Source organism: Streptomyces sp. NPDC006207 (assembly GCF_040613835.1).
In the GTDB taxonomy this organism is placed as follows: domain Bacteria; phylum Actinomycetota; class Actinomycetes; order Streptomycetales; family Streptomycetaceae; genus Actinacidiphila.
This window is the reverse complement of sequence record NZ_JBEXSX010000005.1, coordinates 110,032-215,314: the sequence shown is the minus strand read 5'-3', so window position 1 is coordinate 215,314 and position 105,283 is coordinate 110,032. Positions and strand designations below refer to the sequence as shown.

Annotated in this window: 93 protein-coding genes and 1 pseudogene (1 of these 94 cut by a window edge); 47 read left to right on the top strand and 47 right to left on the bottom strand. The window is 73.2% G+C overall.

Translation table 11 applies throughout. The annotated features are described in order from the left end of the window. Window positions 1-88 precede the first annotated feature (88 nt). Window positions 89-1,900 (bottom strand): phosphoenolpyruvate carboxykinase (GTP), encoded by a 1,812-nt coding sequence (locus tag ABZ312_RS06045; RefSeq protein WP_500326769.1) that lies wholly within the window; start codon window positions 1,898-1,900, stop codon window positions 89-91. Between the two features lie 254 nt (window positions 1,901-2,154). On the opposite strand from ABZ312_RS06045, the gene trhA reads away from it, so the two are divergent. Continuing rightward, complete coding sequence (gene trhA / locus ABZ312_RS06040; protein WP_499513678.1) at window positions 2,155-2,856, top strand: PAQR family membrane homeostasis protein TrhA; 702 nt, start codon at window positions 2,155-2,157, stop codon at window positions 2,854-2,856. 88 nt (window positions 2,857-2,944) lie between these two features. On the opposite strand, the gene ABZ312_RS06035 is transcribed toward trhA, so the two are convergent. Beyond that, entirely contained in the window at window positions 2,945-4,111 is a 1,167-nt protein-coding gene (locus ABZ312_RS06035) for an acyltransferase family protein (RefSeq protein WP_500326767.1), read from the bottom strand. 199 nt (window positions 4,112-4,310) lie between these two features. Here ABZ312_RS06035 and ABZ312_RS06030 point away from each other — a divergent pair. Both ABZ312_RS06030 and ABZ312_RS06025 read left to right on the top strand, forming a co-directional pair. Then, window positions 4,311-5,851 (top strand): annotated as a pseudogene (locus ABZ312_RS06030) (MFS transporter). Beyond that, the gene (locus ABZ312_RS06025; protein ID WP_500326763.1) at window positions 5,848-6,459 is read left to right on the top strand and encodes an acyl-CoA-like ligand-binding transcription factor; all 612 of its coding nucleotides are present in this window, start codon (window positions 5,848-5,850) and stop codon (window positions 6,457-6,459) included. The pseudogene ABZ312_RS06030 and the gene ABZ312_RS06025 overlap by 4 nt, the downstream one beginning before the upstream one ends. A 109-nt stretch (window positions 6,460-6,568) precedes the next feature. Here ABZ312_RS06025 and ABZ312_RS06020 read toward each other — a convergent pair whose 3' ends face one another. Then, the gene (locus ABZ312_RS06020; RefSeq protein WP_500436597.1) at window positions 6,569-8,599 is read right to left on the bottom strand and encodes a thioredoxin domain-containing protein; all 2,031 of its coding nucleotides are present in this window, start codon (window positions 8,597-8,599) and stop codon (window positions 6,569-6,571) included. Window positions 8,600-8,737: 138 nt separating this feature from the next. Between ABZ312_RS06020 and ABZ312_RS06015 the strand changes: the two genes are divergently transcribed. After that, window positions 8,738-9,736: a helix-turn-helix domain-containing protein gene (locus ABZ312_RS06015; RefSeq protein ID WP_500326759.1), complete on the top strand. Its 999-nt coding sequence runs from the start codon at window positions 8,738-8,740 to the stop codon at window positions 9,734-9,736. A gap of 61 nt (window positions 9,737-9,797) precedes the next feature. Here the strand turns inward: ABZ312_RS06015 and ABZ312_RS06010 are convergent, their stop codons facing one another. Beyond that, entirely contained in the window at window positions 9,798-13,115 is a 3,318-nt protein-coding gene (locus ABZ312_RS06010; RefSeq protein ID WP_500436595.1) for a S8 family serine peptidase, read from the bottom strand. Between the two features lie 294 nt (window positions 13,116-13,409). Between ABZ312_RS06010 and ABZ312_RS06005 the strand changes: the two genes are divergently transcribed. Together ABZ312_RS06005 and ABZ312_RS06000 are read left to right on the top strand one after the other, a co-directional pair. Next, window positions 13,410-16,571 (top strand): AAA family ATPase, encoded by a 3,162-nt coding sequence (locus ABZ312_RS06005; RefSeq protein WP_500326755.1) that lies wholly within the window; start codon window positions 13,410-13,412, stop codon window positions 16,569-16,571. An 82-nt stretch (window positions 16,572-16,653) separates the two neighbouring features. Further along, a complete protein-coding gene (locus tag ABZ312_RS06000) occupies window positions 16,654-16,965 on the top strand; it encodes a hypothetical protein (RefSeq protein WP_500326753.1) in 312 nt (103 codons plus the stop codon). A 49-nt stretch (window positions 16,966-17,014) separates the two neighbouring features. Here ABZ312_RS06000 and ABZ312_RS05995 read toward each other — a convergent pair whose 3' ends face one another. Further along, the gene (locus ABZ312_RS05995) at window positions 17,015-17,287 is read right to left on the bottom strand and encodes a hypothetical protein (RefSeq protein ID WP_500436594.1); all 273 of its coding nucleotides are present in this window, start codon (window positions 17,285-17,287) and stop codon (window positions 17,015-17,017) included. Between the two features lie 4 nt (window positions 17,288-17,291). Continuing rightward, on the bottom strand, window positions 17,292-18,164 hold the full coding sequence (mca, locus tag ABZ312_RS05990) for a mycothiol conjugate amidase Mca (protein WP_500326843.1): 873 nt from the start codon (window positions 18,162-18,164) through the stop codon (window positions 17,292-17,294). Between the two features lie 107 nt (window positions 18,165-18,271). On the opposite strand from mca, the gene ABZ312_RS05985 reads away from it, so the two are divergent. Further along, window positions 18,272-18,682, top strand: coding sequence for a DUF4307 domain-containing protein (locus ABZ312_RS05985; protein ID WP_500326749.1), 411 nt, complete (start codon window positions 18,272-18,274; stop codon window positions 18,680-18,682). Window positions 18,683-18,861: 179 nt separating this feature from the next. Continuing rightward, window positions 18,862-19,359, top strand: coding sequence for a transcription elongation factor GreA (gene greA, locus ABZ312_RS05980; RefSeq protein ID WP_499513667.1), 498 nt, complete (start codon window positions 18,862-18,864; stop codon window positions 19,357-19,359). A gap of 84 nt (window positions 19,360-19,443) precedes the next feature. Here greA and ABZ312_RS05975 read toward each other — a convergent pair whose 3' ends face one another. From ABZ312_RS05975 to ilvA, 3 genes are all read right to left on the bottom strand, one after another. Next, window positions 19,444-20,301, bottom strand: coding sequence for an ABC transporter permease (locus tag ABZ312_RS05975; protein WP_500326747.1), 858 nt, complete (start codon window positions 20,299-20,301; stop codon window positions 19,444-19,446). Continuing rightward, complete coding sequence (locus tag ABZ312_RS05970) at window positions 20,298-21,260, bottom strand: DrrA family ABC transporter ATP-binding protein (RefSeq protein ID WP_499513665.1); 963 nt, start codon at window positions 21,258-21,260, stop codon at window positions 20,298-20,300. Before ABZ312_RS05970 ends, ABZ312_RS05975 begins: the two co-directional genes overlap by 4 nt. A 210-nt stretch (window positions 21,261-21,470) precedes the next feature. Continuing rightward, entirely contained in the window at window positions 21,471-22,631 is a 1,161-nt protein-coding gene (gene ilvA / locus ABZ312_RS05965; protein ID WP_500326841.1) for a threonine ammonia-lyase, read from the bottom strand. A 232-nt stretch (window positions 22,632-22,863) separates the two neighbouring features. On the opposite strand from ilvA, the gene ABZ312_RS05960 reads away from it, so the two are divergent. From ABZ312_RS05960 to ABZ312_RS05950, 3 genes are read left to right on the top strand one after another with little or no spacing between them, the layout of a single operon-like run. Further along, window positions 22,864-23,358 (top strand): MarR family winged helix-turn-helix transcriptional regulator, encoded by a 495-nt coding sequence (locus tag ABZ312_RS05960; protein ID WP_500326745.1) that lies wholly within the window; start codon window positions 22,864-22,866, stop codon window positions 23,356-23,358. A 32-nt stretch (window positions 23,359-23,390) separates the two neighbouring features. Further along, window positions 23,391-23,855: a sigma factor-like helix-turn-helix DNA-binding protein gene (locus ABZ312_RS05955; RefSeq protein ID WP_500326743.1), complete on the top strand. Its 465-nt coding sequence runs from the start codon at window positions 23,391-23,393 to the stop codon at window positions 23,853-23,855. Further along, window positions 23,852-24,094, top strand: coding sequence for a hypothetical protein (locus ABZ312_RS05950; protein ID WP_500326741.1), 243 nt, complete (start codon window positions 23,852-23,854; stop codon window positions 24,092-24,094). Before ABZ312_RS05955 ends, ABZ312_RS05950 begins: the two co-directional genes overlap by 4 nt. Window positions 24,095-24,214: 120 nt before the next feature. Here the strand turns inward: ABZ312_RS05950 and ABZ312_RS05945 are convergent, their stop codons facing one another. Then, entirely contained in the window at window positions 24,215-25,369 is a 1,155-nt protein-coding gene (locus tag ABZ312_RS05945; protein ID WP_450388435.1) for a cystathionine gamma-synthase, read from the bottom strand. A 66-nt stretch (window positions 25,370-25,435) separates the two neighbouring features. Between ABZ312_RS05945 and ABZ312_RS05940 the strand changes: the two genes are divergently transcribed. From ABZ312_RS05940 to ABZ312_RS05930, 3 genes are all read left to right on the top strand, one after another. Then, entirely contained in the window at window positions 25,436-26,476 is a 1,041-nt protein-coding gene (locus ABZ312_RS05940) for a hypothetical protein (RefSeq protein WP_500436592.1), read from the top strand. Continuing rightward, window positions 26,473-27,117 carry a peptide-methionine (S)-S-oxide reductase MsrA gene (gene msrA / locus ABZ312_RS05935; RefSeq protein ID WP_500326737.1) on the top strand — a complete coding sequence of 215 codons (645 nt, stop codon included), beginning with the start codon at window positions 26,473-26,475 and terminating at the stop codon, window positions 27,115-27,117. The genes ABZ312_RS05940 and msrA overlap by 4 nt, the downstream gene beginning before the upstream one ends. Window positions 27,118-27,186: 69 nt before the next feature. Beyond that, the gene (locus ABZ312_RS05930; protein WP_500436590.1) at window positions 27,187-28,293 is read left to right on the top strand and encodes a serine hydrolase domain-containing protein; all 1,107 of its coding nucleotides are present in this window, start codon (window positions 27,187-27,189) and stop codon (window positions 28,291-28,293) included. A gap of 18 nt (window positions 28,294-28,311) precedes the next feature. Here the strand turns inward: ABZ312_RS05930 and ABZ312_RS05925 are convergent, their stop codons facing one another. Further along, window positions 28,312-29,322: a LacI family DNA-binding transcriptional regulator gene (locus ABZ312_RS05925; RefSeq protein ID WP_499513658.1), complete on the bottom strand. Its 1,011-nt coding sequence runs from the start codon at window positions 29,320-29,322 to the stop codon at window positions 28,312-28,314. 292 nt (window positions 29,323-29,614) lie between these two features. Between ABZ312_RS05925 and ABZ312_RS05920 the strand changes: the two genes are divergently transcribed. Both ABZ312_RS05920 and ABZ312_RS05915 read left to right on the top strand, forming a co-directional pair. Next, window positions 29,615-32,962, top strand: coding sequence for a S8 family peptidase (locus ABZ312_RS05920; RefSeq protein WP_500436588.1), 3,348 nt, complete (start codon window positions 29,615-29,617; stop codon window positions 32,960-32,962). A gap of 144 nt (window positions 32,963-33,106) precedes the next feature. Next, window positions 33,107-33,619, top strand: a complete 513-nt coding sequence (locus ABZ312_RS05915) for a hypothetical protein (RefSeq protein ID WP_500326731.1) — start codon at window positions 33,107-33,109, stop codon at window positions 33,617-33,619. Window positions 33,620-33,700: 81 nt separating this feature from the next. Here the strand turns inward: ABZ312_RS05915 and ABZ312_RS05910 are convergent, their stop codons facing one another. Next, window positions 33,701-34,387, bottom strand: a complete 687-nt coding sequence (locus ABZ312_RS05910; RefSeq protein WP_500436586.1) for an ABC transporter ATP-binding protein — start codon at window positions 34,385-34,387, stop codon at window positions 33,701-33,703. Between the two features lie 98 nt (window positions 34,388-34,485). Beyond that, window positions 34,486-35,916 (bottom strand): ABC transporter permease, encoded by a 1,431-nt coding sequence (locus tag ABZ312_RS05905; RefSeq protein ID WP_500326727.1) that lies wholly within the window; start codon window positions 35,914-35,916, stop codon window positions 34,486-34,488. A gap of 325 nt (window positions 35,917-36,241) precedes the next feature. Between ABZ312_RS05905 and ABZ312_RS05900 the strand changes: the two genes are divergently transcribed. After that, window positions 36,242-37,576, top strand: coding sequence for a hypothetical protein (locus ABZ312_RS05900; RefSeq protein ID WP_500436584.1), 1,335 nt, complete (start codon window positions 36,242-36,244; stop codon window positions 37,574-37,576). On the opposite strand, the gene ABZ312_RS05895 is transcribed toward ABZ312_RS05900, so the two are convergent. Next, window positions 37,564-38,286: an LmeA family phospholipid-binding protein gene (locus ABZ312_RS05895; RefSeq protein WP_500360446.1), complete on the bottom strand. Its 723-nt coding sequence runs from the start codon at window positions 38,284-38,286 to the stop codon at window positions 37,564-37,566. The two genes, ABZ312_RS05900 and ABZ312_RS05895, sit on opposite strands and share 13 nt — an antisense overlap. Then, window positions 38,283-40,529, bottom strand: a complete 2,247-nt coding sequence (locus ABZ312_RS05890) for an MMPL family transporter (protein WP_500436600.1) — start codon at window positions 40,527-40,529, stop codon at window positions 38,283-38,285. Before ABZ312_RS05890 ends, ABZ312_RS05895 begins: the two co-directional genes overlap by 4 nt. Before the next feature lie 242 nt (window positions 40,530-40,771). Here ABZ312_RS05890 and ABZ312_RS05885 point away from each other — a divergent pair, with 242 nt between their 5' ends. The 4 genes from ABZ312_RS05885 (at window position 40,772) to ABZ312_RS05870 (ending at window position 44,276) form a co-directional block, all read left to right on the top strand. Beyond that, window positions 40,772-41,470, top strand: coding sequence for a response regulator transcription factor (locus ABZ312_RS05885; RefSeq protein WP_500326721.1), 699 nt, complete (start codon window positions 40,772-40,774; stop codon window positions 41,468-41,470). Next, window positions 41,467-42,192, top strand: coding sequence for a HAMP domain-containing protein (locus tag ABZ312_RS05880; RefSeq protein WP_500436582.1), 726 nt, complete (start codon window positions 41,467-41,469; stop codon window positions 42,190-42,192). The genes ABZ312_RS05885 and ABZ312_RS05880 overlap by 4 nt, the downstream gene beginning before the upstream one ends. Beyond that, window positions 42,165-42,833: a sensor histidine kinase gene (locus ABZ312_RS05875; RefSeq protein ID WP_500436580.1), complete on the top strand. Its 669-nt coding sequence runs from the start codon at window positions 42,165-42,167 to the stop codon at window positions 42,831-42,833. The genes ABZ312_RS05880 and ABZ312_RS05875 overlap by 28 nt, the downstream gene beginning before the upstream one ends. Window positions 42,834-43,265: 432 nt before the next feature. Then, complete coding sequence (locus ABZ312_RS05870; RefSeq protein WP_500436578.1) at window positions 43,266-44,276, top strand: aldo/keto reductase; 1,011 nt, start codon at window positions 43,266-43,268, stop codon at window positions 44,274-44,276. A gap of 24 nt (window positions 44,277-44,300) precedes the next feature. On the opposite strand, the gene ABZ312_RS05865 is transcribed toward ABZ312_RS05870, so the two are convergent. Further along, a complete protein-coding gene (locus tag ABZ312_RS05865; RefSeq protein WP_500326717.1) occupies window positions 44,301-44,804 on the bottom strand; it encodes a GNAT family N-acetyltransferase in 504 nt (167 codons plus the stop codon). 53 nt (window positions 44,805-44,857) lie between these two features. After that, complete coding sequence (xylA, locus tag ABZ312_RS05860; RefSeq protein WP_499513646.1) at window positions 44,858-46,027, bottom strand: apurinic/apyrimidinic endonuclease family protein; 1,170 nt, start codon at window positions 46,025-46,027, stop codon at window positions 44,858-44,860. A gap of 73 nt (window positions 46,028-46,100) precedes the next feature. Between xylA and xylB the strand changes: the two genes are divergently transcribed. The 3 genes from xylB (at window position 46,101) to ABZ312_RS05845 (ending at window position 49,889) form a co-directional block, all read left to right on the top strand. Beyond that, on the top strand, window positions 46,101-47,513 hold the full coding sequence (gene xylB / locus ABZ312_RS05855; protein WP_500326714.1) for a xylulokinase: 1,413 nt from the start codon (window positions 46,101-46,103) through the stop codon (window positions 47,511-47,513). A gap of 165 nt (window positions 47,514-47,678) precedes the next feature. Continuing rightward, on the top strand, window positions 47,679-48,830 hold the full coding sequence (locus tag ABZ312_RS05850) for an ROK family protein (protein ID WP_500326837.1): 1,152 nt from the start codon (window positions 47,679-47,681) through the stop codon (window positions 48,828-48,830). 171 nt (window positions 48,831-49,001) lie between these two features. Then, on the top strand, window positions 49,002-49,889 hold the full coding sequence (locus ABZ312_RS05845; RefSeq protein WP_500326712.1) for a prohibitin family protein: 888 nt from the start codon (window positions 49,002-49,004) through the stop codon (window positions 49,887-49,889). Between the two features lie 90 nt (window positions 49,890-49,979). Here ABZ312_RS05845 and ABZ312_RS05840 read toward each other — a convergent pair whose 3' ends face one another. Next, window positions 49,980-51,269, bottom strand: coding sequence for a L,D-transpeptidase (locus ABZ312_RS05840; protein WP_500326710.1), 1,290 nt, complete (start codon window positions 51,267-51,269; stop codon window positions 49,980-49,982). A 249-nt stretch (window positions 51,270-51,518) separates the two neighbouring features. Continuing rightward, window positions 51,519-51,902 (bottom strand): hypothetical protein, encoded by a 384-nt coding sequence (locus tag ABZ312_RS05835; protein ID WP_500436576.1) that lies wholly within the window; start codon window positions 51,900-51,902, stop codon window positions 51,519-51,521. 188 nt (window positions 51,903-52,090) lie between these two features. On the opposite strand from ABZ312_RS05835, the gene ABZ312_RS05830 reads away from it, so the two are divergent. Beyond that, complete coding sequence (locus ABZ312_RS05830; RefSeq protein WP_500326706.1) at window positions 52,091-52,378, top strand: hypothetical protein; 288 nt, start codon at window positions 52,091-52,093, stop codon at window positions 52,376-52,378. Between the two features lie 67 nt (window positions 52,379-52,445). Here ABZ312_RS05830 and hutH read toward each other — a convergent pair whose 3' ends face one another. The 5 genes from hutH to ABZ312_RS05805 all read right to left on the bottom strand — a co-directional run bounded on the left by hutH (window position 52,446) and on the right by ABZ312_RS05805 (window position 58,368). Further along, window positions 52,446-54,026, bottom strand: coding sequence for a histidine ammonia-lyase (gene hutH / locus ABZ312_RS05825; protein ID WP_500326835.1), 1,581 nt, complete (start codon window positions 54,024-54,026; stop codon window positions 52,446-52,448). Between the two features lie 126 nt (window positions 54,027-54,152). Beyond that, window positions 54,153-55,304 (bottom strand): GGDEF domain-containing protein, encoded by a 1,152-nt coding sequence (locus ABZ312_RS05820; RefSeq protein ID WP_500436574.1) that lies wholly within the window; start codon window positions 55,302-55,304, stop codon window positions 54,153-54,155. A gap of 99 nt (window positions 55,305-55,403) precedes the next feature. Then, the gene (locus ABZ312_RS05815; protein WP_500326702.1) at window positions 55,404-56,207 is read right to left on the bottom strand and encodes an enoyl-CoA hydratase/isomerase family protein; all 804 of its coding nucleotides are present in this window, start codon (window positions 56,205-56,207) and stop codon (window positions 55,404-55,406) included. 70 nt (window positions 56,208-56,277) lie between these two features. Continuing rightward, the gene (locus ABZ312_RS05810) at window positions 56,278-57,435 is read right to left on the bottom strand and encodes an adenylate/guanylate cyclase domain-containing protein (protein WP_500436572.1); all 1,158 of its coding nucleotides are present in this window, start codon (window positions 57,433-57,435) and stop codon (window positions 56,278-56,280) included. Window positions 57,436-57,525: 90 nt separating this feature from the next. Beyond that, window positions 57,526-58,368, bottom strand: a complete 843-nt coding sequence (locus ABZ312_RS05805) for a biotin--[acetyl-CoA-carboxylase] ligase (RefSeq protein ID WP_500356849.1) — start codon at window positions 58,366-58,368, stop codon at window positions 57,526-57,528. Between the two features lie 217 nt (window positions 58,369-58,585). On the opposite strand from ABZ312_RS05805, the gene ABZ312_RS05800 reads away from it, so the two are divergent. The 4 genes from ABZ312_RS05800 to ABZ312_RS05785 all read left to right on the top strand — a co-directional run bounded on the left by ABZ312_RS05800 (window position 58,586) and on the right by ABZ312_RS05785 (window position 61,247). Then, complete coding sequence (locus tag ABZ312_RS05800) at window positions 58,586-60,175, top strand: acyl-CoA carboxylase subunit beta (RefSeq protein WP_499513636.1); 1,590 nt, start codon at window positions 58,586-58,588, stop codon at window positions 60,173-60,175. Window positions 60,176-60,190: 15 nt separating this feature from the next. Next, window positions 60,191-60,397 (top strand): acyl-CoA carboxylase subunit epsilon, encoded by a 207-nt coding sequence (locus ABZ312_RS05795; RefSeq protein WP_500326696.1) that lies wholly within the window; start codon window positions 60,191-60,193, stop codon window positions 60,395-60,397. A 92-nt stretch (window positions 60,398-60,489) separates the two neighbouring features. After that, window positions 60,490-60,621, top strand: coding sequence for a morphogenic membrane protein MmpB (gene mmpB / locus ABZ312_RS05790; protein WP_499513634.1), 132 nt, complete (start codon window positions 60,490-60,492; stop codon window positions 60,619-60,621). A gap of 14 nt (window positions 60,622-60,635) precedes the next feature. Beyond that, window positions 60,636-61,247, top strand: coding sequence for a Maf family protein (locus ABZ312_RS05785; protein WP_500326693.1), 612 nt, complete (start codon window positions 60,636-60,638; stop codon window positions 61,245-61,247). Window positions 61,248-61,278: 31 nt separating this feature from the next. On the opposite strand, the gene ABZ312_RS05780 is transcribed toward ABZ312_RS05785, so the two are convergent. Then, entirely contained in the window at window positions 61,279-61,725 is a 447-nt protein-coding gene (locus tag ABZ312_RS05780) for a hypothetical protein (RefSeq protein ID WP_500436570.1), read from the bottom strand. 394 nt (window positions 61,726-62,119) lie between these two features. Between ABZ312_RS05780 and ABZ312_RS05775 the strand changes: the two genes are divergently transcribed. Next, window positions 62,120-63,892 (top strand): acetyl/propionyl/methylcrotonyl-CoA carboxylase subunit alpha, encoded by a 1,773-nt coding sequence (locus tag ABZ312_RS05775; RefSeq protein ID WP_499513631.1) that lies wholly within the window; start codon window positions 62,120-62,122, stop codon window positions 63,890-63,892. A 98-nt stretch (window positions 63,893-63,990) separates the two neighbouring features. Here ABZ312_RS05775 and ABZ312_RS05770 read toward each other — a convergent pair whose 3' ends face one another. Both ABZ312_RS05770 and ABZ312_RS05765 read right to left on the bottom strand, forming a co-directional pair. Further along, window positions 63,991-64,980: a DeoR/GlpR family DNA-binding transcription regulator gene (locus ABZ312_RS05770; RefSeq protein WP_500356852.1), complete on the bottom strand. Its 990-nt coding sequence runs from the start codon at window positions 64,978-64,980 to the stop codon at window positions 63,991-63,993. A 180-nt stretch (window positions 64,981-65,160) separates the two neighbouring features. After that, complete coding sequence (locus ABZ312_RS05765) at window positions 65,161-66,609, bottom strand: NAD(P)H-quinone dehydrogenase (RefSeq protein ID WP_499513630.1); 1,449 nt, start codon at window positions 66,607-66,609, stop codon at window positions 65,161-65,163. Window positions 66,610-66,672: 63 nt separating this feature from the next. Between ABZ312_RS05765 and ABZ312_RS05760 the strand changes: the two genes are divergently transcribed. The 3 genes from ABZ312_RS05760 to ABZ312_RS05750 all read left to right on the top strand — a co-directional run bounded on the left by ABZ312_RS05760 (window position 66,673) and on the right by ABZ312_RS05750 (window position 70,087). Beyond that, window positions 66,673-67,110: a gamma-glutamylcyclotransferase family protein gene (locus ABZ312_RS05760; protein ID WP_499513629.1), complete on the top strand. Its 438-nt coding sequence runs from the start codon at window positions 66,673-66,675 to the stop codon at window positions 67,108-67,110. A 134-nt stretch (window positions 67,111-67,244) separates the two neighbouring features. Then, a complete protein-coding gene (locus tag ABZ312_RS05755; RefSeq protein ID WP_499513628.1) occupies window positions 67,245-68,078 on the top strand; it encodes a purine-nucleoside phosphorylase in 834 nt (277 codons plus the stop codon). Window positions 68,079-68,356: 278 nt separating this feature from the next. Further along, window positions 68,357-70,087 (top strand): phospho-sugar mutase, encoded by a 1,731-nt coding sequence (locus ABZ312_RS05750; RefSeq protein ID WP_500326688.1) that lies wholly within the window; start codon window positions 68,357-68,359, stop codon window positions 70,085-70,087. A 79-nt stretch (window positions 70,088-70,166) separates the two neighbouring features. On the opposite strand, the gene ABZ312_RS05745 is transcribed toward ABZ312_RS05750, so the two are convergent. The 3 genes from ABZ312_RS05745 to ABZ312_RS05735 form a co-directional block, all read right to left on the bottom strand. Then, on the bottom strand, window positions 70,167-70,820 hold the full coding sequence (locus ABZ312_RS05745; protein WP_500326686.1) for a PH domain-containing protein: 654 nt from the start codon (window positions 70,818-70,820) through the stop codon (window positions 70,167-70,169). A gap of 78 nt (window positions 70,821-70,898) precedes the next feature. Further along, on the bottom strand, window positions 70,899-71,861 hold the full coding sequence (locus ABZ312_RS05740) for a hypothetical protein (RefSeq protein ID WP_500356842.1): 963 nt from the start codon (window positions 71,859-71,861) through the stop codon (window positions 70,899-70,901). Then, window positions 71,858-72,445 carry a SigE family RNA polymerase sigma factor gene (locus tag ABZ312_RS05735; protein ID WP_500326682.1) on the bottom strand — a complete coding sequence of 196 codons (588 nt, stop codon included), beginning with the start codon at window positions 72,443-72,445 and terminating at the stop codon, window positions 71,858-71,860. Before ABZ312_RS05735 ends, ABZ312_RS05740 begins: the two co-directional genes overlap by 4 nt. Before the next feature lie 130 nt (window positions 72,446-72,575). On the opposite strand from ABZ312_RS05735, the gene deoC reads away from it, so the two are divergent. The 3 genes from deoC to ABZ312_RS05720 are packed head-to-tail and all read left to right on the top strand — an operon-like array spanning window position 72,576 to window position 75,974. Beyond that, complete coding sequence (gene deoC / locus ABZ312_RS05730) at window positions 72,576-73,571, top strand: deoxyribose-phosphate aldolase (protein ID WP_500326830.1); 996 nt, start codon at window positions 72,576-72,578, stop codon at window positions 73,569-73,571. 8 nt (window positions 73,572-73,579) lie between these two features. Next, on the top strand, window positions 73,580-75,076 hold the full coding sequence (locus ABZ312_RS05725; protein WP_500326680.1) for an aldehyde dehydrogenase family protein: 1,497 nt from the start codon (window positions 73,580-73,582) through the stop codon (window positions 75,074-75,076). Then, window positions 75,069-75,974 carry an aldehyde dehydrogenase family protein gene (locus ABZ312_RS05720; RefSeq protein ID WP_500356840.1) on the top strand — a complete coding sequence of 302 codons (906 nt, stop codon included), beginning with the start codon at window positions 75,069-75,071 and terminating at the stop codon, window positions 75,972-75,974. Before ABZ312_RS05725 ends, ABZ312_RS05720 begins: the two co-directional genes overlap by 8 nt. Before the next feature lie 123 nt (window positions 75,975-76,097). Here the strand turns inward: ABZ312_RS05720 and ABZ312_RS05715 are convergent, their stop codons facing one another. Next, complete coding sequence (locus ABZ312_RS05715) at window positions 76,098-76,448, bottom strand: hypothetical protein (protein WP_499513621.1); 351 nt, start codon at window positions 76,446-76,448, stop codon at window positions 76,098-76,100. 172 nt (window positions 76,449-76,620) lie between these two features. On the opposite strand from ABZ312_RS05715, the gene ABZ312_RS05710 reads away from it, so the two are divergent. Beyond that, window positions 76,621-77,244: an ATP-binding protein gene (locus ABZ312_RS05710; protein ID WP_500326676.1), complete on the top strand. Its 624-nt coding sequence runs from the start codon at window positions 76,621-76,623 to the stop codon at window positions 77,242-77,244. A 142-nt stretch (window positions 77,245-77,386) separates the two neighbouring features. Here the strand turns inward: ABZ312_RS05710 and ABZ312_RS05705 are convergent, their stop codons facing one another. Continuing rightward, the gene (locus ABZ312_RS05705) at window positions 77,387-78,163 is read right to left on the bottom strand and encodes a SigE family RNA polymerase sigma factor (protein WP_500326674.1); all 777 of its coding nucleotides are present in this window, start codon (window positions 78,161-78,163) and stop codon (window positions 77,387-77,389) included. Between the two features lie 187 nt (window positions 78,164-78,350). On the opposite strand from ABZ312_RS05705, the gene ABZ312_RS05700 reads away from it, so the two are divergent. The 5 genes from ABZ312_RS05700 to ABZ312_RS05680 all read left to right on the top strand — a co-directional run bounded on the left by ABZ312_RS05700 (window position 78,351) and on the right by ABZ312_RS05680 (window position 82,064). Further along, window positions 78,351-79,028 carry a response regulator gene (locus ABZ312_RS05700; RefSeq protein ID WP_026251393.1) on the top strand — a complete coding sequence of 226 codons (678 nt, stop codon included), beginning with the start codon at window positions 78,351-78,353 and terminating at the stop codon, window positions 79,026-79,028. Then, on the top strand, window positions 79,025-80,578 hold the full coding sequence (locus ABZ312_RS05695) for an ATP-binding protein (protein ID WP_500326672.1): 1,554 nt from the start codon (window positions 79,025-79,027) through the stop codon (window positions 80,576-80,578). The genes ABZ312_RS05700 and ABZ312_RS05695 overlap by 4 nt, the downstream gene beginning before the upstream one ends. Beyond that, on the top strand, window positions 80,575-81,237 hold the full coding sequence (locus tag ABZ312_RS05690; protein WP_500326670.1) for a hypothetical protein: 663 nt from the start codon (window positions 80,575-80,577) through the stop codon (window positions 81,235-81,237). Before ABZ312_RS05695 ends, ABZ312_RS05690 begins: the two co-directional genes overlap by 4 nt. Window positions 81,238-81,290: 53 nt before the next feature. Beyond that, window positions 81,291-81,779 carry a VanZ family protein gene (locus tag ABZ312_RS05685; protein ID WP_500326668.1) on the top strand — a complete coding sequence of 163 codons (489 nt, stop codon included), beginning with the start codon at window positions 81,291-81,293 and terminating at the stop codon, window positions 81,777-81,779. A gap of 84 nt (window positions 81,780-81,863) precedes the next feature. Beyond that, window positions 81,864-82,064, top strand: coding sequence for a PspC domain-containing protein (locus ABZ312_RS05680; RefSeq protein ID WP_499513615.1), 201 nt, complete (start codon window positions 81,864-81,866; stop codon window positions 82,062-82,064). A gap of 75 nt (window positions 82,065-82,139) precedes the next feature. Here the strand turns inward: ABZ312_RS05680 and ABZ312_RS05675 are convergent, their stop codons facing one another. Both ABZ312_RS05675 and ABZ312_RS05670 read right to left on the bottom strand, forming a co-directional pair. Beyond that, entirely contained in the window at window positions 82,140-82,469 is a 330-nt protein-coding gene (locus ABZ312_RS05675; protein WP_500326666.1) for a hypothetical protein, read from the bottom strand. Window positions 82,470-82,635: 166 nt separating this feature from the next. Beyond that, window positions 82,636-83,829, bottom strand: coding sequence for an adenosine deaminase (locus tag ABZ312_RS05670; RefSeq protein WP_500356838.1), 1,194 nt, complete (start codon window positions 83,827-83,829; stop codon window positions 82,636-82,638). A 101-nt stretch (window positions 83,830-83,930) separates the two neighbouring features. Between ABZ312_RS05670 and ABZ312_RS05665 the strand changes: the two genes are divergently transcribed. Continuing rightward, window positions 83,931-84,716 (top strand): alpha/beta hydrolase, encoded by a 786-nt coding sequence (locus tag ABZ312_RS05665; RefSeq protein ID WP_500326662.1) that lies wholly within the window; start codon window positions 83,931-83,933, stop codon window positions 84,714-84,716. Window positions 84,717-84,739: 23 nt separating this feature from the next. Here the strand turns inward: ABZ312_RS05665 and ABZ312_RS05660 are convergent, their stop codons facing one another. Both ABZ312_RS05660 and ABZ312_RS05655 read right to left on the bottom strand, forming a co-directional pair. Next, the gene (locus ABZ312_RS05660) at window positions 84,740-85,576 is read right to left on the bottom strand and encodes an aminoglycoside phosphotransferase (protein ID WP_500326660.1); all 837 of its coding nucleotides are present in this window, start codon (window positions 85,574-85,576) and stop codon (window positions 84,740-84,742) included. Window positions 85,577-85,638: 62 nt separating this feature from the next. Continuing rightward, a complete protein-coding gene (locus ABZ312_RS05655) occupies window positions 85,639-86,619 on the bottom strand; it encodes a LysR family transcriptional regulator (protein WP_500326658.1) in 981 nt (326 codons plus the stop codon). Window positions 86,620-86,682: 63 nt separating this feature from the next. Between ABZ312_RS05655 and ABZ312_RS05650 the strand changes: the two genes are divergently transcribed. After that, the gene (locus ABZ312_RS05650) at window positions 86,683-87,969 is read left to right on the top strand and encodes an MFS transporter (protein ID WP_500436567.1); all 1,287 of its coding nucleotides are present in this window, start codon (window positions 86,683-86,685) and stop codon (window positions 87,967-87,969) included. 70 nt (window positions 87,970-88,039) lie between these two features. Here the strand turns inward: ABZ312_RS05650 and ABZ312_RS05645 are convergent, their stop codons facing one another. From ABZ312_RS05645 to ABZ312_RS05610, 8 genes are all read right to left on the bottom strand, one after another. Then, window positions 88,040-89,317 (bottom strand): thymidine phosphorylase, encoded by a 1,278-nt coding sequence (locus ABZ312_RS05645; RefSeq protein ID WP_500326654.1) that lies wholly within the window; start codon window positions 89,315-89,317, stop codon window positions 88,040-88,042. Window positions 89,318-89,332: 15 nt separating this feature from the next. Then, window positions 89,333-89,755, bottom strand: coding sequence for a cytidine deaminase (locus ABZ312_RS05640; protein WP_500326652.1), 423 nt, complete (start codon window positions 89,753-89,755; stop codon window positions 89,333-89,335). Continuing rightward, a complete protein-coding gene (locus tag ABZ312_RS05635; protein ID WP_500326650.1) occupies window positions 89,752-91,041 on the bottom strand; it encodes an ABC transporter permease in 1,290 nt (429 codons plus the stop codon). The genes ABZ312_RS05640 and ABZ312_RS05635 overlap by 4 nt, the downstream gene beginning before the upstream one ends. Then, window positions 91,038-92,153: an ABC transporter permease gene (locus ABZ312_RS05630; RefSeq protein WP_499513605.1), complete on the bottom strand. Its 1,116-nt coding sequence runs from the start codon at window positions 92,151-92,153 to the stop codon at window positions 91,038-91,040. Before ABZ312_RS05630 ends, ABZ312_RS05635 begins: the two co-directional genes overlap by 4 nt. Beyond that, window positions 92,150-93,700 (bottom strand): ABC transporter ATP-binding protein, encoded by a 1,551-nt coding sequence (locus tag ABZ312_RS05625; protein ID WP_500326648.1) that lies wholly within the window; start codon window positions 93,698-93,700, stop codon window positions 92,150-92,152. The genes ABZ312_RS05630 and ABZ312_RS05625 overlap by 4 nt, the downstream gene beginning before the upstream one ends. 257 nt (window positions 93,701-93,957) lie before the next feature. Then, the gene (locus ABZ312_RS05620; protein ID WP_500326646.1) at window positions 93,958-95,007 is read right to left on the bottom strand and encodes a BMP family lipoprotein; all 1,050 of its coding nucleotides are present in this window, start codon (window positions 95,005-95,007) and stop codon (window positions 93,958-93,960) included. Window positions 95,008-95,161: 154 nt separating this feature from the next. Then, window positions 95,162-96,364 carry an amidohydrolase gene (locus tag ABZ312_RS05615; protein ID WP_500436565.1) on the bottom strand — a complete coding sequence of 401 codons (1,203 nt, stop codon included), beginning with the start codon at window positions 96,362-96,364 and terminating at the stop codon, window positions 95,162-95,164. Window positions 96,365-96,940: 576 nt separating this feature from the next. After that, window positions 96,941-98,512, bottom strand: coding sequence for a glycosyltransferase (locus tag ABZ312_RS05610; protein WP_500436563.1), 1,572 nt, complete (start codon window positions 98,510-98,512; stop codon window positions 96,941-96,943). Window positions 98,513-98,718: 206 nt separating this feature from the next. On the opposite strand from ABZ312_RS05610, the gene ABZ312_RS05605 reads away from it, so the two are divergent. Genes ABZ312_RS05605 through ABZ312_RS05595 form a run of 3 tightly spaced genes read left to right on the top strand, consistent with a single transcriptional unit; the run spans window position 98,719 to window position 101,862 of the window. After that, window positions 98,719-100,602, top strand: a complete 1,884-nt coding sequence (locus tag ABZ312_RS05605) for an AbeC-like domain-containing protein (protein WP_500436561.1) — start codon at window positions 98,719-98,721, stop codon at window positions 100,600-100,602. Beyond that, the gene (locus tag ABZ312_RS05600) at window positions 100,599-100,970 is read left to right on the top strand and encodes a hypothetical protein (RefSeq protein ID WP_500436559.1); all 372 of its coding nucleotides are present in this window, start codon (window positions 100,599-100,601) and stop codon (window positions 100,968-100,970) included. Before ABZ312_RS05605 ends, ABZ312_RS05600 begins: the two co-directional genes overlap by 4 nt. Next, entirely contained in the window at window positions 100,963-101,862 is a 900-nt protein-coding gene (locus ABZ312_RS05595; RefSeq protein WP_500356834.1) for a SecDF P1 head subdomain-containing protein, read from the top strand. The genes ABZ312_RS05600 and ABZ312_RS05595 overlap by 8 nt, the downstream gene beginning before the upstream one ends. Window positions 101,863-101,925: 63 nt before the next feature. On the opposite strand, the gene ABZ312_RS05590 is transcribed toward ABZ312_RS05595, so the two are convergent. The 3 genes in view from ABZ312_RS05590 to ABZ312_RS05580 are tightly spaced (at most 3 nt apart) and all read right to left on the bottom strand, a layout consistent with a single transcriptional unit that may run on beyond the window. Then, window positions 101,926-103,041: a hypothetical protein gene (locus ABZ312_RS05590; RefSeq protein WP_500326635.1), complete on the bottom strand. Its 1,116-nt coding sequence runs from the start codon at window positions 103,039-103,041 to the stop codon at window positions 101,926-101,928. 3 nt (window positions 103,042-103,044) lie between these two features. After that, the gene (locus tag ABZ312_RS05585) at window positions 103,045-104,001 is read right to left on the bottom strand and encodes an N-acetylneuraminate synthase family protein (RefSeq protein WP_500326633.1); all 957 of its coding nucleotides are present in this window, start codon (window positions 103,999-104,001) and stop codon (window positions 103,045-103,047) included. Then, a protein-coding gene (locus tag ABZ312_RS05580; RefSeq protein ID WP_500326631.1) for a cytidylyltransferase domain-containing protein crosses the window boundary here: on the bottom strand, window positions 103,998-105,283 show its 3' portion. It continues 1 nt past the right edge of the window; 1,286 of the gene's 1,287 nt are visible here — the last part of the coding sequence; only part of the start codon is in view: it crosses the right edge, with 2 bases visible at window positions 105,282-105,283; it ends in the stop codon at window positions 103,998-104,000. The genes ABZ312_RS05585 and ABZ312_RS05580 overlap by 4 nt, the downstream gene beginning before the upstream one ends.

The window sequence follows — 105,283 nt, the reverse complement described above, 5'->3', positions numbered from 1 at the left end:
CGAGGACGACTCTCCGCCTTGCGATGCACCGCACCAGACGCCGCTGGGCCCGCCCTCCGGGCGGCCGGCGCTCATTTGACGACACGGCCTAGTCCAGACGCTTGACCAGGGCCCGGTACTCGTCCCACAGCTCCTTCGGCGTGTGGTCGCCGAAGGTCTCCAGGTGGGACGGGATGAGGGAGGCCTCGTGCCGCCAGGTGTCGACGTCGACCGAGAGCAGCAGGTCGAGGTCCGCCTGGGAGATGTCCAGGCCGCTGGTGTCGAGGGAGCCCTCGGCCGGCAGGACGCCGATCGGGGTCTCGACGCCCTCGGCCTGGCCGTTGAGGCGCTCGACGATCCACTTCAGCACGCGGCTGTTCTCGCCGAAGCCCGGCCACACGAACCGGCCGTCCGCGTCCTTGCGGAACCAGTTCACGTAGTAGATCTTCGGGAGCTTGCCGGCCTCGTGCTTCTGGCCGAGCTTGACCCAGTGGCCGAAGTAGTCGCCCATGTTGTAACCGCAGAACGGGAGCATCGCGAACGGGTCGCGGCGCAGCTCGCCGACCTTGCCCTCGGCGGCGGCGGTCTTCTCGGAGGCGACGTTGGCACCGAGGAAGACACCGTGCTGCCAGTCGAAGGACTCGGTGACCAGCGGTACGGCCGAGGCACGGCGGCCGCCGAAGAGGATCGCCGAGATCGGCACGCCCTTGGGGTCCTCCCACTCGGGCGCGATGGTCGGGCACTGGCTGGCCGGGACGGTGAAGCGGGCGTTGGGGTGGGCGGCCGGGGTCCCGGACTCCGGCGTCCAGGAGTTGCCCTTCCAGTCCGTGAGGTGGGCCGGGAGCTCCTCGGTCATGCCCTCCCACCAGACGTCGTTGTCGTCGGTGAGAGCGACGTTGGTGAAGACCGAGTTGCCCCACAGGGTCTTCATCGCGTTGGCGTTGGTGTGCTCGCCGGTGCCCGGCGCGACGCCGAAGAAGCCCGCCTCGGGGTTGATCGCGTAGAGGCGGCCGTCCTCGCCGAAGCGCATCCAGGCGATGTCGTCGCCGATGGTCTCCACGGTCCAGCCGGGGATGGTCGGCTCCAGCATGGCGAGGTTGGTCTTGCCGCAGGCGCTCGGGAAGGCGGCGGCCACGTACTTGGCCTCGCCCCGCGGCGGCGTGAGCTTGAGGACGAGCATGTGCTCGGCCAGCCAGCCCTCGTCCCGTGCCATGACCGAGGCTATGCGCAGGGCGTAGCACTTCTTGCCGAGCAGGGCGTTGCCGCCGTAGCCGGAGCCGTAGGACCAGATCTCACGGCTCTCGGGGAAGTGCGAGATGTACTTGGTGGAGTTGCACGGCCACGGGACGTCCTCCTGGCCGGGCTCCAGCGGGGCGCCGACGGAGTGCACGGCCTTGACGAAGAAGCCGTCCTCGCCGAGCTCGTCCAGCACGTCCTGGCCCATGCGCGTCATGGTCCGCATGGCGGTGGCGACGTACGCGGAGTCGGTGATCTCCACGCCGATCGCGGACAGCTCAGAGCCGAGCGGGCCCATGCAGAACGGGACGACGTACATGGTGCGGCCGCGCATGGCGCCGCGGAAAAGACCCTGCCCCCCTGTGAAGATCTCCCGCATCTCGGCGGGGGCCTTCCAGTGGTTGGTCGGGCCGGCGTCCTGCTCCCGCTCGGAGCAGATGAAGGTGCGGTCCTCCACACGAGCGACGTCGGTCGGGTCGGAGGCGGCGTAGTACGAGTTGGGGCGCTTGATCGGGTCGAGCTTCTTGAAGGTGCCCTTCGAGACGAGCTCGTCCGCGAGGCGCTGGTACTCCTCCTCGGAGCCGTCGCACCACACGATCTCGTCCGGCTGGGTCAGCTCGGCGATCTCGCCGACCCATGCGATCAGGTCCTGGTGATTGGTGGGAGCCGCATTGACGCGCGCCACGATCGCTCCGTTCCGCCCGGTGTGCACTCACCTGGCGTCAGATTCCGAGGGTGTGTTGTCGGCCCCTTGGGGGCTGCGACCCGGATGCTGCTGTCGTGGGATGCTCATCCGGTGCCGTCCGCACTCATATGAGTATCAGGACAGGAAACGCGATCTGTCCAGGGCGCGTGGGGTGAGCATCGCCACTCCCAACGTCCGGCGACACCCCGTACTACGGATCGGTAACCTACGCAACCGTAGGTAGCATTGCTTTCATGAGCTCCGTGGACGAGACTCCCGTTGTGCCCGCCGCCCTTGAAGAACTCGCATCCGCTGCCGCCCCCTTGAAGCCCAAGCTGAGGGGGTGGCTCCATGCCGGGATGTTCCCCGCAGCCCTTGTCGCCGGGGTCGCCCTGACCGCCTTCGCCGAGAGCACCCGCGGGCGGATCGCCTGCGCCGTCTTCACGCTCACCGCCTGCGCGCTGTTCGGCGTGAGCGCGCTCTACCACCGCGGCGACTGGGGCCCCCGGGCCTCGGCGGTGCTGCGCCGGCTGGACCACGCGAACATCTTCCTGATCATCGCGGGGACCTACACACCCTTCACGCTCCTGCTGCTGCCGGACGGCAAGCAGGAGGTCCTGCTCTGGCTCGTCTGGGCCGGGGCCCTGGCGGGCATCGCGTTCCGGGTCTTCTGGGTGGGCGCGCCGCGCTGGCTCTACACGCCCTGCTACATCGCGCTCGGCTGGGCGGCGGTCTTCTTCCTGCCCGACTTCATGCGGAAGGGCGGCATCGCGGTGCTCGTCCTGATCGTCGTGGGCGGCCTGCTGTACAGCGTCGGAGCGGTGATCTACGGAACGAAGCGGCCCAACCCCTCGCCCCGCTTCTTCGGCTTCCACGAGGTCTTCCACTCGTTCACGCTGGCCGCGTTCATCGTGCACTACGTCGGCATCTCGCTGGTGGCCTACAACCACGCCTAGGCCCCGCGCCCGCCGAACGCCGAGGCCCCGACGCGAACGCCCCCCACCCGCCTGCGGGTGGGGGGCGTCCGGCATCCCGGGGCGGCCGTCAGACCCTGCGGCGCCAGCGGTCGGGGATCCAGCGGGTCAGCAGGCGATTGGCGGGCTCCTCGACGAAACGGTGGAGGGCCCAGGACATCGCGAACACGACGACGGCCATGCCGATCATGCTGAAGAGCGCCGAGTTCTCGTCCGGGATCCTGCCCCACCTGTAGGTCGAGAACCGGCTCACCGCGTGGTGCAGGAGGTAGAAGCTGTACGACCACATGCCCAGCGAGATCAGCAGCGGGTTGTGGAGCACGCTGCGGTGCCCCGCGATGTCCCGCTGGACGAACGCGACCATGATCAGGACGGCGAGCACGGCGATGACCGGGCGCAGCGTGTAGTCCAGCTGCGCGTCGTACCCGCTCGACAGGTGCGCACGCAGCTGCACGTAGGCGTAGACGTAGGCGAGCAGCAGCGCCACGGGCACGAAGGGCCGCAACGGGATCCGCCACCCGCGGCGGATCAGCAGGGCCATCGTCATGCCCAGCAGGAACTCGGGCAGGTACACCACCGGGTGCCGCATGATCCAGCGCGCCATGGGCCCGTCCAGCGTCGCGGAGGCCCACCAGTCCACCGCCCACATCCCGACCAGGCCGGCGACCGTCACGGCGACCAGCAGGGGCGTGCGCAGCCGGACGACGACGCGGGCGAGCAGCGGGAACAGGGCGTAGAAGAGGACCTCGACGCCCAGGGTCCAGGTCACCGGATTGCCGGGCAGCGTGGGCGTGGCGTGCGGGAACCAGTTCTGGACGAAGAAGAGCGAGGCGATGACGTACTTCCAGTCGATGGGCACGTGTGCCTTGACGTAGAAGACGTAGACCGCCGGCACGGCGGCGACCAGGGCCGCCGGCCAGATGCGCGCCACACGCCGCCAGTAGAACGCAACCGGATGCTCCTGCGGCTTGAACACCCAGGTCAGCAGGAAGCCCGAGAGGACGAAGAAGAAGGTCACGCCGTGGGCGCCCATCTCCGAGTACGGGAAGATCGCGGGGGCACGTCCGTAGCCCGTCGCGCCGCCCAGCCCCGTGAAGTGGTGCGCGAACACGGCGAAGGCGGCGAAGAACCGCAGACTCGTCAGCGAGTCGAGCCGTGACGGAAGTACGGATGCGCGCGGCGCGGACGACGTGGGTTTCGCTTCCCGGTCGCTCCGGGAGGCATCTACGACTGGCACTTGATCTTCTCTGATTCTTCCGAAGGACACCCTGGCGTCACCGGGCACAAGGGTCGCATTTTCCTATCACCCCGGCGGGCCGTGTCAAGGCGACGCCGGGCTTCCGCACGTCTGGGGGTGACAGTTACTCTTTTTTGAGAGTCACTGTCATTTGACGGTGGCTTTCGGATGCTGCCCCGTGCCCGCAGGAGGAGACCCCATGGCGACGACGGCCGATCCACGGCGCTGGTGGGCCCTGGTGGCCCTGGTGGCGAGCATGCTCGTGCTCGGCTTCGACATGACGATCCTCAACGTCGCACTGCCGACCATGGCCGCGGAGCTGGGTGCGGACACAGGCGACCAGCAGTGGATCGTCGACGGCTACACGGTGGTCTTCGCCGCCGCCATGCTCCCCGGGGGCCTGCTGGGCGACCGCTGGGGACGGCGGCGGATGCTCGTCGCCGGGCTCGGGAGCTTCCTCGCCGGTTCGCTGCTCGGCGCCCTGGTGGACAGTCCGGGACCGGTCGTCGCCGCCCGCACGGTGATGGGCCTGGGCGCGGCACTCGTCATGCCGCTGGCCCTGTCCGTCCTGCCCTCGCTGTTCGGGCCCGAGGAGCGCTCCAGGGCGGTCGGCGCGGTCACCGCCGCCATGGCGCTGGGGTTGCCGCTCGGGCCGATCATCGGCGGCACCCTGCTCGACCACTTCTGGTGGGGCTCGGTCTTCGTGGTCAACATCCCGCTCGTCGTCCTCGGCATCGCCGCCTGCCTGTTCCTGCTGCCCGAGACCAGCGACCCCGCCACGCCCCGCGTCGACCCGCCCAGCACCGTCCTCGCGGTGGCCGGGCTCGGCGCGCTGGTCTTCGGCATCATCGAGGGGCCGCGCCGGGGAGGGGCGACCCGCTGGTGCTGCTGACGCTGTCCTCGTCCGTCGCGCTGCTGACCGGGCTGGTGCTCCGCGGACGCCGGCTGGAGCGGCCCATGCTCGACCTCGGTCTGCTGCGGCAGCGGGGCTTCCTGTGGAACGCGGTCGCCGCGACGCTGGTGACCTTCATCCTCACCGGTCTGCTCTTCGTCCTGCCGCAGTACCTGCAGGCCGTGCTCGGCAACGACGCCCTCGGCACCGGCCTACGGCTGCTGCCGATGATGGGTGGCCTGCTCGTCGCCGCCCGGGGCAGCGCTCCGCTGGTCGCGCGGTTCGGGCCGCGGCCGGTCGTCACGGCGGGGCTGCTCCTGCTCACCGCGGCCGCGGCGCTCGGCAGCCGCACGGACGTCCACGACGGCTACGGGGCGACCGCGCTGTGGCTGTCCGTCACCGGTTTCGCCTTCGGCTTCGCGATGATCCCCGCCATGGACGCGGCACTGGGCGCGCTGCCCGGCGACCGCGCGGGCAGCGGCTCAGGACTCCTGATGACCCTGCGGCAGACCGGCGGCGCCATCGGTGTCGCCCTCCTGGGCAGCCTGCTGGCGGGCGCCTACACCGACCGTCTCGCCACCACGGGCCTGCCCGCGGCGGCGGCCGACGCCGCCTCGGGTTCCGTGGGGGCCGCGCACGCGGTCGCGGCCGCCCTCGGCGACCCGGCGCTCGCCGCCTCGGCGGACGCGGCGTACGTGCACGGGATGGACCTCGCCCTGCTGGCCTGCGCCGCCGCCTCGCTCGTGGCGGCCGTGCTGACCGCGCTCCTCCTCCCCGACGTCCGCACCGGCCAGGAGGTGCCCGGCACCGCGCGGATGGCCCCGCCCGCCGTCGATGCACGACAATGACGAACGTGACCGTACCGACCAGACCGAGCCTGCGCGAACGCAAGAAGATCCGGACCCGGCGGGCCATCCGCCGCGCGGCCTACCGGCTCTTCGAGGCGCAGGGGTACGACGGCACCACCGTCGAGCAGATCGCGGCCACGGCCGAGGTCTCGGCCAGCACGGTCTTCCGGTACTTCCCCTCCAAGGAGGACATCGTCCTCTCCGACGAGTACGACCCCGTCATGGTGGCCGAACTGCGCGCCCGCCCGGCGCATGAGCCCATCGTCGCCTCGCTGCGGCACGCCCTGCTGGGGCCGCTGCGCGAGATGCTCGCCGACGAGGGCGAGTTCGAGGAGATGCGGCAGCGGCTGCGGCTGGTGCGCTCGGTGCCCGCCATCCGCGCCCGCATGGGCGAGAACATCCAGGAGTCCAGCCGCCTGCTGGCCTCCGTCACCGCCGAGCGCCTCGGGCGCCCCGCGGACGACTTCGAGATCCGGGTCGTCGTCGCGGCGCTGATCGGGGCCTGGTCCGAGGCCGTCTTCCACTGGCTCGACTCGGACGGCACCGCCGACCTCGCCGCCGTCCTCGACCGCTCGCTGGACCTCCTCGCGGCCAACCTCTGCCGCTGACGATCGGGATGCCCCTCAACGTCGGTCCACACAAGGCCGGTTCACCGACCGGCCCTGCGCGCGAGGGAGGTGCCGGCGGACGCCGCGCGGCCGCACGACGCGGAGCGCCTCAGCGGGCGCCCAGTTGCTCCGCCAGGGCCTGCGGGTCCGCGGTCGGCGCCGCGCACACGAAGTGCCGGCAGACGTAGGCCGCGGGGCGGCCGTCGAGCAGCGGGCGGTCGGCCAGGAGGGCGTACTCGTCCGTGGCGGGCTCCCCCACCGCGACCACCGCGCCCGGGGCGGTGCCCAGCAGCGCGGTGCGGTGCAGCGCCGCCGTGCCGGCGTCGCCCGCGGGGCCGACCACGGCGACCTCGCGCGGGCCGTCGAGCGCCGCCTCGGCGACCGCCAGCCCCCAGCCGATGAACCGCGGCACCCGTCCGGCGAGGGCGCCCACGACGCCCAGCGCCCGTTCGGCGGCCTCGCGGTGGCGGGACGAGCCGGTGTACGCGGCGTACGACAGCAGCGCGCCGGCCGCGGCCGTCCAGCCCGAGGGGGCGGCGTTGTCGGTCGGGTCCTGCGGGCGGCGGATCAGCGTCTCGGCGTCGTCGGCGGTGTCGTAGAGCGTGCCGTCCTCCCCGGTGAAGTGCCGCAGCACGGAGTCGAGCAGGAGCCCGGCGAGGTCCAGCCACACGCCCTCGCCGGTCACCGCGGCGAGCGCGAGGAAGCCCTCCGCGACGTCGGCGTAGTCCTCCAGCACGCCGGCGTTGCCGCCCACCGTGCCGTCCCGCGAGGTCCGGGCGAGCCGGCCGCGGGCGTCCATGTGGACCCGCACCAGCAGGTCCGCGGCCTCGACGGCGGCCGCGACCAGGTCCGGCCGCTCGAAGTACGCGCCGGTCTCGGCGAGCGCGGCGACCGCCAGCCCGTTCCAGGCGGCCACGACCTTGTCGTCGCGGCCTGGGCGGGGCCGTCCCTCCCGCGCGGTGAACAGCCGCCGGCGCACCGATGCGATCCGCCCGGCGTCCACGAAGCCGCCGTCGGCGGGGAGTTGGAGCACGGACGCGCCCTCCTCGAAGGTGCCGTCCTCCGTGACGCCGAAGTACTCGGCGGCCAGCGCCGCGTCCTCCTTGCCGAGGACCTCCTCCAGCTCCGCCGGCGTCCAGACGTAGAACGCGCCCTCGCCGTGGCCGCCGCCCGGCTTGTCGCTGTCCGCGTCGAGCGCGGAGGCGAACCCGCCCTCGTGGGTGCGCAGCTCCCGGACGAGGAAGTCCGCGGTCTCCAGGGCGACCCGGCGGGCCAGGTCGGAGCCGGTGGCGCGCCACAGGTGGGCGTAGAGCCGGCAGAGCAGGGCGTTGTCGTAGAGCATCTTCTCGAAGTGCGGCACGACCCACTTGCGGTCCACGGAGTAGCGCGCGAAGCCGCCGCCGAGCTGGTCGTAGATGCCGCCGCGGGCCATCGCCTCACAGGTGTCCCGCGCCATCTGCAGGGCGCCCTCGGAGCCGGTGCGGGCGTGGTGCCGCAGCAGGAACTCCAGGGCCATCGACGGCGGGAACTTCGGCGCGCCGCCGAACCCGCCGCACGAGGGGTCGTAGTCCCGGGTGAGCCCCAGCAGTGCCGCCGCGAGCTGCTCCTCCCCAGGGGCGGCCGTCCCGCCGAGGGTGAGCGAACGTCCGCCCAGGTCCTTCACGATGCTCGCCGCGACCGCCCCGACCTCCTCGCGCCGCTCGCGCCAGGCGGCCTCCACGCCCTCCAGCACCTGCCGGAACGAGGGCATGCCGTGCCGCGGGGCGGGCGGGAAGTAGGTGCCGAAGTAGAACGGCTCGCCCCCGGGCGTCAGGAAGACCGTCATCGGCCAGCCGCCCTGCCCGGTCGCCGCCTGCACGGCCTCCATGTAGACGGCGTCAACGTCGGGGCGTTCCTCGCGGTCGACCTTCACCGGCACGAAGTGCTCGTTGAGGTACGCGGCGGTCGCCTCGTCCTCGAACGACTCCCTGGCCATGACGTGGCACCAGTGGCAGCTGCTGTACCCCACGCTGAGCAGCACCGGCACCCCGCGGTCCCGGGCCTCCGCGAAGGCCCCCTCGCCCCACGGCCACCAGTGCACCGGGTTGTCGGCGTGCTGCAGCAGGTACGGGGACGTGGAACCGCTCAGTCGATTGACCATGCCCCCAGCCTCACACATCGCGCCGCCCGGCGTCCCGTCCCCGCGCGGCGAGCCCGGTTGCCCGCGGCAACGGACGTTGTCCGCAGCCGTTCGTGCTGATGGAATCGACCGGCGGACGGTGCTGCGAGAGGGGCCGACATGCTGGAGACGGTGGGTCTCACGGCCGCCGAGGCCGAGGTGTACCGGCTGCTGCTCGTCACCGAGTCGGCGTCCGCAGAGGAGATCTGCGGACGTACCGACCTCGGCCCCCCGGCGGTCGTACGGCTGCTGCTCGCGCTGGAGGCCAAGGGACTGGCGTACGCGCTGGAGGAGAGCCCCGGCGCGTACGCGGTCATCCCGCCGGAGGTCGCCCTGGTACCCCGGCTGCAGCGCCACGCGGAGGCACTGGAGCAGGACCGGGCGGTGGTGCTCGGGCTGGTGGAGACCTACCGCCGCAGCGCGCGCTCCTGGGGAGCGGGGGAGGCGATCGAGGTCATCAGCGGCGCGGCGGCGCTGCGGCAGCGTCTGCGGCAGCTCCAGGACGGCGTCCGCCACGAGATGCTGTGGTTCTGCAAGGCCCGCCACGTGGCGATGCCCGCGGGGAGCAACCGCGAGGAGTACGACGCGCTGGGCCGGGGCGTGCTGTACCGGGTCCTGTACGAGCAGGCCTACTTCGACGACCCCGGTGCGGTGGACAACGTCGTCAAGGGGGTGCGCGCCGGCGAGGTCGCCCGGGCGGTGCCCAGGCTGCCCCTGCGAATGGCGGTGGCCGACCGGTCGCTGGCCGTCCTGCCGCTGTCCTCCGCCGGTACGCCGGCCGGTCCGCGGGAGCTCAAGACGGCGCTGGTGCGCGAGAGCAGCCTGCTGGAGGCGCTGATCGACCTGTTCCAGCACTACTGGGAGGTCGGCGCGCCGCTGCGGGTGACCGAGGAGGGGCAGATCGGCGGTGCGGGCCCGGAGGATCCGGCGGCGCCGGTCGCGGAGGACCGGCACCTGCTCTCCCTGATGGTCGCCGGCATGACCGACGAGGCGATCGCCGGGCAGTTGCGCGTGAGCAAGCGCACCGTCCAGCGGCGCATCCAGGGGCTGATGAGCCTCGCGGGCGTCGCCACCCGCATGCAACTGGGCTGGCACGCGGCCCGCCGCAACTGGCTCTGAGCCGACGGCGGTACGGGGCCCGCCGGACGGATCCGGCGGGCCCTGCCGTGCCGTTCGGCGGCTACTTGAGAAGGTAGGCCTTGATCACGGTCTGCTTGAAGGAGTTGCCCGCCGCGTCCTTGACGTAGGTGCGGAGGCTGACCGAACCGCCCGAGGAGCGGCGCGGGTGGTCCACGGTCACGGTGCGCTTCGTCCCGGAGCCCTTGACCTTGGCGGTGTGCCAGGTCCTGCCCTCGTCGTAGGAGACCTCGACGGTGAAGGTGCGGACGGGCGACTCGGCGGCACCGACCGGACGCTGGACCAGGGCCGGGATGTCGAAGCGGCGTCCGGCCTCGGCCCGGTTCCACTCGTCCAGCCGGGGCGACATGAGCACGGCCATCATCGGCAGTGACTGCCGGGTCGCCGTCGTCTGCGACCGGAACCGCCACTCGGACTTCAGGCGCGTGGAGATGGTGCTGGGGACGAGGTCGCGCTCCTGCGCGAACGTCGCGACGTAGTCGGCGGGGGTGACGTCGGCCGGCACCGTGGCGAACCCGCGGTTGGTCGAGACGACTTCACCGTTGCGTCGCAGCTCCCACTCGGGCCGGCTGCTGGACGTCGTCCCGGCCACCACGTCGAGGTTCCCGTTGGCGGCGTCCTGGATCGCGAACGTCATGGCGTCGCCCTCGCGGGAGGTGATCATCACCTCGGGCGAGAAGCCCGAGCCCTGGACGCCCTGGTTCCAGCGCTCCTCGAAGCTTCCGGCCTTGTAGCTGTGCAGGCGGCTGAGGAAGCTCTGCCCGTGGGCGTCCGGCCTGGTGAAGAAGTTCTGCTCGAAGACGCTCTGCCAGCGCAGGTCCTCGGACGGCGAGAAGTAGTCCACCCGCCGGTTCGGGAGCGGGAGTCCGTCCATCCCGTGGACCCAGCGGAGCTTGCCGAGGGTCAGCCACACACTGCGGTACGCGGTGGTGTCCGGCGCGGTGGCGGCGAGGGTGCTGTTCACCGTGGCCAGCTGCGACGCACGGGGGCGGTAGCCGGGATCGGCCGGGATCGCCCCGCGCACCGGCCGGGTGAGGTAGTAGACCGAGGAGGGGTTCCCGTCGGCGCCCGCGGGATCGACCCAGATGGTGCTGACCAGGTAGGTGAACGCCGAGTCCTCGGACGTCGCCGTCGGGACGGCGTACACGTTCGTGATGCGGTCGCCGCCGATCGCGTCGTTCACGGGGACGGAGAACAGATTGCCGTCCAGGGCGATGGTGCCGACCTCGGCGTACGTGATGCGGGCCGAGCGGCTCGGGGCCGAGACCGTGACGGGCTTGGCCCTCCGGGCGTCGATGGCGACGTCCCGGTCGGCGCTCATCACGACCTCCGGCGCGCCCACCACGGTGGCCTCGGTGTACTCCGCGTCGAAGAGGAAGCCGTTCACGGAGTAGGTCCTGCCGTCGCGCGGCACCCTCAGCTCGGTGCCGGACGTGCCGTGCAGCTCCACCTCGCGGACCTCGCCGTCGGCCGCGGTGACGAGCAGGTAGGCGTGGGCGGGGGCCTTGCCCGCGCGGTCCTTCACGGTGAGGCGGAGGCTGTGCGAGGGCTGCTCGACGTCCATACCGACCGGGACGCGCACCGAGACGGCCCGGTCGGCGGTGGCCGCGATGACCGCGCCGCTGTACGCCGCGTACGTCGTGGCGGTCTCCGGGGTCGCGGTGACGGTGACGTCGGCGGTGCCGTGGGCGGGCACGGTGACCTGGTCGGCGCCGAGCCGGAACAGGCCCTGCGGCGCGGGCGTGCCCGCGCCGTGGGAGACGTTGAGCGACAGACCGAGGGTGACCGGCGCGCTGCCCGGGTTGCGGTAGGTGATCGTCTTCTTCACCGGCGGCCGCGGGCCGTCGGTCCAGCGGATCTGCCCGAAGTCCACTGCGGTGGTCCCGGCGGTGACCTGCTGGCCGACCGCGCGGGCGACGTCGACCCGGCCCGCGCCCTGGAAGTAGGCGCCGCGCTCCTTGCCGGCCGCCGTCGACTGCATCAGCTGGCGCTTGACCTGCTCGGGCGTCCAGTCGGGGTGCTGCTGGAAGAGGATGGCGGCGGCACCGGCGACGTGCGGGGTCGCCATCGAGGTGCCGTCCATCGCGGTGTAGCCGTCCTCGGCGGTCGTTCCGCCCGCGCGGGCGGCGACGACGCCGACGCCGGGGGCGACGAGGTCGGGCTTGAGGCCGAAGTCGCCCACCCGCGGGCCGATCGAGCTGAAGTGGGCGAGCTCGTCGTCGAGGTCGGTGGCGCCGACGGCGAGCGCGCGGTCGGCGGAGGCGGGGGAACCGACCTTGCCGGGACCGCTGTTGCCGGCCGCGGCCACGACCAGGACGCCGTGGTCACGGGTGACGCTCTCGACCATGGCCTCGAGGGCGTCGGTCTCCGGGGTGTCGGTGTCGCCCAGGCTGAGGCTGATCACCTTGGCGCCGCGCTCGGCGGCCCAGGCCATGCCTTCGAGGACGTCGGAGTCGTCGCAGGAGCCGCCCGCGTTGCAGACCTTGCCCGACAGGATCCGCGCACCGGGCGCGACACCCTTGAACCGGCCGCCGGAGGCCGCGCCGGAACCGGCGACGGTCGAGGTGACGTGGGTGCCGTGGCCGTTCAGGTCGTCGGTGCCGGCCTCGGTGGTGAAGTTGGCGGACTCCTCGATGAGGCCCCCCAGGTCCGGGTGGTTCGGGTCGTACCCGGTGTCGAGCACCGCGACCTTGACGCCGTCGCCCCGGTAACCCTTCGCCCAGGCCTGGGGTGCCCCGATGTGCGGCACCGTCCGGTCGAGCTGGACCTTGGAGCGGCCGTCGAGCCAGACCCGGCGGATGCCCGCGCCGAAGGACGTGGCGCCCGCCTCGGCGGGGGCGATGTCCTTCCAGAACTCCGCGGCACCCGCACGGTCCTGGCCGAGGGTCGCGAAGGAGGTCCCGGCGATGGTGCGGACCCCGTCGGCACCGGCCGCGGTGAGGCGGCGTCCGGCGGTGCCCGCGTCACCCGCGTACTCGACGATGAGCGGCAGCCTCGACCGCTCGGCGTACTTCCCCCTGGCCAGGGCCGAGACGTTGAACAGCGCCTTGTCGAGGCGGTCAGCCGCGAGCAGGGGCAGCGCGTCGGCGGGTATGACCGACCAGTCGCCGCCGTTCTGGCGCTTGACGAAGGTGATGTGCTCCCGGCCCGCGGCCGGTTGGACCGAGACGCTCTGCCCGCCCGACGGGGCCGTCTCCAGCGTGACGCGGTCGCCGGTGATCAGGGTGACCTGGTGGCGGGAGGATCCGGTGGACCCGGCCGCCTCGCCCTGCACGGCCGCGTCGGCCCGCTCGGTGCCCTGGGCGGCGCCGGGGGTGGCGGTCAGACCCGCCAGCAGCGCGGCGAGGGCAGCGGCCGCCACATACTGCGGCCGAGGGGTTCCGGCCCTCGGTCGCCACCTGTAGTTCATCTGTCTCATGGGGCGACAGCGTGGCCCCGCCACCGGCGGCGGTCAGCACTTTCACCTGTCGGTCAGAGGACAAGTCACCTTTGCGCCATGACGCATGAGCGGCAAAGACGCCCAAAAGGCGTTCCTGCCGCCGCCCGGGGCGGGACGTCCGGGCGCGTCCGGGCGTGTCCGCCCGCGCACGCGGTGTCGCGATGTGACGTGTTCGGCAGGACACTTGGGGACGGGCGGCTACCGAGGGGGCCATGGGTGACGAAGCAGACGCCGCGACGGCAGACGCAACTGAGCACGTCCGACCGGGCCGAGGTGTTACGGCTGCTGGAACGCGCCGTCGCCGGTGAGCCGCAGGGCGGGCGCTCCGGCGAGGCGGAGGAGGCGCTGCGGCAGGCCCGGGCGGCGGTCGACGAGATAGCGGCCGCGGCGGCGGACGAGTACGGGGTGTACACCGCCGCGCTGGCGGCGGAACGCTCGGGCCGCCGGTCGTCGCTGGTCACCCCCGCGCTGGTGACCGCGGTCGCCGCCGTCGCGGCATGCGTGGCGGACCTCGGCTGGGGCACGCCGACCTCCACCGCGCTGGGCGTCGGCGGCGTGGTGGCGGTCACCGGCGCTGCGGTGACGGCCGCGCTGGCGACGGGCGGTGGCGGCACCCGGCCGCAGGACCTGCGGCAGGTCTGGCTGGAGGCCGTGGAACAGCGCGGTGTACGGCCGTTCCTGGAACGCCGGCGCGCCGCGCCGGCCCCCGCGAAGGTGCCGGCGCAGCGCCGCACCGACCGCAGCGCCGCCGCGCGGGGGCGCAGCGTCCTGGAGCAGTCCTTCGCCCAGCTTCCCGCCACCGAGGGGCCGTTCGCCGGCCGCCGGGACCCGCTGCGGCAGATCGCCCAGTGGGTGCACCAGGCGCGGGTCTCCCCGGCCTCGGAGCCCGTCGTGGTCGTCCTGCACGGCCAGGCCGGTTCCGGGCGCACCACGCTCGCCGTGCGCGCCGCCCAGCAGCTCAAGGACCAGTTCCGCGGCGCCTGCGTCGTCGACCTGCGCGGCGCCGCGCCCGGGGAGCGCCCGCTGCCCGTACGGGACGCGCTGCTGCACCTGCTCAACCGGCTCGGGGCGCCCCGCGAGCAACTCCTGTTCCGCGAGCGCACCTCCCAGGAACAGCATCTGCGGCGCCTGGCCGACCAGTACCAGAAGCACCTCACCGACGTGCCGGTCGTCATCGTCCTCGACGACGCCGCCGGACCCGAGCAGATCCGCGCCCTGGTCCCGGAGCGCTCCGACAGCCTCGTCCTGGTCACGTCGGCCGAACCGCTCTCCCTCGACGTACCGGCGGCCCGCGTCTACGCCCTGCCGGTCGACCCGCTCGGGGCTGAGGCGTCACGGGAGCTGCTGGCCGGCCTGTCGTCCGGCGCCCTCACGACGGCGGACGGCGCCGGTGCCGCCGACGCCGTACGGCGGCTGTGCGGCGGGCTGCCGCTGGCGCTGCGCATCGCGGGCAGTTCGCTGCCCGACCGGGGCGCGGAGCGGCTGGCCGCCGACCTGGCGGCGTACGGCCCGGTGGGCCCGGTCGACCGGGCGCTGGCGCTGCGTTACCACGACCAGCCCGAGCCGGCCCGCCGGCTGCTGCGGCGGCTAGCGCTCGCCGGGCGGACGAGCCTCGGCGCGGCGGCCGCCGCGGCCCTGCTGGGGGCGGAGGAGCAGGAGGCGGCCCGGCGGCTGGGCGAACTGGCCTCGGCCGGTCTCATCGAGCACGTGCGCGGCAGCCGCTACCGGCTGCACGACCTCGTACGGCGCTTCGCGCACGCGCGCCTGCTGGACGAGGAGGACCCGGCCGAGCGGGCGGCCGCCCAGGAGCGCCTGATCCGCAGCTACGCCGAGCTGGCGGACGCGGTCATCCGGCTCGTCGACGGCCGGACCTCGACCCGCGCCGACCGTTTCGGGCCGCAGGGCTTCCCCTCCCTGGACCAGGCGCTGCGCTGGCTGGACGAGGAGTCGAGCTTCATCACCGCGGCGCTGCGGCACTCCGACGGAGTCGACCAGCGGGTGGTGCAGCACCTGCTCGGCGCGCTGTGCGACTACTGCCTGCTCCGCGGCGACCTGTACCGGCTGGGCGAGATCAGCGAACTGGCCCAGGCGCACCAGCGGGAGGCCGACCAGTCGGTGCTGGTCCGCTCGGTGCAGTGGCGCACCGGCATCGCCGCGCGGCAGCTCGGCGAGCTGGACAAGGCCCGCTCCACGCTGTCGTCGGTGGTCGACCTGTACTTCGAGGCGCAACACCCGGCGGGCGCCGCCCGCGCCCTGTGCAGCCTGGGCATCACGCTGCACCAGCAGGGCGGCCTGCGCGAGGCGGAGGCCAAGTTGCGGGAGGCCCTGGAACTGCAGGCCGGCGACGAGCTGCGGGCCGACCGGGCCTGGACGCAGCACGCGCTGGCCGCGGTGCTGCGCGACGCCGGCCGGCTGGCGGAGGCGCACGGACTGCTGGCCGAGTCGCTGGCGCTGCACCGGGAGAGCGAGAGCGTGCACGGCGAGGCCTGGGCCCACCTGCAGCTGGGGCAGCTGCTGCTGCGGCTCGGCGACGCCGGGCGCGGCGAGACCGAGCTGCGTACCGCGGGCGAGTGCTACGCCGCGACCCGCGACCCCCGCGGTGAGGCCTGGACCGTCACCCAGCTCGGCCGTGCCCGCCTGCTGCGCGGGGACGCAGGCGCCGCCCAGCACCTGCTGGGCGACGCCCTGGCCCGCCACCGCGCGAACGAGGACGCCCGCGGCGAGGCGTGGTCGCTGTACTACCTCGGCCAGGCGCTGGAGGAGGGCGGCGAACTGGACGCGGCCCTGCGGGCCCTGGAGCGCTCCCGCACCATGTTCAGCCGGATGCGGGACGTCTACGGGCTGGCCTGCGCCCGCCACCACTCCGGCCGGGTCACTCGTGACCAGCGGGCGGCGCTCACCGGCAACCTGCGCAACAGCGGTTTCGCCCGCCAGCTCCTGCAGGACGCCCGCGCCGACTTCCACCGCGTGGGGGTGCCGCACGGCGAGGGCTGGTCCTGTGTGGAGCTCGCCGTCGTCGACGCCGGCAACGGGCGGGTCCCTGCGGCCCTGGAGCTGGTGCGGGAGGCGGAGCGGCTCTTCGCCGGCCTGGACGACAGGCGCGGCCTGGCGTGGGCGCGCTTCCTGCAGTGCACGCTGCTGCCGCTGCTCTCGCGCGAGGGCGCCGCCGAGGCCCGCGGGCGGCTCGCCCGGCTGACGGACGACCCGTACGAGGGCCGCGACCTGGACCTGCAGGAGTACGCGGAGGCCTACGCCCTGCTGCTGGAGCGCGGCGTGGAGCCGGGCACGCCGTGGGAGGCCTGGCGGCTGGGCATGGTGCCGTCGCGGGGCGCCCGCATGGTGATGGCCGTGCCGGTGGACCGGGCGGTGGAGGGCTGAGGGCCCGGCCCAGCGTGTCACCCGCTCCGGGACGTCCCACGGGCGACAATCGCGACGGGGACCGACCGCGAGAGGACGAACCATGGACCGGCTGCCCGCTGCGCTCCAGCCCATCCGCGACCGGGAGCAGGCGCTGCCGCGCGAGGCCAGCATCTACCACGAGAGTCCGGTGCGGCACACGATCACCTTCGCCTGGCAGGCGCCGGAGGGCGTCGACGACGGCCTCGCCGTGATCATCTCCAGCGGGGCGCTCCCCGTACCGGCCGTCGGCGGGCACGTCGCCGTGCACGACCACGACGTGCGGGTGGTCGCGGTGCGGACCTCGTACACCCGCTCCGACGACGAGGGCGTCCCGCTGCTCTTCACACGGGTCACCGTCGCCGCGCCGGAGTGAGCGAGCCGCGACACCCCCTCCCGTGCCGGGAGGGGGTGTCCGGCGTGCCTCAGCCCTTGCTGCCGGGGCCCTCGGCGCCGGAGGCGGCGGAGGCGGCCGAGGCCTTGGCCGCCTCCGCGGGCTGCCCGGCCTGCTCCGGCTGCTCCTCGAAGTCGATCTTCTTGAACTGCTTGTTCATGTTCTTCATCAGCCACCACAGGGAGAGGCCGATGAGGGCGAAGATGACGAAGCCGAGGAGGCCGGGCGTCACCTTGTTCTCGTCCAGGTCCTTGACGGCGAGGGGGACGAGCTGGGCTGCGGCCGTGCCGAATGTCGCGTTCACGCGCTCAATTCTCCCGGATGCCCGCGAAGAGGTCGTCCTCGGGGAGGGAGGTGTCCACCCGGGACTTCGCGAGCTCGTAGTCCTCGGTGGGCCAGATCTCCTTCTGGAGCTCCATCGGGACGTGGAACCAGGCGCCGTCGGGGTCGATCTGGGTGGCGTGGGCGAGCAGCGCCTTGTCACGGATCTCGAAGAAGTCCGCGCACGGCACGTGCGTGGTGATGTTGCGTTCCGGCCGGTCGGCGGTCTGCCAGCGCTCCAGCCACTCCCCGTACGGGGACTCCAGGCCGCGGGCGAGCAGGGCCTCGTGCAGGGCGACGGTGCGCTGCCGGTTGAAGCCCTGGTTGTAGTAGAGCTTCAGCGGCGTCCACGGCTCGCCGGCCTCGGGGTAGCGCTCGGGGTCGCCCGCGGCGTCGAAGGCGACCATCGAGATCTTGTGGGTCATGATGTGGTCGGGGTGCGGGTAGCCGCCGTTCTCGTCGTACGTGGTGATCACGTGCGGGCGGAACTCGCGGATGAGCTTCACCAGGGTGCCCGCGGCCTCGTCCACGTCCTGGAGGGCGAAGCAGCCCTCGGGCAGCGGGGGCAGCGGATCGCCCTCGGGGAGCCCGGAGTCGACGTAGCCGAGCCAGGACTGCTGGACGCCGAGGATCTCGCGCGCCTCGTCCATCTCCTTGGCGCGGACCTCGTGGATGTGCTCCTCGATGTACGTGTCGCCCTGCAGTTTGGGGTTGAGCACGGAACCGCGCTCGCCACCGGTGCAGGTGGCGACCAGGACGTCGACGCCCTCGGAGACGTACCTGGCCATGGTGGCCGCGCCCTTGCTGGACTCGTCGTCGGGGTGTGCGTGCACGGCCATCAGTCGCAGCTGCTCGGTCAAGGTCGGATCCTCAGTCATGGGTCGTAAGTAGCGGCTTCTATAGTGACCGAAGCGAGGGGCTGTTTGATTCCAAGGCGGGATTCCGCGGGCCCCGGGAGGACTGAACGATGAGCGCGGTGCGCGACGGACTGCCCCAGGGACGGTACGGGCGGGAGGCCGAGGCCGACGCGCGTGCGGACCGCAGGCTGCGGCTCGTCGGCTCGGTGCTCGGTGTGGTGCTGCTGCTGTTCGTCGGCTGGATCGGCTGGGACAAGCTCACCGGCACCGAGGTCAGCGCCGAACTGATCAAGTTCCAGGTCGTCTCCGACCAGGAGGTCCAGGTCCACATCGAGGTGCGCAAGGACACAGGGGTCACGGCGGTGTGCACCCTGCGTTCGCTCGCCGAGGACCACGGCGAAGTCGGCCGCAAGGACGTTCGCCTCAATCAGCACACCGGTCGCATCGACACCGTCGTCACCATTCGCACCACCAGTCGCGGCACTACCGCGGAACTGGTCGGCTGCGAGCCCGCCCGATGATCCGACCTGCCCGGTCATTCGCCCCCTGACCTGCGTTTATCGCTTCTTGATGATTTCCCTCTCGCCGATTGTCGGGGGGAATTGTTACGCTCGTGGTTTCGCCCTCCCGCGAAGACGCATCTTTTTGGGTAGGGCGTTCATTTGTAAGCAAGCGAGTTCGAGTACGACGAGGAGCACCTGTGACCCAGACCAGCGAGAACGTCACCTGGCTGACCCAGGAGGCGTACGACCAGCTCAAGGCAGAGCTGGAGCACCTGTCGGGTCCCGCACGCACCGAGATCGTCGCCAAGATCGAGGAAGCCCGTCAGGAAGGCGATCTCAAGGAGAACGCCGGTTACCACGCGGCGCGTGAGGACCAGGGCAAGCTGGAGCTCCGGATCCGCCAGCTGACGCAGCTCCTGCAGCACGCCAAGGTGGGCGAGGCACCGGCGGACAACGGCGTGGTCGCGCCCGGCATGGTCGTGACGATCGCCTTCGACGGCGACCCCGACGACACCCTGACGTTCCTGCTCGGCTCGCGTGAGTACGTCTCCTCCGACCTGGAGACCTACTCGCCGCAGTCGCCGCTCGGCTCGGGCGTGAACGGCAAGAAGATCGGCGAGGACGCGACGTACGAGCTCCCGAACGGCAAGAAGGCCTCGGTGAGGATCATCGAGGCCAAGCCGCACAGCGGCTGACGCCGCCCCCCATACGCGGACGAGCCCCCGGCCGGAAGGCCGGGGGCTCGTCGTGTGCCGCGGGCGTGCGCCCGCGGGCCGGGGTCAGGCGGTCGCCGAGCGGTACTTGCGCACCGCGAGGGTGCGGAAGACCAGGATGATGACGATCGACCACAGCACCGAGGCGAGCACCGGGTGCTGCATCGGCCAGACGTCCGGGGTCTGGTAGTTCGGCGGCAGGTTGCCGAACAGCTCCCGGCAGGCGAGCACGGTGGCGCTGAACGGGTTCCACTCGGCGATGTGCCGCAGCCAGGGGGTCATCTGGTTGGAGTCCACGAAGGCGTTCGAGATGAACGTCAGCGGGAACAGCCAGATCAGACCGCCGGAGGTGGCCGCCTCCGGGGTACGGACGGACAGGCCGATCAGGGCGCCGATCCAGGAGAAGGCGTAACCGAGCAGGAGCAGCAGGCCGAACGCCGCGAGCGCCTTGGGCAGGCCCTCGTGGACGCGCCAGCCGACGAGCACGGCCACGATGGCGAGCACCACGACGGTCAGGGCGGTCTGCACCAGGTCCGCCAGGGTGCGGCCGGTGAGCACCGCACCGCGGGCCATGGGCAGCGACCGGAAGCGGTCGATGAGGCCCTTGTGCATGTCGTCCGCGATGCCCGCGCCGGCGCCCGCGGTGGCGAAGGTCACGGTCTGGGCGAAGATGCCGGCCATCAGGAACTCGCGGTAGAGCGCGGGGCTGGTGGAGCCGCCGACGTTCATGGAGCCGCCGAAGACGTAGCTGAACAGCACCACGAACATGATCGGCTGCACGAGACCGAAGATCACGACCTCGGGGATGCGCAGCATGCGGATCAGGTTGCGCCGGGCGACCACCAGCGAGTCGCGGACGGACTGCACGATCGGGTTGGAGGTGCGCGGCGCGCTGGTGGGGACCGCGTCGGTCACCGTGGTCACTGGGACTCCTCTTCCTTCTCCTCGGCGGCGTGGCCGGTGAGGGACATGAACACGTCGTCGAGCGTGGGCCGGCGCAGACCGATGTCGTCGATCTCGATGCCGCGGGTGTCGAGCTCACGGATGACCTCGGCGAGCAGCTTGGCGCCGCCCGTGACCGGCACGGTGATCCGCCGGGTGTGGTTGTCCACGGCGGTCTCGCCCTTGCCGAAGCCGTTCAGCACCTCGGTGGCGGTCACCAGGTGCTCGCGGTCGTGGACGACGACCTCGACGCGCTCGCCGCCGGTCCGCGCCTTGAGCTCGTCGGAGGTGCCGCGGGCGATGACCTTGCCGTGGTCGATCACGCAGATGTCGTGGGCGAGGTGATCGGCCTCCTCCAGGTACTGCGTGGTGAGCAGCAGTGTGGTGCCGCCGGCGACCAGGTCCTGGATGACCTCCCACAGCGCGAGGCGGTTGCGGGGGTCGAGGCCGGTGGTCGGCTCGTCCATGAACATCACCGGCGGCCTGACGACCAGCGCGGCCGCCAGGTCGAGCCGGCGCCGCATGCCGCCGGAGTAGGTCTTGGCCGTACGGTCGGCCGCCTCGGCGAGGTTGAAGCGCTCGAGCAGCTCCGCCGCACGGGCCTTCGCGTCCCGGGCGCTCATCTGGTAGAGCTGGCCGACCATCTGCAGGTTCTCGCGGCCGGTGAGGTACTCGTCGACCGCCGCGAACTGACCGGACAGGCCGATCTGCCGGCGCACCTCGTTGGGGTGCTTCAGCACGTCTATGCCGGCCACGACGGCCTTGCCGCTGTCGGGCTGCAGCAGGGTGGTCAGGACGCGTACGGCGGTCGTCTTCCCGGCCCCGTTGGGGCCGAGGAGGCCCAGGACGGTCCCCTCAGGGACGTCGAGGTCCACTCCGTCCAGTGCCCGTACGTCACCGAAGGTCTTCACCAGACCTTCGGCATGGATGGCGCCTGGCATGCGATGTCTCCGATTCGGGGCTTGGGGTGCATGGGGACTGTGCGGGCACGCGGCCGCACGGCAGCGCACCACGATGTGTCGCGAGCATCCCAGACGCGATATATCGCGTCAAGCGGATTTATCCGTGCTCCGCCCGCACGCGCCGTCCCGCGCCCACGACACCCTGACTCCACCATGCCGTACACCACTGACAATCCAGAGCGAACGGCCTCAGAGCAGCACGTACCCGGCTGTCCGCAGGGCCGCCGCCACGGCGGCCCGGTGCTCGGGGCCGCGGGTCTCCAGCTGCAGCTCGACCTCCGCCTCGGTCAGCCCCAACCGAGGATCCGTGCGCACGTGCGCGATGTCCAGCACGTTTGCGTCACTCGCCGAAAGGATCTCCAGCAGCGCCGCCAGCGCTCCCGGCCGGTCCGTGAGCCGCAGCCGGAAGGACATGTAGCGCCCGGCGGCCGCCATGCCGTGCCGCAGGGTGCGCTCCATCAGCAGCGGGTCGACGTTGCCGCCGGACAGCACGGCGACGACCGGCCCGTCGAAGGCCTCCGGCCGCGACAGCAGGGCCGCCACCGGACTCGCCCCGGCCGGCTCGACCACCAGCTTCGCCCGCTCCAGGCACAGCAGCAGCGCGCTGGACAGCTCGTCCTCGGTGACCGTGCACACCTCGTCCACCAGGTCCCGGACGATGGCGAACGGCACCTCCCCCGGGCAGCCCACCTTGATTCCGTCCGCCATGGTCGCCACCGCGTCCAGCGCCACCGGCCGCCCCGCCGCCAGCGACGGCGGATAGGCGGCCGCGCCCGCCGCCTGCACGCCGACGACCCGCACCTCGGGACGCACCGCCTTCACCGCCACGGCCACGCCGGCCGCGAGCCCGCCGCCGCCCATCCCCACGACGATCGTGCGCACCTCCGGGCACTGGTCGAGGATCTCCAGGCCCACCGTGCCCTGCCCGGCGACGATGTCCGCGTGGTCGAAGGGATGGATGAAGACCGCGCCCGTCTCCTGCGCGTACTCCTGGGCGGCGCGCAGCGTCTCGTCCACCACGAGCCCGTGCAACCGCACCTCCGCCCCGTAGTCGCGGGTCGCCGCGACCTTCGGCAGCGGGGCGCCGGACGGCATGAAGACGGTGGAGCGCACCCCGAGCAGCGACGCGGCCAGTGCCACGCCCTGCGCGTGGTTGCCGGCGCTCGCCGCGACCACGCCCGCCGCGCGCTCCTCCGGCCGCAGACCCGCGATCCTCACGTAGGCGCCGCGCACCTTGAAGGAGCCCGTGCGCTGCAGGTTCTCGCACTTCAGGTGCACCGGGGCGGCCACCAGACGGGACAGGTACCGGCTGCCCTCCATGGGGGTCACGCGGGCCACACCCGACAGCATCTTGTGCGCGCCGCGCACATCGTCGATGGTGACCGGAGACGGCCGTGCGGCCACCACCGCGCGACTGGTGCGACGTGCCGGACGTGCGGGGCTTTCCATGGTCCCCAGTCTTGCAGCAGCGGCCACCGCCCGGACGGACGGAGCAGTTTTCCGCGGCGGGGTCCCGGGGTGACGCTCTCCGCGTACTCTTCTCCCAACCTTCGCAGGACCGACAGAACGCGAGCTTCCGGCCATGCCCATTCCCCCCTCGGAGATCACGACCGACCTCCTGGAGCGCCTGCAGCACGAGGTGGCGCTCTTCGCCCGCCGCGCGGAACAGACGCGCCTCGGTGGCGTCGGCAAGGCCCGCAACTCCATGGACCGGGCCGCGTACCTGCTGCTCCACCGCCTCGACAACGAAGGCCCGATGGGCGTGAAGGCGCTCGCGGAGGGCATGGGCATCGACTCCTCCACCGTCACGCGCCAGGTCGCCCCGCTCGTGGACAGCGGACTGGTCAAGCGCACCTCCCACCCCGAGGACGGGCGGGCGGTCGTGCTCGCCCTCTCCCCCCGCGGACGTTCCCGCCTGGAGGAGGTCCGCAGCTCGCGGCAGCAGCTCATGGCGGTCGTGACGGAGGACTGGACGCCGCAGGAGCGCGAGTCCTTCACCGACCTCCTCGGCCGGTTCAACGGCGCGCTCGCGCAGTACCACTCCTCCGTCACGCAAGGAGACGAGCAGAACTCTTGACCTGAGGACGCCGTCTGCCGTCCCATGTCGCTGTGGGAGAGCGCCGGGAGGCAGCGGAGCGCCTGCGCGAGGCCGAGTTCGAGGCGTTCGCGGCGGGCGCGGCAGGGCGGTTGCTGCACGTCGCCGTCCTGCTCACGGGGGACCGGGCGGAAGGGACCGAACTGCTGTGCGCCGCCCTGTCGCGCAGCTACGCCGACTGGTTCCGGATGCGCGGCGAGGACCCGTACGCCTGCACCCGCGCCGAGATCGTCCGCCGCTTCGCCCACCGGCCCTGGTGGCGCCGCCCGCGCGGCGGGGTGCTCGGGCCGCTCGACGTGCGGGAGCGGCTGGTGATCGTGCTGCGGCTGTACGAGGGCATCGCCGAGGAACAGGCCGCCGCGCAGCTCGGCATGCCGTCGGAACGGGTGCGGGCGATCACCCTGCGGGCCACCGCGGCCCTGCGCAGCCGACCCGCCCGCGGTGGGGCGGCGCCCCGGGTGCGGGAGGTCGCGTCGTGAGCCCGTACGACCGCAAGCAGGACGAGGTCCGCCGGCTGCTCGACGGGCCTCACCCCGCGGTGCCGGTGGACCTCGCCCCGCGCGCCGCCGAGCGCGGCCGCCGCGTCCTGGCCCGCCGCCGCGTGCTGCACGCCGTCCTGTGGACGCTGCTCGTCGTGGCGGTCGTCGTCGCGCTCGTCCTCGCGGTGCTGTGGTGGCCGGCGGCGGAGCCGCTCGACACGACGCCCGGCAACTGGTGACCGGCTCCGCCGGATGGCCGGGGTGCCCCTCGCGGCCGGCTGTTGTGTGCGGGTTGTTTGCCCCTGCGGCGGGCATCCCCCAACCGCAACCACAACGGCGCCGCACCCGGCAACGGGGCGCTACGCGCCCAACGCCTGGCGGAGGTCTTCGAGGAGGTCGTCGACGGACTCGATGCCCACCGAGAGCCGCACCAGGTCCGCCGGGACCTCCAGCGCGGAGCCCGCGACCGAGGCGTGCGTCATCCGGCCCGGGTGCTCGATGAGGGACTCGACGCCGCCCAGGGACTCGCCCAGCGTGAACAGCCGCGCCCGGTTGCACACCTCGACGGCCGCCTCCTCGCCGCCCGCGACGCGGAAGGACACCATCCCGCCGAACCGCTTCATCTGCTTGGCCGCGACGTCGTGCCCCGCGTGCTCGGGCAGCCCGGGGTAGAAGACCTGGGTGACCTTCGGGTGCAGCGAGAGCAGTTCCGCGACCCGGGCCGCGTTCTCGCTGTGCCGGTCCATGCGCACCGCGAGCGTCTTGATGCCCCGCATCACCAGCCACGCGTCGAAGGGGCCGGCCACGGCGCCCATCGCGTTCTGGTGGTAGGCCAGTTCCTCGCCGAGCCCCGCGTCGGCCGCGACCAGGGCGCCGCCGACCACGTCCGAGTGCCCGCCCATGTACTTGGTGGTGGAGTGCACGACCACGTCGGCGCCGAGCGCCAGCGGCTGCTGCAGGTAGGGGCTGGCGAAGGTGTTGTCGACGACGAGCCGGGCGTCCGCGCCGCGCGCGATGTCCGCCAGCGCCGCGATGTCGGTGATCCCTAGCAGCGGGTTGCTGGGCGTCTCCACCCAGATCACCTTGGTCTCGGGCCGGAGCGCGGCCCGGACCGCCGCCGGGTCGGAGGTGTCGGCGACCGACCACTGCACGCCCCAGCGCTCGACGACCTTGGCGAAGAGCCGGAAGGTGCCGCCGTACGCGTCGTTGGGGATGACCACGTGGTCGCCGGGCTTCAGGACCGTGCGCAGCAGGCAGTCCTCGGCGGCCAGGCCGGACGCGAACGCCAGGCCGCGGCGGCCGCCTTCGAGCGCCGCGAGGTTCTCCTCCAGCGCGGTGCGCGTGGGGTTGGCGGACCGGCTGTACTCGTAGCCGCCGCGCAGGCCCCCGACCCCGTCCTGCTTGTACGTGGAGACCTGGTAGATCGGCGTGACCACGGCCCCGGTCTGGGCGTCGGCCGGCTGACCCGCGTGGATCGCGAGGGTCTCGAAGTTCTGGTGCTGCTGCTCGCTCATACCGCCGAGCGTAGTGCGAGCCGCGTGCCGGGACGTGCCGGCCGGGCCCGCGTAGGCTTGCTCATCATGGAATTCCTGTGGGTGCTGTACGGCGTTCTGCTGATCTCGGCGATCGTGCTGGTGCCCCGCATGCTGCGCGGCCGCGGCGTGCGGGCCGTGGCCGCGGTCGATCCCGCCCGGTACGGCTTCGTGCCCCGGGAGGAGATCGACATCCGGCTGCCGGGTCCGGACGACGAGCTGACGCAGGCACTGACCGTGACCCAGCGCACCCAGGACTGGCGCGCGGTCGCCGCCCTCCTCAAGGGCACCCCGGCCGCGGGCGAGCTGCGCTGGCAGCGGGTCCAGACCCTGGCCGGCGCCGCGGCGGTCGAGCTGACGCAGACCCCCGGCACGGGCGCGGCGTGGCTGCGCACCTGGCGGGTCGAGGACGCGAAGGACGCCGGCGGGGCGGCCGTCCACGCGGCGTTCCTGGTGCAGCGGGCCCGGCGTGAGCCGGCCGGGTCCCCGGACGTGCCGATGATCCTGGAGGAGGCCCGCACGGTCGCCGACGAGGCCGCGCTGCTCGCGCCGGGGGACCCCGTCCCGTACGTCGTCGCGCTCGCCGCGGACGCGGACTTCGCCACGGTCTGGGAGAAGGTCGCCTCCCGCGCCCCGCACCACATGGGCGCCCACCTGGCCGCCCTCGCCCGCCTCCCGGAGGACGCCGCACGCGACTTCGCCGAGCGGGCCGCCTCCTCCGCGCCCGAGGGCAGCCTGCTGCCGGCCCTGCCGCTCTTCGAGGTCTTCGCGCACCTGCCGGACGTCATCCTCGTCCGCAGCTTCTACGAGAGCGACGTCGTCTCCCGTGCCATCGGCGGCGCGCTCTACGCCACCGAGCACGCCTCCCCCTCCGACCCGGTGCTGCCCGTGGTGCGGCACCTGCTGGCGGCCTTCCTGCTGCGCGCGGAGCGCTTCCACGAGGCGGTCGAGCAGTTCCGCGCCGTCGACGGCTACGCGGGCGCGGCCCCCTGGGCCTACGAGGCCGACCCGGCCGCGGCGTACGCCGCCGGCCGGGCGCAGGCGCTCGCGGGGCTGGAGTGGAACTCCGAGCGCGGGCGCACCCGTTGACGCCGCGCCTGCCCTCCCGTGAGGAGGCGATACCGGGCCGCCCCGCCCCGCTCCACACGGTGCCCGACCGCCACACCGTGCTCGGCAGGCCCCTCACCGGCCCCTACCCGGCCGACCTGGAGGTCGCCGACTTCGCGCTGGGCTGCTTCTGGGGCGCCGAGCGCGTCTTCTGGCGGACGCCCGGCGTGTGGACGACGCTCGTCGGCTACGCGGGCGGGTACACGGAGAACCCGACGTACGAGGAGGTCTGCAGCGGCCTCACCGGCCACGCCGAGGTCGTGCGGGTCGTCTTCGACCCGGCGCTGATCTCGTACGGGGAGCTGCTGAAGGTGTTCTGGGAGGCCCACGACCCCACCCAGGGCCACCGCCAGGGCAACGACGTCGGCACCCAGTACCGCTCCGCGGTGTACACCCACTCCCCCGGGCAGCTCGCGACGGCCCTCGCCTCCCGCGAGGCCTACCAGTCCGCCCTGCGCGCCAAGGGGCACGGCACCATCACCACGGCGGTCGTCCCCGCGGGCCCCTTCCACGCCGCCGAGCCGTACCACCAGCAGTACCTGGACAAGAACCCCGGCGGCTACTGCGGCATCGAGGGGACGGGGGTCTCCTGCCCGGTCGGCATCGCGAAGGCCGGTGGCTGAGCCCCTCCCGCCGGTCCCGGCCGGGAAATTCGATTGCCTGCGCCCTGCCGGTACGCGCTAATACGGCGCATGGCCGATATCCAGGGCACGTACGACGACCTGTTCACCGCGGTGCCGGGCGCGCTGGCCGGATTGCTGGACGACGGGGACGCGGGGGGCTCCGTCGCGGTCTTCGTGGACGGCGAGCCGGTGGTGGACGTCTGGGGCGGGTTCGCCGACGCGGACCACACGGTCCCGTGGCAGCGGGACACGATCACCAACGTCTGGTCCGTCACCAAGACGATGACGGCACTGTGCGCGCTGGTCCTGGCCGACCGCGGCGCGCTCGATCCGGACGCGCCGGTCGCCCGGTACTGGCCGGAGTTCGCCGCGGCGGGCAAGGAGAAGGTGCTGGTCCGGCACCTGCTCGCGCACACCGCGGGCCTGCCCGACTGGGACGGGCCGATCGACGGGCTCTACGACTGGCCGTCCGCCACCGCGCGTCTGGCGGCGCTGGCCCCGCAGTGGGAACCGGGCAGCGCGGCCGGGTACCACTCGCTCACCCAGGGGTACCTCGTGGGCGAGGTCGTACGCCGGGTCACCGGCCGGAGCGTGGGCGGTTTCTTCGCGCAGGAGGTGGCCGGACCGCTGGGCGCCGACTTCCACATCGGACTGCCCGCCGAGCACGACCCCCGAGTGGCGCCCGCCGTCCCGCCGCCGTCCCGGGACGAGGACTACGCCGCGAGCGCGCCCGGCGGCGGCGCGTCGCCCGGCTCCGGCACCGCCGTGCGGCTCCGTGACGGGAACGGCGTGGCGTGGCGTCGCGCGCAGATCCCGGCGGCGAGCGGCTTCGGCAACGCCCGCTCGGTCGCCCTCGTGCAGTCGGTGCTGGCCTGCGGCGGAACGGTGCGCGGGGTGCGGCTGCTGTCGCCGGCGGGCTGCGACCGTGCGCGGGAGGAGCAGTTCAGCGGAGAGGACCGCCGCCTGGGCATGCCGGTCCGCTGGGGGCTGGGCTACGGGCTGTTCGGCAACAGCTTCGGGTGGGGCGGTTGGGGCGGCTCGCTCGTGATGATCGACCCCGAGGCCCGTATGACGGTGGCGTACGTGCCCAACCAGATGCGCGAACCCGCGGACGACACCCGTGGCATGGAACTCGTCATGGCCGCCTACGACGGGGTCCAGGGGCTGCGGGCCTGAGCGCCCGCCCCGCCGTCGTCAGGCGGACGGCGCCGGGCCGCTGCTCGCACGCACGGTGAGTTCGGGGCCGAGGAGGCGGACCTCCTCCGTCGGGCTGCCGCCCAGCTTGGCGATGACGAGTTCGACCGCGTGCCGGCCCATCTGCTGCGCGGGGATGGCGACCGAGGTGAGCTGGGGGGCGGCCTGCGTGGCCACCTGGTCGGGGCAGACGGCGACGACGGAGACGTCCTCGGGCACGGCGCGGCCCTGCTGGCGCAGGAGCGCGAGGAGGGGGGCGATGGCGGACTCGTTCTGGACGACGAGCGCGGTGGTGTCCGGCCGTTCCTCGAAGATGCGGGAGAGGGTGCCCGCGGTGGACTCGTAACTGCCCTCGCAGGGACGGTGGATGAGCCGGAGCCCGCGTGCGGCGGCGCGGGAGCGCAGGCCCTGCAGGGTGCGCTCGGCGAAGCCCGTGTGGCGCCGGTAGACCGCCGCGGCCTCGCCGACGACGGCGACGGAGCGGTGGCCGAGGTCGGCGAGGTGGTCGGCGCAGAGCGCGCCGGTGGCGGCGAAGTCGAGGTCGACGCAGGTGAGTCCGGCGGTGTCGGCGGGCAGGCCGATGAGCACGCCGGGCCGGTTCCCGGCGCGCAGCAGCGGGATGCGCTCGTCCTCCAGCTCGACGTCCATGAGGATCATCGCGTCCGCGAGTCCGCTGGCCGCGACCCGCCGGACCGCGGTGGGGCCCTCCTCGCCGGTGAGCAGGAGTACGTCGTGGCCGTGCTGACGGGCCGTAGTGGCGACGGCTATCGCGATCTCCATCATGACGGGGACGTACATGTCCGTACGGAGCGGCACCATCAGGGCGATGATGTTCGAGCGGCTGCTGGCCAGCGCCCGCGCGCCCGCGTGCGGGTGGTAGCCGAGTTCCTGGATGCTCCGCTCGACCCGCCGGCGCGTGCCCTCGGAGATCGACCGCTTGCCGCTCAGGACGTACGAGACGGTGCTGGCGGAGACCCCGGCGTGGCGGGCTACCTCAGCGAGTGTGGCCATGTCGTTCTCCGTCCCCCCGGGAAGTGTCGAAACCTTTCGAAGCGCTTCGACTCAGACGCTACCGGTGACCTCACATCCCTGTCCAGACAGGTGTCGAAGCGCTTCGACACCATCGGTGGCCGGATCCGGCAATCCGTTCACGAAGTGACTCTTGAGATGTCCGCGACAGACGGTACATACTGCGTCGGCAAGGCGGGGGCTTCGCCGGGGGGAACGCCGTGGGGGAACATCGCGTGCGCGCGCCCAAGGACGAGCGCTCCCGCGTGTCATGACGCAGACACAAGGGGATACGTTGCACCGACGATGGAAGAAGGCGCGCGCGGCAGCGCTCGCCACGGGGGTCGCGGCGGCACTGACCGCCGGCGCCGTCGCACCGGCCTCGGCGGCCGGGCCGGCGGCCACGGGGCCGGCCGGCTCCGCGTCCGCCACGGCGGTCAAGGACCGCGTGTGGATCACGCTGATCACCGGCGACCGGGTCGCCGTGGACTCGCAGGGCAGGCCCGTCGCCCTGAAACGCGCCAAGGGGCGCGAGGACGTACCGGTGCAGATACGCCGGCAGCACGGGCACGTCTACGTCGTCCCGCAGGACGCGGTGCAGCTGATCGCGAAGGGCCGGGTCGACCGCCGGCTCTTCGACGTGACCACGCTGAGCCGGGTCGAGTACCGCAGGGCGGCCCAGCGCCGCGGCCTCGGACTGATCGTCACCTACCGGGGCAGCCGCCCCGAGGCGCGGGCCGAACTGCACCGGGCCGAGGGCGCCGAGGTGACCCACACCTTCGCGGCGCTCGGCGGCGAGTCCGTCACCGCGCCCGAGGACGCCGCGGCCGGCGTCTGGACGGCGCTGACCGACGACGCGCCGGGCTCCCCGTACGCCACCGCCGAGTCCGGCCTGCGCACGGTCTGGCTGAACGCGATCCAGAAGGCCGCGGCCGAACCGAGCTGGAACACCCGGCAGATCCACGCGCCGGAGGTCTGGGACGCGGGATACGACGGAACCGGCGTCACGATCGCGGTGCTGGACACCGGCGTCGACAAGAGCCACCCGGACCTGACCAGCCGGGTCGTCGCCGAGAAGAACTTCTCCACCGCCGACAACCTGCTCGACCACTTCGGCCACGGCACCCACGTCGCCTCCATCGCCGCCGGCACCGGCGAGAAGTCGGCCGGTGCCTACAAGGGCGTGGCGTCGGGCGCGCGGATCATCAGCGGCAAGGTGCTGGACGACGACGGCTTCGGGGACGACGCCGGGATCATCGCGGGCCTGGAGTGGGCCGCCGACTCCGGGGCCAAGGTGGCCAACCTGAGCCTCGGCGGGGGCGACACCCCGGGGGTCGACCCGATCGAGGAGACGGTCAACCGCCTGTCCGCGGACACCGGCACGCTGTTCGTCATCGCCGCGGGCAACGAGGGCGACGGCGCCTCGACCGTCGGCTCCCCCGGCAGCGCGGACGCCGCGCTGACCGTCGGCGCGGTCGACGAGGACTCCAAGCTCGCCGGCTTCTCCTCGCGCGGCCCGCGCGTGGGCGACGGCGCGGTCAAGCCCGACGTCACCGCCCCCGGCGTGGACATCACCGCGGCCGCGGCCAAGGGCAGCGTCATCGACACCGACCCCGAGGTCCCGCACACCGCGGACGGGAACTACCTGACCATCTCCGGTACTTCGATGGCCACCCCGCACGTGGCGGGCGCCGCGGCGATCCTCGCCCAGGAGCACCCGGACTGGACGGGCCGGCAGATCAAGGCCGCGCTCACCGGCTCCACGACGGACGGCGGCTACACCGCCTTCCAGCAGGGTTCCGGCCAGATCGACCTGGCCCGGGCGATCCACCAGGAGGTGGTCGCCGACCCGGTCTCGCTGGGCTTCGGCGTCGCCCGGTGGCCGCACACCGACGACGTGAAGCAGTCCAGGACGATCACCTACCGCAACTCCGGTGACTTTGACGTCACCTTGGACCTGTCGGTCACCGGCAAGGACCCCGACGGCACCGCGGCGCCGGCCGGGTTCTTCACCCTCGACAAGCAGCAGGTGACCGTGCCGGCCGACGGTACCGCGGAGGCGACGCTGACCGCCGACACCACCCTCGGCACCGCCGACGGCGCCTACAGCGCGGCCGTGGTCGCGCGCGACGGCACGCGGTCGGTGCGCACCGCCGCGGGCGTGGTGCGCGAGGCCGAGTCGTACGACCTGCGGATCACCAACCTGGACCGCGACGGACGGCCGGCGGCGGCCTACGACACGCTCGTCGTCGGACTGGACGGCGACGCGTTCGAGGAGGTCACCAACGACAGCGGCAGCACGGCGCTGCGCCTGCCCAAGGGCAGCTACGCCGTGGACAGCCTCATCGTGAAGCTCGCGGCCGACGGCAGGACGTTCAAGAGCGCGAACTGGGTGAGCCGCCCGCTGGTCGAGCTCAGCAGGGACACCGAGGTGACGCTCGACGCGAGCAAGGCCAAGCCGTTCGCGTTCACGCTGCCGGACCGGGCCGCACGGCAGTCGGACCTGATGGTCGGCTACAACCTGAACCACGGCGCCGCCGGCACCGGCCTCAGCTTCAACACCGGCACGCTGCGGGACTTCCGCACCGCGCACTCCGGTCCCGCGCTGACCGCCGCCGAGTACCAGGCGACCGTCGCCGGCCTGTTCGAGCACGGCTCGAAGGTCTACACGGTGGCGTACGGCCGCACGAAGTCGTTCTACACGGGCTACACCAAGGCCGTGCGGAGCACCGACCTGGCGAAGATCACCACCACCGGCGGCTCCTCGCTGAAGCGCAAGCTCGGCGCGGTCTTCACCACCCCGTTCGTGAACGCGGCCATGGTGACGCCGAGCGGCTTCCTCACCGGGCTGCCGTTCACCAGGACCGTGTACGTCAACGGCTCCGGCGTCACCTGGGCCCAGGACTTCCTGCAGACCGACTCCTCCGGCGAGGTCCCCGAGGGCTACTACGAGGCCCCGGCCCGGTCCTTCACCAAGGGCAGGAGCTACAGCCGCAGCTTCAACGTCGGCGTCTTCGGTCCGAAGCTGGACAAGTACTCCGGCATCGTGCGCTCCGGTGACGAGATCTGGGGCACCGTCGGCCTGTTCACCGACGGCCAGGGCCACAGCGGCTTCGCGTCGTACGACAAGGCCACCACGACCCTCTACCGCAACGGGACGAAGGTCGGGAGCCACGACGGCGCGCTCGACGACGGCGCCTCCTTCACCGTCGACGGCGGCAAGGCCCGCTACCGGCTGACCACCTCGGTGACCCGCGCCACGACCGCGGCGGTCAGCACCCGCGTCACCGCGTCCTGGACGTTCTCCTCCCAGCACGTCGGCGGCGACGTCCCGGCCACGCTGCCGGTCTCCGTGGTGCGCTTCACCCCGTCCCTGTCCGCCACGAGCACCTCCAAGGCGAAGGCCACGGTCAAGGTGCCGGTGACGGTCCAGGGTGCGGCCGCGGGCCGCACCCTGAAGTCGCTGAAGGTGTACGTCTCCACCGACGGCGGGGCGCACTGGTCGAAGCTGACGGTCAAGGGCGGCAAGGTGACGCTGAAGAACCCCAAGGCGGGCAAGGGCGTCTCCTTCAAGGCCCTGGTCAGCGACAAGAAGGGCAACACCCTGTCCCAGGTGATCTACAACGCGTACCTCGCGAAGTAGCACGGACAGACGGGTATCGGGGCGGCCCGCCCGGAACGAGGTCTCCGTTCCGGGCGGGCCGCCCGCCTGCGCACGCTGCCGGCCGCCGCTCGGTGCGACCGACCGGCTCCCCACGCCCCGGACGGGCGGGATAGGAAGCGGACCATGAATGCCACGCTCGGTGCGATGATCACCGCCGTCGTCGGAGTGCTCGGCACCCTGTTCGCGCCCGTGCTCGCCCAGCGGGGCACCGACCGGCGCCGCCTGGCGGAGGCCGCCGAGGCGGAACGGCTGCGCCGGTTCGAGGAACGGCGGGCGGCGTACACGGCGGTGAACCGGGCCTCGCGGCAGTTCCACACGCTGCTGAAGGACGCCCTGCACCGGATCAGGGACGGCGTCTACTCCGCCGAGGAGCGGGACCGGGTCGAGGAGTCCCGCCGGGAGTACCGGGACCGGTACGCCGAGGCGCAGATGATCGTCCCGGAGCGCGTCCTGGAGGCTTCGCGGGACGTCAACCGCGTCCTGGCGGCGGCGGACGCCGCGGCCAAGCGGCTCGACCGCGGCCTCGCCCGGGACGGCGAGAGCCCGCAGGGCGCGCTGGAGGACCTGAAGGAGGCCGAACCGCTGCTGCGGACGCTGCAGCGGTTGATGCGCGAGGACTTGGGCGTCACGGACTGAAACACCGCTCGGCCCCCGGCGACGCGCCGGGGGCCGGGGGTGGGGACCGGGGTGGGTACGGGGGGCCGGGGTGCGGCGGTCTCAGGCCGCCGGGGTCCGCTCGGTGACGGTGACCCGGCCCTTCTTGATGGTGGCGACCCGGGTGGCACGCCGGGCGATGGCGGAGTCGTGGGTGACCATGACGAAGGTCAGCCCGTACTCCTTCCACAGCCCCTCCAGCAGGGCGAGGATCTCGTCGCGGGTGTCCTCGTCGAGGGCTCCGGTCGGCTCGTCCGCGAGCAGCACCTTGGGGCGCTTCACCAGCGCCCGGGCGATCGCCACACGCTGCTGCTGACCACCCGACAACTCGCCCGGCAGATGGTGCAGACGGTCGCCGAGGCCGACGGAGGCGAGGGCCTCGGCGGCGCGGGCACGGCGTTCGGAGGCCTTGACGCCCAGCGGGACGAGGGCGGTCTCGACGTTCTCCTGGGCGGTCAGGGTCGGGATCAGGTTGAAGCTCTGGAAGATGATGCCGATGTTCTGCGACCTGACCTTGGTCAGCCGGGCCTCGCTCAGCCGGGCCAGGTCGGTGCCGTCCAGCTCCACCGAGCCCTCCGTCGGGCGGTCGAGGCCCCCGAGCATCTGCAGCAGCGTCGACTTGCCGCCGCCGGTCGGGCCCTGGATGACGAGCTGGTCGCCGTCCTCGATCACGAGGTCGACGCCGCGCAGCGCGTGCACGGTGTCCTTGCCGCGCGAGTAGCGCTTGGTCACGCCGCTCAGCTTGTACATGAGGTGACTCCTGAAGTCCTGAAGGGGAAGGGCGGGGGCCGCGCCACGCCGGGGGGAACGTGCGGTACGCGGCCCCCGGTCTCGTGGGGCGGGTGCGGCTACTCGACGCGGCGCAGGGCGTCGGCCGGGCGCAGCCGCGAGGCCCGCCAGCCACCGAAGGTCCCGGCGATCAGACCGCCCGCGACCGCCAGGACCACCGCGAGGACGATGGTGTTGACGCTGACCGGTGCCTGGAGGGCGATCTCGACGGCGTCACCGGCCGCGCGCCGGGCGGGACCGCCGAAGCCACCGGGACCGCCCGCTCCGCCGCCACCGACGGTGGCGTCCAGCGTGGGGCTGATCGTGGTGATGAGGTAGGCGCAGCCGAGGCCCAGGGCGATGCCGAGGGCGCCGCCGATGAGGCCGTTGACGATCGCCTCGCCCATGACCTGGCGGGTCACCCGGCCGCTCTTCCAGCCCAGCGCCTTGAGCGTGCCGAACTCGCGCACCCGGCGGGAGACCGCGGAGGAGGTCAGCAGCCCCGCGACGAGGAAGGCGGCGATCAGGACGGCGACGGAGAGCCACGTGCCGACGTTGGACGCCAGGTTCGAGGCCGTGGACAGCGAACCGGAAACGGTCGAGGCCAGGTCGGCGGAGGTGGTGACCGTCGTGCCGGAGACGTTCTTCTGGATCGCGGACTTGACGGAGCCGATCTTCTGGGAGTCGGCGGCCTGGACGTAGATCGTGGTGACCTTGTCCTTGGCGTCCGCGAGCGTCTGCGCCTGCTTGAGCGGGATGTAGACGTTGGCGGAGGAGGAGCCGCTGTCGGCGGTAGCGATGCCGATGATCTCGAACTTGGTGCCGGAGATCGTGACCGTCTTGCCGACGGTCAGCTTCTTCTGCTTCGCGTACGCGCTGTCGAGCACGGCGACCTTGGCGTCGTCCTGCGCGCTGGTGAAGGTCCTCCCCGAGGTGATCTTCGACGAGGTCAGCGGCCCGAGGGCGGGGTGCGCGACGTCCGTGCCGAAGACGGTGAAGTTGTTGATGTCGAAGTTGGCTCCGCCGCCGCGCACCGTGCCCTGCGGCTGGCCGCTGCCGCCGCCCCGCTGCCGGTTGCCGCCGCCCGGGGCCTGCTGGAACTCACCGCGCTGGAACTGGCCGTTGACCTTGATGACGACCAGGCTGAGCCCGCCGACCGCGTCCTTGACCCCGCTCTGCTCGGAGACCTGGTCGACGACCGAGGACTTCAGCGACTGGAAGCCCTGCACCATGACGCGGTCGCTGCTCTGCTCCTTGTCGTCGCCGCGCGCGTCGAACTGGAAGCGCGGTCGCTGCGCGGAGGCCGAGTCGGGGTCGGCGGCCTTGGTGACGGTCATGTCGGTGCCCAGGCCGTACAACGACTCCAGCACCTTGCCCTGGGCCTGCGTCATGCCGGCCGACACCGAGTTGACGGTGATCACCAGGGCGATGCCCAGTGCGAGGCCCATCGCGATGACGAGCGCCGCCTTTCTGCGGCGTCGGAGTTCGCGCCGGAGGTACGTGAAGAACATGCCATTCCTCGCCGAGTCAGGAAAACGGGAAGCGGGAGGGAGGCGGTGCCTGTCTCTCCACTGCGACGACGGTAGGAACCAGCGGTGATGAGAGCCTGAGCGGTGGATGAGAGCCGTATGAGAAACCCTCGCGCCGGGGCGGTGCGGCCACTGCAGTACCTTGCCCTGGACCCCCGCGCGCCCGCCGGGCCGGGCCGGTGGCGGATTCGCGGAAGGCCGGGGCGGGGGCGCGGGCCGGATGAGAAGGTCGGCGCCCGGCGAGGAACGTCCCGGCGGGGAGACCGGCGGGGGCACGAGTGACCGCACGACGTGGGGAGACGCGGATATGACGGACGGAACACCGTGGGGCGGCGGCGGTTGGGGCCCCGGTCACGGGACCGGCGGCGGCACGGGAGGCGGCGGCTTCGGACCGCCGCCCCCGCCGGCGCCGCCGTACCCGCCGCAACCGCAGGCCCACCACGGAGCGCCCTGGTACCCGCCGCACAACGGCTACCCCGCACCGCCGCCCCGGCGGCGCGGCCCGCTGCTGGCCGTGGCGGGACTGGCCACCGCGGCCCTGGTCGCCGGCCTCCTCATATGGGCTCCCTGGAGCGGTTCCGGCGACGGCAAGGGCCCGGCGGCGACCGCGCGCAAGGACCCGGCGGCGGAGGCCGAGCGCATGCTGCGCGAGGCGGCGGACACCTTGGGCGAGGCCCAGGTCGTCTCCTACCGGGGCGACTTCGCCCTCGACAGCGGGACGAGCACCCCGTTCGACCTGCAGACCACGCCCGGCGGCTGGGGCCGTGGCTCGCTGCAGGACGAGGGCGCCACCGTGCGGCTGCTCACCACCGACGACCACCGCCTGACCAAGGCCGACAGGGCGTACTGGAAGGACCGCGGCTACGCGGGCGACCTCCTCGACCGGATCGACGACCGCTGGCTGGACTCCTCCGCCGACCTGCCCGAGATCGACGACCTGACGACCCCCCTGGACCCGGCCAACGTCTCGGCGCTGCTCCGTGACGCCGCCGACCGCGGCCGCCCGGACGCCATCTCCTCCTCCACGGTCGCCGGACGCCCCGTCAAGGTGCTGACCACGACCGGCGGCCGCTTCTGGATCACCGACTCCGCCCCCCGCACCCTGCTGCGCCTGGCCGCGGGCGACTCCCCCGCCGCCTCGGGGCCGCTGCCCCTGCCCGACGGCCTGGACACCACGGTGGCCGTGCTCACCGGCGCCGACCGCGAGACCTTCACGACCGCCTACGACCGGGACCTCGCCGCCCTGAAGTCGGCCGTCGACCCGGCGGTCAGCTTCAGCACCACGGGCAAGGCCCGCTTCTCCCCCTGCGGCAACACCAGTTGCACCGCCCGCTTCACCCTCCAGAACTCCCTGTACGACGCCCTGGACGACCCCGAGACCACCGACGACCCCGTGTACGCGGAGATCAGCATCGCCATCACCCTCGACGGCCGCAAGGTGAAGACCTGCGTCTTCCACAAGAAGATGAAGCCCTCCGGCACCGTGTCGCTCATCTGCACCGCCACCTACAGCGCCGCGACCACCAAGGACCACACCGTCCGCGGGCTTCCCGACGCCTGGGCGCGCGCGGTGCCGGACGACGAACTCTCCCGGCTGCGCGCGGACTTCGCCAGGGGCGTCGTGGACGGTCAGGCGGCCTGAGCCGCCCGGCGGGGCAGCGCCGCGCGGCCGCCGTCGAGGGTGACGTGCAGGCCCTCGGACGTGACGTCGACCGAGGTCGCCCGCAGGGCGAGGGGGTAGCGCGCCCGCGGGGCCCGGTCGGCCAGCCGCCGCTCGATCCGGTCGACGACCGCCGGCGCGGCGGCCTGGCCCAGGAGCTCCGCGCCGGTCACGGTGACCGCCACCCGGCCGTCACGGAGCATCGGACGGACCGTCACCCAGGCAAATCCGCCGCCGAGTTCGAACCGCAGCGTGCCCGCGACCGGGTCCGGCACGACGGCCGTGACCGGCAGGCCGCCGTCCGTACTGCCGCTCCCTGAGCGTGCGCGCAACGACCCGGCGGGAACGCGGACGTCGGCATGGGACGACGCCACGGTCGGTGCGCCGCCGAAGCGGAGGCCGTCCAGGCGTAGGCGCACCGAGGCGCCGTGCAGCCGCCCCACGGTGACGTCGTCGCCGGCGACCTCGACGCGGTCCAGGCGCCGGTGCGCGAGCGCGGCCAGCGCCGGCCCACCGCCGGTGTCGACCGCCACCCGGTCCGGGGCGACGCCGAGGGCGCGGCCCGCCGCGGCCGCGACGCGGTGGTGGACGACGCCCCGCGCGACCAGCTCACCGGCCCCGCCGGTCAGGGCCGTCAGCGCGACGGACACCACCAGCACGGTCCTGACCCGGCGCCACCGGACGGCCGTCACCGCGTCTTCCCGGCGGCCTCGGCGCCGGCGGGCGCGGGAACGTCCTGCGCGGCACGGCCGCCGCCCTCCGGGTCCAGGCGCGGCAGCAGCCGGTCCAGCCAGGACGGGATCCACCAGTTGGCCCGGCCGAACAGGTACATCGTCGCGGGGACGAGGAGCAGCCGGACGATCGTGGCGTCGACGACGACGCTCACCCCGAGCCCCAGCGCCAGCATCTTGACGACCACGTTCGCCGACAGGAGGAAGGCGAGGAAGACGCTGGTCATGACGATCGCGGCGCAGGAGATGACCCGGGCGGTGGCGGCCAGCCCGTGCGCCACGCTCCCGTGGTCGTCGCCGGTGGCCAGCCAGGACTCGCGGATCCGGGAGAGCAGGAAGACCTCGTAGTCCATGGACAGCCCGAAGACGATGGCGAACATCATCATCGGGACGTAGGACTCCACCGGCACGCTCTCGCCCACGCCGAGCCACGGACCGCCCCAGCCCCACTGGAAGACGGCCACGACCACGCCGTACGCGGCGCCGATCGACAGCAGGTTGAGCACCGCGGCCTTGGCGGCGACCAGCGGGCTGCGGAAGACGGCGAGCAGCAGCAGGAAGGCCGCGCCGACGACCACCGCGACGATCACCGGCAGCCGGTCCACCACGACGTCCCGGAAGGCGAGTTGGGCCGCCGTGGCCCCCGTGACGTGGCCCTGGGCACCGGTGCCCCGCAGGGCGGCGGGCAGCACGTCGTCCTGCAGGCGGTGGACGAGGTCGGAGGTGGAGCGCTCCTCGGGCCCGCCGCCCGGGGTGACGGTCGCGACGAGCAGGGCGCCGTCGGGGGTCTCGGACGGGGTGGTCGCGGCGGCCACGTCGCCGGCGCCGGTGAGGGCGTCGTGCAGTGACGCCGCGAGACGTTCCCGGTCGGCCGTGGTCCGGATGCGGTCGGGGTCCAGGGCGACGACCACGGTGAGCGGGCCGTTGGTGCCGGGGCCGAAGCCCTCGGAGAGCAGGTCGTACGCGCGGCGGTCGGTGTTGCCGGCCGGGCCCGCCCCGGCGTCGACGTGCCCCAGCCGCATCGAGGCCAGCGGCACGGTGAGCACCCCGAGCGCCAGCACGCCCGCGGTGAGGAAGAGCCAGGGGCGCCGCCCGACGGCGCGGGCCCAGCGGTGCCAGACGTCGGCGCCGCCCGGGGCGGGTTCGTCCACCGGCGTGCGCACCGACCAGCGGTCGATCCGGCGGCCGAGCAGCCCCAGCAGCGCGGGGGTGAAGGTCAGTGAGGCCACGGCCGCGACCGCGACGGTGACGCCCGCGGCGGCACCGAGGGTGCCGATGAAGACGACCCCCGAGGCGTACAGGCCCGCCAGGGCCATCGCCACCGTCACGGCCGCCACGATCACGGCCCGGCCGCTGGTGGCGAGGGTGCGTCCGGCGGCCTCCGCGGGGTCGTCGACGGTGTGCAGCAGCCCACGGTGGCGCGTGGTCAGGAAGAGCGCGTAGTCCAGGCCCACGCCGAGGCCCATCATCGTGGCCAGCGTGGGGGCGGCGGCGCCGAAGGACCAGGCCGCCGCGAGCAGCCCCAGCAGGGCCGTCCCGGCGCCCAGCCCGAGGACCGCGGTGAGCAGCGGCAGTCCCGCCGCCGCGAGGCTGCCGAAGCCCAGCAGCAGCACGGCGACCGCGGTTGCCAGGCCGATCGCCTCCGAGGCCCGGTCCGCCGCCTTGGGCCGCGCCAACTGGCCCAGCGGACCGCCGTACTCCACGGTGACGCCGTCGGCGCGCAGCGCCGAGACCGCCGCGTCGACCTCGGCGACGTAGGAACGGTCGAGGGTCGCGGGGTTGGTGTCGAAGCGGACCCCGACGTAGCCGATGGCGCCGTCGGAGGAGACCGCGCCCGGGGTGGTCAGCGGGCCGGCCGCGGACAGGACGTGCGGCAGGTCCGCCACGCGGGCGACCGCCGAGGCCACGGCGTCCCGGTGGTCCGCCAGCCCGCCGTGCCGTGCCCGCAGCACGATCTGCGAGGCGGTGCCCCGGGTGCCGGGCGCGCCATGGGCGTCGAGGAGGTCCGCGCCGGTCTGGGCGGAGGTGCCGGGCAGCGCGAAGTCGTCCTGGTACGCACCGCCCCAGGCCCGGTCGGCGGCGACCGCGGCCAGCAGCACGAGCAGCCATGCGGCGATCACCCGCCACGGGTGCCGGGCGCAGCCGCGTCCGGCCCGGTGCAGCAGACCGGGTCCGGCGGTGCGGGGCGGGTGGGTCCTGCGCAGCAGCAAGGCGACGGCGACGAGCGCGACGACGCCCGCCGCCAGGGTGGCGCCGAGCAGTGCGGGCTCCGCGCCGGCGTGTGGGAATGCCACGACCTGTTCCTCCCTCCGCCCGGCCGGTCCGCCGGGCACCGCCCGCATCGTGGCGGACGGACGCAAGGACGGCGTTGACGGAATGTTCGGGGAGTGTCAGGATCCCCGCCGCCCGCGGGGCCGCGGGGATCCGGGTGGCTAGCATCGGGGCCATGGCGGAAGAACGAGGCCTCGTCCTGGTCGTCGAGGACGAACGGCACATCGCCGACCTGCAGCGGCTGTACCTGACCCGGGAGGGCTTCGGCGTCCACGTGGAGACCGACGGGCCCTCCGGGCTCGCCGCGGCACGCCGGCTGCGGCCCGTGGCGATCGTGCTCGACATCGGACTGCCCGGGCTCGACGGCACGGCGTTCTGCCGTGCGCTGCGCGACGAGGGCGACTGGACGCCGGTCCTCCTGGTCACGGCACGCGACGAGGAGGCCGACCGGATCCTGGGCCTGGAACTGGGCGCGGACGACTACGTCACCAAGCCCTTCTCGCCCCGCGAACTCGTCGCCCGCGTCAAGACCGTCCTGCGCCGGGTGGACGGCCCGCCCCGCGGCGGACGCCCGCGCACCCTGGGCCCGGTGGCACTGGACCCGGTGCGCCGGACCGTCCACAACGACGGTGAGCCGCTCACCCTGACCACGACGGAGTTCAACCTCCTGGCGTGCCTGATGGGCCACCCCGGCCAGGTCTTCACCCGTGACCAGCTGCTCGCCCACGTCTGGGGCGCCCCGGACTACCGCGAGGGCCGTGTGGTCGACGTCTACGTCTCCCAGCTGCGCTCCAAACTCGGCGACCCCTCCCTGATCCGTACGATCCGCGGCGTCGGCTACAGCGCCGCCCCACCCCGCCCGGCCCCGGCATGACCCCTCGCGGTTCGCTCGCCGGGAACCTCGTGCTGCTCACCACCGCCGTGGCGGCCGTCGCGATGCTGCTGGCCGGGCTGGCGTCGTGGCACACGATCCGCACGACCGCCGAGGCGCAGGAGCGCGACCGGCTCGCACGGCAGGCCGACGTGCTCAGCCGTACCCCGGCGCTGTCGTCCCTGCTGCTCGAACGCGAGCAACGGCTGGCCGGGTCGAACGGCGTCGAGCTCGCGGTGGTCGCGCCGGACGGTACGACGGCAGGGCCGGCGGCGCCCGCCGTCACCACGGCCGTGCTCGCGGCGCTGCGCGGCGGGGACTCCGCGTCGGCGACGGCCGCCCTCGGCGGGCGTGCCGTGCTGGTGGAGGGCCATCCGTCCGCGGGCGGCGGCGCGGTGGTGCTCGCCAAGCCCTTCACCGCGGTCGACGACGCCGCCGCCCGCATCCGCGGCGCCCTCGCGCTGCCCCTGGCCGCCGGTCTGGCGGGCGCGGGCGCAGCCGGTGCGCTGCTGGCCCGGCGCCTGGCCCGTCCCCTGACCGCGGCGGCCCGCACCGCCCACCGCCTCGCCGCCGGCGAGCGCGGGCTCGCCCTGCCGGACGACGGCCCGGCCGAGGTCGCCGAACTGTCCGCCGCGCTCACCGCCCTTGACACCGCCCTCGCCGCAGCGAGAACCGGCAGCGCGCGTTCCTGCTCTCGGTGTCGCACGAGATCCGCACCCCGCTGACCGCCGTACGCGGTTACGCCGAGGCCCTCGCCGACGGGGTGATCGGCCCCGACGGCCTCCCCGCCACCGGCCGCACCCTGCTCGCCGAGACGGGCCGTCTCGACCGCTTCGTCCACGACCTGCTGGACCTCGCCCGCCTGGAGGCCGACGACTTCCGGCTCGACGCCGCGCCGACCGACCTCGACGCCCTCGTCGAGGACGCCGGCGCCGTCTGGGCCGACCGCTGCGCCCGCCACGACGTGCGTTTCCGCCTCGAACGCCCGGGCCGCCCGCTGCTCGCCGACACCGATCCCTTCCGGGTCCGCCAACTCCTCGACGGCCTGGCCGAGAACGCGCTGCGCGTCACCCCGGCCGGCCGCCCGCTCGTGCTGGCGCTGCGCGCCGAGGGCGGCGGCGAGGGCAGCGAGGCCGTGTTCGAGGTCCGCGACGGCGGCCCGGGACTGACCGAGGACGACCTCACCGTCGTCTTCCAGCGCGCCGCCCTCGCCACCCGCTACCGCGGCGTCCGCCCCGTCGGCACCGGCCTCGGGCTCGCCATCGCCCACCGCCTCACCACGGTGCTGGGCGGCACCATCTCCGCCGCGTGCACCTCCCCCGAGGGCGGTGCCTGCTTCACGGTGCGGTTGCCGACGCGCACGTGAGCACGTGGGTGCGGCGCCGTCGTGGTTGCGGTGCGTTGTCGTGTGCGGGTTGCTTGCGCCTGCGGCGGGCGGTTTCCCCGCCGCCCGCCCTCCCCCGGCCGAAGGCTGGGGGAGACGAGCGGGGAACCCGGCGCCGAATGATGTGGTCGTAAACCGCGAGCGCTGTGGGGGTCCCCCCGGCCGAAGGCTGGGGGAGTGCGCCGGCGCGGCACCGACCCAGGCACACGGAGCGCAGGCCCGCACTGACCACGCCGGGCAATCGGGAGGGAGGGCGGGGCAGCCCGCCGCAGGCGCAACGCACCCGCACACAACAACCGGGCAGCCCGCCGCAGGCGCAAGCAACCCGCACACGACAACGCACCGCAACCACAACCCCCCGCCCCGGGCACCGCACTTGCCGGGAGTCCACTCGAAGAGGTTCGCTGGTACTCCATGAGGTACACACAGCTCGGCCGCACCGGCCTCAAGGTCAGCCGCATCGTCCTGGGGACGATGAACTTCGGCGGGCAGACGGACGAGGCCACCAGTTACACGATCATGGACGCCGCGCTGGACGCGGGGGTCAACTTCTTCGACACGGCGGACATCTACGGCACCGCCGAGGACAAGGGCCTGACGGAGAAGGTCATCGGCTCGTGGTTCGCGCGGGGCGGGGGCCGCCGCGACAAGGTGGTGCTGGCCACGAAGGTCTACGGGAACATGTCGGCGGACGGGAAGGCGTGGCACGAGGAGTCGTGGCCGAACCACGACCGGCTCAGCGCCCTCAACATCCGCAGGGCGGTCGAGGCCAGCCTGCGGCGGCTCGGCACGGACCACATCGACGTCTACCAGTTCCACCACGTCGACCGGCGCACCCCGTTCGAGGAGATCTGGCAGGCGGTGGACGTGCTGGTCCGCCAGGGCAAGATCCTCCACGCGGGTGCGTCGAACTTCCCCGGTTACAAGATCGCGCGGGCCAACGAGGCGGCCGCGAACCGCGGTTCGATGGGCCTGGTCAGCGAGCAGTGCCTGTACAACCTGGCGGAGCGCCGCGCCGAGCTGGACGTGATCCCGGCGGCGCAGGAGTACGGGCTCGGTGTGATCCCGTGGTCACCGCTGCACCAGGGGCTGCTGGGCGGCGCGCTGCGCAAGGAGCGGGAGGACGGCGGGGCCCGCACCAAGGTGGGCCGGTCAGCGGCGGGGCTGGCCGACCCGGTGGTCCGGGCGCGGGTGCAGGCGTACGAGGACCTGCTCGGCAAGCACGGACTGGAGCCCGGCGAGGTCGCGCTGGCCTGGCTGCTGACCCGGCCCGGGATCACCGGGCCGATCGTGGGGCCGCGCACGCCGGAGCAGTTCTCCTCGGCGTTGCGCGCGGTGGACCTGGAGCTGGACGAGGAGCTGCTGGCGGGTCTCGACGAGATCTTCCCCGGACCGGGCCCCGCCCCGGAGGCCTTCGCCTGGTGACCGGGTCCGGTGGCGCCGGCCCGATCAGGCCCGCGCCACCGCGAGCCGCTTCGTCAGCACGCGCTCGGGGCGCCCGTCCGGCATGACCCCGCCGGGGCCCCCGTCGTCCGCGAAGCCGTTGCGCACGTAGAGCGCCGTCGCCGCCGTGTTGCCCTCCGCGACCGCGAGGTGGAGCAGGGCGACGCCCGCGGTGCCCGCCGCCCACTCCTCGACGGCCCGGATCAGCAGGTCGGCGACGCCGCGGCCGCGGGCCTCGCCCGCCACCCACATCGAGATCAGCTCGGCGCTGTCCGGCAGCTCGCCGGGCACGCCGCTGGCCATGCCGCGGGGCCGGCCGTCCACGAGGGCGACCAGGTTGTACGAGCCGGGCAGGGCGAGCCGGTCGCGCCAGCGTTCCTCGCGGTCGCCGTCGCCCTGCCAGTCGGCGAGCCGGGCGCCGAAGGCGTGCGGCGCGTCGGCGAGTGCGGTGAGCCGCAGCTCCCGCCAGAGCGGCCAGTCGTCGGGGGTGAGCACGCGCAGTTCGATCACCCCCGCAGGGTGCCGCCGGGCCGGGCCCGGCGGCAACCCGGTTTCCGCGGGGCTCAGCGGGTGCCGAGCAGGTGGTCCATCGCGAGCTGGTCGAGCTGCTCGAAGGCGGACCCGCGGGTCGCGACGGCGTCGGCGTCGAACTCCTCGTAGGCGCCCCGGTCGGCGAGCAGGTCGGCCAGGGACTCGCCCTCGCCGAGGGTCGGCTGCGCCAGCTGGTCCAGGCGGGCGGCCTTCAGCGCGTCCTGCACGGCCGGGTCGGCGCGGAACGCGGCGGCACGGTCCTTGAGGATGAGGTAGTTGCGCATGCCGCCGGCGGCGGACGCCCACACACCGTCCATGTCCTCGGTCCGCGGGGGCTTGAAGTCGAAGTGGCGCGGGCCCTCGTAGCCGGCCGACTCCAGCAGGTCGACCAGCCAGAACGCCGAGCGCAGGTCGCCGGCGCCGAAGCGCAGGTCCTGGTCGTACTTGATGCCGGTCTGGCCGTTGAGGTCGATGTGGAAGAGCTTGCCGTGCCACAGCGCCTGGGCGATGCCGTGCGGGAAGTTCAGCCCGGCCATCTGCTCGTGACCGACCTCGGGGTTGAGGCCGACGAGCTCGGGGTGGGCCAGCTCGTTGATGAACGCCAGCGCGTGGCCGATGGTCGGCAGCAGGATGTCGCCGCGCGGCTCGTTCGGCTTGGGCTCGATCGCGAAGCGCAGGTCGTAGCCCTGCTCCAGGACGTACTCGCCGAGGAGGTCGAAGGCCTCCTTGAAGCGGTCGAGGGCGACCCGCACGTCCTTGGCGGCACCGGACTCGGCGCCCTCGCGGCCGCCCCAGGCGACGTAGACCTTGGCGCCCAGCTCGGCGGCGAGGTCGATGTTGCGGATGGTCTTGCGGAGCGCGAAGCGCCGGACCTCGCGGTCGTTGGCGGTGAAGCCGCCGTCCTTGAAGACCGGGTGCGTGAAGAGGTTGGTGGTGGCCATCGGCACCTTCAGGCCGGTGGCGTCCAGGGCCTGGCGGAACCGCTTGATGTGGCCCTCGCGGGCGGTGTCGTCCGAGCCGAAGGGGATCAGGTCGTCGTCGTGGAAGGTGACGCCGTACGCGCCGAGCTCGGCCAGCCGGTTGACGCTCTCGACGGGGTCGAGGGCGGGCCGGGTGGCGTCGCCGAAGGGATCGCGGCCCTGCCAGCCGACGGTCCAGAGACCGAAGGTGAACTTGTCCTCGGGGGTGGGGGTGAAACTCATCGCGGCGGCTCCTATTCGTAAGACCACTGAACAAATTAATATGCCATCGCCGCTTTGTGAAGGGAGCCGCAGGATGGGTAACGGACCGATCGCGCTGGGTGTGGACAGCTCCACCCAGTCGACCAAGGTGCTCGCAGTCGACGTGGAGACGGGCGAGGTGCTGGCCAGGGGACAGGCCCGGCACACGGTGAGTGAGGGCGCGGGCCGCGAAACCGACCCCGAGGTGTGGTGGCGTGCGCTCGGCGCCGCGCTCGCCCAGATCGGGCCGTACGCGGAGCGCGCCGACGCCATCTCGGTCGGCGGCCAGCAGCACGGCCTGGTCGTCCTCGACCCGGTCGGCCGGCCCCTGCGGCCCGCCCTGCTCTGGAACGACGTGCGGTCCGCCCCGCAGGCCGCCGCGCTGGTGGAGCGGCACGGCGCCGCGTACTGGGCGGAGCGCTTCGGCAGCGTGCCCGGCACGAGCTTCACCGTGACCAAGTGGGCCTGGCTCACCGAGCACGAGCCGGAGACCGCCAAGGCCGCCGCGGCCGTGCGCCTCCCGCACGACTTCCTCACCGAACGGCTCGGCGGCGCCGGCGTCACCGACCGGGGCGACGCCTCCGGCACCGGCTGGTGGGCCACCGACACCGAGACGTACGACGAGGCCCTGCTCGCCGAGATCGGCCTCGACCCGGCCCTGCTGCCCCGGGTCCTCGGCCCCGGCGAGGCTGCGGGGGTCACCCTGCCCGGGCTGCCGCTGCGCGAGGGCGTCCTGGTCGGCGCGGGCACCGGCGACAACGCCGCCGCGGCCCTCGGCCTCGGGCTCCTCCCCGGTCAGCCCGCGCTGAGCCTCGGCACCTCCGGCACGGTCTACACCCCCGCCGCCACCCGGCCCACCGACCCCACCGGCATCGTCGCCGGCTTCGCGGGCGGGCACGGCGACTGGCTGCCGCTGGCCTGCACCCTCAACTGCACCCTCGCCGTCGACAAGATCGCGGGGCTGCTCTCCCTGGACCGGGAGGCGGTCGAGCCGGGCGGCGGCACGGTCCTGCTGCCCTTCCTCGACGGCGAGCGCACCCCCAACCTGCCGTACGCCTCCGGGCTGCTCACCGGGCTGCGGCACGACACCACCCCCGGGCAAATCCTCCAGGCCGCGTACGACGGCGCGGCGTACGCCCTGCTCACCGCACTCGACCAGGTGCTCGCGGTCGACGGCACCACCTCCGACGAGCCCCTGCTGCTCATCGGCGGCGGCGCCCGCGGCACGGCGTGGCGGGAGACCGTACGCCGTCTGTCGGGACGGGCCGTCCGGATCCCCGTCGCGGACGAGCTGGTCGCGCTGGGCGCGGCCGCGCAGGCCGCCGGCCTGCTCACCGGGGAGTCCCCGCAGGCCGTCGCCCGCCGCTGGGACACCACGGCCGGCCCCTCCTACGACCCCGTCCCGCGCGACGACGCCGCGCTCGACCGCCTCGCGGCGGCGCTGGCCGACTCCTTCGACGTGCGGTGAGCCCGTCGCCCCGCCCGGGGTCCGGCCGCCGGGCGGGGCGTGCGAGGGTGGGGGCAGGACGACGTTGACCAGGACGGATGACGGACGAGAGCGGAAGGGGACCGGGGCGTGGCGGAAGGGCCGGGGTCGCAGGCGGGGTTGCGACGGCGGAATCTGGCGCTGGTGATGCGAGCCGTGGCGGAGCACGGCGAGGTCTCGCGCGCGGCCGTCGCCGCCGAGGTCGGGCTGACCCGGGCCACCGTGTCGACCCTCGTCGACGAGCTGCTCGCGGCCGGCCTGCTGGTGGAGCTGGGCACCCAGCGCCCCGGCACGGTCGGCCGCCCCGGCACCGCCCTGGCGCTGAACGACACCGGTCCGGCGGGCCTCGGCGCCGAGGTCGGGGTGGACCACCTCGCCGCCGTCGCGGTCGACCTGCGCGGCACCGTGCGCGCCCGGGCCCGCGTCGAGGCGGACAACCGCGGCCGTCCGGCGCCGGAGGTGCTGCGCGAACTCGCGGCGCTCGTCGGCGAGGTGCGGCAGGAGGCGCGGGCCGCCGGACTGAGCGCGGCCGGACTGACGCTCGCCGTGCCGGGCCTGGTCGGCCGGGACCGGCAGGTCGTGATGCGGGCGCCGAACCTCGGCTGGGAGGACGTCGACGCCGCGGGCTGGTTCGACCGGGCAGGGGCCGACGGCCTGGCCGGAGCCCGCATCCCGGTCACCGTCGAGAACGAGGCCAACCTCGGCGCCCTCGCCGAGCTCTGGCTGGGCGGCCACGAGGGCGTCACCGACTTCGTGCACGTCTCGGCGGAGATCGGCATCGGCGCGGCGCTGGTCGTCGACGGCCGGCTGTTCCGCGGCGCGCGCGGCTTCGCCGGGGAGCTCGGCCACGTGCCCGTGCACCCGACGGGCCCGCGCTGCTCCTGCGGGGCCCGCGGCTGCCTGGAGCAGTACGCGGGCGAGGAGGCCGTGCTGCGGGCCGCGGGCATCGCCCCGGAGCGGCCGGACGCGCTCAAGGCCCTCCAGGCGGCCGCCGTGGAGGGGGACCCGGCGGCGTTGAAGGCGCTCGCGGCCGCCGGGCAGGCCTTCGGGATCGCGCTGAGCGGCGCGGTCAACCTGCTGGACCCGCAGGCCGTCGTGCTGGGCGGCACCCTGGCCTCGCTGGCGCCGTGGCTGCGCTCGGCCGTCGAACGCGAGCTGGGCCGCCGCGTGACGGACCGTCAATGGCGCACGGACGCCGTGCGGGTGTCCCGGCTGGGCCGCGAGGGCGTGCTGCTCGGGGCGGCGTACAGCGTGGTGCGCTCCGTCCTGGACGACCCCCAGGCGCTGCGGACGCGGTAGCCCGCCGGGGCGCCGCCCCGCCAGGGCCCGCGTCCGGACCCGGCGACAGCCTCGCAACGGCTCGTCACGGCTCGTCACACGAGGTACGGAACCGTCACCTCGGGCCGTTACGATGCGCTGCGCGGCGCGGCCGGGGGGCGGCGCCGGTCCGTGTTCCGGAGGGGGATCCCTGTGTTCGTGCTGTCCATCCTGCTGCTCACGGCGGCGGTCGTGCTGTTCTTCGTCGCCCGGGGCCAGAGCTCCGTCGGCTGGAAGCTGGGAGCGGCGCTCAGCGCCCTGGCGGGCGTGCTGGCCGGCGTCTTCGCGTGCGTCCACGTCGTGAGCGCCTACGAGGTCGGCGTCCCGGTGACCTTCGGCAAGGTCGGCTCCCCGCTGACCTCCGGCATCCACTTCAGGTCGCCGTTCACCGACGTCACGTCGTTCTCCACGCGCCCGGTCGACCTCGATCTGCACGACAAGGACGTGGTCGAGGTGCGCTCCTCGCAGGGCGGGGTGCTCTACGCCGACGTGACCATCAAGTGGGCCGTGGTGCCCGCCAAGGCCGTCGAGCTCTACCGGCTGGCGGGCAACGAGGAGGCCATCCAGTCGCGGCTGGTGATGCCGGACAGCCGCGAGATCATCCGCAACGTCTTCGCCAAGCACAGCAGCGAGGAGGGGTACGCCTCCGCCCGCGAGCGGATCGGGTCGGAGATCGACGCCCTGATCAAGCAGCGCCTCGCCCCGCGCGGCATCGACGTCACCGCGGTGAACCTGCGCAACGTGCGGCCCTCCGACCAGTTGCAGGAGCAGATCGACAAGAAGATCCAGCAGCAGCAGGCCACCGAGCGGGCCGTCGAGGCGTCCAGGACGGCCAAGGCCGAGGCGGAGCGCAAGCGGATCGAGGCGGAGGGCATCGCGAGCGCCAACCGGATCATCGCGCGGTCGCTGAGCGACAAGGTGCTGTACAACCAGTGCCTGGACGCCTACCGCGAGGCCGCGAAGTCCAATCCCGTGTACGCGGTTCCCTGCGGCACGGGCGCGAACGGCTCCCCGGTCATCGTGGACGGCACGAAGGACTGACGGCCCGCGCGAGGAGGGCGCGAAGGACGCCACAGGGGCCCGGAACCTCATGGTTCCGGGCCCCTGTCGCCGTCCGGGGCGGGAGCGGTCTCAGACCGCGCTGCCGGCCTTCCAGGCGCTCCAGTTCATGTTCCAGCCGTTGAGGCCGTTCGCCGGGTCGACGGTCTTGTCCTTGGAGTTCTTCACGATCACGACGTCGCCGACGATCGAGTTCGTGTAGAACCAGTAGGCGTCGGTGGAGGTGTCCTTGGCGCCCTTGGTGTCGTTCAGGCCCACGCAGCCGTGGCTGGTGTTGACGGCGCCGAACACCGAGTCGGCGCCCCAGTAGTTGCCGTGGATGAAGGTGCCGGACGTGGTCAGGCGGATGGCGTGCGGCACGTCCTTGATGTCGTACTCGCCCTTGCCGTCGTCGTCGGTGAAACCGACCGTGGCGCCGTTCATCCGGGTCTCGGTGAACTTCTCCGACATCACCATCTGGCCGTTGTAGGTGGTGTTCTCGTCCGAGCCGGCGGAGATCGGGATGTTGCGGATGACCTTGCCGTCGCGCACGACCTTCATCCGGTGGGTCGAGGCGTCGACCGTCGAGACCTGGCTGCGGCCGATCTTGAAGCTGACGGTCTTGTCCTGGACGCCGTAGATGCCGGAGGAGCCCTCGACGCCGTCGAGGTTCAGCTTGAGCGTGACGGTGGAGCCGGCCTGCCAGTAGGACTCGGGGCGGAAGTCGAGCCGGGTGGAGTTGAACCAGTGGCCGACGACCTCCTGGCCGCTGCTGGAGGTCACCGCGATCGCCGACTGGACGGCCTTCTTGTCCTCGATCGCCTTGGTGAAGTTGATCGAGACCGGCATGCCCACGCCGACGGTCTGGCCGTTCTCGGGCGTGTAGTAGCCGATGAAGCTGTGCGCGGAGGTGACCGTGGTGAAGGTGGAGTTCTCGGCGGCCTTGCGGCCCTTGCCGTCCTCCGCCTTGGCGGCGATCTTGTACTGGGTCTCCCGCTTCAGCGGGCCGTCGGGCGCCCAGCTCGAGCCGTCCGCGGAGATCGTGCCCTTGACGGCGGAGCCGTCGGCGACCGAGGTCATGGTGACGCTGGTGAGCTCACCGTCGGTCACCTGCACCTTGGCGCCCGTGTTGATGCTGACGTCGCTGGCGCCGGTCTTCGGGGTGATCGATATTCGGGCGTCCGAGGAGTCCTTGGCCGCCTGCTCGTCGACCGAGGCCTGCGACTTGGCGTTGTTGTCGGAACCGGCCGTGCCCGCCTTGTCCCCCCCGCAGGCGGTCAGCGAGATCGCCCCGACGGCGAGCAGCGCCAGAGCTGCCAGCCCGGCTCGCCGCTTGCGCGAGGGACTCGTGTCGGTGGCTGTGCCGGTCTCGGCGCGCTTCACACAGATCTCCAATGTCTTCCGGTACGCGTTTCCCCCGGCCCGCGTGCGTCGCGGGCCACGGCCCTCGATCGAGCCTCACTCGTACGTCCAGGAACTGCCAGGGTCTTTGGTCCGTTCCCCCACCCCGGGAAGTGTGGGGAAGAACACGTGCGTGACGCACGTGACATGGGCGCGGTCACGCGGCCCGTGCGAAACCCCGGACCCGTGAGGGGCCCGGGGCGGGTGAGTCACGCACTGCCGAAGACGCGTTCAGCGTCCCTGCGGTTCCTCCTCCTCGATGTCGGCTTCGTCCGCCTCGTCGTCCACCTCGTCGTCGTAGAGGTCCCACTCGTCGGAGTCGGGGTCGTACTCGGTGTGAGCACAGGACCAGGACGCTTGCACCAGTTCGATCCCCGGCACGCTGGTGACCAGGTCGAACGGATCGACCAGGTAGGCCAGCGCCTCCGACTCGTCCTGCCGCACCGACGCCTCGGCGTGCTGCCGCTCGTCGTCCGGCATGTACTCGTCGCCGCCGATCTGGTCCAGCGCGGCGTCGGTCAGCTCGCCGGACCCGGTGATCTCCAGGACCAGCTCCACCTGGAGCCGCACGTAGCGCGGCCCGCTCTCCCCGGTGGGGATGTCAGTAGTGCTCATGTGACGGAGCGTATGCGGGGGAACGGCCCCCGTTGCGCAGGCAGTCCGCTTCCGCGCGGAAGGATACCCGCGGCGGCCCTCCGCGAACCCGCGGAAGCTCCGGTTTCGGGGTCGAACTTCCCTCAGCGGCGGTTGTCTCACTACCATCGGCCTTCACGGTCAAGTCGCCGCAACCGCTGGGGGATCCGTTGACCTCGCACCGTCCACCCGCCTTCGTCGCCGTCACGGCTGCCGCCGTCCTCGGCGCCCTGTACTTCGTGCCCAACGCGTCCGCCAGTGCCGAGCACACGGCGAACACGAGCGCGCAGTCGTCCGTTTCCACCGCCACCACCGGGTCGGGCACCGACCCGGGACAGCACCTGGCGGACACCGGCAGCGTCGACACCACGCCGTACCTGGTCGGCGGGACCGCCTTCCTCGGCCTGGGCGCGGCGCTCGTGATCAACGCGAGCCGCCGCGCCCGCGAGATGTACTAGGCACTGCCGCCCCGGAACCCGCCCGCCCCGGCCGGAGGCCGGGGCGGTGTCGGTGTCGGGGTGGGGGTCAGGCGAGCGGGCCGGTGACCGACTCGGCCGCCGCCACCAGACCGCCGCCGCGCACGAAGTCGTACGCCGCCTCCAGGTCCGGGGACAGGAAGCGGTCCGGACCGGGGCCGCCCACTCCGGCCTCGCGCGCCGCCTTCAGCACGGCCTGGGTCGCCGGGGCGGCCACCAGTACCTCGCTGCCCTGCACGCGCAGCTCGACGGCGCGCGACGCGGCCATCAGCTCGACCGCCACGATCCGGGCCAGGTTGTCCACCGCCTGCCGCAGCTTGCGCGCGGCCGACCAGCCCATCGACACGTGGTCCTCCTGCATCGCCGAGGACGGGATGGAGTCCACCGAGGCCGGGACCGCGAGCCGCTTGTTCTCGCTGACCAGCGCGGCCTGCGTGTACTGGGCGATCATCAGGCCGGAGTCCACGCCCGGGTCGTCGGCCAGGAAGGCGGGCAGGCCGTGCGAACGGCTCTTGTCCAGCAGCCGGTCGGTGCGCCGCTCCGCTATCGACCCGAGGTCGGCCGCCGCGATGGCCAGGAAGTCCAGCACGTAGGCGACGGGGGCGCCGTGGAAGTTGCCGTTGGACTCCACCCTCCCTCCCCCAGAGCCTTCGGCCTGGGAGGTACCCCCAGCGAAGACGACCGGGTTGTCGACGGCGGAGACCAGCTCGCGGTCGGCGACCGTCATGGCGTGCGTCACGGTGTCCCGGCCGGCGCCGGCCACCTGCGGGGCGCAGCGGATCGAGTACGCGTCCTGGACCCGCGGTGCGTCGTCCTGGTGGTGCCCGGTGAGCCCGGAGCCGGCGAGCACACGGCGCATGTTCTCGGCGCTGGCCGCCTGGCCGGGGTGCGGGCGGATCGCGTGCAGCTCGGGGGCGAGCACCTTGTCGGTGCCCAGGAGCGCCTCCATCGACAGCGCGGCGGTGACGTCGGCGGCGGTGAACAGCCGGCGCAGGTCGTCGATGGCCATCACGAGCATGCCGAGCATGCCGTCGGTGCCGTTGATGAGGGCCAGGCCCTCCTTCTCGCGCAGCTCGACGGGCTCGATGCCGTGCTCGGCCAGCAGCTCCGCGGCGGGGCGCACGACGCCGTCGGGGCCCTCCGCCTCGCCCTCGCCCATCAGGACCAGCGCGCAGTGCGACAGCGGTGCCAGGTCGCCGGAGCAGCCCAGGGAGCCGTACTCGTGGACGACGGGGGTGATGCCGGCGTTGAGCAGCGCGGCCATCGTCTCGGCGACGACCGGACGGACACCGGTACGGCCGGAGGCCAGCGTCTTCAGCCGCAGGAACATCAGCGCGCGCACCACCTCGCGCTCCACGTGCGGGCCCATGCCGGCGGCGTGCGAGCGCACCAGGCTGCGCTGCAGCTGCACGCGCAGCTCGGGGCTGATGTGCCGCACCGCGAGCGCGCCGAAGCCCGTCGAGACGCCGTAGACCGGCTCCGGTTTCGCCGCCAGGGCCTCCACGACCTCGCGCGCCGCGGCGATCCCGGCCAGCGCCTCCGCCGACAGCTCGACCCGCGCACCACCGCGGGCCACCGCCAGCACGTCCTCCGCCGCGGCCCCGTGGGCCCCGATCACCACGTTATGCATACTCATATTCACGAACCCTACGGACTGAATCGCAACCTGTCACGTGCCCGACGGGCCTCTTCCGCGCGGCCCCCGCCGCACCCGCCGGCCCGTCCCATGGTGCGCTCCCCGGGCCCCGGGCCGGCTTCAGTCCCGCCCCCGGAAGCGGCGCCGCTCCACGTCATGGCCCGCGGGCTGGTCGGCGAGCCGGACCACCGGGTCCTCGGGCGCCCCGCGCCCGGCGACCACCGGCTCCACCGAGTGCAGGGCCTTCGCCCGGTACTGGGCCGCGTCCGCCAGCCGGAACAGCCGGCGCCCCGAGGTCACCACGCCGATCTCGGCGTCCGTGGACGCCACCCCGACCGCCACCCCGTCGCCCAGCCCCAGCCACTTGGTCCGCACGCACAGCTCCTCGGCGACCGCCACGACCTGCTCCGCGCGGTGCCCGACCGACAGCAGGCAGAACTCGTCGCCGCCCAGCCGCGCGACCAGGCTGCCCTCCAGTGCCGCCCCGCACAGCGACAGCACGGAGCCGAAGCCGACCAGCAGCCGGTCGCCGACCGCGTGCCCGAGCTGGTCGTTGACCCGTTTGAGCCCGTTGAGGTCGCAGACCATCAGGCTCACCGGGGTCCCGTCGGCCCGGTGCCGTTCCACCGCCTCCTCCAGCCGCTGGTCGACCGCCCGCCGGTTGGCCAGCCCGGTCAGCGGGTCGGTGAAGGCCAGCCGGCGCACCTCCGCCAGCCGCTCGGTCTGGGCGATCCCGGCCGCGGTGAGCGCCGCGAGCACGGTCGCGAACTCGGCGTCGTCCCGGTCGAAGACCGGCCGCCCGGCGCCCCGGGCCACGTACAGCTCGCCCCAGGCGAGCCCGTGCAGCATGATCGGCGCGACGACGCAGGAGGTGCGGCCGCGCCGCCGCAGCGTGGCCACCCGCTGGTGGCAGTAGGCGCCAGTACGGCCCGCCGCCGGGCCCTCGGCCGTCTCGATCCAGGCGTGCGGCTCGCCGCCCTCGGTCCACTTGGCGTGCAGGAACTCCACGATCTCCGGGAAGTCCGCGACCGAGTACACCTCCTCGACGGGCTGCGGCTCCTCGCCGGGCGCCAGGTCCCCGTCGTTGACCAGCACCCGCAGCCGTCCCCGGTCGCGCTCCCAGCGGGAGATCGCCGCCATGGAACCGCCGAGGGCGATCCGCGCCGAGGACGCGGCGGCGACGGCCGCCTCCATGGGCGACTTCGCCGCCGCCACCGCCCGCGCGAGTTCGGCGACGGCGCGCAGTCGAGTGTCCCCGCCGGTGCCGTTCATGCGCCCGTCTCCTGTCACCCGCAGACTTTTTACCAGTTTGCGACGTTCGCACGGCCCCGCACGTTACGCGCCCGTCGGCGCGGTCGTTTTCCGCCTCAATCACTCACCCGGCCACACCGGGTCGCGCTTCTCGTTGAAGGCCGCGACACCCTCGGTGCGGTCCCCGGAGAAGGCGACCGTGCGCCACGCGGCGTCCTCGACGTCCAGCCCGGTCCGCAGGTCGGTGCCCTGGCCCAGCCGCAGCGCCCGCTTGGCCGCACGCAGGCCCACCGGCGAGTTCCCGGCGATCCGCGAGGCCAGGCCGAGCGCCTCCACGCGGTCCTGCCCCTGCTCCGCGAGCACGTCCACCAGACCCAGCGCCAGCGCCTCCGCCGCGGGCACCCGGCGCCCGGTGAAGATCAGCTGCGCCGCCCGGGCCGCGCCCACCCGGCGCGGCAGCAACTGCGTGCCGCCGCCACCGGGGATCACGCCCACCGTGACCTCCGGCAGCCCCACGACGGCCGTCGGGTCGGCGACGATCACGTCGCACGCCAGCGCCAGCTCGTACCCGCCGCCGAGGGCGAAGCCGTGCACCGAGGCCACGGACGGCATCGGCAGTTCCAGCACGGCCGTGTAGGCGGCCCGCGTGTACGGGCGCTGCCGCGCGAGGTCGGCGTCGGTGAAGGAGTTGCGCTCCTTCAGGTCGGCGCCCACGCAGAACGCCCGCTCGTGGGTCGAGGTGAGCACGGCACAGCTGACCGACCGGTCGGCGGACAGCGCCGCGCACGCCTCGGTGACCGCCCGGGCCATGTCCGTCGAGATGGCGTTCATCGCCTTGGGCCGGTCCAGCACCAGTTCCGCCACCCGCCCGGCGTCACCGTGCCTGCGTACCGCCACCCACTCGCCAAACCGCTGCTCGGCCATCGCGCCGCCACCTCCGGGTCGCTGTTAACGATCGTGAACCGTCGACCGCCAGCGTAGTGGGCGTGCCCGCTCAGCCGCCGCGGCGGTTCAGCAGCCAGGGCTCGACCACGCCGAGACCGCGCACCGGCCGCCGCCACATGGGCTGCAGCCCGAAGCGGTACTTCTCCTCCGACCCGGGCTCGAGCTCCGCCTCCGACTCGGGTGCCTCGCCCGCCGCGACGAGCGCCTGCGCCAGCTCGCCGTCGACGAGCACCGCGTCCCGTGGCGCTATCGAGGTCAGCCGGCTCGCCAGGTTCACCGTGGTGCCGAAAACGTCGCCCATGCGGGTCGTGACGGTGCCGAAGGCCATGCCGACGCGCAGCGCCGGCATCGTCTCGTCGCCGTTCATCGTCTCGATCAGCCGCATGCCGATCTCGGCGGCCGTGCCGGCGTCGTCCGCGACGAACAGCACTTCGTCACCGAGGGTCTTGATGAGCCGTCCGCCGTGCGCGGCCACCTGGTCGGCGGCCGTGGTCTCGAAGGCCTCGACCAGCTCGCCGAGTTCCTCCTCCTCCAGCCGCCGGGTGAGCCGGGTGAAGCCGACGAGGTCGGCGAAGCCGACCGCCAGCCGGCGGTCGACGGCCTCCTCGTCGTCCGAGCGGACGACCCGGCTGGTGGCGGCGGCCAGCTGGCGCCGCCACACGTAGGTGAGGAACTCCTCCAGCTCCGGCAGCAGCAGCTCGACCAGCGGATACGCCACCTCGCCCCGGGTCATGCCGGGTTCGGGCGGCTCGGTGAGCTCCTCCAGGAAGGAGTCGGTCTGCCACTCGGCCAGCCGGGCCGTGGTCTGGCCGGTGGAGCGGGCGACCTGGATCGCCGTGCTCTCGCTGATCAGCCCGGCCTCGACCAGACCCGCCAGGCGGCGCAGCGCCAGGACGTCGGCCTCGGTCAACGCGCGTGCCTGGCCGATGTCGGCGAAGCCCATCGCGCGCCAGAACCGGGCGGCGAGGTCCATCGAGACGCCGGCGCTGCGGGCCGCCTGAAAAGGTGTGTAGTGCCGTCCGGAGCCCAGGATCAGGTGCTCCAGGCGCAGTGCGATCGGGTCCTCTTCGATGGCGTGGGACCGGGTGGATCCGCCCCGTTCCTCGGGCTCCTCGCGCTCGTCGCGCTCCTCGTGTTCCGCCTGTTCGCGACGAGGCCCGCCCGGCTCCTCGTGCGGCGGGAGGTCGCTCGCGTCGTCCACGGTCACCGCCCGCCCCCTCCTGGGTCCCTGCGCACCGGCCCTTCCGATCATGCGTCGGAGGCTGCCGCCTCAACAATACGGCAGGTGTGGCCTGGCTCACTGTCCCGCCGGCCGCACGTGGACGACGTCGCCCGCGGCGACCGCCCGCTCGCCCTCGCCGGTCGCGACGACCAGCCGCCCGTCGTCGTCGACGGCCACCGCCCGCCCGCCGACCTCGCCCCCGCCGGGGAGTTCGGCGCGCACGGTGCGGCCGAGCGTCACGCAGCCGGCGGCGTACGCCTGCTGCAGCCGGGAGCCGGCCGGATCGCCGTCGGCGCGCAGCCACTCGCCGTACCAGTCGGCCAGGGAACGCAGCACCGCGCGCAGCAGCGGGTCGCGGTCGGTGACCTTGGCCCCGGCGAGCATGAGCGAGCCCGCGGCCGGGACCGGCAGCTCCTCCTCGCGGAGGGTGACGTTGAGGCCGATGCCGATCACCACGGCGTCGTCGCCGACGCGCTCGGCGAGGATGCCGCCGGTCTTCCGTTCCTCGCCGTCGACGGTGACGAGCACGTCGTTGGGCCACTTCAGCCCGGTGTCCACGCCCGCCGTCCGTGCCACGGCGGTGGCCGTCGCCACACCGGCCAGCAGGGGCAGCCAGCCCCAGCGCCGGGGCGGGACGGAGGCCGGCCGCAACAGCACGGAGAAGAACAGCCCGGAGCGGGCGGGGGCCTGCCACTGGCGGTCCAGGCGGCCGCGCCCCGCGGACTGCTCCTCGGCGACCAGCACCGCGCCCTCGGCGGCGCCCTCCCGGGCCCGGGCGCCCAGGTCGCTGTTGGTGGAGCCGGTGGAGCCGACCACGTCCAGGTCGGTCCACAGGCTGTCGGGGGTGACAATCGCGCGGCGCAGGGCGGCCGCGTTGAGCGGCGGCCGCTCGAGGTCGGACCAGCGGTTCGAGGTCATACCTCCCAGCGTAGGGTCTGCCCTCCGGATCGCCGTGGACGCGCCCGCCAGGGCCCGGGACGACGCGGCGGCCGGGAAGGCGGACCCTGGGAGTGGAGTGTGGCCAACGCCGCACTGACCGGGCAGCATCCGCGCGGTTACGCTACGAAAACAGCATTACTCGCCAGTCACGTCACACCCTCAGAACGACCCGACGAGAGCAGGAGAGCCGCCTCCCATGGCCGAGCCGGAGATCGACATCCACACCACCGCGGGGAAGCTCGCGGACCTGCGCCGCCGCGTTGACGAGGCGACCCACGCCGGCTCGGCGCGCGCGGTGGAGAAGCAGCACGCCAAGGGCAAGCTGACCGCGCGTGAGCGCATCGAACTGCTGCTGGACGAGGGCTCCTTCGTCGAACTGGACGAGCTGGCCCGGCACCGCTCGACCAACTTCGGCCTGGAGAAGAACCGCCCCTACGGGGACGGCGTCGTCACCGGCTACGGCACGGTGGACGGCCGCCCGGTGGCGGTCTTCTCGCAGGACTTCACCGTGTTCGGCGGCGCGCTCGGCGAGGTCTACGGCGAGAAGATCGTCAAGGTCATGGACTGGGCGCTGAAGACCGGCTGCCCGGTCATCGGCATCAACGACTCCGGCGGCGCGCGCATCCAGGAGGGCGTCACCTCGCTCGGCCTGTACGGCGAGATCTTCCGCCGCAACACCCACGCGTCCGGCGTCATCCCGCAGATCTCGCTCATCCTGGGCCCCTGCGCGGGCGGCGCGGTCTACTCCCCCGCCATCACCGACTTCGTGGTGATGGTCGACCAGACCTCGCACATGTTCATCACCGGCCCGGACGTCATCAAGACCGTCACCGGTGAGGACGTCGGCTTCGAGGAACTGGGCGGCGCCCGTTCGCACAACACCGTCTCCGGCAACGCGCACCACATGGCCGGCGACGAGAAGGACGCCATCGAGTACGTCAAGGCGCTGCTGTCCTACCTGCCGTCCAACAACCTCCAGGAGGCCCCGGCCTTCCCGCAGGAGGCGGAGCCGGAGGTGTCGGCGGAGGACCTCGAGCTCGACACCCTGATCCCGGACTCGGCGAACCAGCCGTACGACATGCACCAGGTCATCGAGCACGTCCTGGACGACGGCGAGTTCCTGGAGACCCAGGCGCTGTTCGCGCCCAACATCGTGACCGGCTTCGGCCGGATCGAGGGCCACCCGGTCGGCGTCGTCGCCAACCAGCCGATGCAGTTCGCCGGGTGCCTGGACATCAACGCCAGCGAGAAGGCGGCGCGTTTCGTCCGCACCTGCGACAGCTTCAACGTCCCGGTCGTCACCTTCGTCGACGTGCCCGGCTTCCTGCCCGGCACCGACCAGGAGTGGAACGGCATCATCCGGCGCGGCGCCAAGCTGATCTACGCGTACGCCGAGGCGACCGTCCCGCTGATCACCGTCATCACGCGGAAGGCGTTCGGCGGCGCCTACGACGTCATGGGCTCCAAGCACCTCGGCGCCGACCTCAACCTGGCCTGGCCGACCGCCCAGATCGCCGTCATGGGCGCCCAGGGCGCCGTCAACATCCTGCACCGCCGCACCCTGGCCGAGGCGGGCTCCCCGGAGGAGGCGGAGGCGCTGCGCGCCCAGCTGATGCAGGAGTACGAGGACACCCTGCTCAACCCCTACGTCGCCGCGGAGCGCGGCTACGTCGACGGCGTGATCCTGCCCTCGGAGACCCGCACGCACCTGGTGAAGGCGCTGCGGACGCTGCGCAACAAGCGCGAGAGCCTGCCCCCCAAGAAGCACGGCAACATCCCCCTGTAAGGAGCGCGCCCAGCCATGGTGATCAAGGTCGAACGGGGCAACCCGACCCCCGAGGAGCTGGCGGCCGTCGTGGCCCTCGTCCAGGCCCGGGCCGCGGCGGCCGCGGGGCCCGCCGACGGCCCGCGGGCGTCCGACGAGTGGGCCTCCCCCGCGCGCAACGTCCCCGGGCGGATGCTGCGCCCGGCGCCGGCGGCCTGGCGCGCCACCTACTGGCCGCACTGAGCACGGAGCGGACGGAAATGGTCCGCATGCCCGCCCGCGCCTGAGTATCCGTACTCAGGCGCGGGCGTCCGCCACGGCGCAACCTGGACGGCATGCTGTGGTCAGACCCGTCCGACGAACCGCCCGAGGAGATGCGGCAGGCGCAGGCGATGCTGCGCCGCGCGATGATCGTGATCGCCGTCGCCGTCCCCCTGATCACGGCCCTGGTGGCCTGGCGCGGCTGACTACGATGACGGGCATGACCGACAGCAGCCGCAGCCCCCGCCCGCTCGTCCTCGCCTCCGCCTCCCCCGCGCGCCTGGGACTGCTGAAGCAGGCCGGGCTCGACCCGCGGGTCGTCGTCAGCGGCGTCGACGAGGACGCGATCAGCGCGGACACCCCCGCCGAGCTGGCCCGGGTGCTGGCCGAGGCCAAGGCCTCGGTGGTCGCCGCCCAGCTCTCCGACGGCGAGGTGGTCGTCGGCTGCGACTCCGTCCTGGACCTGGACGGCCAGGCGCTGGGCAAGCCGGTCGACGCCGAGGACGCCACGGCCCGCTGGAAGTCCATGCGCGGCCGCTCCGGTGTGCTGCGGACCGGCCACTGCGTCATCGACCTCGCCACCGGCCGCCGGGTCTCGGCCACCGCCTCCACCACGGTGCGGTTCGGCACCCCGGACGACGACGAGATCGCCGCCTACGTCGCCTCGGGCGAGCCGCTGCACGTGGCCGGCGCCTTCACCCTCGACGGCCGTTCCGCGCCGTTCGTCGAAGGCATCGAGGGCGACCACGGCAACGTCATCGGCATCTCGCTCCCGCTGCTGCGCCGTCTGCTCGCCGAGCTGGACCTGCGCATCACCGACTTCTGGGTCTGACCGGACCGGCCGGCCGGACCGGCCGGCCCGCTCAGACGGCGGCGGGGGCCACCGGCGGCGGGGGCGTGCTCCCGCCGGGCTCGTCGCCCGGACCGGAGGCCGGGGCCTCCTCCCCCACGTAGAGCACCAGGGCGAGCACCACGAACCCCAGGATCACCATCATCCCCACGAACGCGGCCCAGCCGACCGGGGCCGCCAGGCCCGCGCCCAGGACCGCGTGGGTCACCGCGCACACGATGAGCACGATCCGGCCGAAGCGGCCCGGCGCCCGGTCGCGCTGCGCCATGCGGACGAGGACGACGGCGCAGCCGATGAGGAAGAGCGCCATCAGCACACCGGCCGCCCACGCGCCCACCGCCATGGCGTCCGGATCGAGCCCGGCCAGGGACATCTGCTGGTGGCGCACGGCTATGCCCATGATCCAGTTGACGAAGGCGAAGCCGAACGCCTCCAGGACCAACAACACAGCCGCCGTCACGGCGACACTTCTGCGCACTCCGCGCCCCCTGTCCCAGGACCCCATTACCGGCGGTATTTCGTGGGCCGAACGCTACTAACGGGTAGGAGTTGCGGCAAGAGTCCGCGCGGCGCCACCCGTATGGGGCGCCGGTCCGGCAAAGATTTCCCCGGGCCTTCGTGGAGTTCCCACAAAAAAAGCGCCACGTCGGTCACGGTGGAGGACGGTGACCCGGCCCACACCCCAGGGCCTCAAGCACCGGGATAAATGGGGCTTTACCGTAGGAAGCCAAGGCATCCGGGTCTCGATTGGGGGCCCGTATCACCCTCCGTGTGGGCAAGCTCACCCCCAGGGGTGCCTCGGCACGAAGTGTCGCCAGTACCTAAACTCTGCTTGTTTCAAGGAGGGAGCCATCGTGCGCAAGGTGCTCATCGCCAACCGCGGTGAAATCGCAGTCCGCGTCGCCCGTGCCTGCCGGGATGCCGGGATCGCCAGCGTGGCCGTCTACGCGGAGCCGGACCGGGACGCGCTGCATGTGCGCGTGGCCGACGAGGCGTACGCGCTGGGCGGTGACACCCCGGCCACCAGTTACCTGGACATCTCCAAGGTGCTGGCGGCCGCAGCCGAGTCCGGGGCCGACGCCGTCCACCCCGGCTACGGCTTCCTGTCGGAGAACGCCGACTTCGCCCAGGCCGTCCTGGACGCCGGGCTCACCTGGATCGGTCCCCCGCCGCAGGCCATCCGTGACCTCGGCGACAAGGTCGCCGCCCGCCACATCGCCCAGCGCGCCGGAGCGCCCCTGGTCGCCGGCACCCCCGACCCCGTGTCGGGCGCCGACGAGGTCGTGGCGTTCGCGCGCGAGCACGGCCTGCCGATCGCGATCAAGGCCGCCTTCGGCGGCGGCGGCCGCGGACTGAAGGTCGCCCGAACCCTGGACGAGGTCCCCGAGCTGTACGAGTCGGCCGTCCGCGAGGCCGTCGCCGCCTTCGGCCGCGGCGAGTGCTTCGTCGAGCGTTACCTCGACAAGCCCCGGCACGTGGAGACCCAGTGCCTGGCCGACAGCCACGGCAACGTCGTGGTCGTCTCCACCCGGGACTGCTCCCTGCAGCGCCGCCACCAGAAGCTGGTGGAGGAGGCCCCCGCGCCCTTCCTGACCCCGGAGCAGAACGCCCAGCTGTACGCGGCGTCCAAGGCCATCCTCAAGGAGGCCGGCTACGTCGGTGCCGGCACCTGCGAGTTCCTGGTCGGCACGGACGGCACCATCTCCTTCCTGGAGGTGAACACCCGTCTGCAGGTCGAGCACCCGGTCACCGAGGAGGTCACCGGCATCGACCTGGTCCGCGAGATGTTCCGCGTCGCCGACGGCGAGGAGCTCGGCTACGACGACCCGCCGCTGCGCGGTCACTCGTTCGAGTTCCGCATCAACGGCGAGGACCCCGGCCGGGGCTTCCTCCCCGCCCCCGGCACCGTCACCCGTTTCGACGCGCCCACCGGCCCCGGTGTGCGTCTGGACGCGGGTGTCGAGGCCGGCAGCGTGATCGGCCCCGCCTGGGACTCCCTGCTGGCCAAGCTGGTCGTCACCGGCGCCACCCGGCAGCAGGCCCTGCAGCGCGCCGCGCGCGCCCTGGCCGAGTTCCAGGTCGAGGGCATGGCCACCGCCATCCCGTTCCACCGCGCGGTGGTCGCCGACCCCGCCTTCGCGCCCGAGGTCCACGGCAAGCCCGGTCCTTTCACCGTCCACACCCGGTGGATCGAGACCGAGTTCGTCAACGACATCAAGCCCTTCGCCGCCCCGGCCGACGCCGAGGAGGACGCCGAGCCCGGCCGCGAGACCGTGGTGGTCGAGGTCGGCGGCAAGCGGCTGGAGGTCTCCCTGCCCGCCTCGCTGGGCATGACCCTGGCCCGCACCGCCGCCGCCGGCGGTGCCCGCCCCAAGCGCCGCGCCACCAAGAAGGCCGGCTCCGCCGCCTCCGGTGACTCCCTGACCTCCCCGATGCAGGGCACGATCGTCAAGATCGCCGTCGAGGAGGGCCAGCACGTCAACGAGGGCGACCTCGTCGTGGTGCTGGAGGCGATGAAGATGGAGCAGCCCATCAACGCCCACCGCGCCGGCACCATCAAGGGCCTCACCGCGGACGTCGGCTCCTCCGTCTCCTCGGGTGCCCTCCTCTGCGAGATCAAGGACTGACATCCCGTCCGCGGACGGCAGCACGAACGCCGCGGGCCCCAGCCGGTGACCGGCTGGGGCCCGCGGCGTTCTCCGTCCGGGACGCCCTGGGTGCAGGCCTAGCGACGCCGCGGGGCCAGGTCGGCGATCCGGGCGGCCTGCTGCTCCCCGGCCAGTTGGGCGGTGCGCAGCGGGGACATGCCCGACACGCTGCCACCCGACTGGCCGGCGGCCCTGGCGCGCGGCTCACCGGGAGCCGTACCGCCCGGGTAGTTGCCGGAGGGGTGCTGATGGCGCCGGGGTCCCGGCACGGGCGGCATCTCCCGTCGCTGCCGCCCGTGGGGCATCCCGTTGTCCGCCCCGTCGGTCGGCGCGACGGCGACCTGGACACCGCGGTCGGCCAGGGCCTGGAGCTCCGTCGCGGCGCGGTCGTCGCCCGCCGGCGGTTCGTCCGTGACCAGATGCGTGATCAGGTCCGTGGGCACGGTCTGGAACATGGTGTCCGTGCCCAGCTTGGTGTGGTCGGCCAGGACCACGACCTCCGCCGCCGCCTGGACCAGGGCCCGGTCGACGCTGGCGGAGAGCATGTTGGACGTGGACAGCCCCCGTTCCGCGCTCAGTCCCGCCCCGGACAGGAAGGCCCGCGACACCCGCAGCCCCTGCAGGGACTGTTCGGCGCCGCTGCCGACCAGCGCGTAGTTGGAGCCGCGGAGCGTGCCACCGGTCATGACGACCTCGACCCGGTTCGCATGCGCCAGTGCCTGCGCCACCAGCAGGGAGTTGGTGACGACGGTCAGCCCCGGCACCCGGGCGAGCCGGCGTGCCAGCTCCTGGGTGGTCGTGCCGGCGCCGACGACGATGGCCTCGCCCTCCTCGACGAGACCTGCCGCGAGATCGGCGATCGCCGTCTTCTCCGCGGTCGATAGATGGGATTTCTGCGGGAAGCCGGACTCCCTGGTGAAGCCCCCCGGCAGCACCGCACCGCCGTGCCGGCGGTCGAGCAGTCCTTCTGCCTCCAGCGCCCGCACGTCACGCCGTACGGTCACTTCCGAGGTCTGGACGACGCGGGCGAGCTCACGGAGCGAAACCGCTCCGTTGGCGCGCACCATTTCGAGGATCAGTTGGCGACGTTCTGCTGCGAACACGAAACTGACAGTAACGCCAATGACCGTCTGCTATCAGCAGTTTGCACCGATTAACAGAAGTTGTTCGCAGTGCCGGACGTCCCGTGCTATAGAGACGAGGGCATTCGCCCGGGTGGCGACCGGCACCGGCCCCGGAGGCGGGCGTCAGAGCTCCCCGGCCGCCTTGCGGGTCGCCAACTGCCGTGCGGCTTCGGCGATCGAGCCCGAGAGCGACGGGTAGACCGTGTAGGTGTTCGCCATCTGTTCGACGGTCAGATTGTTGTCGACCGCGATCGAGATGGGGTGGATGAGTTCGCTCGCGCGCGGCGAGACGACCACACCGCCGACGATGATGCCGGTGCCCGGACGGCAGAACAGCTTCACGAAGCCGTCCCGGATGCCCTGCATCTTGGCGCGCGGGTTGCGCAGCAGCGGGAGCTTGACGACCCGTGCGTCGATGACGCCCGCGTCGACGTCGGCCTGGGTGTAGCCGACGGTCGCGATCTCGGGGTCGGTGAAGACGTTCGAGGAGACCGTCTTGAGGTTGAGCGGGCCGACCGTCTCGCCCAGGAAGTGGTACATCGCGATCCGGCCCTGCATGGCCGCGACCGAGGCGAGCGCGAAGACGCCCGTGACGTCACCGGCCGCGTACACGCCGGGGGCCGAGGTGCGGGAGACCTTGTCGGTCCAGATGTGGCCGGAGTCCTTGAGCTTGACGCCCGCGCCCTCCAGGCCCATGGCGGCGGTGTTCGGTATGGCGCCGACCGCCATGAGGCAGTGGCTGCCGGTGATGACCCGGCCGTCGGAGAGGGTGACCTCGACGCGGTCGCCGACCCGCTTGACGGACTCGGCACGGGAGCGGGCCATGACGTTCATGCCGCGGCGGCGGAAGACGTCCTCCAGGACGGCGGCCGCGTCCGGGTCCTCGCCGGGCAGGACGCGGTCGCGGGAGGAGACGAGCGTCACCTTGGAGCCCAGGGCCTGGTACGCGCCGGCGAACTCGGCGCCGGTCACACCGGAGCCGACCACGATGAGCTCCTCGGGGAGCTCGTCCAGGTCGTACACCTGCGTCCAGTTGAGGATCCGCTCGCCGTCCGGCTTCGCGTCGGGCAGCTCGCGGGGGCGGCCGCCGGTGGCGATCAGGACGGCGTCGGCGGTGAGGGTCTCGGAAGTGCCGTCGGCCGCCTCGACGATGACCGTGCGGGAGCCGTCGATCGCCTGCATGCCCTCCAGCCGGCCACGGCCGCGCATCACCCGGGCACCCGCACGGGTGACGGAGGCGGTGATGTCGTGGGACTGGGCGAGCGCGAGGCGCTTCACCCGCCGGTTGACCTTGCCGAGGTCGACGCCGACGACCCGGGCGGCCTGCTCGACGTGCGGTGTGTCGTCCGCCACGATGATGCCCAGTTCCTCGTACGACGAGTCGAAGGTGGTCATCACCTCGGCCGTCGCGATCAGGGTCTTGGACGGCACGCAGTCGGTGAGCACCGAAGCCCCGCCCAGACCGTCGCAGTCGACGACGGTCACCTCCGCGCCCAGCTGGCTGGCCACGAGGGCCGCTTCGTATCCGCCGGGTCCGCCACCAATGATCACGATCCGAGTCACGTACCCCATTGTCCCGCACGCGCCAAGTGATCACTTACGGGGGCGGTGCCCCGCTGTCGTACTCTCATGACCATGTCGCTCTACGCCGCCTACGCCGGCAACCTCGACGCCCGGCTGATGACGCGCCGCGCCCCGCACTCGCCCCTGCGCGGCACCGGCTGGCTCAGCGGCTGGCGCCTCACCTTCGGCGGCGAGCAGATGGGCTGGGAGGGCGCGCTCGCCACCCTGGTGGAGGACCCGCTGCACCAGGTCTTCGTCGGGCTGTACGACATCGCCCCGGTCGACGAGGAGCCGATGGACCGCTGGGAGGGCGTCCCGCTGGGCATCTACCGGCGCCACATGGCGCGGGTGCACACCCTCGACGGCGACGTGCCCGCGTGGCTGTACGTCCTCAACGACTACGAGGGCGGCCTGCCGTCCGCGCGCTACCTCGGCGAGATCGCCGACGCGGCGGAGTCCGCGGGCGCCCCGCACGACTACGTCATGGAACTGCGCAAGCGTCCCTGCTGACCCGCCGGCAACGACGGCCGCAGGACGTCCGGGAGGTCCCGCAGGGCCCGTCAATCGGCGGATCCTCCGAAATTTCGCAGACCGTGACCTGGGACGTCTACGCGCGTAGGAGAGAACCGGCTACTCTCATCCGCGTGAACTCTTCCGCAACTCCCCACGCCGCCCGAACCCCGCTGGGCGACCCGTACGCCGCCGCCACGGCCGCCGCCGCCCGGCTGCGCGAGCTGACCGGCGGCGAGACCCACGACGTCGCCCTGGTGATGGGCTCCGGCTGGGTGCCGGCCGCCGACGCCCTCGGCGAGGCCGAGTACGAGTTCGACGTGACCGAGTTGCCGGGCTTCCCGCCGCCCGCCGTGGCCGGGCACTCCGGCAAGGTGCGCTCGGTGCGGATCGGCGACAAGCGGGCGCTGGTCTTCCTGGGCCGCAACCACTTCTACGAGGGCCACGGCGTCGCCACCGTCGCGCACGGCGTGCGCACCGCCGTGGCCGCCGGCTGCAAGACCGTCGTCCTGACCAACGGCTGCGGCGGGCTGCGCCCCACCTACCGTCCCGGCCAGGCCGTGCTGATCAGCGACCACATCAACATGACGGCCGCCTCGCCGATCGTCGGCGCCAACTTCGTCGACCTCACCGACCTGTACTCGCCGCGGCTGCGCGCCCTGTGCAAGGAGGTCGACCCCTCCCTGGAGGAGGGCGTCTACGTCCAGCTCCCCGGCCCGCACTACGAGACCCCGGCCGAGATCAAGATGGTCCGGGTCATCGGCGGCGACCTCGTCGGCATGTCCACCACGCTGGAGGCCATTGCGGCCCGCGAGGCGGGCGCCGAGGTGCTCGGCATCTCGCTGGTGACCAACCTCGCCGCCGGCATGACGGGCGAGCCGCTGAACCACGAGGAGGTCCTGGAGGCCGGCCGCGACTCCGCCGCGCGGATGGGCAGCCTGCTCGCCCAGGTGCTCGAGCGCATCTGACCGCCCCGCACCCCCCGGTGGGGCGGGCCGGCGCACCCGTACGGGCACGCCGCGCGCGATCCCGGGGGTGCCCGCACCCTGGTTAGGGAAGGCGCGCCACGGGGAGGTAACCGGGCGGCGCCCGTCGCGGCTGCCCGCTCCACCGCCGCCCGGCCGGACGGGATCCCGCCGCGCGGCCTCCCGCTGTGGCAACGGCCGCGGGCAGGACGGGCCGGAGGCCCCAGGCCGACCCGCGCGGGGCGCGGGCGGCACCGAAGACGACATCGCAGGAGCATCACGTGGCAAGCGCAAGCGAGAAGGCGGAGCTGATCCCTCAGGCGCGCACCTGGCTGGCCGAGGACCCGGACCCCGGCACCCGGGCCGAGTTGGAGGCGCTGCTCACGGCCGTCGAGTCGGGCGACCCGGCGGCGGCCGAGGACCTCGCGGCCCGGTTCTCCGGCACCCTGCAGTTCGGTACGGCGGGGCTGCGCGGGGAGGTCGGCGCGGGCCCGATGCGCATGAACCGCTCCGTGGTCATCCGGGCCGCCGCCGGTCTCGCCGCGTACCTCAAGGCGCAGGGCCAGGGCGACGGGCTGGTCGTCGTGGGTCACGACGCCCGCCACAAGTCGGTGGACTTCGCCCGTGACACCGCCGCCGTCATGGTCGGCGCGGGCCTGCGGGCGGCCGTGCTGCCCGGGCCGCTGCCCACGCCGGTGCTGGCCTTCGCGATCCGTCACCTGGGCGCCGTCGCGGGCATCGCCGTGACCGCGAGCCACAACCCACCCCGTGACAACGGCTACAAGGTCTACCTGGGCGACGGCTCGCAGATCGTCCCGCCCGCCGACGCCGGGATCGCCGACGAGATCGCCGCGATCGGCCCGCTGACCGGCGTCCCGCTGGCGGACGAGGGCTGGCAGCTCCTCGGTGAGGAGGTCGTCGAGGCCTACCTGGACCGCGCCGCCGCGGTCGTGGACCGGCACACCCCGCGCGACATCTCGGTCGTCTACACCCCCCTGCACGGTGTCGGCCGCGACGTGCTGACCGCCGCCTTCGAGCGGGCCGGGTTCGCCGCCCCGCACGTCGTCGCCGAGCAGGGCGAGCCCGACCCGGACTTCCCGACCGTCGCCTTCCCCAATCCGGAGGAACCGGGGGCGATGGACCTGGCCTTCGCCGCGGCCCGGGCCCTCGGCCCCGACGTCGACATCGTCATCGCCAACGATCCCGACGCCGACCGCTGCGCCGTGGCCGTGCCGGACCGCACCGCCGCGGACGGCTGGCGCATGCTGCGCGGCGACGAGGTCGGCGCGCTGCTCGCCACCCACCTGGTGCACCGCCGGGCCAGCGGAACCTTCGCGGCGAGCATCGTCTCCTCCTCCCTGCTCTCGCGCATCGCGGCCCGCGCGGGGCTGCGTTACGCCGACACCCTGACCGGCTTCAAGTGGATCTCCCGGGTGGAGGGCCTGCGGTTCGGCTACGAGGAGGCCCTGGGCTACTGCGTGGACCCCGTGGGCGTGCGGGACAAGGACGGCGTCACCGCCGCCCTGGCGGTCGCGGAACTGACCGCCGAGCTCAAGGCCAAGGGCCGTACGCTCTCCGACCTGCTGGACGACATCGCCCTGGAGTACGGACTGCACGCCACCGACCAGCTCTCGGTGCGGGTCGCCGACCTGTCGGTCATCGACGACGCGATGAGCCGGCTGCGGGAGCGGCCGCCCAGCTCGCTGGCCGGTCTCGCCGTCGTCACCGCCGAGGACCTCTCCAAGGGCAGCGCGGAGCTGCCGCCGACCGACGGCCTGCGCTACCGGCTGGCCGGCTCCCCGGGAGCCGGTGTGGAGTCGGCACGCGTGATCGTGCGGCCGAGCGGCACCGAGCCCAAGCTGAAGTGCTACCTGGAGGTCGTGCTGCCCGTGCCGGGCGCCGACCGGCTGGCCGCCGTCCGCGCCCAGGCCGCCGACGTCCTCGCGGCCGTCAAGGCCGACCTCGCGACCGCCGCCGGGCTCCCCCGGGACGAGGCCGCGGCGAAGGCCTGACGCTCCGACAACGCCGACGCCCCGGTCGTGCCCGCTCGGGCACGACCGGGGCGTCGGGGTGTGCGCCCGGTCCGGCGGCTCAGCCGATGGCGAGCAGGACGATCAGCACGACCGCCCCCGCCACCGCCGGGGCGATCACCTCGTACGCCCAGCGGACCGTGACCTCGCCCTGCGCGCCCTCGCGGCCGCCGTGCCGCTCCGCGAGCTCGCGCAGTTCGTCCACGACCCGGTCGGACCAGGCCCGGGTCGACTCCGTGGCACCGGGACGGGACCCCAGCGTCGCGCCCGGGTCGCCCGCCGCGGCGGCGCGCGTCTTGGCCCGCGCGGCCCGCTTGCGGGCGCGCATCGACACGGGGACGGCCCACAACTGGTACTTCCTGCCCTCCGCGAACAGCTCCGTCGAGTACCCCGAGCGCAGCCCCTCCACGGCGCTCCAGGGCGCGGTGACGGTGCGGAACGGGTTGCGCACCAGGAGCCGGTCGTCACCGGCCAGGACGACCGGACGCAGGGTGAACGCGACGACCAGCGGCACGATCAGCAGCAGCAGTGCGAGGGCCACCCAGGGCGTGTCGCCCGTACCGCGCACGATCGCGTCGATGCCGAGCCACAGCGTGATGGCGAGCATGAGCACGCCGCCAACGACGCCGGCCGTCGAGCGGTAGGAGCGCTCGGCGTACTTCGGCTGCCCGGGGTCGGGCTGCGGTTCGGGGGCGGGGTTCTCGGAACTCGTCATGAGATCAGATTGTGCCTGACCCCGGCCCTGCGCCCCGCGGGACGGAGGTTGCGTTAGTGCATCGGCGTCAGCGGCCGCCTACTGGTACCCCTTGTCCTCCCTGGAGTCGTAGACGCGCTTGCCCGCCGCGTCGTAGCCCTGGATGTGCGGCAGGGAATCCTCCGGCGCGGCGAGGACCCCGGTCGCGACGAAGTAGCCGTGGTCGAGCACCGCCTGCCGGGTGACGCCGCCCCAGGAGACGGTGACCTTGGCGACCCCGGGTTCGACCGTGCCGATGCTGCCCCAGCGGAAGGGGAAGTGGTACGGCAGCCCCGGGCCGGTGGTGCCGTCCTGCTTGTAGAGCCGGTAGGCGTTCTCGTCCGGCACGACGGGCCCGCGGCCCGGGGCGCCGTCCGCTCCGACGCTGCTGTTGATGCCGCCCGCCTTCCCGTCCTTGTCCGTGCAGATCAGGCGGGCGGGGGCGCCGTCCACGGTGCCGACCGCCACCACACGGATGCCGTCGCCCGGGGAGTTTTCGTCGCCGGTGGCGTTCAGCGCGAGGATCACGCGGTAGTCCTCGGCCTTCCCGTAGTCGCCGGCGAAGGCGGACGCCTTGGGCTGGTGTTGCCCGCCGTACGCCAGGCACCTCTCCAGCACCTCGCCCGCCCGCTCCATCGTGATCCCGTCCGCCAGCTGCCCCGGCGTCGCGGGACCTTCGGGCCCGCTCGCCCGCGCCGTGGCGGAGGTGCGCGGCTGGACGGCGCTCGCCGTCACCGACGGCCGGGCGTCGTGGGCCGGCAGCGCGGTCGTGCCGGCACCGCCGGGCTGGTAGTGCATCGCGACGGCCGTGCCCGGCACCGCGACCAGCGCCGCCAGCCCTGCCCCGGCGGCGAACACCCGGCGTCTGCGGCTCGTCCTGCCCTGGCGCACGATCGTGGCGTAGGGCGCCTCGCCGGTGCGCAACCCGTCCGTCTGTTCCTCGAGGAGCTCGCGCAGCTGCGCCTCGAACTCCGTGTCGCCGTCCGCGGGGCCGAACCCCGCCGTGTCTGCCTTGTCCCTCATCGGACCCCTCCTTCGACCCTCGTGTCCTTCGCCGGGCCCCATGGCCCCGTCCTCGTCCCTGCGGCCGCCCCGACGGCGACAGGCTCCGCGGCCGCCACGGCCGTGCCCAGCCGGGCCCGCAGCTTGGCCAGGCCCCTGGCCGCCTGGCTCTTGACCGTCCCGGCCGAGCAGCCCAGCGCATGGGCCACCTCGGTCTCCGACAGGTCGTCCCAGTACCGCAGCACGACCACGGCCCGCTGCCGTGCGGGCAGCTCGCCGAGCGCCGCCAGCAGCTCCTCCCGCAGCGCCACCCGTGCCGTGGGATCGGCTCCGGCGCCCTCGGGCGGTACGTCCGTGAGCCGTTCGGCCACGCGTTTCTTGCGGAACCGGTCCTTGTTGCAGCTGATCAGGATCCGTCGCACGTAGGCGTCCGGATTGTCGCTGCGCTGCACCCGCCGCCAGGACCGGTAGGCCTTGGCCAGCGCGGTCTGCGCCAGGTCCTCGGCGTGATGCCGGTCACCCGTGAGCAGATAGGCGGTCCTGACCAGATGGGTCCATCTGGCACGGACGTAGCCTTGGAACTCCGCCTCGTCGTCTGGATTCATCGATGACCCCCTTCACCCACCAGACCACCGGTTCCGCCGATTCGGTTGCCGGGCCCCCCGTACGGGGACAGTCGGGCCCGTTCCGACCGGTGACATTCGCTACGCGCGTAGATATGCTGGTGTGGTGACCATGCCCACCACTGTTCCCGCTCACGGCCCCGACGCCGCGGCCCGGCTGGCGTCCATGGCCGACGTCACGGCCTCCGACGCCGCGCTGCGCCGCTTCCTGCACGGGCTGCCCGGCGTCGACGCGGTCGGCCTCGAAGGCCGCGCCGCAAGCCTCGGCACCCGTTCGATCAAGACCACGGCGAAGGCGTACGCCATCGACCTGGCGATCTCGATGATCGACCTGACCACGCTCGAAGGCGCGGACACCCCCGGCAAGGTCCGGGCGCTGTCCGCCAAGGGCGTCAGCCCGGACCCGACCGACCGCACGACCCCCCGGGTCGCCGCGATCTGCGTCTACCCGGACATGGTCGCGACCGCCAAGGAGGCCCTCGGCGACTCCGGCGTGCGCGTCGCGTCCGTCGCCACCGCCTTCCCGGCCGGCCGCGCCGCGCTGCCGGTGAAGCTCGCCGACACCGCCGACGCGGTGGCCGCGGGCGCCGACGAAGTGGACATGGTCATCGACCGCGGCGCCTTCCTCGCCGGCCACTACCTGAAGGTCTTCGAGGAGATCAAGGCGGTCAAGGAGGCCTGCCGCCGTCCCGACGGCAGCTCCGCCCACCTCAAGGTGATCTTCGAGACCGGCGAGCTGGCCACGTACGACAACATCCGCCGCGCCTCCTGGCTCGGCATGCTCGCCGGCGCCGACTTCATCAAGACCTCCACCGGCAAGGTGGCGGTCAACGCCACCCCCGCCAACACCCTGCTGATGCTCGAGGCCGTGCGCGACTTCCGCGCCGCCACCGGCGTCCAGGTCGGCGTGAAGCCCGCCGGTGGCATCCGCACCTCCAAGGACGCCATCAAGTTCCTGGTCCTCGTCAACGAGACCGTGGGCGACGAGTGGCTGAGCAACGAGTGGTTCCGTTTCGGCGCGTCCAGCCTGCTGAACGATCTGCTCATGCAGCGCCAGAAGCTGAGCACCGGCCGCTACTCCGGTCCCGACTACGTGACGGTGGACTGAGAACCCCGATGACACAGACCAAGAAGAACCAGCAGCCCCAGCGGACCCAGCCGGCCGGACAGCCGGAGCCGGGCTCCGCCTTCGCGTACGCGCCGGCGCCCGAGTCCCGCTCCGTCGTCGACATCGCCCCCTCCTACGGCCTGTTCATCGACGGCGAGTTCACCGACGCCGCCGACGGCCGGGTCTTCAAGACCGTGAGCCCGTCCAGCGAGGAGGTCCTCTCCGAGGTCGCCCGGGCCGGCGAGGCGGACGTGGACCGGGCCGTCGGGGCCGCCCGCAAGGCCTTCGCGTCGTGGTCGGCGCTGCCGGGCTCCGAGCGCGCCAAGTACCTGTTCCGCATCGCCCGGATCGTCCAGGAGCGCTCGCGCGAGCTGGCCGTCCTGGAGTCGCTGGACAACGGCAAGCCGATCAAGGAGACCCGCGACGCCGACCTCCCGCTGGTCGCCGCGCACTTCTTCTACTACGCCGGCTGGGCCGACAAACTCGCGCACGCCGGCTTCGGCCCGGCCCCCCGTCCGCTGGGCGTGGCGGGCCAGGTCATCCCGTGGAACTTCCCGCTGCTGATGCTGGCGTGGAAGATCGCCCCGGCGCTGGCCACCGGCAACACGGTCGTCCTCAAGCCGGCCGAGACCACCCCGCTGTCGGCGCTGTTCTTCGCCGACATCTGCCGCCAGGCGGGCCTGCCCAAGGGCGTCGTCAACATCCTCCCCGGCTACGGGGACGCCGGTGCCGCGCTGGTCGCGCACGAGGGCGTCGACAAGGTCGCCTTCACCGGTTCCACCGCCGTCGGCAAGCAGATCGCCCGCACGGTCGCCGGTACGAGGAAGAAGGTCACCCTGGAGCTGGGTGGCAAGGGCGCCAACATCGTCTTCGACGACGCGCCGATCGACCAGGCCGTCGAGGGCATCGTCAACGGCATCTTCTTCAACCAGGGCCAGGTCTGCTGCGCGGGCTCCCGTCTGCTGGTCCAGGAGTCCGTCGCGGACGAGGTGCTGGACGCGCTCAAGCGCCGGCTGTCGACGCTGCGCGTCGGCGACCCGCTGGACAAGAACACCGACATCGGCGCCATCAACTCCGCCGAGCAACTGGCCCGGATCACCGCGCTCGCCGAGGCCGGCGAGGCCGAGGGCGCCGAGCGCTGGTCACCGGCGTGCGAACTGCCCTCCGCGGGCTACTGGTTCGCGCCGACGCTCTTCACCGGGGTCACCCAGGCGCACCGGGTCGCCCGCGAGGAGATCTTCGGCCCGGTCCTGTCGGTGCTGACCTTCCGCACCCCGGCCGAGGCCGTGGAGAAGGCCAACAACACCCCGTACGGCCTGTCCGCCGGCATCTGGACGGAGAAGGGCTCGCGCATCCTCTCGGTCGCGAACCAGCTCCGGGCCGGCGTGGTGTGGGCCAACACGTTCAACAAGTTCGACCCGACCTCGCCCTTCGGCGGCTACAAGGAGTCGGGCTTCGGTCGCGAGGGCGGCCGCCACGGCCTGGAGGCGTACCTCGATGTCTGAGAAGTCCGAGACGGTGCGGCTGTCCGTCTTCAAGACCTACAAGCTGTTCGTCGGGGGCAAGTTCCCCCGCAGCGAGAGCGGGCGGGTGTACGAGGTGACCGACGCCAAGGGCAAGTGGCTCGCCAACGCCCCGCAGTCCTCCCGCAAGGACGCCCGTGACGCGGTGTCCGCCGCCCGCAAGGCCTTCGCGGGCTGGTCGGGCGCGACCGCGTACAACCGGGGGCAGATCCTCTACCGCGTCGCGGAGATGCTGGAGGGCCGCCGGGAGCAGTTCGTCCGCGAGGTCGGTGAGGCCGAGGGGCTGTCGAAGTCCAAGGCGGCGGCCGTGGTGGACGCCGCGATCGACCGCTGGGTCTGGTACGCCGGCTGGACCGACAAGATCGCCCAGGTCGTGGGCGGCGCCAACCCGGTGGCGGGACCGTACTTCAACCTGTCGAGCCCCGAGCCGACCGGGGTCGTCGCGGTCGTCGCGCCGCAGGAGTCGTCCTTCCTCGGCCTGGTCTCGGTGGTCGCCCCGGTGATCGCCACCGGCAACACCGCGGTCGTGGTGGCCGGCGAGCGGGCCCCGCTGCCCGCGCTGTCGCTGGGCGAGGTGCTGGCCACCTCCGACCTGCCGGGCGGGGTCGTCAACATCCTGTCCGGCCGCACGTCCGAGGTCGCGCCGACGCTCGCCGCGCACATGGACGTCAACGCGCTCGACCTGGCGGGGACGGTGGACGACGCCGCGCTGGCGAAGGAGCTGGAGGTCGCCGCCGCGGACAACCTCAAGCGCGTGCTCCGTCCACAGGCTGTGGACTGGGCCGCCGAGCCCGGCACGGACCGCCTGACGGCCTTCCTGGAGACCAAGACCGTCTGGCACCCCGCGGGTGCCGGCGCGGCCTCGGGCTCCGCTTACTGACCCGGTCCCCCCGGCGGCCCGTCCCGTCGCCGGGGGACCGGCACCGCCCGCACGGCCCGGCGGCGGGCCCCCGCGACCGATGCGTCCCCGCGGGGGCCCGCCGCCGTACGCGTTCGCGCGCCGTCAGCCGCCCTGCAGGGTCCTGACGGTGTCGCCGATCAGCGGGAGGTCGGCGACCGAGCGGCTGTCGGCGACCGGCTTGGTGACGTCCGCGGTGGAGACCGGCTTGAAGTCGGCGACCTGCGAACCCACGGCGTTGTCCAGGGGGTTGACGCTGGTCTGCGCGAACGGGTTCACCGGCAGGTGGTTCACCGTGCCGATCAGGGCCGACGTCGCCGCCCGGCCGGCCTTGGCGGCCGTGGCCGCTCCTTCGCTCCGGGCGTCCGCGTGCGCCGCCCCGGCCGAGGCGACGGCCGCGACGGACGACACCGCGAGGACGGTGGCGCGGAGAAGGGTGCGGGAGAACTGCGGCATGAGGATCCACCTGCCTGGTCCCCGGCCCGCGTACGGACCGGTCCCGGGACGGCGCGGCGGCCGTCCCCGTACGCGACAATGACGTCACTCACGGTAGTTGGTTGAACATCACGCATCCAAAGCATGTCCCGGCGGGTCACCCCAAAGGCTGAATGCGTCACACTGGTGTCCCGTGAGCTCTCGCCCTCCCGCCGCCCGCGTGATCCTGCTGACCGGCCCCTCCGGGTCCGGCAAGTCCTCCCTCGCCGCCAGGACCGGCCTGCCGGTCCTGCGTCTGGACGACTTCTACAAGGAGGGTGACGACCCGTCCCTCCCGATGCTGCCGAGCGGCATCGGCGCCGACTGGGACTCCCCGCTGTCCTGGAACGCCGACGCGGCCGTCGCCGCCGTCGCGGAGCTGTGCGCCACGGGCCGGACCGCCGTCCCGGTGTACGAGCTCTCCTCCAGCTCCATCACCGGAGGGGCGGAGGTCGGCCTCGATGGGGCGCCGCTCTTCATAGCCGAGGGCATCTTCGCCGCCGACATCGTCGCGCGCTGCGCCGAACTCGGCCTGCTCGCCGACGCGCTGTGCCTGAGCCGCGGCGCGGTCACCACCGCCCGCCGCCGCTTCGTCCGGGACCTGCGCGAGGGCCGGAAGTCGCTGTCCTTCCTGCTGCGCCGCGGCTGGAACCTGATGCGCGCCGAGCGGGGCATCGTCGCCCGGCACGCGGCGCTCGGAGCGCACGTGTGCGACCGGGACGAGGCACTGGAACGGATCGGTCGCGCATCTTTTCCACCGGTCGCCGTTCGGGTTTGAACGAAACGGCGCTCGGGTCCGTATGGACATGCGTGAGGGAGCGGTGCGCACAGACCCCCCGCTGTGCGCGACCGCTCCCTCTTGCTTCCCCCGATTCCCCCGATTCCCCCGTGGACCCCCCGGTTCCCCGTTCCCCCCGGCGTCAGGCGACCAGCTCGCCGAACGCCGCCTCCTCGTCGACGCCCGCGCTGAGCGTCGCGTCCTCGCGCAGCCGGCGCAGGGAGCGCCAGATGCTGCTCTTCACCGTGCCGACGCTGATGCCGAGGATCTCGGCGATCTCCGGGTCGGTGCGGCCCTCGTAGTAACGGAGCACCAGCATCGTGCGCTGCGGCTCCGGGAGCTTGGCCAGCGCCTGCCACAGCACGGCCCGCAGCTCGGTGCCGCGCATCGCGTCCGTCTCGCCCGCCGTCTCCGGCAGCTCCTCGGTCGGGTACTCGTTGAGCTTGCGGCGCCGCCAGGCGCTGATGTGCAGGTTGGTCATGGTCCGGCGCAGGTAACCGCCGACCGCGGCCTTGTCGCTGATCCGGTCCCAGGCCCGGTAGGTGGAGAACAGCGCGCTCTGCAGCAGGTCCTCCGCCTCGAAGCGGTCGCCCGTCAGGTGGTAGGCGGTCGCGTACAGGGAGGCCCGGCGTTCCTGGACGTAGGCGGTGAAGTCCGCGTCCGCCGTGAAGCACCGCTCCCCCGGGATCTCCCGGGCCCCCGTGGCCTCCCCGTGGACGACGCCCCCGTGCCCCCCGTCTCCCCCGTGACCGCCCTCGATCGCCGTGATGTACGGCGGCCGGGTGCGGACCACCTGACGCCCGGTGCCACGAGCGCACCCCCGCCCGCCCGTGGCACCGGACTTCTCGACGCCCCGGCCCGCGGTGTGCAGGCGCGGCTGAAGGACTGCGGTGGTCGTCGTGCTGTGCAGTGCGTTCATTTCGCGCCCCCCGTGGGTGGAGCCGGCCTGGTCTTCGTACCCGTCCGGCGGGGGCCGCCCGGTAGGCGTCCCCGTCGATGACCAATAGCTTCCCGCGCCAGTTTCATGGCGTTGTCCGCCGAGTGTCACAGCCCCGTCACAGACGACGGCGGTACCTTCCACGGTCCACTTGGGAGAGAATGCGGGCGTGCCTTTCCTGTTGCTGATCGAGGACGACGACGCCATCCGAGCGAGCCTCGAACTCGCCCTGTCGCGCCAAGGCCACCGTGTGGTGGCCGCGGCCACGGGCGAGGACGGGCTGAAGCTGCTGCGCGAGCAGCGACCGGACCTGATCGTGCTGGACGTCATGCTCCCGGGCATCGACGGTTTCGAGGTGTGCCGGCGCATCCGGCGCACCGACCAGCTGCCGATCATCCTGCTGACCGCGCGCAGCGACGACATCGACGTCGTGGTGGGTCTGGAGTCCGGAGCCGACGACTACGTCGTCAAGCCCATCCAGCCGCGCGTGCTGGACGCCCGCATCCGCGCCGTGCTGCGCCGCGGCGAGCGGGACAGCACCGACGCCGCCGCCTTCGGCAGCATCGTCATCGACCGCTCGGCGATGACCGTGACGAAGAACGGCGAGGACCTGCAGCTCACCCCGACCGAGCTGCGGCTGCTGCTGGAGCTGAGCCGCCGCCCGGGGCAGGCCCTGTCCCGGCAGCAGTTGCTGCGCCTGGTGTGGGAGCACGACTACCTCGGCGACTCGCGCCTGGTGGACGCCTGTGTGCAGCGGCTGCGGGCCAAGATCGAGGACGTGCCCTCGTCGCCGACCCTGATCCGTACCGTCCGGGGTGTCGGGTACCGCCTGGACGCGCCGGCGTGAGTCAACCGCACCACGAGGACACCACCGGTGACACCACGACGGATCAGCGGCTGAGCGGCTGGAGATCACGGCTGCTGCGGCTCACCAGCCTGCGGCTGCGCCTGGTCGCCGTCTTCGCCGCCGTGGCGCTGGCGGCCGCCGTGTCCGCCTCCGGAATCGCCTACTGGCTCAACCGCGACGCCGTGCTGACCCGCGCCCAGAACGCCGCGCTCAACGACTTCCGCGCCTCGATGACCCGCAACGCGGGCTCGCTGCCGCGGCACCCGTCCTGCGACAAACTGGCGGACGCCGCGCGCAGCATCGGCACCAGCACGCAGACCTACCAGGTGCTGCTGATCGGCACCGGCCCGGACGGCGAGCGCTGCGCGACCAAGTCGCAGAGCGACGGCTTCTCGCTGGACGCCGTCCCCGCGACGCTGCGCAAGGCCGTCAGCAAGCGCAACCCCAAGGAGGGCGACCCCGCCGAGTACCACCTGTACTGGCAGCGGGTCACCCGCAACGGACAGCCGTACCTGGTGGGCGGGGCCAAGGTGATCGGCGGCGGGCCCACCGGCTACATGTTCAAGTCGCTGGAGGCCGAGCGGAAGGACCTCAACTCGCTGGCCTGGTCGCTCGGCATCGCCACCGCCCTCGCCCTGATCGGTGCGGCGCTGCTGGCCCAGGCCGCGGCCTCCACCGTGCTGCGGCCCGTGGCACGCCTCGGCGACGCCGCCAGGAGGCTCGGCGAGGGCAAGCTCGACACCCGGCTGCGGGTCACCGGCACCGACGAACTCGCCGAGCTGTCACGGACGTTCAACCGCACCGCGGAACGGCTGGAGCGACGTGTCGACGAGCTCAGCCAGCGCGAGGCGGCCAGCCGCCGCTTCGTCGCCGACATGTCGCACGAGCTGCGCACCCCGCTGACGGCGATCACCGCCGTGACCGAGGTGCTGGAGGACGAGGCGGACTCCCTCGACCCGATGATCGCCCCCGCGGTGCGGCTGGTGGTGAGCGAGACCAAGCGGCTGGGCGAGCTGGTGGAGAACCTGATGGAGGTCACCCGCTTCGACGCCGGCACCGCACGCCTGGTCATGGACGACGTCGACGTCGCCGACCTCGTCACCGCCTGCATCGACGCCCGTGCCTGGCTCGACGCGGTGGAGCTGGACGCGCCGCGCGGCATCATCGCGCTGCTCGACCCGCGCCGCATCGACGTGATCCTGGCCAACCTGATCGGCAACGCCCTCAAGCACGGCGGCTCGCCGGTCCGCGTCAAGGTGCGGCAGGACGGGGACGAGCTCGTCGTCGAGGTCGCCGACAACGGCCCCGGCATCCCGGAGGAGGTGCTGCCGCACGTCTTCGACCGGTTCTTCAAGGCGGACGCCTCCCGGGCCCGTTCCGAGGGGAGCGGCCTGGGCCTGTCCATCGCCCTGGAGAACGCGCACATCCACGGCGGAGAGATCGCCGCGGCCAACAACCCCGGTGGCGGCGCGGTGTTCACGCTGCGCCTGCCGATGCGCACCGGGGCCGGCCAGGCGGCGGAGACCGAGGAAGGGAACGAGAGCAAGTGACGCAGCCGTCCCGGGGCGCCGCCCCGGACGCCCCGGGTCTCCCGTCCGCGGGTGCCGCCCGCCGTCGCCGGCGCGCCCCGCTCCTCATCCTGCTCGGCGTGGTCCTGCTGGCCGGCTGCGGCATCCGCACCACCTCGGTGCCGGTGGACGCCGGGCCCGCGCCCTCCCGTGTCTCCTGCGCGGTGCCGGACGAGGAGGCGAGCCCCACGGCGACGGCCTCCGCGTCGCCGCAGGGCCCGGCCGCCCGGGTGTTCCTGGTGTGCAGCGCCCAGGTGGCCGCGGTGAACCGCTCGGTGCGGACCGGGGGCCTGGACCAGCTGGGCATGGCCGTGCTGCTCCTGCGCGAGCTGCAGCGCAAGCCGCGCGGCGGCGAGTCCGCGGCCGGCTTCACCACGGCCGTGCAGGGCGACCTGGCCGTGGAGGGACCGCGCCGCGACGACCCGCGCGGATCGCTCCGGCTCAGCGCCCCGCTGGGCGACCTGCCGCCGTTCGCGCTCGCCCAGGTGGTGTGCACGTACGCCGGTACGGCCGCGGGCTCCGGCAGCGGCGGGGTGCTCCTGGGCGGCTCCGACGACACCCCGGTGCGCCGCTTCACCTGCACCGGGGACCTGCGCACCGACCCCGAGGCGGCGGAAACCGCTGGAACCGCCGTGAAGTGACAGACGTCCTTCCAGGCGTGCGGCGCGACGGCTCTCTCCCGAAAGTGCGCGCGGTGGGCCTGGTACTCGCCGCGGTTCATCTGGCTCTGGTGGGGTGGCTGATGCTGCGTCCGCAGTACGTGCCCTGGGTGGACGCCCCCAACCTCCGTCCGTTCGCCTCCATCCGCTCCGACCTCGCCATGGGGCCCGCGGAGGCGGCCCGCCGGATCGGCGCGGGGCTGGCGCTGCTGGCCCCGCTGGGCGTGCTGCTGCCGATGGCCGGCGGCCGGGTGCGGGTGTCGGCACCGGGCTCGTTCGCCCGCACGGTCTTCGCGGGGCTGATGATCTCGCTGGCCCTGGAGTTCGTGCAGACCGGGGTGCCGGGCCAGATCTTCGACGTGGACGCCCTGCTCCTCAACACGGCGGGCGTCGCGCTGGCCCACCTCGCCGTGGTGCCCGCGGCCCGCGCCTGGGTGCACCGGCGCAGCGTCCGCCGGGAGGACCGGCTGACCGGTGCTCAGGGGCGGACCCCGAGGATTCCCAGGGTCGGGATCGCACCGTAGAGCGACGATTCACGACGGTATGCGCTCGTACGGTGATGTCATCGGCCGGAGAGACCGGCCTGGACTCCCGAAGGAGCACCCGCCATGTCCGCACTGGTCCGCCCCCGTCACGGCCGGATGATCGCCGGGGTCTGCGCCGGACTCGCAGACCGGTTCGGCACCTCCGCCACCACGATGCGCGTGATCTTCCTGCTGTCGTGCCTGCTGCCCGGGCCGCAGTTCCTGCTCTACCTCGCGCTGTGGCTGCTGCTGCCGGACGAGGGACACGCGAAGACCGCCGTGTGACGCCACGGGCCCCGGAACACCTGCGGGCCGCACCCCGAGGGGGCGCGGCCCGTCCGGCGTTCGTCCGGGTGGTGCTCAGCCGCCGATCGGCAGGCCCTGCAGCGGCAACTGGCCCAGCGGCAACTGGCCGCCGACGGGGAGGCCGCCGAGCAGGGTGCTCAGGCCCGTGGGGGCGTTCTGCACGCCGGGGACGATGTTGGCGGTCTTCGGCAGGCCGCTGGTGACGGCGCCGACCGGGACCGACTTCGCCACGTCGGCGACCGGCACGGAGGCCGGCAGGGCCGAGGCGTTCGGCAGGCCCAGGTTGGTGTCCGTAGGAGCGGCGGAGGCGACGCCCGCGGCGGCCCCGACGAAGGCCACGCCCAGCGCGGCGGCACCGAGAGTCTTGACGGTTCCGGTCTTCATGGTTGCGATCCTCGTGATGGGGGATGGTGCGTCCGCCGCGGCACACACGGAACGTGTTCGCGGGATTTCGGAACGTATCGACGGGACGCGGGGCGGTGCAAGCGGCCGCGCGCGGCCGCACGCGGCCTGGGCCGCCCCGCCGCCGCACGGCGGGACGGCCCGGGTCTCATCCCTCTTCCGGCAAGGAATCGCTGGCCACGACGGTGGCGGCGGCCGTCTGGCGGAACAGCCACTCGGCCTTCAGCTCCGAGTATCCGGGCTTGATCACGTCATTGATCATCGCGAGACGTTCATCGAAAGGGATGAAGGCGGACTTCATCGCGTTGACCGTGAACCACTGCATGTCGTCGAGCGTGTAGCCGAAGGCGGCCACCAGTTCGGCGAACTCGCGGCTCATGCTCGTGCCGCTCATCAGGCGGTTGTCGGTGTTGACCGTGACCCGGAAGTGCAGTCGGCGCAGCAGCCCGATGGGATGTTCCGCGTACGAGGCGGCCGCGCCGGTCTGCAGGTTGGAGGTGGGGCACATCTCCAGGGGGATGCGCTTGTCGCGCACGTAGTTGGCGAGCCGCCCGAGGGAGACCGTGCCGTCGTCCGCGACCTCGATGTCGTCGATGATGCGCACGCCGTGCCCGAGCCGGTCGGCGCCGCACCACTGCAGGGCCTGCCAGATCGAGGGCAGGCCGAAGGCCTCGCCGGCGTGGATGGTGAAGTGGAAGTTCTCCCGCTGGAGGTACTCGAAGGCGTCGAGGTGGCGGGTGGGCGGGAAGCCGGCCTCGGCCCCCGCGATGTCGAAGCCGACGACGCCCCGGTCGCGGTAGCGGATGGCGAGTTCGGCGATCTCCTGCGAGCGGGCGGCGTGCCGCATCGCGGTGAGCAGGGCGCCCACCCGGATCCGGCCGCCCGCCTCGCGGGCCCGCCGTTCGCCTTCCCGGAAGCCCTCGTTGACGGCCTCCACGACCTCGTCGAGGGAGAGCCCGCGTTCGACGTGGAGCTCGGGGGCGTAGCGCACCTCGGCGTAGACGACGCCGTCCGCGGCGAGGTCCTCGGCGCACTCGGCGGCGACCCGGGTGAGCGCCTCGCGGCTCTGCATGACGCCGACCGTGTGCGAGAACGTCTCCAGGTAACGCTCCAGCGAGCCGGAGTCGGCGGCCTCGCGGAACCAGGTGCCGAGCTTGTCCGGATCGGTCTCCGGCAGGCCGTCGTAGCCCGACGCGCGGGCGAGGTCGACGACGGTCCCGGGGCGGACGCCGCCGTCGAGGTGGTCGTGGAGCAGCACCTTGGGCGCGCGGCGGATCTGCTCGGGCGTGGGGGTGGCCCCCGCAGCGCCCGCGGGGAAGGGGAGCGTGCTTGAGCTCGTCATTTCCGAAACATACCCCCTACGCGCGTAGAGCTCTTGGATGATGCCGAATATTGACCTCCCGGCCAGGTCGTGCACACCTTCCCGTCTGCCATGGTTACGCCATGGCTTCGCAAGCTTTACCGGTGCGTGGTGCGCGGTTGGGGAAGAGAGTGACACCGGGTCTGAACCCGGCGGCACGGCGGGATACGGACGACGAGGCGGTCCGTGCCGCCGTGCTGCTGCTGCCCGGCGGCAGTGCGCTGAGCACCCGTCGGCGCTCCCCCGTGGCCGCCGCGGCGATGGTGCCGCTGGCCCGCCGTCTGGTGCGGGCCGCGGGCCGCGGTGAGGGCCTGGCCGTGCACGTCGTGCACTACCGCTTCCGCGGCTGGAACGGCGGTCACGCCCACCCGGCCGAGGACGCGCGGTGGGCGGTCGACGAGGTCGTCCGCCGCTACGGTGACGTACCGGTGTCGCTGGTCGGCATGGACATGGGCGGCCGCGCCGCGCTGCACGCGGCGGGCCACCCGGCCGTCAACTCGGCGGTCGCCATAGCCCCGTGGCTGCCCGACGCCCCGGAGCCCGATCCGGTGAAGCAGCTGATAGGCCGCCACATCCTGATCGTGCACGGTACGAACGACGACTCCACGCACCCCGACCTCTCCTACCGGCTGGCCGAACGCCTGAAGAAGGTCAACCGGGACGTGTGCCGGTTCGAGGTCCACACCGACGGCCATCTGCTCCACGACCACCGGGCCGAAGTCGCCTCCCTGACCGCCGACTTCGTCCTCGGCACCCTGCTGGGGCGGTCCTTCGCCCGCCCGGTCGCCGACGCACTGGCCGCCCCTCCCCCGCTCGGCCTGCGCATGCCCCTGGCCTCGGGTTTCGGACGGTCGCCCCAACTGCGCTGAGCGCGGGGCGCCGAGCACCGGGGTCAGCCCCGCCCGCGGACCCTCCGTTCGACGAGGTCGGCCACGCGGGTGAACCCGGCCATCTCGTCCTCGGGCAGGGCGCCGCCGGGACCGGCCGGCACGGCCGGCGCACCCAGACGGAAGAGCAGGGCACGCAGGAGCATCTGCGCGCCCTCGGCACCGGGGACCGCCGAGTCCACCAGGCGGTGCCCGGCACGGTGGTGGAGCAGGCCGTCGACCACCACGATCGCGTCGGCGTACGCGACGGGCCGCCAGTAGGGCGAGAAGTCGATGACCGCGGGGGCCCGGCCGGGCGCGAAGAGGACGTTCCCCGTCAGGTCGCCGTGGATGAGCTGGGCCCGTGCCTCGACCGGTTCGCGGAGCCGTTCCATCCTGGTGACCAGCCGCCGGATCTCCGCCGGCGGCTGCGCTGTCGACTCGCCCCAGGCGAAGCGGTCGGCCACCGCCCACGGATGCCGGTGCGCGTCCAGGTGGCCGGGTCGCGGCACATCGCGCAGCGCCTCGTGGAAGGCCCTGCCCGCGGCCAGCAGGGCGTCCCATCTGCCGGCGGGGCCGGGCTCTCCCGCCAGGAACTCGGTCGCCGCCCATCCTTCGACGACGTGACCACCACCCGCGGAGCGCAGGAATCGCGGAACCCGGAAGTCCCGGCGCCCCTGCAGACGTTCCATCAGCCCCGCGGCCCAGGCGGTCTGCCCGGCGTCGGCGCCCGGCTTCAGCACCGCGCCCGCCACCCGGACGCTGTGCCCCTGGCCTCCTGCCAGCGGCTCGGGCCGGCCGGAGAGCCCGAAGGCCTCCACGACATGCGGGGGCGGCAGGGCCGGGTCGGTCGCACGGGTCATGCCCCGCATCCTCCGGGACCGGCGGCTCCGGACGCATCCGCGTTCCGGGCCGGCCGGCGGCGTCAGCCGGGGAGGAGCTGACCGCGCCTGCCGAGCAGGAACTTCTTGAAGGCGGCGACGGGTGCCGTGTCGGGGTGGCCGCCGAGCCAGGCCACGCCGATCTCCCGGACCGCGCGCGGGGCGGTGACGGTGAGCTCCACGACTCCGGGACGCGGGACGAGCGGCGGCGGCAGCAGGGCCACCCCGAGTCCGGCGGCGACCAGACCGCGCAGGGTCTCGGCCTCCTCCCCCTCGAAGGCCACCCGCGGGGTGAAGCCCGCCTCCGCGCAGAGGGCGTCGGTGATGCGCCGCAGCCCGTAACCGGCTTCCAGGCTCACGAACAGCTCCCCTGACGCCTCCGCCAGGCGCACCCTGCGGCGGGAGGCGAGCCGGTGGTCGGCGGGGACGACCAGCCGCAGCCGCTGCTCGTCGAGGCGCCGGACGACCAGGTCGGGCGCGTCCGGCACCGGCGAGGTCAGGCAGAGGTCCAGATCGCCCGCGCGCAGCCCGGCGAGCATCGCCTCGCCGTAGTTCTGCACGAGCTGGAAGCGGATCCGCGGATGGTCGGCGCGGAAGGCCCGCAGCAGGGCCGGTACGGTCTCCGGGCCGAGCGTGTGGAGGAAGCCGAAGGCGACCCGTCCCGACTGCGGGTCGGCGTCGGCGCGTACGGACTCGGCCGAGCGCTCCACCTCGCCCAGCGCCCGCTCCACCGATGCGAGGAAGCCGCGGCCCGCGGGCGTGAGCGAGACCGTACGGCCCTGACGGGCGAAGAGCGTGACGCCCAGGTCGAGTTCGAGCCGGACCATGGCCCGGCTGAGCGTGGACTGGGGCACCCCCAGCTCGCGCGCCGCGCGGGTGACGTGCTCGTGCCGCGCCACCGCGGCGAACTGGGCGAGCCGGGGGGCCAGCACCGCCGCCCAGGAGGCGCTGTCCAGCTCCGCTCGCGTGTCTGTTGCGTCACGGGACGGTGACAGCGACCGGGCTGACCTCGCTTCATGCGTCATGGGAACGATTATCGCCACTCCGTGCATTGGACGCATGAAACCGGCCCGGCCTAGCGTGAAGGCATGTCTCCCGCCGATACAGGGGCGTCCACCGTGATACGGCCGGGCGCCGCCGCCTCCGCCCCCTCAGCCGCGACACTGCGACCGGGTGAACCCGGCTACCGGCGCGCCATCCTGGCCCTTTTCGCCGCGGGACTCGCCACCTTCGCCCTCCTCTACTCCACGCAGGCCCTGCTGCCGGCGCTCTCCACGGGGCTGTCCCTCAGCCCCGCCCAGGCGAGCCTCACGGTCTCGGCCACCACCGCCGCCCTGGCGCTGGCCCTGCTGCCGGTGAGCGCGCTGAGCGAGAAGTACGGCCGCACGGCCGTGATGACGGCGTCGGTCTTCAGCGCCTCGGCACTGGCCCTGGTCATCCCCTTCGCGCCGGACCTCACCACCCTGGTCGTTCTGCGCGCCGTGCAGGGCGTGGCCCTCGCCGGGCTCCCGGCGACCGCGATGGCGTACCTCGGCGAGGAGATCCACCCCAAGGCGGTCGCCTCCGCGATCGGCCTCTACGTCGCGGGCAACAGCATCGGCGGCATGAGCTCCCGGGTCCTCACCGGCGCGGTGGCCCAGGCCTTCGGCTGGCGCGCCGCACTGTTCGCCGCCGGCGCCATGGCGGTGCTGTGCGCCGTCGCCTTCCGGCTGCTGATCCCCACCGCCCGCAACTTCCGTCCCGGCCCGGTCAGTCCCGCCGCCCTCTGGCGCACGGTGATCGGCCACCTGGGCACCCCGCTGCTGCGCCGGCTCTACCTGATCGGGCTGCTCTTCATGGCGGTCTTCGGCGCCGTCTACAACGTGCTGGGCTACCGGCTCGCCGCCGAGCCCTTCGGCCTGTCGCAGACCGCGATCGGCCTCATCTTCCTGGTCTACCTGGTCGGCACCGGCGCCTCCGCGGCCTCCGGCGTCCTGCACGCCCGCCTCGGGCGGCGCGGCGCCCTGTACGTCGCCGTGGTGCTGGCCGCGGGCGGGCTGCTGCTCACCCTCGCGGGCTCCCTCATCGCCGTGCTGACCGGACTGGTCCTCATCACGGCCGGCTTCTTCACCGGCCACTCCATCGCCTCCGGCGCGGTCAGCCGCACCGCCACCACCGGCCGCGCCCAGGCCTCCGCGCTCTACCTGACCGCGTACTACGCCGGCAACAGCCTCGGCGGCACCCTGGGCGCCTCCGCCTTCCACACCGCCGGCTGGGGCGGCACCGTCGCCCTGTGCCTGGCCGCCGTCCTGGGCGTCGCGGGGATCACCGTGTACGCGACCCGGCGCGCGGTCGCGGACCGGCGGCTCGCCGTCCCGGCGGGACGCACGGCCTGACGGCCGTACGACGAAGGACGGGACCGGTGGAAGTCCACCGGTCCCGTTCCTGGTCGCGGGGCGGCCCCGCTCAGGCGATGCGGTCCAGCACGATCGGGGCCGGCGTGAACGCGGTGCCCGCCGGGGAGATCTCGACGCCGCCGGCGAGGGCCGCCAGCGCGTAGTCGAACTTCTCCGGGGTATCGGTGTGCAGGGTCAGCAGCGGCTGGCCCTGCGTGACCGTGGCACCCGGCTTGGCGTGCAGCTCGACGCCCGCGCCGGCCTGCACCGGGTCCTCCTTGCGCGCCCGGCCGGCGCCCAGGCGCCAGGCGGCGACACCCACGGCGTAGGCGTCCAGGCCGGTGAGCACACCGGACCGCTCGGCCGTGACGACGTGCTGCTCGCGCGCGACGGGCAGCGCCGCGTCCGGGTCGCCGCCCTGCGCGGCGACCATGCGGCGCCACACGTCCATGGCGGAGCCGTCGGCGAGCGCCTTGGCGGGATCGGCGTCCTTCAGCCCCGCAGCGTCGAGCATCTCGCGCGCCAGGGCGACGGTCAGCTCCACCACGTCGGCCGGGCCCCCGCCCGCCAGCACCTCGACGGACTCGCGGACCTCCAGCGCGTTGCCCGCGGTCAGGCCGAGCGGGGTGGACATGTCGGTGAGCAGCGCCACGGTCTTCACGCCGTGGTCGGTACCCAGCCCCACCATCGTGGAGGCCAGCTCGCGGGCCTGCTCCAGGTTCTTCATGAAGGCGCCGGAGCCGACCTTGACGTCCAGGACGAGCGATCCCGTCCCCTCGGCGATCTTCTTGGACATGATCGACGAGGCGATCAGCGGGATCGCCTCGACGGTGCCGGTGACGTCGCGCAGCGCGTACAGCTTCTTGTCGGCCGGGGCGAGGCCGTCGCCCGCGGCGCAGATGACGGCGCCGGTGTCGCCCAGGACCCGCAGCATCTCCTCGTTGGACAGCAGCGCCCGCCAGCCCGGGATGGACTCCAGCTTGTCCAGGGTGCCGCCGGTGTGGCCGAGACCGCGGCCGGACAGCTGGGGGACGGCCGCACCGCAGGCCGCGACCAGGGGCGCGAGCGGCAGCGTGATCTTGTCGCCGACGCCACCGGTGGAGTGCTTGTCGGCGGTCGGGCGGGGCAGCGAGGAGAAGTCCATGCGCTCGCCGCTGGCGATCATCGCAGCCGTCCAGCGCGCGATCTCGGACCGGTCCATGCCGTTGAGCAGGATCGCCATCGCGAGCGCGGACATCTGCTCGTCGGCCACCTCACCCTTGGTGTAGGCGTCGATGACCCAGTCGATCTGGTCGTCGCCGAGGCGGCCGCCGTCGCGCTTGGTGCGGATGACGGAAATGGCGTCCATGGTTCACGTACCTTCTTAGCGGTTGGTCAGGTCGTCCGGGCCGAACGCGTCGGGGAGGACGTCGCGCATCGTGCGGATGCCGTCGGACATCTCCACCAGCAGTTCGGGGCCGCCGTGCTCCCACAGCAGCTGACGGCAGCGGCCGCACGGCATCAGCTGGTCGCCCTTGCGGTCGACGCAGGTGAAGGCGACGAGCCGGCCGCCCCCGGTGGCGTGCAGGGTCGACACCAGCCCGCACTCGGCGCACAGGCCGAGTCCGTAGCTGGCGTTCTCCACGTTGCACGCCGAGATGACCCGCCCGTCGTCCACCAGTGCGGCCGCGCCGACGGGGAAGTGCGAGTAGGGGACGTAGGCCCGGGACATGGCGTCCCGGGCCTGCGTCCGCAGGCCTTCCCAGTCGACGTCGTCGACGCCGACCGGGCCCGCGGTGTCGCTCACTTGCCCTGGCCCTTCCGGTACCTCATACCGTCAGCCTTGGGCATCCTCAGACGTTGTGCCGACAGGGAGAGCACCAGCAGGGTGACGACGTACGGGGTCGCTCCCACGAACTCGCCGGGCACCTCGTCGGTGAACAGGTACCAGCCCAGCACCGCCGCGCCGACGACCAGGCTGACGCCGCCCTGCCAGAAGCTGCGCTTCCACAGCTTCCAGGCCGCCAGCAGCACCAGCAGGACCACCAGGAGCAGCAGCAGCGCGTGCACCGTCGGGCCGCCGTTGCGCAGCTGGAGCGCGTCGGAGTAGCCGAACAGTCCGGCGCCGGTGGCGAGGCCGCCGACGCGCCAGTTGCCGAAGATCATCGCGGCGAGGCCGATGTAGCCGCGGCCGCCGGTCTGGCCCTCGAGGTAGATGTGCGCGGGGACCATCGCCAGGAAGGCGCCGCCGAGGCCGGCGAGACCGCCGGAGGTGATCACGGCGACGTACTTGTAGAGGTACACGTTGACGCCGAGCGACTCGGCCGCGACCGGGTTCTCACCGCAGGACCGCAGCCGCAGACCGAACGGGCTGCGCCACAGCAGGAAGAAGCTGCCGACGAAGAGCAGCACCGCGACGACCGTCAGCGCGGAGACGTCGGTGACCAGGCCGCCGAGCACGCCGGCGAGGTCGGAGACGAAGAACCAGCCGTGCTTCTCGATGCTCGCCAGCCCGTCGGACAGCCCGGGGATGTCGAACGACGGCAGGGCGTCGACCGGTGGGGACTGCTTGGGGTTGCCGCCCTTGGTGGCCGCGTCGCCGGTGGAGAACCACAGCTTGGCGAGGTACTGGGTGGCACCGAGCGCCAGGATGTTGATGGCCACGCCCGAGATGATGTGGTCGACGCCGAAGGTGACGGTGGCGACCGCGTGGATCAGACCGCCGAGCGCACCGCCGACGACACCGGCGAGGACGCCCAGCCACGGGTTGGTCTGCCAGCCGGCCCAGGCACCGAAGAAGGTGCCGAGGATCATCATGCCCTCGAGGCCGATGTTGACCACACCGGAGCGCTCGGACCACAGACCGGCCAGACCGGCCAGGCCGATCGGCACGGCGAGGCCGAGCGCCGCGGTGATCTGGCCCTGGGCGGTGAGCTGGTCCTGACCGGTGATGATCCGCACCACCGACACCAGCGCGAGCGCGGCGGCGATGATCAGCAGGATCATCGGGAAGGAGAGGCGGCCCTTGCGGCCCTTGGCCCCTGCGGCCTTGGGAGCCGCGGGCGGCGGGGTCTGGGTCATCGTGGCGGTCACGCCGTCACCTCCTTCTTGGTGCGGGCCTGGGCGGCGAGTTCCTCGCCGACCTTCTGCTGCTGGCGCTTGAGGCCGTAACGCCGGACGACCTCGTAGGCGATGACGACGCTCAGGACGATGACGCCCTGCATGACGCCGACGATCTCCTTGTCGTAGCCGTCGAACTCCAGGCGGCCCGAGCCACGCTCCAGGAAGCCCCACAGCAGCGCGGCCAGCGCGACGCCGACCGGGTTGTTGCGGCCCAGCAGGGCCACCGAGATGCCCGTGAAGCCGATGCCGGCCGGGAAGAGGTCGGAGCCGTAGGCGTGGGCGTCGTTCAGCAGCAGCGGCATGCCGGTGAGACCGGCCAGACCGCCGGAGATCAGCATGCTGGTGATCACCATGCGCTTGACGCTGACGCCGCTCGCGGTGGCGGCGCTCTCGGACATGCCGACGCTGCGCAGGTCGAAGCCGAAGCGGGTACGGCCCAGCACGAACCAGTAGCCGATGCCGATGACCACGGCGAGCACGACGAAGCCGTAGATCTGGCCGATGTCCTCGCCCATGTCGAAGTTGAACAGGTGGCCTGAGGAGGGCAGCGGCGTGGTCGACACCGAGGTCTGCGCCTTGTCCAGGTGGCCGAGCCGGCCGTCCTTGAGCAGGTAGCCGACGATGTAGGTGGCGATCGAGTTCAGCATGATCGTCGCGATGACCTCGCTGACCCCGCGCGAGGTCTTCAGCAGGCCCGCGATGCCGGCCCACATCGCGCCGACGATCATGGCGACCACGATGATCAGCGGGACCTGCAGGAAGCCCGGCAGCGTCACCGCGCCGCCGACGGCCGCGGCGAAGAAGGCGCCCAGGCGGTACTGGCCCTCGACACCGATGTTGAACAGGTTCATGCGGAAGCCGACGGCCACCGCGATGCCCGCGATGTAGTACGTGGTCGCCTTGTTGATGATCTCGACCTGGCTGTCGCTCTTGAAGCCGTAGTCGAACATCGTCCCGAAGGCGCCGAACGGCTCCTTGCCCGTGGCGAGCAGCACCAGCGCCGTGATCACGAACGCGGCCACGAGCGCCAGCACGGGGGCCGCGACGGCGAGGAGCACCCGCTCCTTGTCGATCTTCTTCATCGTTCCTCTCCCCCGTGGTCGGCGTCGCCGTCCTCGTGCTCCAGATGGCCGGCGGCCGCGCCGGTCATGGCGGAGCCCAGCTCCTCCGGGGTGATGGTGGCGGGGTCGGCGTCGGCGACCAGACGGCCGCGGTACATGACGCGCAGGGTGTCGGACAGGCCGATCAGCTCGTCCAGGTCGGCGGAGATCAGCAGGACGGCCAGGCCCTCGCGCCGGGCCTCGCGGATCTGGTCCCAGATCTGCGCCTGGGCGCCGACGTCCACCCCGCGGGTGGGGTGCGCGGCGATCAGCAGCTTGGGCCGGTGGCTCATCTCGCGGCCGACGATCAGCTTCTGCTGGTTGCCGCCGGACAGGGACGCGGCGGTCACCTCGATGCCGGGGGTGCGGACGTCGTACTCGCGCACGATCCGCTCGGTGTCGCGGCGGGCCGCGGCCGGGTCGAGGAAACCGCCCTTGCTGTTGGGGCGCTCGGTGACGTGGCCCAGGATGCGGTTCTCCCAGAGCGGGGCCTCCAGCAGCAGGCCGTGCCGGTGCCGGTCCTCGGGGATGTAGCCGATGCCGTCCTCGCGGCGCTTGCGCGTCGGGCGGTGGGTGATCTCGTCGCCGTCGAGGCCGATCCGGCCCGCGTCGGGCGGCAGGATGCCCATGATCGCCTCGACGAGCTCCGCCTGGCCGTTGCCCTCGACACCCGCGATGCCGAGGACCTCGCCCTTGTGGATGGTGAAGGAGATCTGGTCCAGGACGACGCGCTCGATGCCCTCCAGGTCGGTCTCCGACAGGTGCAGACCGTCGATGGTCAGCATCGGGACGTCGGTGACCGTGGACTCCCGGGTCTCGGGGGACGGCAGCTCGCTGCCGACCATCAGCTCCGCGAGCTGCTTCGGGGTCGTGGTCCGCGGGTCGGCGGAGCCGACCGTGGTGCCCCGGCGGATGACGGTGATCTCGTCGGCGACGGAGAGCACCTCGCCCAGCTTGTGGGAGATGAAGATGACGGTCAGGCCCTCGGCCTTGAGCTCGCGCAGGTTGTCGAAGAGCGCGTCGACCTCCTGCGGGACGAGGACCGCGGTCGGCTCGTCGAGGATCAGCGTACGGGCGCCGCGGAAGAGGACCTTCAGGATCTCGACGCGCTGACGGTCGGCGACACCGAGGTCCTCCACCAGGACGTCCGGGCGCACCCCGAGGCCGTAGGCGTCGGAGATCTCCTTGATCTTGGCCCGGGCCTTGCCGCCGATGCCGAACAGCTTCTCGCTGCCGAGGACGACGTTCTCGAGGACGGTGAGGTTGTCGGCGAGCATGAAGTGCTGGTGCACCATGCCGATGCCGCGGGCGATGGCGTCGCCCGGGTCGTGGAAGGTGACCCGCTCGCCGTCGATGGTGATGGTGCCCTCGTCCGGCTTCTGCATGCCGTAGAGGATCTTCATCAGGGTCGACTTGCCGGCGCCGTTCTCGCCCACGAGGGCGTGCACCGTGCCACGGCGAACCGTGATGTCGATGTCGTGGTTGGCCACGACACCTGGGAATCGCTTGGTGATGCCGCGGAGCTCCACGGCATTCTGGCTGGGGGGGCTGGACGCGTTGATGGCGCACTCTCCTCGCGGAAAAGAGCGGGGCGGGCGGGGTGTGGCGAACGTATCGCGAGAAGGGGCCTCTACGCGCGTAGCGTTGCCAGATCCATAAAGGGAAGAGTCACAACGGACACCGCGTGCGCGACACCCGGCTGAACACAGGCGCGAGGCCCGGGAAGGGGGGAGCCTGGGCTGTCCCCTCCCGAGCCTCGCGACCGGCGCTCACGAGAGACCGGGCGTCACTTGACGGTCGTCTTGACCTTGATGTCGCCGTTCACGATCTTCTTCTTGGCCTCGTCCAGCTGGGACTTGATGTCGTCGATGAAGCCACCGCTGGTGGACAGGCCGACACCGTCCTTGGCCAGGTCGTAGGCGTGGGTGCCGGTCAGCGGGGAGCCGCTCTTGACCGACTCGACGACCTCGTAGACCGCGACGTTCACGTTCTTCAGCGCGGAGGTCAGGATCGAGTCCTTGTACTTGGCCAGACCCGGCTGCTCGTGCTGGTCGGAGTCGACACCGATCGCCCAGGCGCCGGACTTGCCGGCGACGGCCTCGATGGCGCCGTTGCCGGAGGAGCCCGCGGCGGCGTAGATCACGTCGATGCCGTTGTCCAGCATGCCCTGCGCGGCGGCCTTGCCCTTGGCGGGGTCGGAGAAGCCGGAGAGGTCCGAGCCGCTGGTCAGGTACTGGGTGGTGACCTTGACCTTCGAGTTGGTGTCCTCGACGCCCTGGCGGAAGCCGGCCTCGAACTTGTTGATCAGCGGGATGTCCACGCCACCGATGAAGCCGACCTTGTTGTCCTTGGTCTTCAGGGCGGCGGCGACACCGGCGAGGTAGGAGCTCTGCTCCTCGGTGAAGACGATGCTGTCGACGTTCTTGGCGTCGACGACCGAGTCGACGATCGCGAAGGTCGTCTTGGGGTACTTCTTGGCCGCGGCCGTGATGGACTCGCCGTAGGCGAAGCCGACACCGATGACCGGGTTGTAACCCGCGTCGGCCAGGTCCTCCAGGCGCTGCTCGCGGTCGGCCTCGGTGTCGGAGGTCTTGGCGGTCAGCTCCTTGACGTCGACGCCGAAGTCCTCCTTCGCCTTGTCCAGGCCCTGGGCGGCGGAGTCGTTGAACGAGTGGTCACCACGGCCACCCACGTCGTAGGCGACGCCGACCTTCAGCTTGCCGCTGCTGCTGCTGTCACCGTCGCTGTCCTTGGAGCTGCTGCCGCAAGCGGTCGCGGTGAGCGCGAGAGCCGCGGAGGCTATACCCGCGGCGGCGATCTTGGTTACCCGGCGCAAGAGGGTACCCCTTCAACTCTGAGCGCCCCGTCCGGCGCTGGCTTAACCGGAGCTTAACGCGCGTAGATGTCAGGTAAAGGGGGGTTGGCCGCCCGTTATCGGATCGTCGCATTTCGGCCAGGTGACCCGGCCGTGTCGACCGGGTCACCCACCGTCATGCCAGCAGCGCAGCGGAGGTGAACAGCTCCACGCCGACCTTGATCGCGCCCTCGTCGACGTCGAAGTCACCTTGATGCAGATCACGCTTTGACGTGTCCCCAACGGGCCGTACGCCCAACCTCGCCAGCGCGCCCGGAACCTTCTCCAGGTACCAGGAGAAGTCCTCGCCGCCCAGGCTCTGCTCCGTGTCCTCGACGGTGTGCGCGCCGTAGCGGGCCGTCATGGCGTCGCGCAGCAGCTCGGTCGAGTCCGCCTCGTTGACCACCGGCGGCACCCCGCGGTGGTACGTCAGCTCCCACTTCGCCCGGTACATGGCGGCCACCTGGTCGATCACCTCGTGGACCAGGTCGGGGGCCTCGTGCCAGGCGTTCAGGTCCAGGCAGCGGACCGTGCCCTCCAGCTCGGCGTGCTGCGGGATGACGTTGGCCGCGTGACCCGCCTCGATGCGGCCCCACACGATGCTCATCCCGGAACGGGGGTCGATCCGGCGGGCCAGCACGGCCGGCAGCTCGGTGGCCATCTTGGCGGTGGCCATCACCAGGTCGGTGGTCAGGTGGGGGCGGGCCGTGTGGCCGCCCGCGCCGTCCAGGGAGAGCTCCAGCCGGTCCACGGCGGAGGTGATCGATCCCTGACGCAGCCCGATCCGCCCGACCTCGACCTTCGGGTCGCAGTGCAGGGCCAGGATCCGGCCCACGCCGTCCAGCGCGTCCGCCTTGATGGCGTCCAGCGCACCGCCCGGCATGACCTCCTCGGCCGGCTGGAACACCAGCCGTACCGGACGCCTCAGCTTGCCCTCGCGCTCCAGCTCCGCCAGGACCAGGCCGGCGCCGAGCACCACCGTGGTGTGCACGTCGTGGCCGCAGGCGTGCGCCCGGCCGGGGACGGTGGAGCGGTACTCCACACGCTTGGTGTCCGGGATCGGGAGCGCGTCGAGGTCCGCGCGCAGCGCCAGCCGCGGACGCTCCGGGTCGGTGGCACCGATGTCGCACAGCAGACCCGTGCCGCCGGGCATCACACGGGGCTTGAGGCCGGCCTGCTCCAGACAGACCTTCACCGCGGCGGTGGTACGGAACTCCTGCCGGCCCAGCTCGGGGTTCATGTGCAGGTCCCGCCGGAACGCCACGAGTTCGGCCCTGAGCCGCTCGGGCACGACGCCCAACAGCGCACCTTCGGGTGCGGCGGGAACTGTGGGCGCCACTGGCACGGGCTTTTCGGAGGGTTCGGAGGCTGAGTCGTTCACCTCCGACAGGCTAGACCGCATCTGTGCTCCTGATCGCTACATCGCCGTAAATTCATGCCGCGCGAGGAAGAAAAACTCCCCCGTTCGGCGCGTACCCCGCGCTGTACAGGGGTATGAACCTGGTTTATCCCTAGCCACTCCATAGTGGCCCAACGATCGCCCTGCCGCGAGGCAACGCCCTGTGACCGGCCCCGGGCGGCTCAGGCTGCGGCTCGGGCGAAGGCGGCGGGAGCCCCGGATCCGGACGGCTCGGGGGAGGGACGGCGCGGGCCCAGGAGCGTCCTCCCACGTCGGCCGGACCGGCATGCGGACGGCGCGGTCCACCACCACCGACGGCCCGGCGCGGGACCACTCCCCGCAGGTGACCCGGCACGGGCCGGACGAGGGCCCGGATCCCCCTGGCTCAGGGCCGGCGGGCAGCCCGGCGGCCTCCGCGAGGTCGGCCGAGTCGGCAACGCGGACCCGGCCGGCACGGACGGCCGCCGTCCGCGGGGCAACGCCCTGTGACCGGCCCCGGGCGGCTCAGGCTGCGGCTCAGGCGAAGGCGGCGGGAGCCCCGGATCCGGACGGCTCGGAGGAGGGACGGCGCGGGCCCAGGAGCCGCGCGTAGAGGTCGATGAGCGGCTCGGACTGCTTCTGCCAGGACCACTCGCGCAGCACGTCCGCACGCTCGTAGGCCTTGCGGTAGCGGCGCGGGTTGGTCAGCACGGCGCCGACGGCACGGACGAAGTCGGCGGTGTCCCCCGAGCGGAAGACCTCGCCGTTGCCGATCTCCAGGGTCGGCCGGGCCAGCACGCGGACGTCGCTGACCACCACGGGCAGCCGGGCGTGCGCGTACTCGAAGTAGCGGGCCGGGAGCGCGACCTGCCGGTCGGGGAGCCGGTGCACCGGGAGCACCCCGATGTCGGCCGAGGACAGGAAGCGCGGGATCTCGGCGGGCGGCACGTAGGGCAGCACGTGCAGCCGGCGGGCCACGCCCAGCTCGGCGGCGCGGCCGGTGAGGGTGCGGATCCAGGGGTCGTCGAGGTCGGGGACGACCAGCGCGGCGTGCAGGTCGTACAGCTTGGGCAGCGCGTCGACGACCGTGAGCAGGCCGCGGGCGGGACCGGCGGAGCCGCTGTGGACCAGCAGCGGGACCTCCGGGGCGAGGTGGCAGCGGTCGCGGACGCCGGGCGGCGGCGGGGAGGGCAGCGGCTCGTGCGGCGGGGTGTTGCGGGCCACCGCGGGGCGGGCGGGCAGCCCGTGGCGCTCGCGGAGGCGGTCGGCGTAGGTGTCGGCGACGGTGACGACGCCGTCCGTCAGCGGCACGTAGCTGCGCTCGTGGGCGTCGCGGGCGACGGCGGCACGGCGGGTGGGCTCGGTCTTGGCGGTGGTGTCCCAGACCACCTCCACCCGGTGACCGGTGCCCTCGGCGCGCATCGCGGCCCGCACGGCGGTGCCCAGGGTCCGGTGGCCCAGGGCGTGCACGAGGTGCGGGCGCAGTTCGTCGAGGACCGGGCCGTAGGCGATCTCCAGGTCGAGCAGGAGCGGGTCGAGCCGGCGCCAGCAGCGCTTGCCGAGCAGCAGCCGGGTCGCGGTGGCGGCGGCGCCTTCGAGGGGTCCGCCGGGGGTGGCGCGGCGGCGGACGGCGGCGCGGTACTGCGCCGAGCGCAGCGCCGTCCAGGCACGGCGCATCACGTGCCGGAACCTGCCGCCCGCGTGGGCCAGACGGGCGGCGGCCTTCACCGGTAAAGGGCGGTGGATCACGTCCAGCTCGGCCCCGCGGGAGGCCAGCAGGGCCGTGTGGGCGGCGAGCAGCGCGGTGCGGTAGGCGTGCGACTCGGAGCTGCGGTAGGCGAGGGCGTGCCGCAGGCCCGGACGGGGGCGCTGCAGCCGACGCCGGTGGAGCGTCTCGGCGACGGTGACGCGGATGAGCCGCACTCCCCCGGGCGCGGTGCCGGCACCGCGTCCGGAGGGGTGCGGCCCTTCCGGGGCGCGGCCGATGAGCGTGACCTCGTACCCTGCGGCGGCCGCGGCCGCCGCCACACGGTGCGCCCGGGAGTCGCCGTCGAGCGCACTGTCCGCGAGGACCGCGATGCGCGGCGCGGACCTCGGTGCCGTTGCCATGGATCAAGACAACCGGGTACGGGTGACCGCTCGGTGAAGTGGATCTTGCGGAGAGTGGAACGACACCGGCCGCCGACCCGCGCGCCCTTGCGCGCCCCCGCACTTCAACACGCCCCGGCGCGACCGGTTTTCCCTCTTGCCGCGCCTTTCGGGAGCTCGCCGGCGGCCACCAGACTGGTGTGACGAGGGGAAAAGGGGTGGGGCGTGTGACATCGCGATACCCGGGCGCCGGGAGCACGGGGGCCACCGGGGACACGGAGGCGTACGGCGCGGACGGCGGAGGTGCAGGCGGCGGAGGTGCAGGCGGCGGAGGTGCGGGCGGCGGCACGGCCGCGGTGCCGCCGCCCCGCCCCGGGCACGCGCCGCGGACGCCGCAGGGGGCGTCCTCGGCTCCCTACGGCGCAGAGGAGGACTGGAGCGCGTCCACCCGCTACATGTGCGCGGGGGCGCGTCTGGACGAGGGCTTCGCGCGCCGCGTGGTGCACGCGCTGCGGCACGAGCGGTACCGGGCCTGCGCGCCCTCCTACGGCGTCGACCTCGACCGGGTCGGCGCCCACGCCGAGCAGACCCTGCGCGACCTGCGCAAACGGGATCTGGCCGTCGGCGCCGTCTTCGTCCTCTCGCTGCTGGTCGCCCCGGTGACCACCCTCGCCTACTGGTTCGCCACCGCCTTCCTGCCCGGGGGCGGCACGCAGACGGGCTCGGTGCTGCCGAGGCGGCGCCGGGTCCGGGAGGGGCGGCGCGACCCGGCCGTCATGGCGGTGCTGCGGGCCCTGGCGGTGCAGCTCGCCGTCCTGCTGGCGGCCTCGTGGCTCGGCGCGCTGGTGCCGTTCTGGCCGAGCGCCGGACCGGTGGTGACCTTCCTGCTGACGCTGGTGCTGCTGATCGGCTGCCCGTGGCTGTTCACCTGGGAGCAGCGCAACGCGGCGTGGAAGGCCATCCGTGAGCAGCTGACCCGTGAGGCCTTCCGCTCCCCCGCGGAGGATCCGCCCCGCGACCCGGACGCGGCGGGGCTGCCGCAGTCCTCCGTGGGCGGCGACGCCAACCTGGTCGTCTACAGCGGCTACCGGCCCTTCGTGGGTGCGGGCGACGAGGTCACCTCGTGGTCCTTCGCGATGCGGCTGACCCCCGAGGGCCACCAGCCGGGCTCCGGGCAGGAGCCGCCGCCGGTGCCCTTCGACACGGCCGGGCTGATCCGGCGGATGGCCGACGACCTCGACGCCCTGCGCGCGGCCGCGGCCTCCCCGGTGGACCGGATCCCCGGCCTGGAGGTCACGGAGAAGGTCTTCGTCCACGGCACGGAACTGCGGCAGAACGCGCTGTACGGGGAGGCGGTGTTCTGGCCCGGCGCCGCGGGCCACTGGCCGCCCGAGGGCAGGCCGGCCGACCAGCTCTCCTCGGAGCGGATCGCGGCGGCCCGGGGCGTCGTCGACGGCCCCGTACGGCACTGCCTGGCCGCGCAGGTGCGCAGTTGGGGGACGGACCTGGTGCTGTCGGTCTTCGTCCAGACCGCGGTGAGCGGGGCGACGCTGTACCTGCAGGCCAACACCCTGGTGCTGACCCCGGTCCGGGAGGCCTACCGGGTCGCCGACTCCGTCTCCCGTCCCGAGGAGGCCGAGGAGGCGGCGCCCGGACTCGCGGACGCGCTGCTGCTCAGCCGCTCGGTGCTGATGTCCGCGCTGCCCGACGCCTATGCGGAGCTGCGCGCCCCGGCCCGGCGCGAGCGCGCCCTGGCGGCGCAGCGGACGGCGATCACGGACGACCGGCGCTATGACTTCGGGGCCAGGATCAGCCTGCGCGAGCTGGCGTCCTCGCACACCTACCGCGACTTCTTCCAGAAGGTGGACGTCACGCGGATCGGCAAGCAGATCGAGCTGCAGATCCTCGGCACGCTCGCCGAGTTCCTCGCCGAACACGGCTTGGACCGGGGCGACCTGACGCAGCATCGGAACGTCATCCTCAACCAGGGGATCATGATGACCGGCGGCTCCATGAGCGGCAGCATCGCGGCGGGCTCCGGTGCCGCCGCGATCTCCACCGGCGTCCGGCAGCCCGCGGCGGGGACGGGCAGCGAGGGGGGCGCGAAGTGACGCCGCAGGATCCGGCTCCGCAGGTCAACCACGGCATCGTGATCGCGGGAGACGCCCGGGTCAGCGACTCGGCCCTGGCCGCCGGGCGCGGGTCGTCCGCCCGCAAGGACGGCACGGACGCCGAGGCTCTGCGCGCGGCGCTCGCCGCGATCGGCGAACTCCGCCGCCGCCTGGACGCCTTGGAGGGCGCCGAGGCCGCCGGGGAGGAGGCCGGCGCCCTGGCGGACGACCTCACGGCGGAGGAGGTGGACGGCCGCCGGGTGGGCGAACGGCTGACCCGGCTGCGGGCCCTCGTCGGCGACGCCACCGCGCTGAGCGGGCTGGTCACGGCGGTGCACGAGAGCGTACGGGCCATCACCGGTGGGTGAGCGTCCGCGCCGTGGGCGGTCGATGGTGGCGCTCGCGGTCTGCTGTGCGGCGCTGGCGGCGGCATGCTCGCTGCCGGGGGACGGCGAGGGGGCGGGCAAGTCCGCCGACGGCCCCCGTACGAAGGCGGTGTTCGCCCCGCGTGATCCCGTGGACGCGGCGCGGCTGCGGCAGATCGCCGACCTCATGGGGCGGCGCGCCGAGGGTTTCGGCTACGAGGACGTCACCGTGGAGGCCGGCGCGGGCCGGGTCACCCTCTCCCTGCGCGGAGGGAGCGAGCGGGAGATCGCCTCGCTGGGGAAGCCCGCGGTCCTGGTCTTCCGGCCGGTGGTGCTGCTGGAGGCCTCCGGCACCGGCTCGCCCGCGCCCCCGTCCGGATCCGGGACGGGTCCCGGCCCGGGCACCGGCGGCTCCGCTCCCGGTGGCGCGGAGTACGCCGCTCTGGACTGCTCGGCGCCCGCCCAGCGGGTCGACCACCAGCAGGGCGACGCACGGTGGGCCGTAGCCTGCGCCGAACGGGCCGAGAGCGGCACGTGGACGAAGTACCTGCTCGGACCCGTCGCCCTGGGCGGCACCGAGATCAGCGAGGCGGAGGCCGTACTCGACACGCGGAACGCCACCGGATGGCAGATCCGGATGACCTTCGGCAACAGCGGCGCACGGAAGTTCGCCGACCTCACCGCGCGTCTGGCCACGCAGCTGAGCCCGGCCAACCAGTGCGCGATGGTGCTGGACGGCGCGGTGCTGTCGGCGCCGCTGGTCAACTCGGCCATCACCGGCGGCACCGCCGTCATCACCGGCAACTACACCCGCAGCTCCGCCGGCCGGCTCGCCGCCCAGCTGGGCACCGGCGGTCTGCCGACGGAGATGGAGGTCGTCTCCGTGACGCACTGACCCGCCGGCGGAACGGGCCGGCGGGCCGGTGCGGGTCGGTCTCGTCCGCCCTGCCGGACGGGCTCAGTTGACGGCGGCCGTGCCCGAGGCCACCGAGGCGAGGCCGTGCAGGTCGCGGGCGCTGCCGGTGATCCCGGACAGGAAGCTCTGGGCCCGCGGCGAGGCCCGGTCGGTCAGCCACTCCGGATCGACGTCGCAGACCCTGATCTTGACTCCGGTGCCCTCCAGGGCGAGCGGCAGGGTGTGCACGACCGTGGAGGGGAAGCTCAGGACCGTGTGCCCGATCGGGCCACGGCGGGCGATCAGTTCCAGCGGCAGGTCGGGCCGGACGATCTGCAGCCCGGTCTCCGCCGAGAGCCGGTGCAGCTTGTCGGCGCTCTCCCGGCGGTGCGCGAAGTAGCGGGTGGCACCGTGCGCCCGGGTCAGGGCGGCGACGGCGGTCAGGTAGCGCTCGGGGTCGACCACCCCGGTCTCCACGAGGGAGGTGCCCACGATGTCGGTGCCGGCACTGATGGTGGGCGGGCCGAACCGTGCCCGTGTCCAGGCGAAGCGGTTGGTCCGCAGCGCCATTCCGGGGGGAGGCGAGGCGGGCATCGAGCTGAACAGCTCGACCCGCCGCCCGGCGCCTGGGGTGAGTCGGCGCCGGGCGGCTGAGGCGAAGACGCCGAAGGCGGCGTCCACCGGCGACAGCCGGCGGCCGCTGCGGTGCCAGCGGACGAGCCGGGCACCCCTGGCGAGGAGTTCGGTGAACTCCATGGTCGCCGTGCCGTCGTCCACGACGGTGATCTCCTTCGCCCGGCTGAGCGGCAGGAGCACCTGCACCAGCCGGGAGAAGGGGTCGCCGAGGACGACCCGCCCCGCGGCCCGCAGGGCCGGGGTCAGTTCGACGGCGGTGCGCAACAGCGAACCCCGGGAGGAACGGGCTTCGCACCAGCGCACCGTGATGCCCTCGTCCATCGCCAGCTCCGTCATGCGACGGAGCTGGCCACGCGTCATGGGGTCACGCGGGGCGAGGGCGACGATGGTGAGCGGCCGCCCGGGCGCCGCCGGGCCCGGGACGGCCGTGGCCGTCCCGGGCCGCGGCGTGGGCACCGCGGGCGGGTGAACATGCGCCCACTCCAGCACGTTGAGCAGCTGAACGGGGCTCTCTACGAGTGCCAGAGTGCCGCTGTCGCTCATGGATCAGGCCGACACCGACTGCGGCTCGGCCGCGGCGGCCGCCTGCGCCGCCTCCTGCTCGGCGATGACGCCGGGCACGCGGCGCAGCTTCTTCATCGGGCCGAGCTCGCCCTCGTAGACCTTCTTGACACCGTCGCCGAGCGCCTGCTCGATGATGCGGATGTCGCGGACCAGGCGGTCCAGACCCTGCGGCTCGACGGAGGCGGCCTGGTCCGAGCCCCAGTTGGCGCGGTCGAGGGTGATGTGGCGCTCCACGAAGACCGCGCCGAGGGCGACGGCCGCGAGCGTGGTCTGCAGGCCGATCTCGTGGCCGGAGTAGCCGACCGGCACGTTCGGGAACTCACCCTGCAGGGTGTTGATCATCCGCAGGTTGAGCTCCTCGTGCTTCGCCGGGTAGGTCGAGGTGGCGTGGCACAGGATGATGTTCTCGCTGCCGAGCACCTCCACCGCGTGGCGGATCTGCTTCGGGGTGGACATGCCGGTGGAGAGGATGACCGTCTTGCCGGTGGCGCGCAGGGCGCGCAGCAGCTCGTCGTCGGTCAGCGAGGCCGAGGCGACCTTGTGGACGCGGACGTTCTCGAACTTCTCCAGGAACTCGACCGAGGGGACGTCCCACGGGGAGGCGAACCAGTCGATGCCCTTCTTGGTGCAGTACTCGTCGATCGCGCGGTACTCGTCCTCACCGAACTCCACCTTGTGGCGGTAGTCGATGTACGTCATGCGGCCCCAGGGGGTGTCACGCTCGATGTCCCACTGGTCGCGCGGGGTGCAGATCTCCGGGGTGCGCTTCTGGAACTTCACACCGTCCGCGCCGGCCTCCACGGCCGCGTCGATCAGGGCGAAGGCGTCCTCGAGGGAGCCGTTGTGGTTGATGCCGATCTCGCCGGTGACGTAGACGGGCTGGCCGGGGCCGACCAGGCGGTCGCCGATCGGACGAAGGCGGGCGTTGGTGGTGGTCACTGGGAGAGTTCCCTTCGGGAAAGTGAGGGGCCGAGGATCCACGAGGCGATCTCGCGGACAGCTCCGCGTCCTCCGGGCATTGCGGTGACGGAGCGGGCGGCGTCCTTGACGATGTCGTGCGCGTTGGCGACGGCCGTGGGCCAGCCGACGAGCGCGAAACAGCCGAGGTCGTTGACGTCGTTGCCGACGTACAGGACCCGCTCGGGGGCGATTCCTTGCTCCTCGCACCACTGCTTGAGTGCGAGGTCCTTGCGGTCGATGCCGTGGAGCACGGGGACCTTGAGCTTGCGGGCCCGCGCGGCGACGACCGGGTTGGTCTCCGTGGACAGGATCAGGACGGGCAGGCCGTTGTCGCGCAGGGCGGCGATCCCGAGCCCGTCACCGCGGTGCACGGTGACGGCCTCGCGTCCTTCGGAGTCGACCAGCACCGTGTCGTCGGTCTGGGTGCCGTCGAAGTCGAGTACGACCGCGTCGACGTCGTCGCGGGTCGGGTGCGCCGGCGCCTCGGGGGCGGTCTCCGTCGCGGGGTCGAGCAGCGGGGCCAGGGCGCGGGCGCGGGCCAGGTCGTCCGGCTCGTCGATCTCCAGGACCTTGGCGGGGTCGGTCCGCACCAGCGCGGTGTGGCCGAAGAAGCGGTGCTTCGCCTCGCGGAAGCCCGGGACGCGCATCGCGTAGGCGGCGCCGGTCTCCAGCAGGTCCTGCGGGCGGTCCTGGCGACGCGGGCGGTGGGCCTTGTCGTGGTTGACGCCGTAACCGCCGGTCGCGGCGGCCACCGTCGTACGGGACCGGCCGCCCTCGGCGGCCTCGTCGGCGGCCGCGGCGGCGGCGCCGATCTGGTCGGCGGCGTCACGCCAGATGAAGCCGTGGAAGGGGGCCACGGTCACGGCCGTGTCCGCGCCGTCCTCAACGATCGCGGCGACCACGCCGTTGACGTCCTCGGTGGTGATGAACGGGCTGGTGCACTGGACGAGCAGCACCACGTCGGCGCCGCGCCCGGTCATCGCCTCGTGCGCGTCCATCGCGTGCAGGACCGCGGCCTCGCTGGTGGCGGTGTCCCCGGCGATGGCGGCCGGGCGCAGGACGACCTCGGCGCCGGCGGTGCGGGCCGCGTCGGCGATGGCGGGGTCGTCGGTGGAGACGACGACGTCGGTGACGAGGCCGGCCTCCCGGCAGGCGCGCACGGCGCGGACGACCAGCGGCACGCCGCCGACGGGTGCGAGGTTCTTGCCGGGTACGCCCTTCGAGCCGCCGCGGGCGGGAATGACGGCCAACACCGTTGGCA

Bases quoted from the DNA above. Each gene is read 5' to 3' on its own strand.
- trhA (WP_499513678.1), top strand. From the start codon at position 2,155: ATGAGCTCCGTGGACGAGACTCCCGTTGTGCCCGCCGCCCTTGAAGAA.
- ABZ312_RS06025 (WP_500326763.1), top strand. From the start codon at position 5,848: ATGACGAACGTGACCGTACCGACCAGACCGAGCCTGCGCGAACGCAAG.
- ABZ312_RS06020 (WP_500436597.1), bottom strand. From the start codon at position 8,599: ATGGTCAATCGACTGAGCGGTTCCACGTCCCCGTACCTGCTGCAGCAC.
- ABZ312_RS06015 (WP_500326759.1), top strand. From the start codon at position 8,738: ATGCTGGAGACGGTGGGTCTCACGGCCGCCGAGGCCGAGGTGTACCGG.
- ABZ312_RS06000 (WP_500326753.1), top strand. From the start codon at position 16,654: ATGGACCGGCTGCCCGCTGCGCTCCAGCCCATCCGCGACCGGGAGCAG.
- ABZ312_RS05985 (WP_500326749.1), top strand. From the start codon at position 18,272: ATGAGCGCGGTGCGCGACGGACTGCCCCAGGGACGGTACGGGCGGGAG.
- ABZ312_RS05970 (WP_499513665.1), bottom strand. From the start codon at position 21,260: ATGCCAGGCGCCATCCATGCCGAAGGTCTGGTGAAGACCTTCGGTGAC.
- ilvA (WP_500326841.1), bottom strand. From the start codon at position 22,631: ATGCTGTCGGGTGTGGCCCGCGTGACCCCCATGGAGGGCAGCCGGTAC.
- ABZ312_RS05960 (WP_500326745.1), top strand. From the start codon at position 22,864: ATGCCCATTCCCCCCTCGGAGATCACGACCGACCTCCTGGAGCGCCTG.
- ABZ312_RS05945 (WP_450388435.1), bottom strand. From the start codon at position 25,369: ATGAGCGAGCAGCAGCACCAGAACTTCGAGACCCTCGCGATCCACGCG.
- ABZ312_RS05940 (WP_500436592.1), top strand. From the start codon at position 25,436: ATGGAATTCCTGTGGGTGCTGTACGGCGTTCTGCTGATCTCGGCGATC.
- ABZ312_RS05930 (WP_500436590.1), top strand. From the start codon at position 27,187: ATGGCCGATATCCAGGGCACGTACGACGACCTGTTCACCGCGGTGCCG.
- ABZ312_RS05925 (WP_499513658.1), bottom strand. From the start codon at position 29,322: ATGGCCACACTCGCTGAGGTAGCCCGCCACGCCGGGGTCTCCGCCAGC.
- ABZ312_RS05915 (WP_500326731.1), top strand. From the start codon at position 33,107: ATGAATGCCACGCTCGGTGCGATGATCACCGCCGTCGTCGGAGTGCTC.
- ABZ312_RS05910 (WP_500436586.1), bottom strand. From the start codon at position 34,387: ATGTACAAGCTGAGCGGCGTGACCAAGCGCTACTCGCGCGGCAAGGAC.
- ABZ312_RS05905 (WP_500326727.1), bottom strand. From the start codon at position 35,916: ATGTTCTTCACGTACCTCCGGCGCGAACTCCGACGCCGCAGAAAGGCG.
- ABZ312_RS05900 (WP_500436584.1), top strand. From the start codon at position 36,242: ATGACGGACGGAACACCGTGGGGCGGCGGCGGTTGGGGCCCCGGTCAC.
- ABZ312_RS05885 (WP_500326721.1), top strand. From the start codon at position 40,772: ATGGCGGAAGAACGAGGCCTCGTCCTGGTCGTCGAGGACGAACGGCAC.
- ABZ312_RS05880 (WP_500436582.1), top strand. From the start codon at position 41,467: ATGACCCCTCGCGGTTCGCTCGCCGGGAACCTCGTGCTGCTCACCACC.
- ABZ312_RS05870 (WP_500436578.1), top strand. From the start codon at position 43,266: ATGAGGTACACACAGCTCGGCCGCACCGGCCTCAAGGTCAGCCGCATC.
- xylA (WP_499513646.1), bottom strand. From the start codon at position 46,027: ATGAGTTTCACCCCCACCCCCGAGGACAAGTTCACCTTCGGTCTCTGG.
- xylB (WP_500326714.1), top strand. From the start codon at position 46,101: ATGGGTAACGGACCGATCGCGCTGGGTGTGGACAGCTCCACCCAGTCG.
- ABZ312_RS05850 (WP_500326837.1), top strand. From the start codon at position 47,679: ATGCGAGCCGTGGCGGAGCACGGCGAGGTCTCGCGCGCGGCCGTCGCC.
- ABZ312_RS05835 (WP_500436576.1), bottom strand. From the start codon at position 51,902: ATGAGCACTACTGACATCCCCACCGGGGAGAGCGGGCCGCGCTACGTG.
- hutH (WP_500326835.1), bottom strand. From the start codon at position 54,026: ATGCATAACGTGGTGATCGGGGCCCACGGGGCCGCGGCGGAGGACGTG.
- ABZ312_RS05820 (WP_500436574.1), bottom strand. From the start codon at position 55,304: ATGAACGGCACCGGCGGGGACACTCGACTGCGCGCCGTCGCCGAACTC.
- ABZ312_RS05815 (WP_500326702.1), bottom strand. From the start codon at position 56,207: ATGGCCGAGCAGCGGTTTGGCGAGTGGGTGGCGGTACGCAGGCACGGT.
- ABZ312_RS05805 (WP_500356849.1), bottom strand. From the start codon at position 58,368: ATGACCTCGAACCGCTGGTCCGACCTCGAGCGGCCGCCGCTCAACGCG.
- ABZ312_RS05800 (WP_499513636.1), top strand. From the start codon at position 58,586: ATGGCCGAGCCGGAGATCGACATCCACACCACCGCGGGGAAGCTCGCG.
- ABZ312_RS05795 (WP_500326696.1), top strand. From the start codon at position 60,191: ATGGTGATCAAGGTCGAACGGGGCAACCCGACCCCCGAGGAGCTGGCG.
- mmpB (WP_499513634.1), top strand. From the start codon at position 60,490: ATGCTGTGGTCAGACCCGTCCGACGAACCGCCCGAGGAGATGCGGCAG.
- ABZ312_RS05785 (WP_500326693.1), top strand. From the start codon at position 60,636: ATGACCGACAGCAGCCGCAGCCCCCGCCCGCTCGTCCTCGCCTCCGCC.
- ABZ312_RS05770 (WP_500356852.1), bottom strand. From the start codon at position 64,980: ATGGTGCGCGCCAACGGAGCGGTTTCGCTCCGTGAGCTCGCCCGCGTC.
- ABZ312_RS05765 (WP_499513630.1), bottom strand. From the start codon at position 66,609: ATGGGGTACGTGACTCGGATCGTGATCATTGGTGGCGGACCCGGCGGA.
- ABZ312_RS05760 (WP_499513629.1), top strand. From the start codon at position 66,673: ATGTCGCTCTACGCCGCCTACGCCGGCAACCTCGACGCCCGGCTGATG.
- ABZ312_RS05745 (WP_500326686.1), bottom strand. From the start codon at position 70,820: ATGACGAGTTCCGAGAACCCCGCCCCCGAACCGCAGCCCGACCCCGGG.
- ABZ312_RS05740 (WP_500356842.1), bottom strand. From the start codon at position 71,861: ATGAGGGACAAGGCAGACACGGCGGGGTTCGGCCCCGCGGACGGCGAC.
- ABZ312_RS05735 (WP_500326682.1), bottom strand. From the start codon at position 72,445: ATGAATCCAGACGACGAGGCGGAGTTCCAAGGCTACGTCCGTGCCAGA.
- deoC (WP_500326830.1), top strand. From the start codon at position 72,576: ATGCCCACCACTGTTCCCGCTCACGGCCCCGACGCCGCGGCCCGGCTG.
- ABZ312_RS05725 (WP_500326680.1), top strand. From the start codon at position 73,580: ATGACACAGACCAAGAAGAACCAGCAGCCCCAGCGGACCCAGCCGGCC.
- ABZ312_RS05720 (WP_500356840.1), top strand. From the start codon at position 75,069: ATGTCTGAGAAGTCCGAGACGGTGCGGCTGTCCGTCTTCAAGACCTAC.
- ABZ312_RS05715 (WP_499513621.1), bottom strand. From the start codon at position 76,448: ATGCCGCAGTTCTCCCGCACCCTTCTCCGCGCCACCGTCCTCGCGGTG.
- ABZ312_RS05705 (WP_500326674.1), bottom strand. From the start codon at position 78,163: ATGAACGCACTGCACAGCACGACGACCACCGCAGTCCTTCAGCCGCGC.
- ABZ312_RS05680 (WP_499513615.1), top strand. From the start codon at position 81,864: ATGTCCGCACTGGTCCGCCCCCGTCACGGCCGGATGATCGCCGGGGTC.
- ABZ312_RS05675 (WP_500326666.1), bottom strand. From the start codon at position 82,469: ATGAAGACCGGAACCGTCAAGACTCTCGGTGCCGCCGCGCTGGGCGTG.
- ABZ312_RS05670 (WP_500356838.1), bottom strand. From the start codon at position 83,829: ATGACGAGCTCAAGCACGCTCCCCTTCCCCGCGGGCGCTGCGGGGGCC.
- ABZ312_RS05665 (WP_500326662.1), top strand. From the start codon at position 83,931: ATGGCTTCGCAAGCTTTACCGGTGCGTGGTGCGCGGTTGGGGAAGAGA.
- ABZ312_RS05660 (WP_500326660.1), bottom strand. From the start codon at position 85,576: ATGACCCGTGCGACCGACCCGGCCCTGCCGCCCCCGCATGTCGTGGAG.
- ABZ312_RS05655 (WP_500326658.1), bottom strand. From the start codon at position 86,619: ATGACGCATGAAGCGAGGTCAGCCCGGTCGCTGTCACCGTCCCGTGAC.
- ABZ312_RS05650 (WP_500436567.1), top strand. From the start codon at position 86,683: ATGTCTCCCGCCGATACAGGGGCGTCCACCGTGATACGGCCGGGCGCC.
- ABZ312_RS05645 (WP_500326654.1), bottom strand. From the start codon at position 89,317: ATGGACGCCATTTCCGTCATCCGCACCAAGCGCGACGGCGGCCGCCTC.
- ABZ312_RS05630 (WP_499513605.1), bottom strand. From the start codon at position 92,153: ATGAAGAAGATCGACAAGGAGCGGGTGCTCCTCGCCGTCGCGGCCCCC.
- ABZ312_RS05610 (WP_500436563.1), bottom strand. From the start codon at position 98,512: ATGGCAACGGCACCGAGGTCCGCGCCGCGCATCGCGGTCCTCGCGGAC.
- ABZ312_RS05590 (WP_500326635.1), bottom strand. From the start codon at position 103,041: ATGAGCGACAGCGGCACTCTGGCACTCGTAGAGAGCCCCGTTCAGCTG.